This window comes from Corynebacterium aurimucosum ATCC 700975 (assembly GCF_000022905.1).
GTDB classification, from domain to species: Bacteria; Actinomycetota; Actinomycetes; order Mycobacteriales; family Mycobacteriaceae; genus Corynebacterium; species Corynebacterium aurimucosum_F.
Genome location: NC_012590.1, coordinates 1,838,097 through 1,953,439, shown reverse-complemented (window position 1 = coordinate 1,953,439; position 115,343 = coordinate 1,838,097). Strand labels below are relative to the sequence as shown.

The 115,343-nt window shown below is 61.0% G+C and carries 102 protein-coding genes, 2 tRNA genes, 1 other RNA gene and 1 pseudogene (2 of these 106 cut by a window edge); 69 read left to right on the top strand and 37 right to left on the bottom strand.

What is annotated here, in order from left to right:
- From CAURI_RS09185 to CAURI_RS09170, 4 genes are all read right to left on the bottom strand, one after another.
- Positions 1-1,144 carry the 5' portion of an ATP-binding protein gene (locus tag CAURI_RS09185; RefSeq protein ID WP_010190684.1) on the bottom strand. The gene continues 2,249 nt to the left of window position 1, outside the view, so only the first 1,144 of its 3,393 coding nucleotides appear in the window; the start codon lies at positions 1,142-1,144; its stop codon lies off the left edge, out of view.
- A complete protein-coding gene (locus CAURI_RS09180; RefSeq protein WP_010190681.1) occupies positions 1,137-1,817 on the bottom strand; it encodes a DUF4194 domain-containing protein in 681 nt (226 codons plus the stop codon). The genes CAURI_RS09185 and CAURI_RS09180 overlap by 8 nt, the downstream gene beginning before the upstream one ends.
- Positions 1,814-3,286, bottom strand: a complete 1,473-nt coding sequence (locus CAURI_RS09175; protein ID WP_012715178.1) for a DUF3375 domain-containing protein — start codon at positions 3,284-3,286, stop codon at positions 1,814-1,816. Before CAURI_RS09175 ends, CAURI_RS09180 begins: the two co-directional genes overlap by 4 nt.
- A 137-nt stretch (positions 3,287-3,423) precedes the next feature.
- Positions 3,424-3,657, bottom strand: a complete 234-nt coding sequence (locus CAURI_RS09170) for a hypothetical protein (protein WP_010190671.1) — start codon at positions 3,655-3,657, stop codon at positions 3,424-3,426.
- A 288-nt stretch (positions 3,658-3,945) separates the two neighbouring features.
- Here CAURI_RS09170 and CAURI_RS09165 point away from each other — a divergent pair, with 288 nt between their 5' ends.
- Positions 3,946-4,380, top strand: a complete 435-nt coding sequence (locus CAURI_RS09165) for a helix-turn-helix domain-containing protein (protein ID WP_010190669.1) — start codon at positions 3,946-3,948, stop codon at positions 4,378-4,380.
- Positions 4,381-4,409: 29 nt separating this feature from the next.
- Here CAURI_RS09165 and CAURI_RS09160 read toward each other — a convergent pair whose 3' ends face one another.
- Positions 4,410-5,744 (bottom strand): AAA family ATPase, encoded by a 1,335-nt coding sequence (locus tag CAURI_RS09160; protein WP_012715175.1) that lies wholly within the window; start codon positions 5,742-5,744, stop codon positions 4,410-4,412.
- Positions 5,745-5,934: 190 nt separating this feature from the next.
- On the opposite strand from CAURI_RS09160, the gene CAURI_RS09155 reads away from it, so the two are divergent.
- From CAURI_RS09155 to CAURI_RS09120, 8 genes are all read left to right on the top strand, one after another.
- Positions 5,935-6,309 (top strand): hypothetical protein, encoded by a 375-nt coding sequence (locus CAURI_RS09155; RefSeq protein WP_236660875.1) that lies wholly within the window; start codon positions 5,935-5,937, stop codon positions 6,307-6,309.
- Between the two features lie 236 nt (positions 6,310-6,545).
- Positions 6,546-6,619: transfer RNA gene (locus CAURI_RS09150), tRNA-Ile, on the top strand.
- A gap of 31 nt (positions 6,620-6,650) precedes the next feature.
- Positions 6,651-7,724: a trimeric intracellular cation channel family protein gene (locus CAURI_RS09145; protein WP_010190657.1), complete on the top strand. Its 1,074-nt coding sequence runs from the start codon at positions 6,651-6,653 to the stop codon at positions 7,722-7,724.
- Positions 7,725-7,762: 38 nt separating this feature from the next.
- Positions 7,763-9,361, top strand: coding sequence for an ABC transporter substrate-binding protein (locus CAURI_RS09140; protein ID WP_012715173.1), 1,599 nt, complete (start codon positions 7,763-7,765; stop codon positions 9,359-9,361).
- A 43-nt stretch (positions 9,362-9,404) separates the two neighbouring features.
- Positions 9,405-11,003, top strand: coding sequence for a mechanosensitive ion channel family protein (locus tag CAURI_RS09135; RefSeq protein WP_010190655.1), 1,599 nt, complete (start codon positions 9,405-9,407; stop codon positions 11,001-11,003).
- A gap of 274 nt (positions 11,004-11,277) precedes the next feature.
- Positions 11,278-11,925, top strand: coding sequence for an excalibur calcium-binding domain-containing protein (locus tag CAURI_RS09130; protein WP_010190652.1), 648 nt, complete (start codon positions 11,278-11,280; stop codon positions 11,923-11,925).
- Between the two features lie 10 nt (positions 11,926-11,935).
- Positions 11,936-12,739: a serine hydrolase domain-containing protein gene (locus CAURI_RS09125; RefSeq protein WP_010190650.1), complete on the top strand. Its 804-nt coding sequence runs from the start codon at positions 11,936-11,938 to the stop codon at positions 12,737-12,739.
- 399 nt (positions 12,740-13,138) lie between these two features.
- Positions 13,139-13,588 (top strand): hypothetical protein, encoded by a 450-nt coding sequence (locus CAURI_RS09120; RefSeq protein WP_010190649.1) that lies wholly within the window; start codon positions 13,139-13,141, stop codon positions 13,586-13,588.
- A 3-nt stretch (positions 13,589-13,591) separates the two neighbouring features.
- On the opposite strand, the gene CAURI_RS09115 is transcribed toward CAURI_RS09120, so the two are convergent.
- Together CAURI_RS09115 and CAURI_RS09110 are read right to left on the bottom strand one after the other, a co-directional pair.
- Complete coding sequence (locus tag CAURI_RS09115) at positions 13,592-14,371, bottom strand: HAD-IIA family hydrolase (protein WP_010190648.1); 780 nt, start codon at positions 14,369-14,371, stop codon at positions 13,592-13,594.
- Complete coding sequence (locus CAURI_RS09110) at positions 14,368-14,670, bottom strand: acyl carrier protein (protein ID WP_010190647.1); 303 nt, start codon at positions 14,668-14,670, stop codon at positions 14,368-14,370. Before CAURI_RS09110 ends, CAURI_RS09115 begins: the two co-directional genes overlap by 4 nt.
- A 26-nt stretch (positions 14,671-14,696) precedes the next feature.
- Here CAURI_RS09110 and CAURI_RS09105 point away from each other — a divergent pair, with 26 nt between their 5' ends.
- Positions 14,697-15,713 (top strand): alpha/beta fold hydrolase, encoded by a 1,017-nt coding sequence (locus CAURI_RS09105; protein ID WP_010190646.1) that lies wholly within the window; start codon positions 14,697-14,699, stop codon positions 15,711-15,713.
- 261 nt (positions 15,714-15,974) lie between these two features.
- On the opposite strand, the gene aceE is transcribed toward CAURI_RS09105, so the two are convergent.
- The gene (gene aceE / locus CAURI_RS09100) at positions 15,975-18,731 is read right to left on the bottom strand and encodes a pyruvate dehydrogenase (acetyl-transferring), homodimeric type (protein ID WP_010190645.1); all 2,757 of its coding nucleotides are present in this window, start codon (positions 18,729-18,731) and stop codon (positions 15,975-15,977) included.
- Positions 18,732-18,904: 173 nt separating this feature from the next.
- Between aceE and CAURI_RS09095 the strand changes: the two genes are divergently transcribed.
- Positions 18,905-19,342: a DUF3052 domain-containing protein gene (locus CAURI_RS09095; RefSeq protein ID WP_046647091.1), complete on the top strand. Its 438-nt coding sequence runs from the start codon at positions 18,905-18,907 to the stop codon at positions 19,340-19,342.
- A 113-nt stretch (positions 19,343-19,455) separates the two neighbouring features.
- Positions 19,456-19,531 (top strand) — tRNA-Val (locus CAURI_RS09090).
- Between the two features lie 97 nt (positions 19,532-19,628).
- Here the strand turns inward: CAURI_RS09090 and CAURI_RS09085 are convergent.
- Together CAURI_RS09085 and CAURI_RS09080 are read right to left on the bottom strand one after the other, a co-directional pair.
- Positions 19,629-20,618, bottom strand: coding sequence for an SURF1 family cytochrome oxidase biogenesis protein (locus CAURI_RS09085; protein ID WP_010190643.1), 990 nt, complete (start codon positions 20,616-20,618; stop codon positions 19,629-19,631).
- A 31-nt stretch (positions 20,619-20,649) separates the two neighbouring features.
- Positions 20,650-21,141 carry a low molecular weight protein-tyrosine-phosphatase gene (locus CAURI_RS09080; RefSeq protein ID WP_010190641.1) on the bottom strand — a complete coding sequence of 164 codons (492 nt, stop codon included), beginning with the start codon at positions 21,139-21,141 and terminating at the stop codon, positions 20,650-20,652.
- 102 nt (positions 21,142-21,243) lie between these two features.
- Here CAURI_RS09080 and CAURI_RS09075 point away from each other — a divergent pair, with 102 nt between their 5' ends.
- The 5 genes from CAURI_RS09075 to CAURI_RS09060 all read left to right on the top strand — a co-directional run bounded on the left by CAURI_RS09075 (position 21,244) and on the right by CAURI_RS09060 (position 25,863).
- Entirely contained in the window at positions 21,244-22,092 is an 849-nt protein-coding gene (locus tag CAURI_RS09075; protein WP_010190639.1) for a Nif3-like dinuclear metal center hexameric protein, read from the top strand.
- Entirely contained in the window at positions 22,093-22,809 is a 717-nt protein-coding gene (locus CAURI_RS09070; protein ID WP_010190637.1) for a zinc ribbon domain-containing protein, read from the top strand.
- Entirely contained in the window at positions 22,806-23,975 is a 1,170-nt protein-coding gene (locus CAURI_RS09065) for a bifunctional RNase H/acid phosphatase (protein WP_010190635.1), read from the top strand. The genes CAURI_RS09070 and CAURI_RS09065 overlap by 4 nt, the downstream gene beginning before the upstream one ends.
- A gap of 15 nt (positions 23,976-23,990) precedes the next feature.
- Positions 23,991-24,423: RNase P RNA component class A (gene rnpB, locus CAURI_RS13355), an RNA gene on the top strand.
- 36 nt (positions 24,424-24,459) lie between these two features.
- Positions 24,460-25,863: an RNB domain-containing ribonuclease gene (locus CAURI_RS09060; protein ID WP_010190634.1), complete on the top strand. Its 1,404-nt coding sequence runs from the start codon at positions 24,460-24,462 to the stop codon at positions 25,861-25,863.
- Here the strand turns inward: CAURI_RS09060 and CAURI_RS09055 are convergent.
- Entirely contained in the window at positions 25,860-27,131 is a 1,272-nt protein-coding gene (locus CAURI_RS09055) for a galactokinase family protein (protein WP_010190633.1), read from the bottom strand. The genes CAURI_RS09060 and CAURI_RS09055 overlap by 4 nt on opposite strands.
- Positions 27,132-27,278: 147 nt before the next feature.
- Here CAURI_RS09055 and CAURI_RS09050 point away from each other — a divergent pair, with 147 nt between their 5' ends.
- Positions 27,279-27,467, top strand: a complete 189-nt coding sequence (locus CAURI_RS09050; RefSeq protein WP_012715171.1) for a hypothetical protein — start codon at positions 27,279-27,281, stop codon at positions 27,465-27,467.
- 156 nt (positions 27,468-27,623) lie between these two features.
- On the opposite strand, the gene CAURI_RS09045 is transcribed toward CAURI_RS09050, so the two are convergent.
- The gene (locus CAURI_RS09045) at positions 27,624-29,351 is read right to left on the bottom strand and encodes a CYTH and CHAD domain-containing protein (protein ID WP_010190631.1); all 1,728 of its coding nucleotides are present in this window, start codon (positions 29,349-29,351) and stop codon (positions 27,624-27,626) included.
- Between the two features lie 109 nt (positions 29,352-29,460).
- A complete protein-coding gene (locus tag CAURI_RS09040; RefSeq protein ID WP_010190630.1) occupies positions 29,461-30,537 on the bottom strand; it encodes a DUF2786 domain-containing protein in 1,077 nt (358 codons plus the stop codon).
- Between the two features lie 198 nt (positions 30,538-30,735).
- On the opposite strand from CAURI_RS09040, the gene glnA (CAURI_RS09035) reads away from it, so the two are divergent.
- From glnA (CAURI_RS09035) to CAURI_RS09020, 4 genes are all read left to right on the top strand, one after another.
- Complete coding sequence (glnA, locus tag CAURI_RS09035) at positions 30,736-32,073, top strand: type I glutamate--ammonia ligase (RefSeq protein WP_010190629.1); 1,338 nt, start codon at positions 30,736-30,738, stop codon at positions 32,071-32,073.
- A gap of 7 nt (positions 32,074-32,080) precedes the next feature.
- Positions 32,081-35,140: a bifunctional [glutamine synthetase] adenylyltransferase/[glutamine synthetase]-adenylyl-L-tyrosine phosphorylase gene (locus CAURI_RS09030; protein ID WP_012715169.1), complete on the top strand. Its 3,060-nt coding sequence runs from the start codon at positions 32,081-32,083 to the stop codon at positions 35,138-35,140.
- Positions 35,141-35,294: 154 nt separating this feature from the next.
- A complete protein-coding gene (locus tag CAURI_RS09025) occupies positions 35,295-35,612 on the top strand; it encodes a hypothetical protein (protein WP_010190627.1) in 318 nt (105 codons plus the stop codon).
- Positions 35,613-35,646: 34 nt separating this feature from the next.
- On the top strand, positions 35,647-36,078 hold the full coding sequence (locus tag CAURI_RS09020) for a hypothetical protein (protein ID WP_236660813.1): 432 nt from the start codon (positions 35,647-35,649) through the stop codon (positions 36,076-36,078).
- A gap of 311 nt (positions 36,079-36,389) precedes the next feature.
- Here the strand turns inward: CAURI_RS09020 and CAURI_RS09015 are convergent, their stop codons facing one another.
- A complete protein-coding gene (locus CAURI_RS09015) occupies positions 36,390-37,691 on the bottom strand; it encodes an MFS transporter (protein WP_029159014.1) in 1,302 nt (433 codons plus the stop codon).
- Positions 37,692-37,729: 38 nt separating this feature from the next.
- Between CAURI_RS09015 and thrC the strand changes: the two genes are divergently transcribed.
- The 5 genes from thrC to CAURI_RS08995 all read left to right on the top strand — a co-directional run bounded on the left by thrC (position 37,730) and on the right by CAURI_RS08995 (position 41,432).
- Positions 37,730-39,175 (top strand): threonine synthase, encoded by a 1,446-nt coding sequence (thrC, locus tag CAURI_RS09010; protein WP_010190623.1) that lies wholly within the window; start codon positions 37,730-37,732, stop codon positions 39,173-39,175.
- 4 nt (positions 39,176-39,179) lie between these two features.
- Complete coding sequence (locus CAURI_RS13940) at positions 39,180-39,332, top strand: hypothetical protein (protein ID WP_010190622.1); 153 nt, start codon at positions 39,180-39,182, stop codon at positions 39,330-39,332.
- The gene (locus CAURI_RS09005; RefSeq protein WP_157860609.1) at positions 39,325-40,173 is read left to right on the top strand and encodes a trypsin-like serine protease; all 849 of its coding nucleotides are present in this window, start codon (positions 39,325-39,327) and stop codon (positions 40,171-40,173) included. Before CAURI_RS13940 ends, CAURI_RS09005 begins: the two co-directional genes overlap by 8 nt.
- An 18-nt stretch (positions 40,174-40,191) precedes the next feature.
- The gene (locus CAURI_RS09000) at positions 40,192-40,722 is read left to right on the top strand and encodes an NUDIX hydrolase (protein WP_010190620.1); all 531 of its coding nucleotides are present in this window, start codon (positions 40,192-40,194) and stop codon (positions 40,720-40,722) included.
- Positions 40,723-40,850: 128 nt separating this feature from the next.
- A complete protein-coding gene (locus CAURI_RS08995) occupies positions 40,851-41,432 on the top strand; it encodes an META domain-containing protein (protein ID WP_236660814.1) in 582 nt (193 codons plus the stop codon).
- A gap of 35 nt (positions 41,433-41,467) precedes the next feature.
- On the opposite strand, the gene CAURI_RS08990 is transcribed toward CAURI_RS08995, so the two are convergent.
- On the bottom strand, positions 41,468-42,436 hold the full coding sequence (locus tag CAURI_RS08990; RefSeq protein WP_010190616.1) for a TDT family transporter: 969 nt from the start codon (positions 42,434-42,436) through the stop codon (positions 41,468-41,470).
- Positions 42,437-43,154: 718 nt separating this feature from the next.
- On the opposite strand from CAURI_RS08990, the gene CAURI_RS08980 reads away from it, so the two are divergent.
- The 6 genes from CAURI_RS08980 (at position 43,155) to CAURI_RS08955 (ending at position 49,648) form a co-directional block, all read left to right on the top strand.
- A complete protein-coding gene (locus tag CAURI_RS08980) occupies positions 43,155-45,005 on the top strand; it encodes an HtaA domain-containing protein (RefSeq protein ID WP_010190611.1) in 1,851 nt (616 codons plus the stop codon).
- A 10-nt stretch (positions 45,006-45,015) separates the two neighbouring features.
- The gene (locus tag CAURI_RS08975) at positions 45,016-46,062 is read left to right on the top strand and encodes a heme/hemin ABC transporter substrate-binding protein (RefSeq protein ID WP_010190610.1); all 1,047 of its coding nucleotides are present in this window, start codon (positions 45,016-45,018) and stop codon (positions 46,060-46,062) included.
- Positions 46,043-47,086: a FecCD family ABC transporter permease gene (locus CAURI_RS08970; protein WP_012715167.1), complete on the top strand. Its 1,044-nt coding sequence runs from the start codon at positions 46,043-46,045 to the stop codon at positions 47,084-47,086. The genes CAURI_RS08975 and CAURI_RS08970 overlap by 20 nt, the downstream gene beginning before the upstream one ends.
- A complete protein-coding gene (locus CAURI_RS08965) occupies positions 47,086-47,880 on the top strand; it encodes an ABC transporter ATP-binding protein (protein WP_010190607.1) in 795 nt (264 codons plus the stop codon). Before CAURI_RS08970 ends, CAURI_RS08965 begins: the two co-directional genes overlap by 1 nt.
- A complete protein-coding gene (locus CAURI_RS08960) occupies positions 47,873-48,838 on the top strand; it encodes an HtaA domain-containing protein (protein WP_010190606.1) in 966 nt (321 codons plus the stop codon). The genes CAURI_RS08965 and CAURI_RS08960 overlap by 8 nt, the downstream gene beginning before the upstream one ends.
- A 168-nt stretch (positions 48,839-49,006) precedes the next feature.
- Positions 49,007-49,648, top strand: a complete 642-nt coding sequence (locus CAURI_RS08955) for a biliverdin-producing heme oxygenase (protein ID WP_010190604.1) — start codon at positions 49,007-49,009, stop codon at positions 49,646-49,648.
- A gap of 177 nt (positions 49,649-49,825) precedes the next feature.
- On the opposite strand, the gene glnA (CAURI_RS08950) is transcribed toward CAURI_RS08955, so the two are convergent.
- Positions 49,826-51,259 carry a type I glutamate--ammonia ligase gene (gene glnA / locus CAURI_RS08950; protein ID WP_010190603.1) on the bottom strand — a complete coding sequence of 478 codons (1,434 nt, stop codon included), beginning with the start codon at positions 51,257-51,259 and terminating at the stop codon, positions 49,826-49,828.
- Between the two features lie 129 nt (positions 51,260-51,388).
- Here glnA (CAURI_RS08950) and CAURI_RS08945 point away from each other — a divergent pair, with 129 nt between their 5' ends.
- A complete protein-coding gene (locus tag CAURI_RS08945; protein ID WP_010190602.1) occupies positions 51,389-51,823 on the top strand; it encodes an RDD family protein in 435 nt (144 codons plus the stop codon).
- A 265-nt stretch (positions 51,824-52,088) separates the two neighbouring features.
- Here the strand turns inward: CAURI_RS08945 and CAURI_RS08940 are convergent, their stop codons facing one another.
- From CAURI_RS08940 to sucB, 8 genes are all read right to left on the bottom strand, one after another.
- A complete protein-coding gene (locus CAURI_RS08940) occupies positions 52,089-52,874 on the bottom strand; it encodes a DUF4191 domain-containing protein (protein ID WP_010190601.1) in 786 nt (261 codons plus the stop codon).
- 42 nt (positions 52,875-52,916) lie between these two features.
- Positions 52,917-53,981, bottom strand: a complete 1,065-nt coding sequence (lipA, locus tag CAURI_RS08935; protein WP_010190600.1) for a lipoyl synthase — start codon at positions 53,979-53,981, stop codon at positions 52,917-52,919.
- Between the two features lie 108 nt (positions 53,982-54,089).
- Entirely contained in the window at positions 54,090-54,896 is an 807-nt protein-coding gene (lipB, locus tag CAURI_RS08930; RefSeq protein WP_010190599.1) for a lipoyl(octanoyl) transferase LipB, read from the bottom strand.
- Between the two features lie 69 nt (positions 54,897-54,965).
- Entirely contained in the window at positions 54,966-55,358 is a 393-nt protein-coding gene (gcvH, locus tag CAURI_RS08925; protein ID WP_010190598.1) for a glycine cleavage system protein GcvH, read from the bottom strand.
- Between the two features lie 42 nt (positions 55,359-55,400).
- A complete protein-coding gene (gene gcvT, locus CAURI_RS08920; protein WP_010190597.1) occupies positions 55,401-56,513 on the bottom strand; it encodes a glycine cleavage system aminomethyltransferase GcvT in 1,113 nt (370 codons plus the stop codon).
- 3 nt (positions 56,514-56,516) lie between these two features.
- Positions 56,517-59,384: an aminomethyl-transferring glycine dehydrogenase gene (gene gcvP, locus CAURI_RS08915; RefSeq protein WP_010190596.1), complete on the bottom strand. Its 2,868-nt coding sequence runs from the start codon at positions 59,382-59,384 to the stop codon at positions 56,517-56,519.
- 83 nt (positions 59,385-59,467) lie between these two features.
- Complete coding sequence (locus CAURI_RS08910) at positions 59,468-60,613, bottom strand: MFS transporter (RefSeq protein WP_010190595.1); 1,146 nt, start codon at positions 60,611-60,613, stop codon at positions 59,468-59,470.
- A gap of 270 nt (positions 60,614-60,883) precedes the next feature.
- The gene (gene sucB, locus CAURI_RS08905; protein ID WP_010190594.1) at positions 60,884-62,584 is read right to left on the bottom strand and encodes a 2-oxoglutarate dehydrogenase, E2 component, dihydrolipoamide succinyltransferase; all 1,701 of its coding nucleotides are present in this window, start codon (positions 62,582-62,584) and stop codon (positions 60,884-60,886) included.
- Between the two features lie 148 nt (positions 62,585-62,732).
- On the opposite strand from sucB, the gene CAURI_RS08900 reads away from it, so the two are divergent.
- Positions 62,733-63,140: a hypothetical protein gene (locus CAURI_RS08900; protein WP_010190593.1), complete on the top strand. Its 408-nt coding sequence runs from the start codon at positions 62,733-62,735 to the stop codon at positions 63,138-63,140.
- A gap of 20 nt (positions 63,141-63,160) precedes the next feature.
- On the opposite strand, the gene CAURI_RS08895 is transcribed toward CAURI_RS08900, so the two are convergent.
- On the bottom strand, positions 63,161-63,703 hold the full coding sequence (locus tag CAURI_RS08895) for an isochorismatase family protein (RefSeq protein WP_010190591.1): 543 nt from the start codon (positions 63,701-63,703) through the stop codon (positions 63,161-63,163).
- A gap of 28 nt (positions 63,704-63,731) precedes the next feature.
- Between CAURI_RS08895 and CAURI_RS08890 the strand changes: the two genes are divergently transcribed.
- Positions 63,732-65,006, top strand: a complete 1,275-nt coding sequence (locus tag CAURI_RS08890; protein ID WP_010190589.1) for a glutaminase — start codon at positions 63,732-63,734, stop codon at positions 65,004-65,006.
- 48 nt (positions 65,007-65,054) lie between these two features.
- Here the strand turns inward: CAURI_RS08890 and CAURI_RS08885 are convergent, their stop codons facing one another.
- Positions 65,055-66,554 (bottom strand): leucyl aminopeptidase, encoded by a 1,500-nt coding sequence (locus CAURI_RS08885; protein ID WP_012715163.1) that lies wholly within the window; start codon positions 66,552-66,554, stop codon positions 65,055-65,057.
- Positions 66,555-66,719: 165 nt separating this feature from the next.
- On the opposite strand from CAURI_RS08885, the gene CAURI_RS08880 reads away from it, so the two are divergent.
- Positions 66,720-67,823 carry a branched-chain amino acid aminotransferase gene (locus CAURI_RS08880; RefSeq protein ID WP_010190583.1) on the top strand — a complete coding sequence of 368 codons (1,104 nt, stop codon included), beginning with the start codon at positions 66,720-66,722 and terminating at the stop codon, positions 67,821-67,823.
- A 9-nt stretch (positions 67,824-67,832) separates the two neighbouring features.
- Here the strand turns inward: CAURI_RS08880 and CAURI_RS08875 are convergent, their stop codons facing one another.
- Positions 67,833-68,750, bottom strand: a complete 918-nt coding sequence (locus CAURI_RS08875) for a nicotinate-nucleotide--dimethylbenzimidazole phosphoribosyltransferase (RefSeq protein WP_010190582.1) — start codon at positions 68,748-68,750, stop codon at positions 67,833-67,835.
- A gap of 12 nt (positions 68,751-68,762) precedes the next feature.
- Positions 68,763-69,455, bottom strand: a complete 693-nt coding sequence (locus tag CAURI_RS08870; protein WP_010190581.1) for a DUF3043 domain-containing protein — start codon at positions 69,453-69,455, stop codon at positions 68,763-68,765.
- A 180-nt stretch (positions 69,456-69,635) separates the two neighbouring features.
- On the opposite strand from CAURI_RS08870, the gene CAURI_RS08865 reads away from it, so the two are divergent.
- Positions 69,636-69,980 carry a HesB/IscA family protein gene (locus CAURI_RS08865; RefSeq protein WP_010190580.1) on the top strand — a complete coding sequence of 115 codons (345 nt, stop codon included), beginning with the start codon at positions 69,636-69,638 and terminating at the stop codon, positions 69,978-69,980.
- Between the two features lie 70 nt (positions 69,981-70,050).
- Here the strand turns inward: CAURI_RS08865 and asnB are convergent, their stop codons facing one another.
- Positions 70,051-71,973: an asparagine synthase (glutamine-hydrolyzing) gene (gene asnB / locus CAURI_RS08860; protein ID WP_010190579.1), complete on the bottom strand. Its 1,923-nt coding sequence runs from the start codon at positions 71,971-71,973 to the stop codon at positions 70,051-70,053.
- A 354-nt stretch (positions 71,974-72,327) separates the two neighbouring features.
- Here asnB and ctaC point away from each other — a divergent pair, with 354 nt between their 5' ends.
- From ctaC to CAURI_RS08800, 12 genes and pseudogenes are all read left to right on the top strand, one after another.
- Positions 72,328-73,407 (top strand): aa3-type cytochrome oxidase subunit II, encoded by a 1,080-nt coding sequence (ctaC, locus tag CAURI_RS08855; protein WP_010190577.1) that lies wholly within the window; start codon positions 72,328-72,330, stop codon positions 73,405-73,407.
- A gap of 19 nt (positions 73,408-73,426) precedes the next feature.
- On the top strand, positions 73,427-73,858 hold the full coding sequence (gene ctaF, locus CAURI_RS08850) for an aa3-type cytochrome oxidase subunit IV (protein ID WP_010190576.1): 432 nt from the start codon (positions 73,427-73,429) through the stop codon (positions 73,856-73,858).
- A gap of 557 nt (positions 73,859-74,415) precedes the next feature.
- On the top strand, positions 74,416-75,027 hold the full coding sequence (gene ctaE, locus CAURI_RS08845; protein WP_232745219.1) for an aa3-type cytochrome oxidase subunit III: 612 nt from the start codon (positions 74,416-74,418) through the stop codon (positions 75,025-75,027).
- 67 nt (positions 75,028-75,094) lie between these two features.
- Positions 75,095-75,982, top strand: coding sequence for a cytochrome bc1 complex diheme cytochrome c subunit (gene qcrC / locus CAURI_RS08840; protein ID WP_029159009.1), 888 nt, complete (start codon positions 75,095-75,097; stop codon positions 75,980-75,982).
- Positions 75,979-77,199 (top strand): cytochrome bc1 complex Rieske iron-sulfur subunit, encoded by a 1,221-nt coding sequence (gene qcrA, locus CAURI_RS08835; RefSeq protein WP_010190573.1) that lies wholly within the window; start codon positions 75,979-75,981, stop codon positions 77,197-77,199. Before qcrC ends, qcrA begins: the two co-directional genes overlap by 4 nt.
- Positions 77,199-78,821: a cytochrome bc1 complex cytochrome b subunit gene (qcrB, locus tag CAURI_RS08830; protein ID WP_012715159.1), complete on the top strand. Its 1,623-nt coding sequence runs from the start codon at positions 77,199-77,201 to the stop codon at positions 78,819-78,821. Before qcrA ends, qcrB begins: the two co-directional genes overlap by 1 nt.
- 1,154 nt (positions 78,822-79,975) lie before the next feature.
- Positions 79,976-80,611, top strand: coding sequence for a C40 family peptidase (locus tag CAURI_RS08825; RefSeq protein WP_029159008.1), 636 nt, complete (start codon positions 79,976-79,978; stop codon positions 80,609-80,611).
- 158 nt (positions 80,612-80,769) lie between these two features.
- Complete coding sequence (locus CAURI_RS08820; RefSeq protein WP_010190570.1) at positions 80,770-81,846, top strand: C40 family peptidase; 1,077 nt, start codon at positions 80,770-80,772, stop codon at positions 81,844-81,846.
- A 3-nt stretch (positions 81,847-81,849) separates the two neighbouring features.
- Positions 81,850-83,013, top strand: a complete 1,164-nt coding sequence (locus CAURI_RS08815; protein WP_010190569.1) for a glycosyltransferase family 4 protein — start codon at positions 81,850-81,852, stop codon at positions 83,011-83,013.
- Positions 83,006-83,962 (top strand): ROK family protein, encoded by a 957-nt coding sequence (locus CAURI_RS08810; protein ID WP_010190568.1) that lies wholly within the window; start codon positions 83,006-83,008, stop codon positions 83,960-83,962. The genes CAURI_RS08815 and CAURI_RS08810 overlap by 8 nt, the downstream gene beginning before the upstream one ends.
- A 66-nt stretch (positions 83,963-84,028) precedes the next feature.
- Complete coding sequence (locus CAURI_RS08805) at positions 84,029-84,775, top strand: lysophospholipid acyltransferase family protein (protein WP_010190567.1); 747 nt, start codon at positions 84,029-84,031, stop codon at positions 84,773-84,775.
- 3 nt (positions 84,776-84,778) lie between these two features.
- Positions 84,779-85,762: pseudogene (locus tag CAURI_RS08800) on the top strand (acyltransferase family protein); the annotation flags it as partial.
- 35 nt (positions 85,763-85,797) lie between these two features.
- Here CAURI_RS08800 and CAURI_RS14290 read toward each other — a convergent pair.
- The gene (locus tag CAURI_RS14290; RefSeq protein ID WP_141758280.1) at positions 85,798-87,060 is read right to left on the bottom strand and encodes a glycosyltransferase 87 family protein; all 1,263 of its coding nucleotides are present in this window, start codon (positions 87,058-87,060) and stop codon (positions 85,798-85,800) included.
- 60 nt (positions 87,061-87,120) lie between these two features.
- Between CAURI_RS14290 and CAURI_RS08795 the strand changes: the two genes are divergently transcribed.
- Positions 87,121-87,627: a polyadenylate-specific 3'-exoribonuclease AS gene (locus CAURI_RS08795; RefSeq protein WP_010190562.1), complete on the top strand. Its 507-nt coding sequence runs from the start codon at positions 87,121-87,123 to the stop codon at positions 87,625-87,627.
- Positions 87,628-87,700: 73 nt separating this feature from the next.
- Positions 87,701-89,089 (top strand): class II 3-deoxy-7-phosphoheptulonate synthase, encoded by a 1,389-nt coding sequence (locus CAURI_RS08790; RefSeq protein WP_012715156.1) that lies wholly within the window; start codon positions 87,701-87,703, stop codon positions 89,087-89,089.
- 12 nt (positions 89,090-89,101) lie between these two features.
- On the opposite strand, the gene CAURI_RS08785 is transcribed toward CAURI_RS08790, so the two are convergent.
- Positions 89,102-90,358 (bottom strand): protein kinase domain-containing protein, encoded by a 1,257-nt coding sequence (locus tag CAURI_RS08785; RefSeq protein WP_012715155.1) that lies wholly within the window; start codon positions 90,356-90,358, stop codon positions 89,102-89,104.
- A gap of 98 nt (positions 90,359-90,456) precedes the next feature.
- Between CAURI_RS08785 and CAURI_RS08780 the strand changes: the two genes are divergently transcribed.
- Positions 90,457-90,807 carry an Rv2175c family DNA-binding protein gene (locus CAURI_RS08780; protein ID WP_029159005.1) on the top strand — a complete coding sequence of 117 codons (351 nt, stop codon included), beginning with the start codon at positions 90,457-90,459 and terminating at the stop codon, positions 90,805-90,807.
- Here CAURI_RS08780 and CAURI_RS08775 read toward each other — a convergent pair.
- Genes CAURI_RS08775 through CAURI_RS08765 form a run of 3 tightly spaced genes read right to left on the bottom strand, consistent with a single transcriptional unit; the run spans position 90,776 to position 94,023 of the window.
- On the bottom strand, positions 90,776-92,314 hold the full coding sequence (locus CAURI_RS08775) for an alpha-(1->6)-mannopyranosyltransferase A (RefSeq protein ID WP_012715154.1): 1,539 nt from the start codon (positions 92,312-92,314) through the stop codon (positions 90,776-90,778). The two genes, CAURI_RS08780 and CAURI_RS08775, sit on opposite strands and share 32 nt — an antisense overlap.
- Position 92,315: 1 nt before the next feature.
- On the bottom strand, positions 92,316-93,407 hold the full coding sequence (locus CAURI_RS08770) for a polyprenyl synthetase family protein (RefSeq protein ID WP_010190553.1): 1,092 nt from the start codon (positions 93,405-93,407) through the stop codon (positions 92,316-92,318).
- Between the two features lie 43 nt (positions 93,408-93,450).
- Positions 93,451-94,023: a GNAT family N-acetyltransferase gene (locus tag CAURI_RS08765; protein WP_010190552.1), complete on the bottom strand. Its 573-nt coding sequence runs from the start codon at positions 94,021-94,023 to the stop codon at positions 93,451-93,453.
- Positions 94,024-94,286: 263 nt separating this feature from the next.
- Between CAURI_RS08765 and CAURI_RS08760 the strand changes: the two genes are divergently transcribed.
- Together CAURI_RS08760 and CAURI_RS08755 are read left to right on the top strand one after the other, a co-directional pair.
- Complete coding sequence (locus CAURI_RS08760; RefSeq protein ID WP_012715153.1) at positions 94,287-94,730, top strand: SAV_6107 family HEPN domain-containing protein; 444 nt, start codon at positions 94,287-94,289, stop codon at positions 94,728-94,730.
- A 154-nt stretch (positions 94,731-94,884) separates the two neighbouring features.
- Positions 94,885-95,292, top strand: a complete 408-nt coding sequence (locus CAURI_RS08755) for a DUF3040 domain-containing protein (protein WP_010190543.1) — start codon at positions 94,885-94,887, stop codon at positions 95,290-95,292.
- Positions 95,293-95,421: 129 nt separating this feature from the next.
- Here CAURI_RS08755 and CAURI_RS08750 read toward each other — a convergent pair whose 3' ends face one another.
- From CAURI_RS08750 to CAURI_RS08740, 3 genes are read right to left on the bottom strand one after another with little or no spacing between them, the layout of a single operon-like run.
- Complete coding sequence (locus tag CAURI_RS08750) at positions 95,422-96,006, bottom strand: TetR/AcrR family transcriptional regulator (RefSeq protein WP_010190542.1); 585 nt, start codon at positions 96,004-96,006, stop codon at positions 95,422-95,424.
- A gap of 35 nt (positions 96,007-96,041) precedes the next feature.
- Complete coding sequence (locus CAURI_RS08745; RefSeq protein WP_010190541.1) at positions 96,042-96,731, bottom strand: ABC transporter ATP-binding protein; 690 nt, start codon at positions 96,729-96,731, stop codon at positions 96,042-96,044.
- Positions 96,728-97,876, bottom strand: a complete 1,149-nt coding sequence (locus tag CAURI_RS08740) for an ABC transporter permease (RefSeq protein ID WP_010190540.1) — start codon at positions 97,874-97,876, stop codon at positions 96,728-96,730. The genes CAURI_RS08745 and CAURI_RS08740 overlap by 4 nt, the downstream gene beginning before the upstream one ends.
- Positions 97,877-98,398: 522 nt before the next feature.
- Between CAURI_RS08740 and mraZ the strand changes: the two genes are divergently transcribed.
- The 14 genes from mraZ to pgeF form a co-directional block, all read left to right on the top strand.
- Complete coding sequence (mraZ, locus tag CAURI_RS08735) at positions 98,399-98,833, top strand: division/cell wall cluster transcriptional repressor MraZ (RefSeq protein WP_010190539.1); 435 nt, start codon at positions 98,399-98,401, stop codon at positions 98,831-98,833.
- 174 nt (positions 98,834-99,007) lie between these two features.
- Complete coding sequence (rsmH, locus tag CAURI_RS08730) at positions 99,008-100,051, top strand: 16S rRNA (cytosine(1402)-N(4))-methyltransferase RsmH (protein WP_010190538.1); 1,044 nt, start codon at positions 99,008-99,010, stop codon at positions 100,049-100,051.
- Positions 100,048-100,884: a cell division protein FtsL gene (gene ftsL, locus CAURI_RS08725; RefSeq protein WP_012715151.1), complete on the top strand. Its 837-nt coding sequence runs from the start codon at positions 100,048-100,050 to the stop codon at positions 100,882-100,884. Before rsmH ends, ftsL begins: the two co-directional genes overlap by 4 nt.
- Positions 100,885-101,212: 328 nt before the next feature.
- On the top strand, positions 101,213-103,081 hold the full coding sequence (locus CAURI_RS08720) for a peptidoglycan D,D-transpeptidase FtsI family protein (RefSeq protein WP_010190536.1): 1,869 nt from the start codon (positions 101,213-101,215) through the stop codon (positions 103,079-103,081).
- 67 nt (positions 103,082-103,148) lie between these two features.
- Positions 103,149-104,702: a UDP-N-acetylmuramoyl-L-alanyl-D-glutamate--2,6-diaminopimelate ligase gene (locus tag CAURI_RS08715; RefSeq protein ID WP_010190535.1), complete on the top strand. Its 1,554-nt coding sequence runs from the start codon at positions 103,149-103,151 to the stop codon at positions 104,700-104,702.
- A complete protein-coding gene (locus CAURI_RS08710; protein WP_010190533.1) occupies positions 104,699-106,234 on the top strand; it encodes a UDP-N-acetylmuramoyl-tripeptide--D-alanyl-D-alanine ligase in 1,536 nt (511 codons plus the stop codon). The genes CAURI_RS08715 and CAURI_RS08710 overlap by 4 nt, the downstream gene beginning before the upstream one ends.
- 23 nt (positions 106,235-106,257) lie before the next feature.
- Positions 106,258-107,370, top strand: coding sequence for a phospho-N-acetylmuramoyl-pentapeptide-transferase (gene mraY, locus CAURI_RS08705; RefSeq protein WP_010190532.1), 1,113 nt, complete (start codon positions 106,258-106,260; stop codon positions 107,368-107,370).
- Positions 107,367-108,758 (top strand): UDP-N-acetylmuramoyl-L-alanine--D-glutamate ligase, encoded by a 1,392-nt coding sequence (gene murD / locus CAURI_RS08700; RefSeq protein ID WP_010190531.1) that lies wholly within the window; start codon positions 107,367-107,369, stop codon positions 108,756-108,758. Before mraY ends, murD begins: the two co-directional genes overlap by 4 nt.
- A 14-nt stretch (positions 108,759-108,772) precedes the next feature.
- On the top strand, positions 108,773-110,254 hold the full coding sequence (locus tag CAURI_RS08695; protein WP_010190530.1) for an FtsW/RodA/SpoVE family cell cycle protein: 1,482 nt from the start codon (positions 108,773-108,775) through the stop codon (positions 110,252-110,254).
- A gap of 29 nt (positions 110,255-110,283) precedes the next feature.
- Positions 110,284-111,369: an undecaprenyldiphospho-muramoylpentapeptide beta-N-acetylglucosaminyltransferase gene (gene murG / locus CAURI_RS08690; protein WP_010190529.1), complete on the top strand. Its 1,086-nt coding sequence runs from the start codon at positions 110,284-110,286 to the stop codon at positions 111,367-111,369.
- Positions 111,370-111,407: 38 nt separating this feature from the next.
- A complete protein-coding gene (gene murC / locus CAURI_RS08685) occupies positions 111,408-112,898 on the top strand; it encodes a UDP-N-acetylmuramate--L-alanine ligase (protein ID WP_010190527.1) in 1,491 nt (496 codons plus the stop codon).
- Positions 112,891-113,550: a cell division protein FtsQ/DivIB gene (locus CAURI_RS08680; protein ID WP_010190526.1), complete on the top strand. Its 660-nt coding sequence runs from the start codon at positions 112,891-112,893 to the stop codon at positions 113,548-113,550. Before murC ends, CAURI_RS08680 begins: the two co-directional genes overlap by 8 nt.
- Positions 113,551-113,756: 206 nt before the next feature.
- Positions 113,757-115,121, top strand: coding sequence for a cell division protein FtsZ (gene ftsZ, locus CAURI_RS08675; RefSeq protein WP_010190525.1), 1,365 nt, complete (start codon positions 113,757-113,759; stop codon positions 115,119-115,121).
- Between the two features lie 24 nt (positions 115,122-115,145).
- On the top strand, positions 115,146-115,343 hold the start of the coding sequence (gene pgeF, locus CAURI_RS08670; protein ID WP_012715147.1) for a peptidoglycan editing factor PgeF. 543 nt of this gene lie beyond the right edge of the window; the window shows 198 of its 741 coding nt (coding positions 1-198); it begins with the start codon at positions 115,146-115,148; its stop codon lies off the right edge, out of view.

Genomic DNA, 115,343 nt, shown 5'->3' with positions numbered 1-115,343 from the left:
CTGCACTGAGGCGCTGGAACTCCTTCGTGCGGTGCTCAATCTCCTTTTCGGCGGTTTCTATCTTGGCCCTTAGGGCATCGAGCTCACCCGAGCTGAGCTGGGAGACGGCCACTGCGGCGAGGCGCTCTGCGTCATCGAGGTGAGCAACATCGGCCTCAAGGGATGCGGCCTGAGACTGGGCTTCAGCCAACTGCGCTGACAGGGCCCTAATGCGAACGTCCAGTTCTTCTGCCACCAAGCGGGCGCGTACAGCTGGCAGCGCCTCAGCCATGGCCTCCGCTTGTGCTTTGTCCGCCTCCGCGCCTGTGCGCTGGGAATGCAGCTGGGGCAGGGGAGCGAGCGTATCAATCTGGGCCTTGACGTCTTCGACCCGCAGATAGGCTTGGCGCAGATCCTCAAATTGCTCGACGGCCTCATCCGCTTTCTCAAAGGTAGCCGGACCGTCCAGCATGTAGTCCCTAAAGAGCTGGTCCAGGCTGGAGAGGGACTTCGCGGATTGCGTGCGGTGGAGAAGCAGTTGGCCCTCCACATTCTTGATGCCTAAGCGTTTGCGGAAGCGGTCTGCAAACGTGGTGTAGGTCGGCGTGAAGGACGCGCCGGGGCCTTTGTACATTGCCTTAATCTTGCGGGTGTCCAGGCTGCGGGTAAGCAAAGGGCTGAGCTTGTCGATGTCCTCGTCGCCCGGCACCAGCCCATACAACTTCTTGATCTGGCCTACTGAGTTCTCACCGCCGTTGAGGCGGAAGATAGCGATGAGGGTGTGCTGCTTGCCCGCGCCGTTATCGTAGGTCAGCGCCACGACCGAGTTGGTGGCGCCCTCCCGCAAGTACTCGGGGGCGATCTCACCGGTCTGCGTGTTCTCCCGCTGCCGCCACGCGCCGCGCACATAGGAGACAAGGTTGCGCCCGTTGTGCCGCCCGAGGTCCTGTTGTGACGCCGCGTTGAATTTCACGTGACTTTGCGGAACTAGCACTGCAGACATGGCATCGAGCAACGTGGACTTGCCGGAACCCGAGCCGCCTGTAATGAGGAAACCCTTGCGGGCTACGGGGATGGAGAAGTAGCCGTGGAAAGTACCCCAGTTAATCAGCTGGATACGGCTGATGCGGAATTGTCCGGGGTAGTAGGTGGTGTTCTTAGTCATCGGAGGCATCCTCCTGCAATTGCATCTGCTCTGGTTCCTGCTCATCCTGGTCTTCCGCCTGCGCCAGGCGGGCGTATTCATCCCGAATGGCGGAGACCGTGGAGGCGTCGAAAAGCTGGCGCAGCACCGGGGAAACCTCAAAGCGGCCCTCGGTCTCGGTGGCGCTGATGAGGGAATAGTCATTCTGTATGCGTTTCATTGCCGCGTTGAAGCGCTTGGTGAAGCCGGCCTCGTCGCGGTTATCCACCGCACGGACATAGCCGATGCTCTCCCGGAGATCCTCCACGTCCACGATGACGCGCTCGCCGGGCAGGGTGAGGCCCAGCTCCTGGCGCAGGTTCAACAAGATGGCGGTATCGATGTGCTTAAGCTTGTCCGTGCGCAGCACCTGCGGGATGCTCAAGCTGTCTTCCTCCACCATGCGGGTGAATGCGAAGCCTTCGGTCTCATCCACGACGAGCTCCAGGAACACCTCGTGCAACCGGGCGCGTAGATTCTCTTCGTCGGAGATAATCGCGGCCCACAACACTGGCTCCTTTTGCGCGCGAATAAGCGGGCCCTGCAACAGCTGCACCAGCGCGCGCCGCGAATGGTAGGTCAGCGTTCCTTTATCGTGTTCCCACAGCGGCGGCTCGTGCGCGGCGTCGACGCGGGGATTGTTGGCGGCGGTCACTGTAGCTCCTTAACGGTGGTGTGATCGAAATACATGGTGGGGATCTGGGCGCAACGCACGGTACCGTCTTCCTCAGTCCACGTGACTGTCTCGTGTCCTTCTTTCAGCGAGGGCAGCGGGTGGGAATCCGCTATGTGCACCAAACCCACGACACTGGCCAAACCTTGCGTCGGGGGATGGGCCTGCAGCACCTGGCCAATAGTGCAGGGGCCGGACTTGGCGACGGCCATGCGTACCGCCTCGTGCAATTCCTCAAAGTCGATTTCTGATTCGCGCACGAGCTCATAAAGCGCCTGCGGGTCTTCCGTGCCGGGGTGGTAGGCCACTGGTGTCTCCTCCACGACTTCCCGCCCGGGGTTGGCCAGGCGGATGCGGGAGACCGAATGAATCGACATGCCGATGCGCTGCAGCGGTGTGTCCATCCGGTGAAAGGCCTTCAGCTCGGAGTTCTGCGCGGCATCAATGGCCATACCGCGGGCCTCTCGCAGCAGCTCAATCATGCGCCGGTCCTCCGCGAATTGCTCGGAGGAGACGTAGTTGCGCAAACTGCGCGCCAGCCCGGTCATGGTCTGGTTGACCTCGAAGCTGGTTTCCTCCATGTCGCGGAAGAGGCTGCGCAGCCGCTGCCTCCTGTCCGGGGCGAGCTGCTGCCCGGGTTCGCTTTCCAGAACTTCCTTGATCCATTGGTCCAACCAGGCGTTGCGCTCCCTATCCATCAGGAGGGAGTAGAAGCCGCGGAAGCTGCGTCCGGCCTCCGATTCTGCAATGTGGTCCACGCCGTTGAAGATTTCCTCCAGCACCTCGCCGCGGTAGCCCTCCGGATCTAAGAGCTGTCGGCGCAGCTGGTGGTTGAGGGCCTCGAGCTCATGGCGAACCCGGGCGAAATCACTCGGCACGGCCATGGCCATGTTCAGTACGTCTTGGACACGCTCTTCCGTCTCTGCGGCGGTGAGGCTTTCAAACTGCCCGAGGTGTGCCTTCTCAATCTCGCGGTCAATGCGGTCACGTTCTGCTTCCAAGCTGGCCACGCGGCTAGCGATGTCCTCGTTGGTATCCCGCGCCAGCCTTTGCAGCGCCGAGCTGATCGATTCCACCCGTGAGGCCGTCACCGCGGTCACCGGTGCTTCCCAGCGCTCAATGGCTTCGAGTGCCGAGAGCGCATCTTCACTGGGCTCGAGCGTTTCACCGTGGGAGCTCTTGCCGGACTTTCTGATTAACCAGCCGGCTTTGACCCAGTCATTGCAGTAGTTCTGTGGCGTGCGGGGCATGGAAAACTCGCTGGCCAAAACCTCGAAATCGGTGACCATGAGCTCGTATACCTCTGCTGCTGGGCGCGCCCGGGTGCCGCGCGGGAAGTACTCCGCAATCAACGCCAGAATCACGGGCGCGTTGTCCGCAGCCAGGAGCCGGATTGCGGCGGAATCGCGCATCAGGCGCCGGAGGGAGAGGGCGCGTGCTTCAACAGACATGTCTTGATTCTGACAGGTGTGCCGGACATGCGCAGTCAAGACTGGTTCAAATATTCGAAGCCCTCTTCCTGGTGCATGTCCTACAGAGAATAAGTTGAAATAATTACGCCCATGGAGGCGGGGTCAGAAGTGAAGCTTTAGGCTGCGTCAACCTGGTCGTCTTGTACCTCAACGCGGCCCATGAAATACCGTGAATGCGACTTTTTCAAGGATTCCAGGGAAGGCGCTGAAATATGGGCGATCTCGATATCAGGATCGTCGATCGCTGCTTCGCGGCGGAGGCGTTCCTTAAGCGCTTGAGCCGAGTCCGAGAATTGTTTGATGAAAGACTCGCCTGAGCGACGTTTGTAAATGATTATAAATTCAGACACTGTGCTGCTCCGATTTATCTGCCGGTCCGACAAGAATTTCAGTTGTACTCAGCCCCTAATCTAGTAGCAATGAGTCAACCATGGGACCGCTCTAACCGTTGTTGCGAGTGAATCCCTACTCTTCATCGGTATCGCGAGTGACTTGGCCAACCTGTTGAATGACAACGCCTTGGAAGCTGACTGGGGTGGCTAGCGCAAGAGGGTGCGGTGCGATTAACCTGGAGGGGAGTTTCACATATAAGTGAATGTCATTTCAGGTGTAAGTGTCATGCTGGGAAAGGGGCGCTGATGACTTCCTCTACGCCTATCAACGATCGGCTCATGATCGAAGAAACTACTCTCGAAGAATTGAAGTCACTGCAGTCTCTCGAGACAGCGAGCATTCGCGTGGCAGATGAGCACGGGCGCCCGGTCCCGTTGTCGAGTGATGTTCAACGATTGATTTCTCAGGTCTTGACGTCCGTTGCGCAGCGAGGGGAAGTTACAATCTCTCGCATTCCTGAGGAGCTCACCAGCACGGTAGCCGCCGAGTTGTTAGGCGTTTCGCGCCCAACGCTCATGAAATGGGCAAGGGAAGGAAAGATAGCTACCCACAAGCGCGGAACGCATACGCGGTTTAAGCGTGAGGATGTACTGCAGCTGAAGCGCCAACGCGCTGAGGAACGCGTGAAGGCATTCCAGGAATGGCGTGCATTTGAGGAGGAGAATGCGCATTTGTTCTGAGGGGAGTCGTTGTTAAGCGCCCGCCCCTTTCATGCACCGTCCGTGACAAGCTCCCGCAGCGCAGTCAGCGCCTCCCGGGAGGCGGTGCCGTAGCGCTCGCGCAGGAAGCGGTGGGTGGCGTCGGGGTTGTCCAGTGATATGGATGTGTTGCTGAGGTTGTGCAGTTCTGATTCGCCGGCGGCGGTCTTCTCCACGGACCAGAAGCTTTCCGGGCGCAGGCCTAGCTCGCCGGCGCGTTCGAGGGCGCTGAAGGTGTGGGAAGCAAAGATGAGCTGCGCGCCGTTGACGTTGATGCTTGGCTCGCGGAAGGCCTGGATGATGAAGTCGAGGAGTGCTGGGCGCAGGGCGGAATCTAGTTCATCGGCCACCAGGATCCCGCCGCGGCGCAGGGTATCGAGCACCAGGGGAGCGGTGGCCATCCAGTTCTGCGTGCCGCCGGATTCATCAGTCAGCTTCAGCGAGTAGTAGGAGTCACCAACTTTGTGCTCCACGATGATGGCGTGCAGCAGGGATTCAATCTCCGCATCGGAGTAAGCGCTGAACTCGTCGGGGCGGCGGAGCCGTGCGTTGCTGCGGCTGAGTGCGTTAATGACCGGGCGCATCTGGCGGAAGACGTGCTCCGGGATGTGGTCCTGGTTCAGCCGCACGGAGTGGATTCCCGAATCGGCCGCGCGCAGCAGCGCGGCAGCCTCATGCAGGTGCAGCTTGCCAGTCCGGATGAGGGTGGTGATGCGTGAGGACGTGCTGATGGAAGAGTGCCCGTGCGGCAGGTAGGCCACGTCGTGCACCAGGGCACGGGCCAGCGGTGCGAGGACCGGGTGGCCATCGCGCAGGCCGGCGGAGAGGATCAGCTCGGTGTCCGTAACGGGGCCGAGCTTGGCTACATCCCCCGTATCCATAAAGGAACGCGTCCATTGCACCTCCTCACCGCGGGTCCGCACGAAGCAGGGGCTCCACCTCGTCGATGGCACGCGGCTGAGCCATTCGGCGTGCACACCGGTGAAACTCCACTGGAATCCATAGAGGTAGCGCACGCCATCGAGCTCAAAATCCAGCTCGAAGGTGCTGGGCAGGCGCTGCGTGCGAGGATCCAGGCGGTACGGGGCGTGGGGGAGCTGGTTGGGTGGGGCGTCGGCAAGCCAGGTGGTGGCGGAGGATTCGATGGCGAGCAGAGCGAAGGCGAGGGCATTGAGGACGCTGCTCTTTCCCGACGCCGTGGGGCCGATGAGTACGGTGGTGGGCTCGCTGACCTGTGCCCATCCTTCCTCCGGCGCGGTGGAGTGCTGCCAATGGTGGTACAGCGAAAGCGTCTGCGTGGCGCGGATGCTGCGGAAGTTGGACACGCTAAAGGAAAGGAGCCTCATGGTCGCAAGATTACAAGCTCACGATATAAATCGGTCCAAGGTTCGGGCGCTCAAGATTCGTTTTCCTGTGTTTTACTCCAGCGAACGCTGGTAGCGTTTTAGTACACGCTGCAAAAGTAACTACAGGAGGTCACGTCTTATGGGCGGGGATAGTACTGAGCTGCTCGTATGTTTCGGGTTAGTGATTGTCATGGCCCTTTATTGGACCTACTACATCCGGGGCGTGCGAAAAACTCCCAGATCAGAAAGATGGTATGACACAGCCGATTCGGAAGGCGCCGAAAGTGATGGCGTGCTCTTCATTTATCCTTATGGCACGCTAATTATGGGCGCTGCCGGTGCCACAGGGCTAGTCGCAAATATGGGCCTCCCAGAGCCGGTCGAAACGGTGCTGTTTATCCCTCTCATTGCTGCTTTCATCATTGGGGCGATTGGGTTTACAGGCGCGTTCGGGATTCCGCTTCCATGGCCATTTGTTCCGCGTTGGGTCGTGGACATCCGCAAAGCAAAGCGCGCTCGGAGGCGCGAGCGCAGGCAAGCTAGGAAAATGAAAAAGAAGGACTAAGCCTGGCAACTTACCCAGCGTCCTAGAGCCCAGCCCGGCCAAAGTGAGCAGAAGCGTGCCATGGCTTCGTCGTGGCGGTGGAAAGACCGGAAGATCGCTGCTGAAGGTCAGACAGCGATTTCAGGGGCCTAAATTGCCGTTTTCCGGGCCTGCCGATTAATGTTGCTGGGAGCGGATTCGCTGTTTGTATTGTGTGCTGGTTGAGTACTGGTGCTCTCATCAGGCAGGGAATACGCGGGGCTATAGCTCAGTCGGTTAGAGCTACGGACTCATAATCCGTTGGTCCCGGGTTCGAGCCCCGGTGGCCCCACTTTTGCTTCGCACCCGATACGATGACCACCATGAGCGTTGTCGAGATGGACCCATTGATCGAGTCGCTGTACTACTGGTCCGACATCATTGGTGTCCTCCTCATGGGCATGATCGGCGGAACCATGGCCCGCCAGCGTGGCTATGACATCGTGGGTTTCTTCTTCATCGCGATGTTCTCCTCCCTCGGCGGCGGCATGATCCGTGACGTGCTCATCAACCGCGGCACCGTCGCCGCGATGAGCCAGCCGGAGTACCTCTATCTGGCTTTTACTGGTGCCATCATCGCCCGCTTCGTCTACTTCAAAGGCAAGACGTGGGACTACGTGCAATCCCATGGGGATGCGGTGGTCTCGGCGCTGTGGGCGTCGACAGGCGCGCTCAAGGCCATTGCCTATGGCCTGCCGTTGATTCCCTGCATCATGATGGGCGTGTTCACGGCCACGGGCGGATCCATGATTCGTGATATCGCCATGGGCCGTGAGCCCGCCGTCTTCGGGGATAACACCCCCACCGTGATCCCCGCGGTGGCTTGTGCCCTGGTGGTGCTGGGTGCGGACTCCGCCGGATACTTGGCCTGGGGAGTCATTCTGGGCCCCGTCGTCTCTTTCGTGATGACGATGCTGGGTATTTGGGCCGGATGGCGCGTGCCCGCCCGCCAGGAGTGGGCGCCGGTCAATGACACCGCGGCCTACGTCATGGTAATGGCGCGCAAGGCGGAGAGTAAGGGCAGGGCCGTGGGGCGTCGCCTAGAGCCCACCAAACTCCGCTCCTGGCGCCACAACCAAATGGAGAAGGCGCTGCAGCGCCGTATTGAGCGCGAAGTGCGCGCCGGAAAGCGCCGCGCGGAAGCGGCTATCGACGCCAACGAGTTCCTTGATTCCTTCAATGAGGAAGTGGCGGAGATGTCAGAGATGATGGAGCCAGCCACCGCGGAGGCGGAAACCCCCGATTTCGGCGTGGATTTAAGCGGTGACTCCTATGAAACCCCGAGCGCCGATGAGCCCTCACCGCGCGAGCTTCTGGACCGCATTTTGGCCGATGACCAGCTCACCGATGAACTGGTGGAAAGGCTCATGCGCCGCTATGAAAAGAGGGATGAATAGAGCCTCTAAAGTATGGGTGAAAGTGAGGTGATGAACGCGTGACGTCGAGGCGTTCTTTTCTGGGCCTGCTGGGGATGCTAGCGGTGTCGGGGGCAGTGGCACCCACGGTGGTGGGCTGTACCTCGGAGCCTGGCAGCGTTGATACCTCAGGCTTAGACCTCATCACCACTGATATTTCAGAGCCGCAACGCACCCTCATTCCGGCTGATTCCAACGATGTGCCGGGGCAGACCATCATCAACCTGGTGTATTCCGGATTGGTGTATCTGGATGAAGATGGTGATACCCACTATGACATGGCGGAATCCATCACGCAGGTCGATGACACCACCTATGACGTGGTGATCCGTGAGGACGCAATATTCTCCGATGGCTCCAACGTCACCGCTAAGGACTTCGTCGATACGTGGAATACCGCGGTAAGCCAGTCGCTGCTCTCGGCGCACCAATTTGAGCCGATTCTGGGATTCCATGAGGGCCAGAAAACCATGCGCGGTCTGACGGTCACGGGGCAGGAGTCCTTCCGCATTGAACTCTCACGCCCAACGGCGGGATTCCTGGAGAGGCTGGGCTATTCGGCCTTCTTCCCCATGCGTTCCGAAGACAAAGACAAGTTGAGCGAGCGCGGAATGGAGCCCATCGGCAGCGGGCCCTACATGCTGGCCTCCTGGGAGCGCGAGAAGGCAGTGACCCTCGTGCCGAACCCGCGCTATACAGGCCCGCGCAAGCCGCACAATGAGGGAATCAAGTTCGTTGTCTACTCCTCGGAGGAGCAGGCTTATAAGGATCTCGTCGAAGGCCGTCTGGATGTGCTCACGCGCATCCCGTCGGAGAGACTCGGCAGCTTCGAAAAGGAACTGGGGGAGCGTGCGCTGACTACGCCAGGTGGCTCCATCATGGAAATCACCATCCCTGCCAATGACGCGAATTTCCGCGGTGAGGCGGGGCGCCTGCGCCGCCGTGCCTTGTCCATGGCGGTGGACCGAGAAGAAATTGCTCGGGAAGTCTTCCACGACAGGGTGCTTCCTGCCACCAGCTTCGTCGCGCCGCTCTTTGGCTCCACCCCACCCGCCCCGGAGGGAGCCGACGTGCTGACCTACCAGCCGGAGGAGGCCCGCGAGTTGTGGGAAGAAGCAGAAAAGCTGGACCCCTTCGAGGGCACATTCAGCATTGGCTATAACGCCGATGGCGGCCACAAGACGTGGATTGACGCGGTGGCGAAACAGTTGAGGGATACCCTCGGTATTCCCGCGGAGGGCCAAGAGTTCGCGACTTTGAAGGAGCTACGCAAAGAGGTTACTGCCCGCCACATCACCGGGGCCTTCCGCACGATCTGGCAGGCGGAGTTCCCGGAGGAATCGACCTTCTTGGTTCCCTTGTATGCCTCTTTTTCCTCAGAAAACGAGTCCGGCTTCAGCAGCCGCGAATACGATAAGCTGCTGGAAAAGGCTGGCCAAGTACAAGACCACGAGGAAGCCCAGAAGTACTACACCGAAGCGCAGAGCTTGCTGCTAGAGAAGATGCCGGCCATCCCGCTGTGGACGACGAAGGCTTATACCGCCTACAGCGCAGACATCGTCCCCGCCGGCTTCACGTGGAAGCCCACCCCGAACTACTATCTCATCCACCGCGCTTAAAGCTCCAAGGGTTCTGTCAGGCTGACAGAGTAACCTCGGCGGAATGCTGAAGTACTACATGTTCACCATATGGCAGGCCATCGTAGACCATGGCTTGCCGCTGTTGGGAATGCTTCTGTTGGGCATTCTCATCCCGCGTATCGGCCGGCTGGCTGTGCGGGTTATTGAGTCCCGTCTGGATGAGAATCAAGAATCCACCAAAGCGCGCCTAGCTCTCGCTGGGGCGTTGGTGTACGTGGCGCAGGCGGTGGCGTACTTCCTGCTTGTGCTGGCTGCGCTGTCCAACCTTGGGGTGCCGCCCCTTGGGGCGGCGATTCCGGCTACCGTTGTCTCGGCCGCCGTTGGTTTCGGTGCGCAGTCCATCATCGGTGATTTCCTCGCAGGCTTCTTCATCCTGTCGGAAAAGCAGTTCGGTGTGGGTGACTACGTCAGCTTCGACGGCGTGACGGGCGTGGAAGGCACCGTTGTATCGCTGACTCTGCGTACGACGACGGTGCGCACGCCCACCGGCGAAGTCGTCATGGTGCCCAATGGTTCTGCGGGCGTGGTCACGAACTTCTCCCAAGAGTGGTCCCGTGCGGTGGTGGATATCGCCATCCCGGTCCATGAGGGCGATTCTTTGCCGGAAATCACCGAGCAGGTGGAGAAGATTTCCCAGCACGCCCTCGATGCCCCGGAAATCCGCGCGGATGTAGCTGGCGAGCTCGACGTCCTACCCGCTACCGGGCTTACCGCACCCACTGCGGCTGGTCAGCCCTGGCAGGTACAGTATCGCGTCTTGGTGCAGGTGAACCCCGCCCGCCAGTGGGCGGTGGAGCGCGCTATCCGCTCAGCCCTGCTGTCCTCCTTCTGGGATCTATATAAGCTGCCCACCGCGGAGGGCTTGCCGGGCGATGCCCCGCAGGTGCTTGACGACGCCCCTGATGCCGACCCCCTTGATGCCAGCACCCCCACCACCGTCATGCCGGCGGCAGGTACTGATTCGTCCTCGCAGCACAGCGCGACGTCGGATAGCGCGGCTGAGGCGCAGACGGAGGTCATCGCTACGGAAGCTGTGGCGGATGCCGCCGAGGAGCCGGAGGAGAGCATGCATGATGGCCCCGGCCGCCCGGCGTTCTCGGATGAATCCGAGGATGAGGAAGAAGATGATTACAAGGGCGGCATCTGGCGCGCGGACAAGCCGGAGAACAAATGGCAGTATTTCTGGACACTCGGCGGGCGCGTGCGCGCCTCCACCACGGGGCTCATCGCTGGACTCGGCGTGGTGGGCCTGCTGCTGCTCTCCTCCGCTAATCCGGATGGGGTGGATGCCGGGTGGCTTTCGCCTTCGCGCTGGATGGGGGACTCAGAAGCAGCTTCCGAGTCCGCGGAACCGTCTGAGCCATCGGTTGCGCCGAACACCACGCCGCAGGATGAGCTGGTTACTGATTCCACGGGCCAGGAACCGACGGATGCAGGTCAGCCGGCGACGCCGACTGATAGCGCCCCGGACAGCGAGGCCACGTATGTCCCGGCGGATCCGCAAGCCCCGGCAACGCAGACCCCAGCGGAGCAATACTCCGAAACAGCTGCGCCGACAGCTAACGAGCAGCCCACCGTGAACGCCACGGAGGGGGCCGCGGAACCTTCCACCGTGATGTAGGTCCTGTAAAGCCCGGCAGAGTTGGGAGAGCGTCGCCGAGAGCCAGCACACAGTGCAGCTCTCAGAGGCAGCGCTGAGGGGGTGCTGCCGGGAACGCGTTGAGAGGGCGCATAAGAGATTTGAGTGATAGGGAAGTGCAGCGGCGCAATGCGCTACATCTTGTGTATCGCCATGGCGGGGGCATCCGTTAACGAAGTGAGTGTTGGGGGCACTCCAGTTCCATCTCGATGCGCAATTTCCTGCGGGGAAGAACCACGGGCTATAACTTATCTTTATGACTAAGTTCTCTCGTGCGGTTCTCGCCGCCTCTGTCTCTGTTTCTCTTTGTTTATCCGCTGTTGTTCCTGCTCAAGCGGAGTCTACTGTCCAGGGAGTCGAGGTTCCTTCTGTTGACTCCTCCGCCGCTGATGCTGGTGCCGATCTCTCTTCCGAGCAGGATGCTGCATCCTCCATCGAGGACGCTGAATCCTCTGACCAGAGCTCTGCTTCTTCCAGCGAGGAAGATGATGCTGAGTTCCAGCAGTCCTCTCAGGGGGAAAAGATTGCTCTTGGCGTGGGCATTTCCGCAGCCATCCTCGCGGCACTTGCTGGCGGTGTCTACTGGGCCGTGCAGCAGCGCATCATCCCGAATCCGCTTCCGGGTCTAATTCCTTCGCCGCCGGCACCTGCTCCGGCTCCCGCACCAGCTCCGCAACCTGCTCCTGCTCCGGCACCTGCTCCGGCTCCCGCACCAGCTCCCGCTCCGAAGCCTGCGTCCAAGCCCGCTCCCGCCCCGGCACCGCAGCCGGCTCCGGCATCCTTCACTCGTTGTGCGGATGTGTGGAACGCGCTGGGCCGCCCGATCTATGCGGGTGAGCCGGGTTTCCGCTCCAAGTTCGACCGCGATGGTGACGGCGTAGGCTGCGAGCGCGATCCTCGTTAAGCTGGAGCGCATGAGCGCTTTTTCTTCTCTTGAGTCCTGGCCAGTCGATACCGTTGCTGCCGCCCTGTTGCACCGCGGCGAGGTGGTAGAGCAGCTGGGGGATACCTCCCGCCGCTTCCCAGTGGCCTCTGTGACCAAGTTGGTGGCCGCCTATGGGGTGATGGTGGCCGTCGAAGAAGGGGCAGTGGAGCTGGATCAGCCTGCAGGCCCTGAAGGCTCCACGCTGCGCCATCTTTTAGCCCATGCCTCGGGCGTGGGCTTTGATACGCGTGAGCAACAAAAACCCGTCGGCGAGCGCCGCATCTACTCCTCGGCAGGCTATGAATGGGCCGCCGAGGAAGTGGAGAAGGCCACCGAGATTCCCTTCTCCGAGTACCTTGCTGAAGGCGTGTGCGCCCCGCTGGGGATGCGGGCCACTACCTTGGAAGGCTCGGCCGGGCACGGTTTGGTCTCCAGCGTGGAGGACCTCGCCGCCTTTGCTGCTGAGGTCTATTCGCCCAGCCTGCTTGATCCTTCGACGGTGGAGGAAATGCGCAGCGTTCAGTTCCCTGGACTACGCGGCATCGTTCCCGGCTATGGCAGCTTCAAAGACTGTACGTGGGGGCTGGGCTTTGAAATCCATGGCGAGAAGCAGCAGTGGATGGGTGGCTTGCCGGCCGATACTGTGGGCCACTTCGGCATGAGCGGAACCTACCTGTGGGTGGCAGGTGACTGGGCCATGGTGGCGCTCACGGACCGTGACTTTGGTGAGTGGTGCAAGCCGCTGTGGGCTGAGAGCAACACGGCCATCTGGGAGGAGTGCCAGGCGCGCTAGGTGCGGTTGCGTGAAGGCATTGACTGTCGTCGCAACGCCCAAAGGAGCGTTGCGACGGGGGTAGTGGGAGGGCTGTGGCGACAACGCGCGCGTGGTGCGCGCGTTAACTAATGGGGTTTAAGTGATTTCTGGGGCGAATTTCGAGGCAGAAGTCTCAAGTCTTTGTTGAGGCTGTGGGGGCTTAAGTGCAGGTTGAGGGTTGTTGTGGCCCAAGTGGCGGGGGAAAATTGTGGGCACACAACGACGCACCGCGTGGCCACATACCGCGGCCACACTAGGCGGTGTTCGCGCCTCGGCGCGAGTGACGTGGTGAAGACAAGTTCGTAGGGGAAGACGAAGCTCGTCTTGCGTCGGCGTATGCCGGCGTGCCATCACTCGCACGTCAAAGGAGTTTAAGGAGTGAATCAACGCGTTCACCCGCAGCTGGCCGGTGCCGCCGCGCCGGCCGCTTCAGTTAACCCACTTGGTAGCCCGGCGGATACGTGGCCTAACCGTGCCTGCGGTGAGGTCTGCACAGTCGTGCTGGAGATCTCAGGCATGCCGCGCAGCCTGCGCCCTGCCATTGAGCGCGCCATGGCGCGCTGTATTCGCAGCGAAAGCGAATTCATCGTCCCCGGCGATGACCCGCTGACTGCTCAGTGGTGCACCCGCTGGCGCCGCGACTCAGTATGGGATCCGATGAGCGGCCGCGCTACCGGGAGCGCGGCCGCCGACAACGCTGGTTGCGCTGGAATCGGCTGCCAGCAAGTGCTCACCGGAACGCCCAGCGAATTGGAAGCGCTGGGCCGCGCGGTGGAGATGCTGGCGGGGGAGTATGGTTTCCGGGGCGTCGTCAAGCGCGCGGTCTAAGCCCTAGTCCACGAAGGGATCGAAGATGCGCTCCGGCAGGTCCGCCACGGAGTCAATGATGCGTGTCGGGCGGAAAGGATAGCGCTCGATGATGCGGTCATCGCTGATACCTGAGCGCACCAGGATGCTGCGCATGCCGGCCTCCAGACCGGACTTGACGTCGGTATCCATGCGGTCACCGATCATGACGGTGTTCTCCGAGTGCGCGCCGATGTTGTTCAACGCACTGCGCATCATGACCGGGTTGGGCTTGCCCACGTAGTAGGGCTCGCGGTTGGTCGCCGCAGTAATAAGTGCCGCGACAGCACCCGTGGCCGGCAGTACGCCCTGCGGGGCGGGGCCCGTGACGTCGGGGTTGGTGGCGATGAAGCGCGCGCCGTTGCGGATGAGATTGATCGCCGTGGTGATGGCTTCAAAAGAATAAGTGCGGGTCTCACCCAAGACCACGAAGTCCGCGTCGCGGTCATTGAGAATCCAGCCGGCCTCGTGCAGGGCGGTGGTCAGGCCAGACTCACCCACGACGTAGGCCGTGGACAGGCCCGCCTGGTTGGACAGGAAGGCTGCGGTGGCCGTCGCGGAGGTCCAGATGCGCTCCGCTGGGATGTCCAGGCCGGTGTTCTTAAGACGAGCTGACAGGTCCCGTGGGGTGGACATCGAGTTATTAGTCAGAACCATGTACTCGATGTTGTTATCCTTCAGCGCTTGGATGAATGTATCCGCGCCGGGAATCATCTCCCCTTCCTTGATGAGGACGCCGTCCATGTCTGAAAGATAAGAAATCACGAGTGTTCCTCCAAGTACTCAGCAAGTTCGCCCACCGTGGTCACGGAGAGCATGGTTTCTTCATTAAGGCGGACCCCACAGGCTTCCTCGAGGCGCACGGCTAGTTCGATGCGCTCGAGTGATTCAACCCCCAGGTCCTCCAATGTCGCTTCGCGCTCCAGGCCTTCTTCCACGCCGGTCACCTTCGTGATGAGGCGGGTGAGCTCGCTATATGCGTCCCCGGCGGGTGCAGAATCCTTTTCTTCTGCCGGTGTGGAGCCGAAGCGGGCTTGGAGTTGCGCTGAAAGGTCATTAGCCATGGGGCCCAGTCTAGTATTGAAATGTCATGGTTATTCGAGCACGTTCCTCCGCCATCGCCCGCAGCTGGTCGCGCCGGGCCCGCCCCCGCATGCGCGCCGTCGAGCGCACCGTCCACAACGATCTGCATGATCTCACCACTGAACCGGGGCTGACCGGGGTGAGCAACTCGGGCTTCGTAGATAACGACGGCGTGCGCGTGGCCTGGTATGAGGTGGGCCCTGAGGACGCGGAGGTCACCGCGGTTTTCATCCACGGCTACTGCCTGTCGGCTGAGAGCTTCTACTCCCAGGTCAACGACGTGCGCCGCAACTATCCAACGGTGCGCTGCCTGCTTGTCGATGTCCGCGGCCACGGCCAATCCACCCACGTCGCCCCCGCGCAGTGCACGGTGCGGAGCGCGGCCGATGACGTGCTGGCCGTCATTGCCGAGCGCGCCGCCGAGGGGCCTTTGGTGCTGCTTGGGCATTCCATGGGCGGGATGATCGCGCTGAATTTATTGCGCTGCGCCCCGCGGGATGTCTTTGAGCGCGTCGAGGGAATGGCGTTGGTGGCCACCTCGATGCAGCGTTTTGCCGCTGCGGGGGTGGCTCGCCTCTTGGAATCGAAGACGTTGGGCATGGTCTACCACGCTTGTCTGAAGCTGCCGAACCGGCTCAACCGCGTGCGCTTCGAGGCAGCGGCACTCATCGCCCCGGCGTTTGCGGCGCTATTGCAGGGCTTCCCGCAGATGGACAAGCTGCAATTCCACGTGGCTATGTTGCTGGATACCCCGATGTCGAGCTACGCGGGCTTCTTCGATGACTTGGTGGAGCACTCCGAATTTGGCGCAACGGCCCGGCTGCGCAGCGTGCCGGGGGAAATCGTGGTGGGCCAGCATGACATCGTGACCCCGCGCCGCCAATCGGAGGTGATTGCCCGCCACTGGCCGGACTCCACGCTGACCGTCATCGACGGAGCCGGCCACATGGTCATCCTGGAAGAGCCCAGCGAGGTCTCCAAGGCTTTGGGCCGGGTCCTCGATCGCGTGCTCGGCGGCAACTAAGCCGAGCGATAATGCCGGCTAAGTCCTTTGTCGACAGCGACAGGGCCTTTTGCAGGCGGTGGCTGGGCCTCCTGTGGTGGTTGAACTGCCCGTTCTGCCAAAGTTATTGCCTCTGATTCAAGATCTGGCCAGAACTTTGGCAACAACGACAGTTGCCGCCCCTCGGTTTAGGTAAGAAGAATGCCCCTCCTGCCCGAGGTGGGGCAGAAGGGGCTGGAGGGCTTGGGGCTTTGAAGCTCTAAGCCTTATTCCTCATCAGACTTAGTCCTCATCGGAGGACGTGGAGGTGGTGGCCGTCGGGTCATCGAGCTTCAGCTCGCGAGCCGCCTTCTCCACGGTGCTGCGCTCCACCTTGCCCTCGCGGGCCAGGCCCTCGAGGACGCCGACGACGATGGACTCTGCGTCAATGTTGAAGTAGCGGCGAGCACCCTCGCGGGTATCGGAGAAGCCGAAGCCATCTGCGCCCAAGACGATGTAGTCGCCCGGGACGTAGGGGCGAATCTGCTCCTGCAGGTCCGTAGCGAAGTCGGAGACACCAACGAACGGTCCCTCGAAGCCCTTGAGCTGGGAGGTGGCGAAAGCCTCGGTCGGCTCCGTGCCCTTGCGCAGTGCCTCTTGGTTGCGGGCGGCGCCGTCGCGAGCCAGCTTGACCCAAGACGTGACGGAGAACAGCGAAGCCTTGACATCGAAGTCCTCAGCCAGGATCTCCTGGGCGCGCAGGGCCTCGTACATGCCCACACCGGAGGCCAGGATGTTGGCTGGGATGGAGCCGGACTCGGCGGTGTTGTAGTGGTAGATGCCCTTGTGCAGGCCCTCGACGTCGAGGTTCTCCGGCTCAGCAGGCTGCTTGACCGGCTCGTTGTACACGGTGATGTAGTACATGATCGGCTCGTTGTCCTCGCCGTACATGCGCTCAATACCGCGCGGAACCAGGTGAGCGATCTCGTAGCCGAAGGCCGGGTCGTAGACCTCCACGGCCGGGTTGGTCGACGCCAAGATCGGGGAGTGGCCGTCCATGTGCTGCAGGCCCTCACCGGTCAGGGTGGTGCGGCCGGCGGTCGCACCGATGATGAAGCCGCGGCCCAGCTGGTCGGCGGCAGCCCAGAAGGCATCGCCGGTGCGCTGGAAACCGAACATCGAATAGAAGATGTACAGCGGAATCATCGCCTCGCCCTGGGTGGCGTAGGAGGTAGCAGCCGCGGTGAAGGAGGCTGCGGCACCGGCCTCGGAAATGCCCTCGTGCAGAATCTGGCCGTCGGTGGCCTCGCGGTAGGAGAGCATGAGGTCGTGGTCCACCGGAACGTAGTTCTGGCCACGCGGGTTCCAGATCTTGAGAGTCGGGAACCAAGAGTCCATACCGAAGGTGCGGGCCTCATCCGGAATGATCGGCACGACGCGCTTGCCCAGCTCCTTGTCGCGCATGAGCTCCTTGAAGGTACGCACCAGCGCCATGGTGGTGGCGACGTCCTGCTTGCCGGACCCCTTGCGGACCGAGCGCAGCTTGGACAGATCCGGGGTGGTCAGCGTCTCGAAGTTCTCACGACGCTCCGGCAGGAAGCCGCCCAGCTCTTTACGACGCTCCAGCATGTACTTGATCTCCGGAGCATCCTTGCCCGGGTGGTAGTACGGCGGCAGGTACGGATCGGCCTCGAGCTGCTCGTCGCTGATCGGGATGCCCTGCTTATCGCGGAAGAGCTTGAGATCCTCCAGCGTCAGCTTCTTCATCTGGTGGGTAGCGTTGCGGCCCTCGAAGTTGTGGCCCAGGCCGTAGCCCTTAATGGTGTGGGCCAGGATGACCGTCGGGCGGCCGGTGCCAGCGTAGCTCAACGCCTTGTCGTATGCGGCGTAGATCTTGCGGTAGTCGTGGCCACCGCGGCGCAGTGCCCAAATCTCATCATCGGACATGTCTTCCACCAGCTTGAGCGTGCGCTCATCGCGGCCGAAGAAGTGCTCGCGCACGTAGGCGCCGTCGTTAGCCTTGAAGGTCTGGTAGTCACCATCAGACGTGGTGTTCATGATGTTGACCAGGGCGCCGTCCTTGTCGGCTTCCAGCAGCTTGTCCCAGCCGCGGCCCCAGACAATCTTGATGACGGACCAGCCGGCACCGCGGAAGAAGGACTCCAGCTCCTGAATGATCTGGGTGTTACCGCGCACCGGACCATCGAGACGCTGCAGGTTACAGTTCACCACGAAGGTCAGGTTATCCAGCTCATAGAGGGAAGCCATCTGCAGCAGACCACGGGACTCCGGCTCATCCATCTCGCCGTCGCCGAGGAAGGCCCAGACATGCTGCTTGGAGGTGTCCTTGATGCCGCGGGTTTCCAGGTACTTATTGAAGCGTGCCTGGTAGATGGCGTTGATGGGGCCCAGGCCCATGGACACGGTGGGGAACTCCCAGAAGTCCGGCATCAGGCGTGGGTGCGGGTAGGACGGCAGACCATTGCCCTCGCCGCGGGAGTGCTCCTGGCGGAAGCCGTCGAGGTCTTCCTCGCTCAGGCGGCCCTCCATGAAGGCGCGGGCGTAGACACCCGGGGAAGCGTGACCCTGGAAGAAGACCTGGTCACCACCGGAGGGATCATCCTTGCCCTTGAAGAAGTGGTTCAGACCCACCTCATAGAGCGGGGCAGCACCCGCGTAGGTGGAGATGTGGCCACCGACGCCGATGCCCGGGCGCTGTGCGCGGTGCACCATGATGGCCGCGTTCCAGCGGATCCAGCGGCGGTAGCGCTTCTCCAACTCCTCATCGCCTGGGAACTCTGGCTCCAGGGAGGTAGGGATGGTGTTAACAAAATCCGAGGACGTCAGCGACGGCAACGGCACGCGCTTGGCGGTAGCGCGCTCAAGAAGGCGCAGCATGAGGTAGCGGGCGCGCTCCGGATCGGAAGAATCTAGAAGACCGTCGAGGGAGTCCATCCACTCGCGGGTCTCCTCGGGGTCGGAGTCATGCAGGTATGCTGCCACGCCATCGCGAACGATGGGAAAGTTGGAGTCGCCGTTGTGGGCGTCCAAGTCGGCCATTAAATCCTCCTGGGTCGTAGTACACAGATCTTGCTCTAGGATACGCGCCCCTTTCGCGGTGGGTCACTCGGAGGCCCCCACGGGTGGTTTTATGGGGGAAAATGTCCACCTCTGGGGAGGAACGGGGGAGGTTTGACGCGAAAAAGTGCACCGTAGACGTTAAAATACTCTGCATGACATCAACTACTTCATCGGAAGGAACTCAACGAGTGACGGGATTCGCAGCCAAGCTCGGCATCGAGGAGGGCCAGATTGCCCTAGAACTTGGTTGGGACGAAGACTGTGACTCCACGATTTCTGAGTCCATCGAGGACGTGTTGGGGGAGGACTTCCTCGAGGAAGAGACCGACGAGTTGTGCGACCTTGTGCTGCTGTGGTGGCGCGCGGAGGACGGCGACTTGGTCGATGGGCTGGTGGATGCCACCCGTCCCTTGGGCGATTCCGGCCGCATCTGGCTGCTGACCCCGGGTGCTGGAAAGCCAGGCAACCTGGAGCCGGGTGAGATCTCCGAATCCGCACAGCTGGCCGGCCTCGTACAGACCAAGGCCGAGCGCCTCGGCGAGTGGCAGGGTTCCTGCCTCGTGGCCCGCGGCTACACCAAGAAGCCCTAAGAAATAATCGCAGGATGTACCTGCTCAGGCGGTATTTGCAGCGGCGAATCACACCCCGATTTGTTGCTGCGGGTGCCCATGGGCTAATCTTGTTCGAGCACACCAAGTGCACTGCGGCTTTAGCTCAGCTGGAAGAGCAACTGGTTTACACCCAGTAGGTCGGGGGTTCGATCCCCTCAGGCCGCACCAGGTCAGACCCCCTTTCTGAGAAATCAGAGAGGGGGTCTTGCGCATAGCACGACAGCTCCACGACGAGCCGATGGAGCGGCCGGCGGAGCTGGTGGTGCTAGTAGCGCTCCTGACCGCGCTCACGGATCTTCTCGTAGAAGTCCGGCTTGGCGGAGCCATAGCGCGAGCGGGAGCGGCGCGAAGGCTGCGTGGTAGCTGCAGGCGTCGACGTCGGGGCCGTAGGCTCCGTAGCATCAGGGTGCTTGTCGGAGGTCTCTTCGTGGTCAGGCTCAAAGGCCTCAGTGTCTGCGCCCGTCTCGGGGGAGCCGGCGCCGGTGCCAATAGCTGCCGCAGTCGCCTCCGCCATCAGGGCTTCCTCCTCGCGGGCGCGGCGGCGCTCCCGAATCTCTGACCACACGAAGTAGGCAAAGCCCAGTGGCGCCATCACGCCGAAGGCAATCCATTGGTATCCGTAGGAGAGGTGATTGCCGCGGTCCAATTTCGGCACCGGCAGCGCATTCAGCTCACCCGGCTGATCGGGGGAGAGTTGGAGGTAGTCGTGGGCGAGGGGGACGTCGACAAGCTCTGCTATCTGCTCCGTATTGATGGAGTAGACCTGTGTGTAACCCTGCTCCTCAATGGGGGCGGAAGTGTGCTCGCGCTCGTTGTAGCGCGCCATGCCCACGATGGTGACTTTGTCGTTGGGGGCCGGATCGATGTGGGGGACAGAGTTGCCCTCATCCGTAGGCACCCAGCCGCGGTTGACCAGAAAGGTCTCACCGGATTCGGTTTCGAAGGGGACCAGTGACTGGAAGCCCGGGGCGGACTCCACTGGGCGCAGGCGCAGGAGAACCTCATCCTCCGGGAGGTAGTGGCCGGTCATCTCCGCGCGTTCCCACTCCTTGTGCAAGGAGCCATCCTCAGAAAAGACCTCGGTGACCGGCTGGGGGTCGGCCTCATAGGCTTCCTCAATGAGGTGGTTGCGCTCCACAATCTGGTCGTCTTTATTCAGCTGCCATGGTGCCAGCACCGTGAAAGAGAAATAGGAAAAGGCGACGACGAAGATGAGAAAGAGCACCCACCCAGGCTTGAGGAATGTCTTGAGCATGATGATCAGTCTAGTAGCCGCAAAAAATTATCTAGCCGTGGTTCGTCTTTATCCACTCGAGCAGCCCCGGAACGGCGGCATCAATCTCCTCGCGGGTGCGGGCGAAATCCTCCTCCGTGCCGTAGAAAGGATCCTCCACACTGGCATTTTCCGGGGAGTTTGGATCGAAGCTGCGCATGAGGCGCACCTTCTCCTGTGGGATGCCGCGATCCAAAAGGGCATCGCGGTGGCCGGTGTCCATGGCCACGAAGAGGTCTGCGTCCATGTGCTCTTCGCCCAGTTGGGCAGCCTGGTGGCCGGCGCCATCGTGGCCGCCGCGGCGCAGCTCTGCCACGGCGCGCTCATCCGCGCCCTGGCCCACGTGCCAGCCACCGAGGCCACAGGAGTCCACGCGGGCGAGGAGATCGAGCATGTCGGTCTCCATGGCATCGCGGGTAATGATTTCCGCCATGGGTGAGCGGCAAATGTTGCCCGTGCACACGAAGACGATGTGGAGCTGGTTGTCGTTCTCCGGAGGCGTCATGCAAAGTCTCCTTAAGCTAGAGGGGTGCGCTGGCGAACGAAAGCTAGGATATAGCAGCGACGCGACTGACGTGAAACCTCAAGCCAACAAGGAGCAAACGAGATGGCAGAACGAACGACCGTTGGCGAGATCCGCCGCGTAATCCACGAGGCCTACCCGCCGCAGCTGGCCGAGCCCTGGGACGCCGTTGGCCTGGTGTGCGGTGACCCCGCGGACGAGGTGAATACCGTGGCCTTTGCCTTGGACTGCACCCAAGAGGTGGCAGACAAGGCCGTGGAGCTCGGCGCGCAGATGCTCGTGGTGCATCACCCGCTGCTTCTGCGCGGGGTGACTTCGGTGGCCGCGGATACCCCGAAGGGAAAGGTCATTCACACTCTTATCCGTAACGGTGTGGCCCTGTTGGCCGCGCACACCAACGCGGATAAAGCCCGCCCGGGTGTCAACGACAAGCTGGCTGAGCTCGTAGGGATCAAGCCCGGCCGCCCCATCGTCCCGGTGGAGCCCTATGAGAATCTCGATGAGGCCTTGGGGCTAGGGCGCGTGGGCGAGCTGGAGGGGCCGGTGACTCTTCGCGAATTCACCCAGCGCGTGGCCGATGCCCTTCCGGAAACTGAATGGGGAGTGCGCGCGGCCGGTGACCCGGAGCGCCTCATTAAGCGTGTAGCCGTCTCCAGCGGCTCGGGTGATTCCTTCCTGGACCAGGTCGCAGAACTCGGCGTGGATGTCTACGTCACCTCCGATTTGCGCCACCACCCAGTGGACGAGCACCTGCGCGCCGCGCACCTGGCTAATCCTGAAGGCCCAGCCGTGGTGGATACCGCTCACTGGGCCAGCGAATTTCCCTGGACCACCCAGGCGCGCGATATTGTGGAGGGCGCATTGCGCGTGAACACCGAGATCATCGATGTCCGCACCGACCCATGGACGATTTCTGCGCATAAGGAGAACTAAATGAAACTGCCACAGGACCTGCAGACCATCCTGCTGGAGCTGGCCACCCTCGAGCGCTCCCAGGCGCTTGGTGGAACCCCCGCCATCCCGGAGCAAGAGGAATACGAGAAGGCTCAGGCCGCACACGCCCGGCTTGTCGACGCCTCCGGCTCCGCCCAGCTCGCCGTCGACGATATGGAGATGGAGATCCTGCGCATCCAGGCTGATGAGCGCAAGCTGCGCCAGCGCGAGCGCGATGACAAGGCACAGCTTGGCGCCGCGACCGACCCGGAGACCCGCAAGGACTTGGAACACGATCTCTATGCGGCTAAGTCCCGCATCGCGGATCTCATGAGCGAGCTGCAGGAAGCCCACAACGAAATTCACGCCCTGCGTGCCAACCTGGATGTCTACGGCGCGAAGGTCTCCGATTCCGAGCGCAAGCTCGAAGCGCTCAAGCGCGCGGCCGAAGCCGCCCAGGAGGCCGTGGCGAACCGACCGGATCCGCAGGTGCGCATTGGCGAGCTGCGCGAGCAGCTGCCCGCGGACATCGTGGCGGAGTACGAGACCGTGCGCGAAGAAAACGGTGTGGGTGCGGCGGCCTTTACTGGTCGCGCTTGCGGTGGCTGCTTCATCGTGTTGCCACCGGCCGAGCAGAACGCGGTGCGCAATGCTGCGGCCGACGAGCTTCCGCAGTGCAGCGACTGCGGCTCCTACCTGGTACGCCCGGCCTCATGAAGCTAGTCATCTTCGCTGACGGCGGCTCCCGCGGCAACCCCGGGATCGCCGGTTCTGGCACTGCAGTCTACAACGAGGACCGCTCGCAGCTGCTTAGGGAAATCGCCTACGTCGTGGGGCAGAAGTCCACCAATAACGTGGCCGAATACCACGGCCTGCTGCGCGGCCTTGAGGCAGCGGTGGAACTGGGCGCGGACGAGGTGGAGTTCTACATGGACTCCAAGCTCGTGGTGGAGCAGATGAACGGGCGCTGGAAGATCAAGCACCCGGACATGCAGAAGCTGGCCATCGAGGCGCGCCGCCTGCTGGATCAGATTCCTAGCTTCAGCCTCGAGTGGGTCCCGCGCGCGAAGAACTCCGTGGCCGATGCGCTTTCCAACGTGGCGATGGACGCCGCCGCAAAGGGCGATCCCGCGGGCATCCTCGACATGGGTTCCGGCGACGGCGCTGAGGCCGACGCTGCGGATAGTCAGGATGCCAGCGGGGAGGTCGGGGGGACGTCGGCAAGCACGGCGTCCTCCACCGCGGCCGACTGGCGCTCCGAGTGTGGCCCGGCCACCCGCTTCATCCTGCTGCGCCACGGTCAGACGGCGATGTCCGCCGCCAAGCAGTACTCCGGGCGCGCAAACCCTGAGCTGACCGAGCTGGGCAAGAAGCAAGCGCTCGCCGCCGCCCAAGCCTTGGCCGATACCCACATCGATGCCGTGGTGTGCTCGCCGCTGCGCCGCTGCCAGCAGACGGCCGCGGCCGTGGTTAAGGGCAGGGACCTGCGCGTGGAAACCGTCGAGGACCTCATTGAGGTGGATTTCGGGCGCTGGGAAGGCAAGACCTTCGCCGAAGCCGATGCCGCTGACCCCGAGCTCCACGCGCGCTGGCTGAAGGATACGTCCGTGGCCTGCCCGGGCGGGGAGTCCCTCCGCGCGGTGCACCGCCGCGTGAGTGCTGCGCGCCGCGAGCTGCAGCAGCGCTTTGAAGGGCAGACCGTCCTTGTGGTCTCTCACGTCAACCCCATCAAGTCCTTCGTGCGCCAGGCTCTCGATTCCGGCCCGCAGACTCCCAACCACCTTTTCCTGGAGCTGGCTTCTGTGAGTGAGGTCGAATTCTTCGACGGCGGCAGCACCCTGCACCGTTTCAACGATGTGGGGCATCTGGGCGCGCTGCGATAAACTAACAGGCGCGAATGAGCCGACCGGGCAAACGCGTTCCGTCGAACCGGCCCCTTTATGGGACTAGGCGCGGGCCGAGGAAAGTCCGGACTCCACAGAGCACGGTGGTTGCTAACAGCAACCCGGGGTGACCCGCGGGAAAGTGCAACAGAGAGTAGACCGCCGCGTGCCCTCGATTGCGCTTCGGCGCAGCGTGGGAAGCGGTAAGGGTGAAAGGGTGCGGTAAGAGCGCACCAGCACCGTCAGCGATGGCGGTGGCTGGGTAAACCCCACTGGGAGCAAGGCATCACGGCCCGCCACGTTAGCGGGCCCGATCAGGCGTTAGTAGGTTGCTCGCCGAAGCCTGAAGGTAGCTGCTTGAGCCAACTGGCAACGGTTGGCCTGGATGGATGTTTGTCACCGCGCCTCGTGCGCGGCACAGAATCCGGCTTATAGGTTGGCTCATTCGCGCCCATACTTTTATTTTTTGGAACAATGGGGCGGCATGAAACTATATGCCGCGCCCTTGGACTTTCGGCCCATCGCTGAGGAGTTTTCCGTTCCGACCGACTTCCCAGAGGAGGTCACCGCCCAGGCCGCCACTGCGCAGGACCGCTATGCCGAGCAGCGCCGCGACGCCCGGGACATCCCGCTGGTGACCATCGACCCGGCCGGCTCAAAGGACCTGGACCAGGCCGTCTTCATTGAGGCGCGCGATGGCGGCTACCGCGTGCTCTATGCCATCGCTGATGTTGCAGCTTTCATCGAACCGGGCTCCGCGCTGGAGACTGAGTCCCTTAAGCGTGGCCAGACCATCTACCTGCCCGATGAGCCGGCGCGGCTGCACCCAGCGGAGCTGTCTGAGGATAGGGCCTCGCTGCTTGCCGACGTCGACCGCCCCGCGGTCCTCTGGACCTTCAACCTCGACACCGCGGGTGAGGTGGAGGACTTCTCGGTGGAGCGCGCACTCGTGCGCAGCCGCGCCCGGCTGGACTATGACCAGGCCCATAAGGACTTGGAGAATGGCACTTTGCATTCCTCGATCGCCTTGCTGCCGGAGGTAGGAAAGCTACGACAGGCCTCCTCGCTGCGGCGTGAGGCGATTAACCTGCGACTTCCTTCGCAGCGCGTAACCGAAAGCAGCGATGGGAAAAAGGGGCACTACGAGCTCGTGATGGAGCCGCGCCACGAGGTGATGGACTATAACTCGGAGATTTCGCTGCTTACCGGAATGTGCGCGGGGCGGTTGATGGAAGAGCATGGAGTTGGTTTCCTGCGCACCTTATCGGCGGCCACACCGGAGGCCGAGGCCACCTTCCGCTCGGAAGCAGAGGCGCTGGGTTTTGACCTGGGGGAGAGCAGCATCTCAGAGTTTCTGCATTCCGTGGACGCGGATTCGCCGCGCGGGATGGCGGTGATGCGCGAGGCCCAGCGATTGCTGCGTGGTGCTGACTACGTGTGGCTGGAGGATGGCCAGGCGGACGTGCACGCGGGAATCGGCGGCTACTATGCGCACGTGACGGCCCCGCTGCGGCGTCTTGTCGACCGCTTCGCCACGGAGGTCTGCTTAGCACTCAGCGGTGGCTATGAGGTGCCGCAGTGGGTGTGCGAGCGCGCCGGGGATGTCATGTCCACGATGCGCTCGACATCGCAGCTGGCCTCCCATGTGGATAAGGCGTGTTTGAACCTCACGGAGGCGACGGTCCTGGCGCCGTGGGTTGGCACCAACTTTGAAGCTGTCGTGGTTGATGGTGGAATCAAGCGTGAGAAAGCACGGCTCTTCGTGTTAGACCCACCGGTGATTGGTCAGGCCGTAGGCCACCCAGAGACCGGCAAGGAGACGATGGTGTCCTTGGTGAAGGCCGACGTTGAAGAGCGCGATGTGCTCTTTGCGTGGCCGGCGGATTAATCCTCGGTGATTGCAGGGCTTCCGGCAGAAAGCGGGATGACCAGCAGGCCGTCCTCCGCTAAGTCGGCCGCGAAGTTGGTGGCCTTAGCGCTCGGCACGTAGGCGATGACCGCGGAGGAAGTGCCGGCGTGAGCAGAGCGTGAAGCGACGGCACCGCGGGCAGTGGCCAGCTGCGCGAGTTTCTCCGCGGAGTTGAAACCATAGACGGTGGCCAAGGCAGACTGCGACTGCGTGAGCAGTGGGAAAAGCTCGGTGCCGCGGCGAGAGCGCAAAGCACGAGCAATGCCTTCGGCGCGCTCAGTTTCCTCCGAGTAGAAGGTCAGCCATGCCGTGGCTTGGGCGATGGTCGGCTGGTTCTCGGTGCCGTGCACCTTGTGGACCGCGGCCAGCCACTCAAGGACGCGCTGGGGAGCATCCGGCAACAAACGCAGCGACGGCGTGCCGAAAGCGCGGCAGGCGGCGTCAATGAAACGCTCGCGGGCGCGAATCTCTGTCACGGCCTCAGCAGAATCAGCGTCCCCGGGCACGGCCAAGGCGAAAGCTGCAATGTCCTTGTTGATCATGTGAGGCGCCTGGGTCACGGAGCCGTCGGCGTAGTCGATGATGGTGATGGACTCACCTGCGCCGCGCAGGGCAGCGGAGTGGCGAGCGCGCAGCGCAGGGAATCGCGCGAAGGTGCCAACCGCTTGGGAGCACACCTCTGCGATACGGGCGCGCAGTGGGGCATCATGCAGATCGTCAGCGGTGCCGAGTAATGCCAAAGCTGTGGCGATATCGATGGCCGCGGCGGCGCCGAGGCCGGTCGAATCGGGGATGTCATTGACCACGGTGATGTCGGCGCCAGCGGTCTCGCGGGTAAGAAGCTGGCGGTTGATCATGGTGTAGATGATGCCGCCGAGGCGCGCGGCGATGGCACCTTCGGGTGCTGGGGGTTCAATGGTCTGGCCTTCGGAATCGACGCTGGGCTGCTGCTGCGCGGCAAGGGCAGAAACCTGTTCGAGGGAGATCTGGTCTTCAACTGTTTCGCCGTTGGTGTGCTGGAGGCGAACCTTGACGAGTCCGTCGCTGCGGGGGCTGACAGCTGCTGCCGCGCGGATATTGGCAAGCCCCATGATGGCGATGCCGCCGTAGTGGTCGATGTGCTCGCCGATGAGTGCCCAAGTGGCGGGGGCGCTGGCGACATGTGCTGATTCAGCGCCCACGTTTTCGCGGTGTGCGGCGCGAACGCGGTCGACGGCCGGGGTCGAAGGGGCAGTCCACAGGGGCATCGGGAAGGTTCTCCTTTGCTGGTGGCGATATCCTGCCAAAGAAGTAGCAGCAGGACTAAGTGACCTATCTATTCTAACGGGCGTGGGCCGCAGGCGGTCTGTAGTGTGGGGTGCACTGAATGAGAGCTTAAAAGAATGGAGAAGATTATGGCTGAAGCCGACAACAAGTGGTTCTATGACCCGTCAACCGGTGAAGTATCCCAGGGCAAGGTGTCCGGCTGGGAGAACCGCATGGGACCTTATGATTCCCGCGAGGAGGCTGAGCGCGCCATCGAAATCGCGCAAGCTCGCACCGCTGCGGCTGATGCTGAGGACGCCGCCGAGGACGATTACTAAGCACCACACTGCGCAGTCCTAACAGGCCAATGTTGAAGCCTGCTTGAGAAGTCCGCTAATAGCAACGGCCCACACCACCGCATAGGCGTGAAGGTGTGGGCCGCTTCTGATCGCTGCCTTGCAACACGGGAAGGCTAGCGGAGCAAAGCCAGCCGGCTAGCTCAGCTTCTTGCGCAGCGGCTTGAAGGCGGACTTGATGGCCTTGAAGCTATCCGAGTATGCGTCGAGTGCTTCCAATCCGATGACGCGCTCACGCTGGTAGAGGAGGCCATAGCCGAAGGTGTCCTCACCACGGCGGCGTGCGGTTTCTGCCAACTCGAGCAACTTATCGCGGGAGGTCACCGAATCCTGGAAGTCTCCTAAGACAGATTGCATCTGCTTGCAGGCCTTGTAGAGGTTCTTCGTCTTCAGGTTGGTGGCGGACCCAGCAGCCTCTGCGGCATAGCGCAGCTTCTTCGCTGCCTTGCGCATATCGTGGAAGTATTCCTCACGCTCATGTAGCGTCAGCTCGGTGTTATCCCAGTTGGAGACAGCCTTCTTGTGGCGCTTGACCAGCTTGTCATAAGCCTGCTTGAGGTGAAGGGCCATCACCGTGTCGAGATCGCGGGGTTCGTCTCCCTCATCAGGCTTGGCGTGCTTCGGCTCGTAGTCCTGTGCTGCCTCGTGGTCCTCCGCGGGCTCAGCGGATTCTGAAGCGACGACCGCAGAGTCTTCCGCTATGTCGTCTTCGGAAGTGCCGTCTGCGCCAGCGGCCGTTTCCTCCCCGGCAACCGGCGGGTTGGAGAGGAAAGCATCCAGTGCATCGAGAAGTGCTAAGTATTGGTCGGAATCGAGCGCAGCGATGACTCGGCGATGCGCGCGGCGGTAGGCGCGGCCCATGTCGTGAGCAATGTGCTCACGGGTAGCTTCATCGAGAACATCAGAGTCCTCGGATGCGAGCAGATTCTGCCAGCGTTCTTCCACAACCTCGGCATCCCGGGCAACGCCCAGCATGGCCGCAAGTTCCTTGAGATCTGACTCAATGCGCTCAATCTCAGGGCCCACCACAATGCCGTGGAAGGTCTGCAAGTGGCTGCGCAATTCACGGGTAGCCACACGCATTTGGTGCACCGAATCCCACTCATCCCGGCGAACACGCGGATCGAACTCGACGAGCTTGTCCCGATTAGCCTTCAACGCTTCCACGACTGCCGCCGCGGGTGAGCCCGGCTCCACATTGGACGCCGCTAGGGCCGGAGGAAGCTCGACGTTGTTGATGGAGTCTCCCAATGCAGACTTCAGCTTGGACGGCGAGGAGGAAACCCGAGCCCCAGAACCGATCAGTAGGGAAGTGGCGTGCCGCAGCAGTTTGTTGCCCGCTTTGCTTCCCGGCAGGTCCCCGGCGAGCTCTACCTCCCATTCGCGCCACGTGCTCTGGGAGCCACCCGGCAGGAAGGAGAAAGCGGTGACATGGTCATCGCAGAACTCAGCAACTGGCTGCTCGTCTGCGTCAACGAGCAGCAACTCGGTGCGGTTGTTATCCACCTGTGCGATCGGCTCAAGAAGCTGGTTACGCACTACCGAGCGGACCTGGTGGAGCAACTCGTCCGGAACCTCGTATTTGCCGTCGATGGGCTCACCGAGTTCCGCCCGGATCTCAGTGCGACCTTCCGCACCGGGAATCTTGATGTGCCAGCCATCATCATTTCCGCCGGTGCGACGTCGCAGCGTGATCTTCGCGTGGGTAAGGCGGAGATCCTCGGTGTCGTAGTAAATCGCGGACAACGAGTGGTGGTGGGTTTCTGCAACGCGGGAAACCTCGTCGAGCTGGGTGAGATCCGGCATTGGGGTGGCCTCATCCACGGCGAACTTGGCTTCGATTTCAAGGAACGTCTTTGGAGACATGTACACACCTTCGTCGGGGAGCGAATATATGAAAAGGAGGCAACAAACCTCTGTACCGCCTTCTAGGTTACCTGGCTAGTAACGCAAATGTGCCTGCCATTTATCCTCCTTAGCGGGTGAGCTGGCGGCGTCCGTTAAGCCCCGAGGAATCACCTCCCAAGTGGGATTTTTCTGCAGCTGATGCGCCGGCGGATACTCCTGCGTGGCTTCTCACCGCCAGGGACACGGTGCGCGCATTGGGGAAGATTCGATCAGTCACTGCTTCGGCGTTGCGGCGGCGTTCTTCGACTGCCGATAGTGATTGCTGCGCCAAGGTCACTTCGTCTTGCCGAGTGCTGGGTCCGTTTGATGCCAAACCGGTCCCTTCTACGTCGTGCGAGTCCAACTTTGTGTTTGCTTCCTCCAATAACTCGCCGATACGAGTGGCATAAGAAAGGATGAAGCTTCGGCGGAAGGACGCCACATTGCCAAGCTGACGCGCGCTCTTGGCGTGCTCGCCGTGATGCATGTGCCATTCACATTGCCGTAGGAGTGAAGCGAAAAGATCAGTGACGTGGCGAACGTCCTCTTCAGCGCCAATGACGGTGACAATCCCTTTGGGGTGTAGCCGGAGGGCGGTGCATCCGTTCCGATCCGCAATGACGCTGAGCAGAGTGGTTTTGTGGTTGATATAGGGTGCGTTGATATGGATTCGCGTGGATACCACTGTGTCCGGTGAATTGGTGGGCGTCCCTTCGAGTCGGTGTCGCTGTTGCAGGCTCTGCGCTTTGGCGATGAGCGCGCTGGCTTCCTCTTCGTAGGGAGTGGATTCTGCTTTTCGCAGAAGATGAGAGATTTTGTCGCGGATTCTATTCTCCTTGCTGCTGCGGGACGTCCCAGAGTTGTTTCTTTGAGCTGCCAGCACATCAACATCCCGAAGGGGCGGTAGTAAAGTGATTGCTTCAATAAGCCGCATGAGGTCATCGGTAGACATGGTCATCGAGGCAGGCGGGGTGAAGCTCAACCATTCCTTGCGCAGCGCAGTGGAACTAATCTGTGCGGGAACATGAGGGGCGGCGCGATAAATGAGAGGGTGGCAAAAACTACCCACGACATGGAGCAGGTCCTTAGGCGACCATCCTTGCCGGGCTGCCTGGCTAATGAGCTCGATTCCTCGCTGGCTCAGGGTTGCGTGGTGTGTGTTCATGGCTGTTCCTAATCTGTTTGTATGGGTACATCTGTTCGGTTGTGTGGCCATTCAAGCACGTGATGCCGACAGGGGTCAGAGGAGTCGAAAAAATTTGCCCCCGAGATACTCTTGCCAACTGGGCTAATAAATGTCGGTGCGGGGGCAATAGAAGAAACTCACTCCGTGGCTTCGGCGCACGGCGGTAGGGTTTAAAGCATGAACAGCCAACACGAATTCGTCCTTCGTACAGTTGAAGAACGCGATATCCGCTTCATTCGCCTCTGGTTCACTGACATCTTGGGGGCGCTGAAATCGGTGGTAATGAGCCCCTCAGAGTTGGAATCCGCCTTCGAGGAAGGTGTTGGCTTCGACGGCTCTTCAGTGGAAGGGTTCTCCCGCATTTCGGAGGCTGACACCATCGCGATGCCGGACCCTTCAACCTTCCAGATCATGCCCTTTGACAAGGAAGAACCCGAGCTGCTCTCGGCGCGCATGTTCTGTGACATTACCCAGCCCGATGGGCAACCTTCGTTGGTGGACCCGCGCCACATTCTGCGCCGTCAGGTCACCGAGGCGGCCAATGAAGGATTCACGTGCAAGGCTTCTCCCGAGATTGAGTTTTATCTCCTTGAGGACGCGCGCGATATCAACAAGCTTGTTGCCACCGATAACGGCGGCTATTTCGACCAAGCCACGCATGATAACGCCCCGAGCTTCCGGCGCCGGTCGATGTACGCGTTGGAATCCATGGGCATCGCCACGGAGTTCAGCCACCATGAAACCTCACCTGGCCAGCAGGAGATCGACCTGCGTCATGCTGACGTGTTGTCCATGGCGGACCACATCATGACCTTCCGCTACCTCATTAAAGAGGTGGCCTCCCAGCAGGGCGTGCATGCCACATTCATGCCCAAGCCTTTCGAGGACCGCTCAGGCTCGGGCATGCATACCCACTTGAGCCTTTTCGAGGGAGATTCCAACGCTTTCCACGACCCCGATGATGAGATTTCGCTGTCTAGCACGGGGCGGCAGTTCATCGCCGGCATTCTCGAGCACGCAGTGGAGATGACGGCGATCACCAACCAGTGGACCAACTCTTATAAGCGCCTGATGTTTGGCAGCGAGGCCCCAGGGTCAGTGACGTGGGGAATTTCTAACCGCTCTGCGCTGGTGAGAGTTCCCACTTACCGCCTTTCCAAGGAAATGTCGCGCCGAGTTGAAATCCGCTCGCTGGATTCAGCGATGAACCCCTACCTGGGATACGCGGTGCTCCTTGCCGCTGGTTTGCGCGGAATCAGGGAAGGCTATGAGCTAGGAGACCCGGCTGAGGACGACGTCCACCAGCTGACCCGCCGCGAACGCCGTGCGATGGGGTACAAGGATCTGCCGAGCAGCCTAGACCAAGCCCTCCGAGAATTCGAGCGCTCCGAGTTTATGGCGGAGGTCCTCGGTGAACATGTCTTTGAGTACTTCCTGCGCTCAAAGTGGGATGAATGGCATGAATACCAGCAGCAGATCACCGCATTCGAATTGCGCAACAACCTGAATTTCTAGGAGAAGTATGCGTCCAGCATCAGTACCGTCCCCAGCTACTCTTGGTCTGACCCGGCCAACTGCTGCGGAGGATCTATCCCGCCTCGGGTGGGATAATCCTGAGTCCCTAGAACTGCTGTGGACACTGGCCGGAGCAGGCGATCCCGATATGGCCCTCAACACGTTGATGAGGATCGTCGAGGGAGCGCCTGAGATTGGCCCGGCGATGCGCGAGGACGAGACATTCCGGGTGCGGCTCATCGCCCTACTGGGCGGCTCCTCGGCGTTCGGTGATCACCTCGCCGCGAACCCAGAAACCTGGCACGAGCTGCAGCGGGCGCTGCCGACTCCTACCGAAATGCTGCACACGCTGCTCACAAGGGTCGGGGCGGAACCTGCGACATACGTTGAGCAACCAGACCAGCCTGACACCGCGAGCCCCGACCTGACCTCTCCCGGCACCTACCGGGCAGCACCGGGGGACCATAAAGCATCACTCAAAGTGGCCTACCGGACGCTGATGATGCGCATTGCCGCCCACGATCTCGCAGGTACATTTCACTCGCGCAAGGGGCAGTCACGCCCACAACCGCGAGTAGGTTTCCGGGAGGTCACCAGGCTGACGACGGCCCTCGCAGATGCCGCCTTGACGGCAGCACTCGCCGGTGCGGTCCGGGTGGTCTATGGGGATGAGCCACTCGATGCGCAGCTGGCCGTCATCGCGATGGGTAAGTGTGGCGCGGGCGAATTGAACTACATCTCCGACGTGGATGTGATCTTCGTGGGCTCCGAGGCGACACCACGGATCACCCGCCTAGCGTCGGAATTCAACCGGATTGGCTCGGCCTGCTTCTTCGAGGTTGACGCCAACCTGCGCCCGGAAGGAAAGTCTGGTGCGCTAGTCCGAACTCTTGATTCGCACGTGGCTTATTACAAGCGGTGGGCAGAAACCTGGGAGTTCCAAGCGCTGTTGAAGGCACGGCCGCAAACCGGCTATCTGCCCTTGGGCACGGACTACCTGGAACAGATCGGGCCGATGGTGTGGACTGCCTCGCAGCGGGAGTCCTTCGTGGAAGACGTTCAAGCTATGCGTCGCCGTGTACTGGATAATGTCCCCGAGGAGATGCGCCTTAGAGAGCTCAAGCTGGGGGAGGGCGGCCTGCGTGACGTGGAGTTCGCCGTCCAGTTGCTGCAGTTGGTGCATGGGCGCTCGGATGATTCCTTGCGCACGCTCGCCACGGTTGATGCACTGGCAGCGCTCGTGCGCGCCGGGTATGTCGGACGTGAAGACGGCACCCAGCTCATCGAGGCCTACGAGTTTCTGCGTTTGCTTGAGCACCGCCTCCAGCTGGAGCGCTTCCGCCGTACACACACCCTGCCGGAGAAAGATGACAACAAGGCGCTCACGTGGCTAGCCATCAACTCAGGCTTCCACCCGCAGGGGCATCAGTCAGCAGCGGACCAGATGAATACCCAGCTGCGGAAGGTTCGCCTGCTTATCTCAGAGCTCCACTCGCGCTTGTTTTACCGCCCGCTGCTCAATTCCGTGGCCTCGATGTCGGCGGATGAACTCAAGCTCTCCCGCGAAGCCGCGCTATTGCAGTTGGCAGCACTGGGCTATCGCCACCCAGACCGTGCTTTCGAGCACCTCACCTCCCTGGCAGCGGGGCAGTCGCGCAAGGCACGCATCCAGGCCATCCTGCTGCCGACGCTGATGGAGTGGCTCTCTAATACCGCTGACCCCGACATGGGCCTGCTGAATTACCGCAAGCTTTCTGAGGCAGCTTATGACCGGACGTGGTTCTTGCGCATGCTTCGTGACGAAGGCGTTGTCGGCCAACGCCTCATGAAGATTCTGGGCACCTCGCCCTTCACATCGGAGCTCATTATTCGCGCCCCAGACGTCGTCAAGCAGCTCTCCGACGGCGCGGCAGGGCCCAAACTGCTGGAGACCAAGCCCGAGCAAGTGTCTTCCGCCTTGATTAATTCCACCAAGCGCCACGCGAACCCAGACAAGGCAGTGTCGGTAGCCAGATCCCTTCGCCGCGCAGAGCTGGCGCGGATTGCCGCTGCTGATTTGTTGGGCTTCTTGCCGGTTCAACAAGTGTGTTTTGAACTGTCCACCATCTGGAACGCTGTGTTGGAAGCCGCGCTGCGCGCCGAGGTCAGGGCTTGGAGGCTGAGTCACGAGGATGCCGAGCCACCAGCCCGCATCGCCGTGATTGGCATGGGGCGGCTCGGTGGCATGGAGCTGGGCTTTGGTTCAGATGCCGATGTCATCGTGGTGGCGGAGCCAACAGGTGATAATGCCGAAGAAGAAGCTCTGCCGTGGGCCATCGGCATCATTGAGAAACTGCGCCGCCGTCTGGCAAAGCCTTCCGGGGATCCGCCCTTGGACGTGGACTTGGGCTTGCGGCCAGAGGGTCGCTCGGGAGCGGTCGTGCGCTCGATCGAATCCTATGAGCGCTATTACTCGCGGTGGGGCGAGCCCTGGGAGATGCAGGCTTTGCTCCGCGCTGCCTTCGTGGCTGGAGATGAGGAAGTCGGTACACGTTTCCTCACCATGGTGGATGCCTTCCGCTATCCGCCGAAGGGCGTGAGTGAGAAGACGATTCGTGATATCCGCCGAATGAAGGCGCGCGTTGATAATGAGCGCCTTCCGCGCGGCGCTGACCGCAATACCCACACCAAGCTGGGGCGCGGCGGGCTCACGGATATCGAATGGACCGTTCAGCTGCTCCAGATGATGCACGCGCACGAGGTTCCAGCGTTGCATGACCCGTCCACGCTGCGAGTGCTCGATGCCCTCGAGGACAATGAGGTTATCCCTGTCGAACAAGTACAGGAGTTGCGGGAGGCCTGGCTCTTGGCCACCGATGCCCGCAATGCGCTGGTGCTGGTGCGCGGCAAACGCGTGGACCAGCTACCGGCACCGGGCCCGCAGCTGGCGCAGGTGGCCGGCGCGGCTGGGTGGGAACCCGAGCGCAATCAGCAATTCCTGGAGCATTACCTCAAGGTGACCCGGCACGCGCGGAAGATTGTGGATGAGGTGTTCTGGGGTGAGGCGGAGTCTTTCGAGCATGACTAGCAGAAGGCAGTTGCTCCGCCCCTGATCCGCACCCTGAGCTCACCCGGATCTTTCCCTGACTTTGGAGCAAGCCCCTGTTCTATCAGGTGATCAGCCGATAGCCTTAGGTTGCAGTAAACAGTCATAATCCCCGCGCCGCTCAAAGGAGCACACCATGAGCCTCAACCTGTCCCTCGACCTCAACGATGCCACTCTTGCTGATCTCGACGCCTTCCTCTCCGCCGCCCGCGCTGCTGGGTGCGACCCCGCCGCCGCGCTGAGCGTGGAGGGGACGGTGATGCGGTTGGACGTCGACAAGCCGCGCGTTGTCCCTACTGAGCCGAAGACTGAGGCCCCGCGCCGCAACAGCCTGGATCGTTCCGTGGCGGAGTCCACCATCCGCTCCATCATCGATGCACTGTCCGAGCGCCTCGATTCGCCGCACCCGGCGCATGGCAATTCCTTTGGAACCTTTGGCCCCCGCGCGGATTAAGCCGCGAATGTGAGAGAAGTCTAAAATTGTGGCCGTGAAGTCCAAGCAGATTATCGTCGTATGGGTCCTCGTGGTGGTGGCAGTCATCACCGCCGTCGGCGCGGGCTGGTGGGCTACGGAGCGGCACCAGGTGCCGGAGGGGGCATTGACGGTGGAGCAGGTGGTCGACGGTGGCGTCCCACAGGATCCGTCGGTAGGTGCCGAGCTTGACCCGGCTGAAAAGGATCGCATTGTCTCGCTGGCGGAAGCACTGGGGATCCCATCGGAGTCAGTGCCGCGCGGACTCTTGTCGGTGGCGTCGGATAGGTACCGCTCCCGTCAGACGCTTGAGGCGGATCTGGAGAAGGCCGTCGAGGCAGGCGCCATCACGAAGGATGATGCGAAGGGAGTGCTCGCCGCCTTTGATGCCGGTGTCGTCGCCCCAGTGGATGGCCCGATTTTTGTGGAGTCCACCCCAGCCGAATAAGCCTGGTGAACACCACCGGTTGAGCTTGTTGCCACGGAGCCCACAGGGACTGGCAGGTGATGCGCAGTCAATGAGGATTTGCCTTGCAGCCGCAGCTCTTAAGCTCACACGCACAGATAACGAAACGATAAAGGTTGGTGCGTTGAGGTGGAGAAACGACGAAAATTACGCGAGCTGCTCAGGACCGCAGTGGGGGTGAGCATCGCCGTTCTTGTCCCCATCGGCGGTGGGCTCGGTGTCTTTGAAGTGGCCAATGGGCTGTCCCTTGAGGCGCCGTTGAGTGCCTTGGCCTTTCAGTAGTCCCGCCCTTACTAACTCACCTGGACGATTCTGGCGTGCGGTCCTTCTTCCTCGCCTCGGCTGCGCAGGATGTGGGTGACGAGAACACCCACGATGCCAATGCACCACACGCCAAAGACTGCCCAGGCGGCGAGCCGGAAATCATGGAAGGGATAGTCCGGTCCATTGCCCAAGTGATCGAGAACCATGCCAATGAGCTGGGCGCCGATGACTGTGGCGATGAAGCCGCCCATGTTTCCCAGACCCGTCGCCGTCGCGACGACGCGGCGATCCAGGTTTTCACGAACAATGTCGAATCCATAATTTGCCACCGGTGTGCACAGGGCCACCACGCTGATGAGGATGATCAGTGAGAGATAGCTGCCGCCGAAGAGGAAAAACAGGACCCACACCGCGCAGTGGAAAGCCACAAACCCCAAGGCCAGCCAGGGGCGGAAACCCCTGGATCTAGACGATAACCTGCCGTGCAGTGGGCCAATCAGCACCATGAAAACGCTAAACCACGTCAGGATCCAGCCGGCGCTAGTCTTAGAAAAATCCATGCCCGCGGTCATCAGGGGCACGCCCCACAGCATGACAAACACGTTGGTGGCTCCCAGACCAATCCAGTGAATGAAGAATGCCTGCCAGGCTACGGGGGAACGGAAAACGGTGGATAATAGCGCGGCAGTGCTCTCCGGCTTCGCGTTCGGTTTTTCCTTCGGCTTGGGCACGATGCCGAGTGATTCAGGGGAATCCGCAACCGCCACCGCGGCCGCGACGGCGATGAGAATGCCCACCGCACCCAAGGTAACGAAGGCCATGGTCCATCCGCCCCAGCCCAACAGCATGGCAAAAGGCAGGGCGGATATGAACTGGCCTAGCTGCCCCAGCGAGGAGGTGACCTGGGTGAACATGGGGGTGCGGTGCAGCGGGAACCAATAGGGCAGGATGCGCATCACCGACAAGAAAGCGGTGGCATCACCTGCTCCGATGAGCAGACGGGCGGCAATGGCTACCCAATAATTGCTGGTGAAACCGAGGAGCACCTGGCCCGCGCCCATGATGATGGAGCCGATGACGAGCAAGCGCCGCGGGCCGAACTTATCAATGAGCATGCCGGTAGGGATCTGCGCCAGTGAATAAATGCCCAGTTGTACAGAGGTGAAAACAGCAATGCGCGAGGCATCGACGTCGAAGCGGTCGATGGCCTCGAGCCCCGCTACGCCAAATGATGTGCGGCCGGTAATTGCCACGATGTAGACCAACACCGCAGCTACCCACACGGAGAGAGCCTTAGTGGTAATTACATTGCGAGGATGAGGAACCGACATGGCTGATACTTTACGCGGCACCAACTAAGATGCAGGGGGTGAAGTACATTTCGACCCGCGATACCGACCGCCATCCCGCCTCCTTTACGGATATCCTTCTGGGAGGCTTGGCCCCCGATGGCGGCCTCTACCTGCCGGAAACTTACCCCCGCATCGATGACGCCACCCTGACTCACTGGCGCCAGACCTTGGCGGAGGGCGGCTACGCGGCCTTGGCCGCGGACGTGCTCAAGCTCTTCGTGGATGATATTCCCGCAGAAGACCTCGAAGGAATTGCCCAGCGCGCCTATACCTACCCCAAGTTTGATCACGAGGAGATTGTCCCCGTCAGCGAGCTGGGGGAGGGGCTCTACATTGGCCACCTCTCTGAGGGGCCGACGGCCGCCTTCAAGGACATGGCCATGCAGATGTTGGGCGAGCTCTTCGAATACGAGCTGGCCCGCCGCGGCGAAACCCTCAATATTCTGGGCGCTACCTCTGGCGATACCGGTTCCTCGGCGGAGTACGCCATGCGCGGGCGCAAGGGCATCCGTGTCTTCATGCTGACCCCGGCCGGGCGCATGACGCCCTTCCAGCAGGCCCAGATGTTCGGCCTGGATGATCCGAATATCTGCAATATCGCCCTCGACGGCGTCTTTGATGATTGCCAGGACGTGGTCAAGGCTGTTTCGGCCGACGCTAATTTCAAGGCAGAGAACCGCATCGGCGCGGTCAACTCCATTAACTGGGCTCGCCTCATGGCGCAGGTGGTCTACTACATCAATTGCTACCTCAAGATCACCACGGAAAACACGGAGAGGGTCTCCTTCAGCGTCCCGACTGGCAACTTTGGGGATATCTGCGCCGGCCACATCGCCCGCCAGATGGGCCTGCCCATCGACAAACTCATCGTCGCGACCAATGAAAACGACGTGCTCGATGAGTTCTTCCGCACCGGCAGCTACCGCCCGCGTTCCTCGGAGCAGACGTACAAAACCTCCTCGCCGTCGATGGATATTTCCCGCGCCTCCAACTTTGAGCGCTTCGCTTTTGATCTGCTGGGCCGCGATGCCGCACAGATTAAGGAGCTTTTCGGGACAAAGGTGAAGGAAGGCGGGTTTAACGTCGACAAGCAGGCACTTGACGCCGCCCACGCGGAGTACGGTTTCTTGTCCGGTTCCTCCACCCACGCGGACCGCCTCGCCACCATTAAGGATGTCCACGAGCGCTACGACGTGCTGGTGGATCCGCACACGGCCGACGGCATCAAGGTCGCCCGCGCGGTACAGGAAGAGTATGGGGTCGATACCCCCATCATCTGTCTGGAGACCGCCCTGCCGGTGAAGTTTGCGGAGACCATCAAGGAAGCCATTGGCAGCGAGCCGGAGGTGCCGGAGCGTTTCGCCGAAATCCTTGAAGCCGAGCGTCACGTCACCGACCTGCCAAACGATGCCGCGGCGGTGAAGGATTACATCACGCAGTACATCAAGAGCACGGAGGTTTAAGCCCATGGCACAGGAACAGTTCTCGGGCCCGGAGTATTTCACCGAATTTGACCCAGAAAAGTTCATCCGTGACATGAAGCAGGTCGCGGAGATGGAGAAGGAAAATAAGGAGAATAAGGCGGACTCGGGTGAGGCTGCACCAGAAGAGGATGCCTAGGTTTCTCCTGCTTGGGGTACTCAACACAGCAGCTCTGGCGGCGGCTGGGTGCACGGTGCACACGGGCGTTGAACCCGTTCCCGAGGCCGCCTCACATCCGTTCGAGAACACCACGATTGAGCCGCCCCCGCCGCAAACACACACTCCGGGTGCGTCTCCGGTGCCGCCGGGGGCAGCATTGGATATCTCTAGCATGCAGCCCGTTCCCGGCGAAGCCTTCGACTTCAACCTCTGCACGGTGGCGTGGAGCTTTGTGCTTGACGACGGCCGCACCATCGCCGTTACCGCCTCCCACTGCGGTGAGCCCGGGGATACGGTGTGGGCGGGTGCCGCGGACGGGGAATTTATATACCCGGCCGAGCCCGTTGGCAGCATCATCTACTCCGACCTCAGCGCACCGGACACGCACCAGCTTGATTTCGCCTTGGTGGAGATAACGCGGCAGGCGGAGTTTTATGTTCCGCAGGACATGCCCACCAGCGTGGTCGCGGCCGAGCAGGAGGAACTTCCCGATGAGGTGTGCAAGCTGGGGCGCATCACCGGTGAGACCTGCGGCCCGCTCACACACGGAGAGGGACACGGGAAACTCCAGTTTGGTGAGCGCACTGTGGATACTATCTCTGCGCGCGCCCACGTCTGCTCCACACATGGTGATTCCGGCGCACCGGTCTTTGGCGCGCCGGGCAGCCCCTATGAAGGCGTGATTGTGGGAGTTCTGTCCGGTACGACGGAAGCGGCCGCGGGTAGTGAGAGTTGTGCTCACGGTTCGGAGGCAGAGATGTCTTTTACTCCCGCCTCTGACATTGAAGCGCTCCTGCCGGAGATTCTGGCGCAGCTCTAAGACGCTAAGATAAAGCCCATGCCAACTCCTGATTATATTGTGTCCCTGCGTGAGAAAATCGGCCACGAGCAGCTCTTTTTGCCCGGCGTGACCGCGGTTATTGTGCGGGCCGTGCCTACCGGCTCCGCGATTTGGGAGCTGCCATCGGTCCTGCTTGCTCAGCGTGCCGATACTGGTGCGTGGGGTCCTATCTCCGGTATCTGTGAGCCAGGTGAGGAGATTACGGCGACCGCACTGCGTGAAGTTAAAGAAGAGATTGGTCTTGACGGGCGCATCGAAGCGCTTCTTGGGGTGGGGCAGGTGGGCCCCGTGGTCTACCCCAATGGGGACAAATGCATGTTCATGGATACCGCCATTCGCGTTTCCGTGCCGGATGATGCGGAGCCGGTGGTCTCCGACGAAGAAAACCTTGACGCGCAGTGGTTCTCCGTGGCGCAGATGCCGACGTCCGTCAGCGCCCGCCACCGCATGATCATCGGGGATGCAGTGGCGCAGATGAAGCACCCGCAGGGCTTCCGCCCGCGGATGGGCTACGTTAAGCGCACTTAAACCCCAGCGCAGTGCCGTTTTCTGAGGAGCTTTTCTGAGGGTTTAGAGTGTTGGAGTTGCCGTAAAATATCATCAGAAACGCATGATATGGGTTGATGCTGCCGGTGATGCTCGATAGCTTCGGGGCCATGATTTCACGCACACTGAAGAAAGTAACCACTGCAACCGCGTTCGTCGCCCTCGCCGGCAGCGTCCTGGGTGCCGGTACCGCCGGTGCGCAAGAGATGTCCTCCGTCGACTCTGTGAAGACCAGCCAGATTCAGGAGCTGAGCTCGCGTCTGTTCGGTGACTCCTTCTCCTCCTCGGAGGATTCGGAAGCACCGGAAGGTTCTGGCTTGATTGAGAAGTACGAAGACGTTGACGGCCTGCAGGATAAGCTGCCGGCCGATGAGGCCCAGAAGGTTCTCAACGGGACCTTCACTGCAAAGAAGAACCCGGAGATCTCCGTGACCTTCAACGAGGATGGAACGCTGAACTTCAACGATGGCTGCAACTCCGGTGGCGGCAGCTACAAGCTGGATCAGACCGATGCCATCGTGGTGGAGAACCTGAACTCCACGATGCGTGTCTGCGCCCCGGATGAGATGGCTGATGCCGATGCGCTCAACGCCATCCTCTCCGCCAAGCCAGTTGTCTTCCCCGTAGAGGGCAACACCTTTGCGCTGGGCAGCCAGGGCCAGGTCATTCAGTTTGAGAAGGCCGAGAACTAAGGCTTCCTAAGCGTCCAGATTTTCGCGTGGCGGGGCTAGTCCGAGACTGGGCTGGCCCCGCTTCGCTGTGCGCGTCGGCCTTCGATGAGCCAGCTTATGAAGCGGCAGGAACAGGCAGACCAGTGCGCGATGAGGAGTACCGGGATGCTGAGCGCGATGACGTCGAGAAGCTCCGAGCCATTCACCAGCGCTACCTGGTGCCCGCCCATGCTGACCGTCCCCGGCGGGAAGGTGCACGCCCACCAGGCAGGAGAGTAATCCACCCAGCGCGCAACGTTGGGGTAGAAGGTGACCATGGCATAGAGCGCGAGGGGAATGGCGATCACCATGGCGGTGAGCCCGTAGTAGACAGAGAAAGTGCCGGGGTGGAGGATCTGCATCGCGGTGGTGGATTGGCCCACCACGCCCAGTGGAACCCAGGCCGTTGCGGAGTTGGCACCGGTGAGATTGACTTTGCCGTGCCAAGCGGCCCAATACACACGGATAAAAATGGGGACCGCAGTAGAGATCGACATGACAAAGAGCACTGTGCCCATGACGTGGTAGGCCTCCCCGTAGTCCAAGGCGAGGAAGCCGGCCACGGAGGAGGAAATCATGGGGCCGACCAGCGGTAGGCCCCAGGTAAAGCGTGGCTGGCCGTCGAAGCGGGTGAGCTGAATAGCCCAGGTGATGACGGTGACTGGGCCGCCTATCCAGAAGCCGACTAGGCGGAAGGTTCCGATATCCGTCAACCCGGACAGTGCTGCGCCGAGTGCCAGGATGCCGATGAAGTACATCGACCATTCAGCCATTGAGGTTCGCGCAAAGCTGGGCTGGCGGTATGCCGCGAAACCCACCGTGAGCACGAGGAGGATGACGCAGGCCAGCGCTGCGAAAACAGCGGAGGCTGTAAGCATGCCTTCCTCAACGAGTAGCCGGGAGACGATGGAGGTACCCATGAGGCTGCCGCCCCACGCGGGGCCGGGCGGTGGCAAGTGGCGGAATTTGTCAGTCACAGCTGGCATGGTAGCTGTAGTGCCCGCCTACTGTCCCGTTGCTGTGCTGAACTTTGCGGAACCGGCACGCCTGTGTGATGGGCAACCCGCACCTAGTTTTTGCTCGTTTCAACGATTTTGCTCTCAGTGCCACGGAACCTTGGTGGGGCTACAGGTTTACATTAGGTCCTACAGGCGCAGCTGAGCGTTGAGCCTGTATAACCGGCATGTACCACGTCACAGCGGCTGCCAGGATGGCTATTGAGCAAGCACTCCATACGAGAAACTCATCAGGGGTAAACCACCAGGCGGCCACGGCGAGTGCGCCGAGTGCGAACCACAAGACAGGGATGAAGGGGCTAGGTGCCTCCGCCCACGGTTCTTGGGGAAACCGGCTACGTGCTTCAGTTCGGATGCGCCGGGGAGTTTTTCGGGAAAGCGCCCAAACGCAGCCGACAACAAACGCCAGTCCTGCACCGGCGATGAGTAGATCCCCTTTCACGCCGCCGAACATAAACACACCGACGGCGAACGCTAAAGCCGCGCGTTCGGACAGCGTCGGGGGGAACTTTTGGGTCGGATCTACGTCTGGGTAAATGCTCCTGAAGATATCTGTGTGGGGGTGGCTGTGCATGCTGTTTTCTCCCGTTTGGTTGATGTGTTGACAAATCTGTTAATTTAGGCCAGAATTACCTAACCAAGGTAAGCCTAACCTATAGCCCTATCTGGATGAAACAAGGTTCTCAACATGATTCGCAATCTCTGGCGCTCAGCATGCGGTGTGGTGCTCGCAGCTCCCCTTGCTCTCGGCGCCGTTCCATTTTTGAACAGCGCCCCGGTAGCTCACGCAGAGACTTCCTGTACGTGGAACTGGGGGATCAAGCAATCCTTCCGAAGCTACATCAAAGGCAATATCGCCCGCGGCGGCTGGGGAGCCAGCGGTATCGGCTTTAGCGGTGATGAAAAAGGCAACGGTGCTTTTGTGTTCCAAGCAAGTGCGCCCACGTCCTCTGGCGGTACAGTCACCATCCCGTTCCAAGGCACGCTGAACTTCACAGGACATGACGGGGTTCTCGACATGACAATGTCGGACTTCAAGGTCATTGCTTCCGGTGACCAAGCAAAAGTGACGGTTGACTACGTTTCTTATGAACTGAACCGAAGCAACTACACCCGCGGGGCCCAGATTCAAGGCGACGATGAGGTCATCGCCATCATTAATCTGCAGGAGCCTGTCAAAGACAACGGCTCGGCAGTGAACCTGGCAGGAACCACGTCCCTTAGTGCCGGGGGAGTCAAGCTTTTCACGGGCTTCTATGAGCAGGGTGAAAAACTCGATCCTTCCTCAGGCACCATTGCGTTGGATGGATCCTGCTCTGGTTCTGGCGGCTCAGGCGGCAATGGATCTGGCTCGAAACGGAAGCTGAACTCTATTACCGGCACCTTTACGGGCTTCAACAAGGAAGCCATGGCTATTTTGTCCGAAACCAATGACACCATGAACGGTATCACCACGTTTATGGGCAATACACAGTCCTTCTTGGACGAGTTGGACTCATTCAAGAAGCGGGGCAACACTACCTCGGGGGCTTCCGGGGCGTCGGCTAGCACGTCGTCTGGAACCTCCACCTCTGGTAGCACGACTACTTCGGACTTAAGCGGCAACGGCCTTCCAGAAACAGCGGCAGCTGGCAGCGGAAACAGTGGTGGAGCATCAACGGCTAGCGGGTCGAACTCCGGCGCTACGGGTGCGACGGGCTCGGTTGCAGCAGCGTCTGGAGCATCCGGTGCAGCCAACGAAACGTGCCAAGCCACCGGTGTTACCCAAGCGACGGCGCAATGGGGAGTGAAGAAATCATTCCAGTCCTATATCACCGGCTCCATTGCGCAAGGAAAATGGCAGCTCTCGGGCGTCGGCTATAGCAACGGTCGATTCCAGTTTTCCGGGAACTCCGGCGCAGTCAAGGACGATACAGGTGCTGTGCGGTACGGCGGAAACATCCAGTTCACCGGCCACCACGGCAAGCTCGACCTCAATATTGCGAACCTAGAAATCTCCTTCAACGGTAAAACCGGAAAACTAATCGGCGATGTGCGCTCCTCCAACATGGAAGGCGAGAAGAAGGACTTCGGACGCACCGCCATCGCCGACCTGAATTTCACGTCTCTGGATGTGGGAACAGATGCCGTATCGGGCGAAGCAACAGTATCCCTGACTGACGTTGGCTCCAAGGCCTTTGCCGAATTTTACGAGCCTGGAACCCAGCTGGATCCGTTAAGTTTCAACGCCAGCCTGGGCGGAAACGCCGATTGCAACGACACTGTTGGCGGCACTAGTGGTGGCAGCTCGTCCAGTGCGGGAGACAGTGCCGGCTCCGGGTCGAAGGGCAGTGGCGGTGTCAACTCCGAAGCAGTAGACAACGCGCTGGCCAGTGATTCGTCGCAGGGCTACGAAGATGGTTCAAAGAAATTCCAGATCAAGTCCGCGAGCTCCGCGAACGGCACCACCGATGACCCAGTTACCTACCTCCTCCTGTTCATCGCCGGGCTCATTATCGCCGGAGGCTCCACCAGCCGCCTCATTATGAACAACTCCTAGAAAGATCACCGTGAAACTTCTCCTACGTTTCCTTATCCCGCTTCTGTGCATCGTGGGATTGACTGCCTGTGGCGTGCAAGGAAGCTATACAGACCAGCTACCGGACCCGCAGGACCTTTCCGACCCGCGCTCCTTCGAAGGCGTTACTGAGGTCAGTGACTTCGCCGATATCGAGCCCGTAAGCACTAAAGTCCAGCCCGCACTTCCGGTGGAACTTACTGACGCTGATGGTTATGACGTCACCGTCACGGATGTCTCGCGGATTCTGGCGCTGGATATTTATGGGACCTATACCAAAACGCTGAGCGGCTTGGGGCTTGCGGACAACATCGTTGGCCGCACCGTCTCTTCCACTGAACCGAATCTGGCGGATCGTCCCGTCGTGACTGAAGGCGGCCACAATATCAATGTTGAAGCAGTCCTGGAGCTTAATCCGACGCTCGTTATTGTGGACCACTCCATTGGACCCCGTGATGCGATCGATCAGATCCGTGAAGCAGGTGTGACAACTGTGGTCATGGAACCGCAGCGGACCATTGACTCGGTGGGCGAAGACATCATCACGCTGGGTGAAACCGTCGGGCTTCCGGACGAGGCCCGCAAGTTATCAGAGCGCTCCATCAAGGAAATTGATGAGTCGAAGGAAGCCATTAAGACCATTGCCCCCGAGGAGCCAATGCGTATGGCCTTCCTCTACGCCCGTGGAAACGGCGGCGTGTTCTTCATCATGGGGGAGGGGACCGGCGCCCAGGACCTCATCGAAGGAATTGGAGGAGTCGATCTCGCTGCGGAGAACAACCTTTCTTATGCCGAACCTGCTAACGCAGAAGCGCTGGCCCGCATCAACCCAGAGGTGATCATCATGATGACCGATGGTTTGAAATCCACAGGCGGAGTCGACGGCCTACTGGAACGTCCTGGTGTGGCGCAGACCATTGCTGGTCAAAAGCAGCGCATCGTCACCATTCCTGACGGCCAGTCCCTGGCCTTCGGCCCCATGACCGGCCAGACACTGGTCAAACTCGCAAAGGCTGTATATGACCCAGACAATGCATAGCGACGTCTTCACACGACGCCGCACTCAGCGGATATCGGTATTCATATCCTTAGCGGTGCTTGCTGTTCTAGCGGGACTCATCTCGATCGTCCTCGGACAGTACTACATTGCACTTTCTGATCTGTTCCCGATTCTGGCTTTGGGGCCGGGGCAAGAGTCCCTCACAGCCAGCGTGGTATGGAATATTCGCCTGCCGCGCTTGGTCTTGGGGCTCTTCGTAGGCGCCGCTCTAGGCGTTGCGGGCACGTTGATGCAGGCCATCTTTGCCAATCCTCTGGCGGAGCCATCCATCATCGGAGTGACCTCCGGTGCAGGTGTTGGGGCGGCTGTAGCGATCGTCTTCAACCTCACCTTCGTGGGAACTTTCACTGTGCCAGCGCTGGCTTTCTTGAGCGCACTTTTAGTTACCTTCATCATCTACCAACTTGCACGCCATAACGGTCGCGTCACGGTGGTTCACCTGATCCTCACGGGCATCGCCATTAATGCAGTGTGCAATGCAATCATTTCCTTCATGGTGTACCTGGCACCGACTGCCAACCGGGAAGCCATCATTTTTTGGCAGATGGGTTCCTTCAACGGCTCGCAGTGGAAGCACGTATGGGTTGTTCTTCCCATCGTCCTTATCGGTATAGCAGTAGCCCTGCGTTTGGGCAGGCAACTTGACATTCTCGCGCTGGGTGAACGCGCTGCTGTGCACACTGGCGTAGATGTGTCTGTGTTGCGCATTGTGGCAATTGTGGCGTCCGCAGTGCTTACCGCAGCAGCTGTGTCCTTCGCCGGCCTCATCGGCTTTGTTGGGCTCATCGTTCCCCACTTGTTACGCAGCATCGTAGGACCGCAAAATCACATCCTCATTCCTGCATCCGCCCTAGGTGGCGCGGTGCTCATCGGCTTTGCGGATGTGGCAGCACGAACCTTGATTCCCTTCGCGGACCTCCCAATCGGTATCTTTACCGCCTTAGTTGGCGGACCGACCTTCTTCATCCTGTTGCGCCGCATGATGCGAAAGGGGGTGCACTGATGCTGAACGTGGACAACCTCACCGTCCAAGTCGACGGGGTTACCCTCGTGGACAGCGTGACCTTTAATGCCCGGCCAGGCGAGGTCACCGGACTAATTGGCCCGAATGGTGCCGGGAAGTCAACAGTCCTTGGCGCGATCGCGGGTGATATCGACTTCTCCGGTGAAATCAGTGTCGGCGGTTTGTCGCCGAAGACCTCGCCCCGTGAGCTCGCACGCAAGCGTGCGGTGATGCTTCAGGATGTCGCGGTGTCCTTTGAATTTCTGGTACGCGATGTTGTCGCGATGGGCCGCCGCCCTTGGCACGGAACGCCCCACGCCCAACTCGACGAGCAGTTTATCGAAGCCGCCCTTGAAATAGCTGGAGTCGCTCATCTCTCCGGACGCGATATCAGCACGCTTTCAGGTGGTGAACGTGCGCGGGTGGCCTTTGCCCGTGTTCTTGCACAAAATACTCCAATAATCCTGCTGGATGAACCGACAGCGGCCCTCGATATCCGCCACCAAGAACAGTTACTGGGTTCTGTGAAAGCCCTAGCCCGCGAGGCAGGAGTAACCGCACTCGTGGTGCTCCATGACCTGAACGCGGCAGCCGCATATTGCGATCACATCGTGTGCGTCTCATGCGGGGGGATCGCAGCTCAAGGGCGCGTGGCGGAGGTTTTCACCGGTCCCATCTTGTCAGAGGTGTACGGCTGGCCGATCTCCGTCAACGGGCTGCAGGTACAACCACAGCGTGCCACGCCCACAATCAATTCACTTTTCTCGCATCAACTGGAGGACTTCCATGTTTAAAAAAATCCTGGTGACCGCTATCGCAGCGACGGCGATTACTGTGCCGCAGGCAACCGCGGCAGAAGCAGAATCATGCACCATCGAATCCGGCACTATCAACTGGGGTGTTAAGCACTCCTGGCGTTCCTACATTAAGGGGCGAATCGCTAAGGGCGACTGGGAGACGACCGGAACGGTGAAGGAGGACGGCGATCCGACGGGCAGCGATTTCACCTTCGGCTTCGAAGTCGATCCCGCGACGTCCACAGTCTCTGTGGACGAGGCCGGCAATGTCACTGCATCGAAGATCAAGGCCAAGGACTCTTCGATTACTTTCACTGGCCACCACGGAGCGCTGTACTCCAAGATGATTAACCCATTCGTGGAAACTAATGGGGACAAAGCCCAGCTCGGCTCCGGCTACGAGGCTTATTTTGTTGAGGGCAAGCACATGACGGAGTACACCCCTGAGGACCGCGTTGAAGCAAACAAGCGTACTGGTGAAGGGGCGTTCGGTCACGGTAAGGCACAGTGGAGCAAGGACGGCGATACTCTCACGCTTAATGCTTCCGACGTGATGTACGAGCGTCAGCCCGGAACAAATGATTCTGGTGACGTCGAGGGCGTTGACTTCTTGTTCATGGGTATGTACAGCGCCGACTACAACCCGGAGGTGGATAGTGCGCAGCTGACCCTCAAGCTCGCCCCAGGCTGTGGACAGAAGAAGGAAGAAGAAAAGGATCCTTCGGAGGGCGAGAAGCCGCAGAACCCGTCGGACGGCGAGAAGCCGAAGCCGCAGAACCCGTCGAAAGATAAGAACCTTAGCTCGGGTGAGAACTCCTCTTCTATCTCGAAGGTCTCCAACTTCTGGAACTACTTCCTAGGCATTGCGACTGTTGGCAGCATGATCGCAATTCTGTGGCAAGCATTTGTTAAGTCCGGTGCTTTTGACAGTGCGCGTGTCTTCTTTCAGCGATAAACCCTAAGACACACCGCTGACAGTTCAAGAACGACGTAACGGGTGTGGGGTGCCGATGAGAATTGGTGCCGCACACCCACGTCGGCTTAATCCCCTTAATTTTTGATTTTGAGTTTTTCTAACCTCAACTGATTTGTAGTTTTCTAAATAACACCGTGGAGAAGAACAGTGACTACCACTCTCAATAAATCTTTGTCCGTTGCGTTGCGTGAGGCGACTGCGCGTGCGCATGAGCATGCGGAGAATTCGGCATTCATGCAGCGCCTGTTGTCAGGGGAGCTCAATAAGTCAGCCGTGGCTGATTTGGCCGGCCAACTGTGGTTTGTATATGGAGCTCTCGAGAACGCCGTTCGCAGCGTGGCGACTACTCCCATTGCCGGCGCGGTAGCGGATCCACGGCTGGAACGTCGTCAAGCACTGGAAGCAGATTTGAAAGTGCTCGTCGGCGAAAACTGGCGTGAGGAGATTCGCATTCTTCCAGCGACGAGGTCCTATAGCGCGCGCTTAGAAGAAATTGTGGGCAAGCCAGTAGAAGTGGTAGCCCATCACTACGTGCGCTATCTCGGTGATATTTCCGGTGGGCAGGTGATTGCAGCGCGTTTGGGAGCCCATTACGGAGTTCCTCCTGAGGCACTGAACTTCTATGACTTCACTTCGATTGGAAAAATCCCGCCTTATCGTACGGGATACCGCGAGCGCGTGGATAGCCTGGAGCTAAACGTTGAACAGCGTGAAGCTATGCTCTCGGAGGCAGAGCGGGCTTTCAACTTTAATTCGGGTATCTTTGCTGAATTAGGGCGCCTCTATTAGCCGGCGGAACACTCGCCTGCGTGGCCGGTAGCCCCTGTAGTTAGTTTCAGAAGCTGCGCCATTGGGCTCTCGCGCGCCGGGCTCAACATGACACAACCCACGGAATCCGTGAAGGAAACCGTGGGTTGTGTCTTGTCGGAGGGTGCTAAAAGAAGGGGTCAGATACCCACATATCCTTTAACAGTCGTAGTACATCTCAAACTCCTGCGGAGTCGGGCGCAGACGAACCGGCGCAATCTCGTTCTCACGCTTGTAGTTGATGTAGGTCTCGATGAGATCCTCGGAGAAGACATCGCCCTCGGTGAGGAACTCGTTGTCCTCCTCAAGTGCCGCGATGGACGCCTCCAGGGAGGTCGGTGCCTGCGGGATGGACGCAGCCTCTGCCGGCGGCAGCTCGTAGAGGTCCTTATCCACCGGAGCGTGCGGCTCAATGCGGTTCTTAATGCCGTCGAGGCCCGCCATCATCATGGCAGCGAAGCCGAAGTAGGGGTTGCCGGACGGGTCCGGAGCACGGAACTCGATGCGCTTGGCCTTCGGGTTGGAACCGGTAATCGGGATACGGATAGCAGCCGAGCGGTTGCGCTGCGAGTACACCAGGTTAATCGGGGCCTCAAAGCCCGGGACCAGACGGTGGTAGGAGTTCAGAGTCGCGTTCGTAAACGCCAGAACAGCCGGTGCGTGGGCCAGGATGCCGCCGATGTAGTAGCGAGCCATGTCGGACAGGCCGGCGTAGCCAGCCTCATCATGGAAGAGCGGCTTGCCGTCCTGCCACAGGGACATGTGGGCGTGCATACCGGAACCATTATCGCCGGCCAGCGGCTTCGGCATGAAGGTTACGGACTTACCGAACTGCTCAGCGGTGTTCTTGATGATGTACTTGAAGGTCTGAATATCATCAGCCGCGTGCAGCAGGGAGTTGAAGCGGTAGTTGATCTCGTTCTGGCCGCTGCCCACCTCGTGGTGGAAGCGCTCGATAACAAAGCCTGCCTTCTGCAGCTGCTCCACCATGGCATCGCGGACCTCGCCGTGCTTGTCGACGGGTGCCGTAGGGAAGTAGCCACCCTTCACACGAGTCTTGAAACCGGTGTTCGGAGTGCCATCGAAGTTGGTCTCAGAACCGCGGTTCCACCACCCCTCATCGGTATCAACCTCGTAGAAGCCGTTGTGGACATCCGTGCCGTAGCGAACCGAATCGAAGATATAGAACTCAGCCTCGGCGCCGAAGTTACAGGTATCCGCGATGCCGGTGGAAGCGAGGTACTCCTCAGCCTTGCGCGCGATGTTGCGCGGGTCGCGGCTGAAAGGCTCCAGGGTGAAGGGGTCGTGGACGAAGAACTTGATGTTCAGAGTCTTCGCGGTGCGGAAAGGATCCACGAAGGCGGTCTTCGGATCTGGCAGCAGCGTCATATCGGACTCATCGATGGTGGTGAATCCGCGGATGGAAGAACCATCAAAAGCGAGGCCTTCGGCGGCTGCGTCTTCAGTAAATTCCTCGGCCGGAATAGAGAAGTGGTGCTCAGTGCCGGGGACGTCCGTAAACCGGATGTCAACGAACTTGACGTCCTCTTCCTTGATGAATGCGATGACGTCCTGGATTGTCTCAAAGGACACGGTGGTCTCCTGTTGGTTGACGTTTAGTACTCCCGACTAGTTTACAGGTATTGGCTTCGTTACCGGGGTGTCTGGGGCACCTGGAGGTAAATTTTCTGCTTCGCGGAGCCGACAGCTAGATTGGTGAGCATGGCAGATAATAACGACGGCTTCGAGCACGGGCAGTGGCCTGGGCAAACAATGGGCTTGCCCAAGGAGGGCTCAGGTGCCCTGGCTTCTGTAATGCGGCGCACTCTTGGCGTGCTCATTGACTGGCTCTTGGCGATGCTCATTGCCAACCTTCTTGAGCTCTTTACGGATTCGCTCGGCGGCCCAGCTTTCTTGGGCTATGCAGTGTGGGTAGTTATGGGCATCGTGTGCGGATGGCTCTTCGCCCGCACCCCGGGAATGGCCGTGCTGGGCATGGGCGTGGCGCGCCTCGACAAGCCGGGCACTTCTGTCGGCTTGTGGCGGGCGGCGGTCCGCACGCTGCTGACTGCTGTGCTCTTCCCCGCAGCGATGGTCGATGCCGACGGCCGCGGCCTCCACGATCGCGCCACCGGCACGGCCGTTATCATGGCCTAAAGCTTGGTCAGCGCTAGCCGGTCGTATCCACCACAGATGCCCCACAAATGGTTCCCCTGAAAAGGTTTGTTTGGGGGCAAACAAACCTTCTTCATAACGCTAGATGGTTTACTTGGGGTCAAGTAAACCATCTGAGTAGAACCATCTGACGAAACCTGGTCACGAAGGCTAGGACGGTCCTAAAGCAACGAAGAATCGCAAGGTAAAGAAGGGGTCCCTTCCGAGAATCTCGGAAGGGACCCCTTCTTGTGTGGAACAAGATGGCTTATTTGCCGCCCTTGCGCTCCTGCATGCGGCGCATGCGGCGGTTCATGCCCGCCATGTTCTGAGCCTGGCGGGGCATTGGGCCCTTTGGCAGGCCCGGAGTAGTGCCCGGGAGATCATCCATGGCCTCGATGCGGCGAATGTTCTCGTAGGTTTCGTTCTTGTTGTAGTTGCGCGGCAGCTTCATAATGTGGCTGCGCAGCTTGGACACCGGCACCTCATCCTCACCGCTGCCCACGAAGACCTCGTAAACCGGCACACCGCCAGCCAGGCGGTCAACGCGTTTCTTCAAACGGTTAAGAGTAGGGGCAACGCGCTTGCGGTCACCCTCAACGACGAAAATGACGCCGGAGTTACCAATCACGCGGTGAACCAGATCCTGCTGGCGCGTCGCAGCCACGCCCGGCTTGACCTTCCACACCACACCAACGGTGTTGCGTAGCTGCTGCTCCAAAGCCCAACCGGCGACACCAGGCTGGTCTTCCACCTTCTTGTACATATCGCGCTCAAGGCGGCGGGTGAACAGGAACATGGCGAGCATCGCGCCAAGACCCAAGCCAATGATGAGCATGAACCACTGGCCGTTGAAGAGCATGCCGATAAGGAAGAAGAGCAAGCCCATGCCCAAGAACGCAGCCAGCATGATGGGGATGAGAGCCTTGTCCTGCTTGCGCTGCATGTTGAACGCTTGCCACATCTGTGACCAGTTCTGCTTGCGCTGGGCGCGCTTGGCCGCCCGCTCTTGCTTCTTCGCGTCCTTGAGCGACGCCTTATCGTCCTTAGCCATGTCTCCTACTTTAAGGGCAAGGGGAATAAAAAGAGAAACGCGTTAGCGGATGGTAGCGGCAACAGAGTTGGATTGTGCGGGGGTCTTAGCCATGCGCGTGGTGACCGGAGTTTCCTCGGAGGGGCCGTACTTCTCCAGCAGGGTGGAAGCCTCCTGGGCGGTAGCGCCCTGGGAAGTCTCCGCCAGGTGCTTCAGGTTCTCCGGAAGCTCGAGGCCGCGTGCCTCCATGGCCTGCACGTAGAGGCGGCCAGCGCGGTAGGAGGAGCGGACCAGCGGGCCAGACATGACGCCACCGAAGCCCAGCTCCTTGGCCAGCTTGGAGTGCTCCACGAATTCCTCCGGGCGCACCCAGCGCTCGATCGGGTGGAAGCGCGGGCCGGGGCGCAGGTACTGGGTGATCGTGATGATGTCGCAGCCTGCCGAGCGCAGGTCGCGCAGTGCTTCCTCGATCTCCTCGGCGGTTTCGCCCATGCCCAGGATGAGGTTGGACTTGGTGATCAGGCCAAAGTCGTGGGCCTGGCGGATGACGTCGAGGGAACGCTCATAGCGGAAGGCCGGGCGGATGCGCTTGAAGATGCGCGGCACCGTCTCCAGGTTGTGAGCAAAGACCTCGGGGCGGGCCTCAAAGACCTCCTGGAGCAGGTCCGGCTTACCGGAAAAGTCCGGGGTGAGGTTTTCCACGCCGGTATTGGGGTTAAGCTCATGAATCTTGCGCACCACCTCGGCGTAGAGCCAGGCGCCCTCATCAGGAAGATCATCGCGGGTAACACCCGTGATGGTGGTGTAGTTGAGATCCATTTCCTGGATATTCTCTGCCACACGACGCGGCTCGTCGCGGTCCAGTTCCGCTGGCTTACCGGTAGCGATATCGCAGAAATCACAGCGGCGAGTGCACTTGTCACCGCCGATGAGGAAGGTAGCCTCACGCGATTCCCAGCACTCGTGAATATTGGGGCAGCCAGCCTCTTGGCACACGGTGTGTAGGGAAGCACCAGTCACGCGAGATTTCATGTCCTCGTACCCAGGGCCGGTGCGAACCTGGTTGCGGATCCAGCGCGGCTTCTGTTCGATGGGAGACTCCGCATTCTTCTTCTCAATGCGGAGCATCTTGCGTCCTTCAGGCTTAACAGTCACGGAACCTCACTTTAGGTGTTGAACTAGCTCTTTCTAATACAAGCCCTACGAGTGGCGGCTTTATTCCACCGAGGGTAGCCGCTATTTTTCTTGCGCGGCTTTGCGGGCTTGGCGGGCCTTCTCATTGGCCACTTTGATGGGATCAGGTGCCGAGGCAAAGGTGTGGTCGGCCACTGTTAGTTCGCCGGAGAGGGCTTTGAGGAGGGCGTCGAGAAGCGGCGCTTCCGCCTCCTCCATGGTCACCTCACGGCCGAGCTCAAGCGATAGCGTGGACACGTCCGCATCGTCGATGCCGCAGGCCACGATGTGCTCGTAGTATTCCAGCGTATTGGTGCAGTTGAGCGCCAGACCGTGCATGGTCACTCCGCGGGTCACGCGAATGCCCAGGGCGCCTAGCTTACGGTCGCGCTTCGGGGCGGCTGGGTCGGCAGCCTGGGTGGTGGAAGGAACCCATACGCCAGAGCGTCCATCGATGCGCCCAGCGGTGCTCACACCGAGTTCGCGGACGGCTTGGATGATGGCCTCCTCAAGGCGGCGGACGTAATCGACAACGTCTACCGGCTCGGCCAGCTTGATAATGGGGTAGACCACCAACTGGCCCTCGCCGTGCCAGGTGATGCGCCCGCCACGGTCTACATCAATGACCGGTAGGCCATTATCAGGCATATCCTCCGGCTGCGTGCGCTTGCCGGCGGTGTAGACGTTGGGGTGCTCCACCACGAGGATGACATCCCCCTGCGTGCCCGCCGCCCGCGCCGCGGCGATCTCGGCTTGCAGATCCCAGGCCTCTTGGTAGCCCATGCGGCCTAAGCGGCGGATCTCCAGTGGTTCGTCGGAAGCGCGGATGGAGCGATCAACGGGAAAGAAAGGTTCGCGGGGAGCAGTCATGAACCCAATCCTAAACCCCGCGAGAAATCAGCCCGAAAGGGGCTGAGTCTGCGCTGCTCAAGCGATGTTTTAGTCAACGCCGTTGGCGGAGGCGTATTCGTCGGCGGTCATCAGCTCGCCGGCCTCGGTGACCTCGACCTCGAAGAGCCAGCCTTCACCGAAGGGATCGTTGTTGATGACTGCGTAGTCATCGTGCACGCCCTCATTGACGGCGGTCACGGTGCCGGTGACCGGGGAGTAGAGGTCAGACACGGACTTGGTGGACTCGACCTCGCCGCAGGTCTCGCCGTGCTCGACGGTATCGCCCACGGCAGGCAGCTCAGCGAAGACGACCTCCCCCAGGCGGTCGGTGGCCACGGAGGTGATGCCGATACGGACGGTAGAACCAACGACGGAGTCAGCGGTGGCGTTAATCCACTCGTGGTCCTCGGAGTAGGAGAAATCGGAAGGAAGATTAGCCATGAGAAGGGGTGTCCTTTCGGTAGTTGACTTCAGTAGTGGAGTTTACTTATCGCGCTTGTAGAAGGGCAGCGCGGAGACTTCGAAGGGGTAGCGCTTGCCGCGGATATCCACCTCGACGGCCGCACCCGGCTCGAGTCCAGCGGCGGTATCGATGAGCGCGAGTGCTACCGGGTGCCCCAGGGTGGGGGAGGGCTGACCAGATGTCACCGTGCCCACCTTGTTCTCACCCACGTAGACCTCGGAGCCGGCACGGGCGGCGCGGCGCTGGGAGGAGACAAGTCCGGTGATAACGGCCTGCGGGCCCTCCTCAGCGCGCTGGCGCAGCACCTCAGCGCCTACGAAGTCCTGCTCCTTCTTGGCAAAGGCGCGGGACATTCCGGCCTCCACTGGGGTGATATCGCGGGTGAGCTCGTTGCCGTAGAGCGGCATGCCAGCCTCCAAGCGCAGGGAGTCGCGCGCTGCCAAGCCACAGGGCTTGATGCCGTATTCCTCGCCGGCCTTGAGCAGCTCTTCCCACAGCTCCGGGGCATCGGAGTTGTAGACGATGAGCTCGAAGCCGTCCTCGCCGGTGTAGCCGGTGCGGCAGATGAACGCATACTTACGGGCCACCTTGCCGGTCATCGCGGCGTAGTAGGGCAGGTCCATCACGGCCTGCTGCTTGGTGTCCTCCACCAACGGGACGAGGATCTCCAGCGCCTTCGGGCCCTGGACGGCAATCATGGCCACGTCGCGGGACTCGTTCTTCAGGTCCACGTCGAAGCCCTCGGCGCGCTCGTTGAGTGCATCCCACACGGTGTCGGCGTTGCCAGCATTGGGCACGACGAGGAACTTGGTCTCCTCCAAGCGGTAGGTGATGAGGTCATCGATGATGCCGCCATCCTCCGCGCAGATCATGGAGTACTTCGCCTTGCCCTCCTTGAGGGTGGTGAGGTTGGAAATGAAGCAGTAGGACAAGAACTCAGCGGCGTCTGGGCCGTTGACCCAGATTTCACCCATGTGGGACAGATCGAAGAGGCCCGCGGCATTACGCACCGCGCGGTGCTCCTCAAGCTCGTTGTCATACTTCAGCGGCATCTCCCACGGCCCGAAGGGGGTGAAAGTAGCGCCGAGTTTCTCGTGCTCAGCATGCAGCGGGGAGTGCAGGTAGTCAGTCATTGATTAAACCTCCTGGTTCTCGTCGGAGTAGTCAAAGGCCTCTGGCGGCGGGCAGGTGCACACCAGGTTGCGGTCACCATAAGCCTCGTCGATGCGGCGCACCGGCGGGAAGTACTTATTAGCGCGCAGGGAGGTCACCGGGTAGGCGGCCTGCTGGCGGCTAAAGGCAAAGTTCCACTCGTCGGCGGCGACGGATTCGGCGTTGAACGGTGCGTGGTGGATGACGGAGTCCTCGTAGGCCACTTTGCCGTCGATGATTTCCTGGATTTCGGCGCGGATGGAGCGCATAGCCTCGATGAAGCGGTCCAGCTCACCCAGGTCCTCGGACTCGGTGGGCTCCACCATGAGGGTGCCGGCCACCGGGAAGGACAGGGTCGGCGCGTGGAAGCCGTAGTCCACGAGGCGCTTGGCCACATCAGCAGCGGTGACGCCGGAGGCGTCGGTCAGCTCGCGCAGGTCAAAGATGCATTCGTGCGCTACCAGGCCGGCATTACCCGTGTAGAGAACCGGGAAGGAATCCTTCAGGTTCTGCGCCAGGTAGTTCGCGCCGAGGATGGCGTGGCTCGTCGTCTCCGTGAGTCCTTGCGCGCCCACCATGGCCAGGTAAGACCAGGAAATCGGCAGCACACCAGCGGAACCGTAGCGCGATGCGGTGGACGGCACGCCGGTGCCTTCCGCGGCCGGCTGCGCGGGGTCCAGCTGGGGGTTGTTGGCATCCGTCGGCAGGAAGGGCACCAAGTGCTTGGCGACGCCCACCGGGCCCACACCCGGGCCACCTCCGCCGTGCGGGATGGTGAAGGTCTTGTGCAGGTTGAGGTGGGAGACATCGCCACCGAAGACGCCCGGGCGGGCCCAACCGGCCAGCGCGTTCATGTTCGCGCCGTCGATATAGACCTGGCCGCCGGCTGCGTGGACCTTGTCGCAGACCTCGCGCACCTCGGGGTCGAAGACACCGTGGGTGGAGGGGTAGGTAATCATGATGCCGGCGACGTGCTCGCCGTGCTGCTCGAGCTTGGCGTCGAGGTCGGCGACGTCGATCGAGCCATCGTCCGCGGTCTTGACCACGACAACGCGCAGGTTGGCCAGGGTCGCCGACGCCGCGTTGGTGCCGTGCGCTGAGGCCGGAATGAGGATGACATCGCGGCCATGATCGCCGTTGGCAACGTGGTAGCGACGAATGGCCAGCAGGCCGGCCAACTCACCCTGGGAACCGGCGTTGGGCTGGATGGAAACCTGGGCGTAGCCGGTGATTTCGGCGAGCCAGGACTCGAGCTCGTCGATCAGCGCGCGCCAACCAGCGGTGGTCTCCTCCGGGGCATAGGGGTGGATGCCCGCGAACTCCGGCCAGGAGATGGGCTCCATGGCGGAGGTGGGGTTGAGCTTCATCGTGCACGAGCCCAGCGGGATCATGGTGCGGTCGAGCGCCAAGTCCTTATCCGCCAGGGTGCGCAGGTAGCGCAGCATCTGGGTCTCGGAGTGAAGCGAATTGAAGATCTCGTGCTGCAGCGGCTCCTCGGAGCGCTGGACAGAGGACGGAATCTCGAAGGAGCCAGACGAGGCTGGCTCGGACGCAGTGAAGTCTGTGGCGCCGAAGGCGGTGGCAAGGGTGTTGACATCCTCGCTGGTAGCGGACTCGCCGAAGGAGACCGAGACCTTGTCCGTGCCGATGGCGCGCACCAGGTAGCCCTTCTCCTGCAGCTGGGCCTTGACGGCGGCGGCATCCACGCCGGTAACGGTCACGGTGTCGAAGAAGTCTCGGGAGACAATCTCCTTGCCTGCGCCGGTGACTGCCGCAGCGAAAGCAGAAGCGCGGTCATGCGCGCGCTGCGCAATCTCCTTCAGCCCCTTCGGACCGTGGTAGACGGCGTACATGGAGGCGACATTGGCCAAGAGGGCCTGTGCAGTACAGATATTGGAGGTGGCGCGCTCGCGGCGGATGTGCTGCTCGCGGGTCTGCAGGGCCAGACGGTAGGCGGGGCGGCCGGCGGCGTCCTTGGACACGCCCACGATGCGGCCCGGAAGCTGGCGCTTGAGCTTATCCGTGACGGACATGAAGGCTGCGTGCGGGCCGCCGAAGAAGAGCGGGACGCCGAAGCGCTGCGAGGAGCCGAGGACGACGTCTGCGCCCATTGAACCAGGCGCTTCCAGAAGGAGCAGCGACAGCGGGTCGGCCACAACGGCGGCCAGGGCGCCGCGGGTGTGCAGCTCCTCGATGGCAGCGCGCGGGTCGACGATATCGCCCTCCGTTCCGGTGTAGGCCAGAACTGCGCCGACGAGGTCTTCGCCGACGATGCCATCGCGGACATCAGCAATCTCGACCTCCAGCTCGATGGCGCGGGCGCGCTCGGCGGCCACGGCCAGAACCTGCGGGTGCAGGCGCGAATCCAACAGCACGCGGCGGCCCTTCTTCACCGCACGCGCCATCAGGCCGACGGCCTCGGCGGTGGCAGAGGCTTCGTCGAGAAGCGAGGCGTTCGCGATGGGAAGGCCGGTCAGGGACTCAATCATGGTCTGGAAGTTCAGCAGTGCCTCGAGGCGGCCCTGCGAAATTTCCGGCTGGTAGGGCGTGTAGGCGGTGTACCAGCCGGCATCCTCCAGCAGCCCGCGGCGAATGACCGCTGGGGTGAGGGTATCGGAGTAACCCTGGCCGTAGAAGGACTTCAGCACGACATTCTGGGAGGCGTACTCGCGCAGCTTCGCCTGCGCATCATCTTCGCTCAAAGCCTCCGGGAGGTTGAGCGCCTCGGCGGCGCGGATGGAGGTCGGCAGGGCAGCATCGACAAGCGCGTCCACGCTGTCATAGCCCACTGCCTTGAGCATCGTCTCACGCTCGGCTGCATCGGGGCCGAGGTGACGAGAGGTGAAATCCATATGGTGAATCTCCTTCGTGGCGATAGTTTTGTGTGACCTAAACTGCCCCAAGTATAAAGCGTATGCCATGACATTAACCCCGGTTACCCCTTAAAGCGGAGGCGCAGCGTCACGGCAGTCAACGCCGCGATAGAGAGTCCAATGATGAAGGCGGTGGAATAGCCTGTGACAGGGCCCAAAAGCGAGAGAATGAAGGGGGCAAAGAACCCCAGATAGGTCAGCGAATAAAACACCCCCGTTGCTGCACCAAGCTCCGCCGGGTGCGCGATGGCTTGGGTTTCCGCGAGACCGCTGAGCATGCCAATTCCATAGGAGCTGCCCATGGTGATGGCCGCGAGGGGCAGAAGGAAAACTGCCCAGTTATGTTCCGCCGCGGCGAGGATGCCGAGGCACAGGGCCATGCCTATGGCGGCCAGTACCATGCCGTGAAAAGCAGTCACGCGGATGCGACCCGCTAGCTGTTGAATGATTACGCCGCTGCCCATGGTGAGGAGCGCGCAGAGCCCGGCGATGAGAATGGGGTGGCGCAAGTGCTCGCTGAGCTGTGAGGGCAGGAAGACGAAGGCGGTGGTGGCGGAGCCGAAGACCCATGGTGCGTAGGCCACAACCGGTAGGTAGCGGGGGGTAATCAAGCTTGTCGGTATGAAGGTGCGCCGCTGTGACAGCGACTGTTTGCTCTGATCTTCGGGCACCGTCCACACGAGCGGGACCACGACGAGGGCTAGGCCGATGTGCAAAAGATAAGGCAGGACGGTGGGCCAGGGGAGGAATTCCGCGGTGATACCGGCAACGCCAGGCGCTGATGCGAAGCCGGCTGACAGTGCGATAGAGGAACGCTTCGCACCAACGCTGAGGTGGGTGCTGAGCTCCTTAATCCACGCAGCGCCGGAAGACATGGCCAGGCCCACCGCAGCCCCGGCACACAGGCGGCCGAGCAACAAGGGGAGGAAGGCACCGCCTGCGCCGCCGAGGAAGACCAGTGAGCCAGCAGTGGTGATGAGGACGGCTGGGCGCATGATGGCTCGGCGTCCCAACGAATCCGAGAGTGGGCCGCCAATGAAGAGAGCCACCATGATGCCGAGGGCATAGATGCCGAAGAGGAAGGTCGTCTGTAGAACCCCTAGTTCGGTGGTGACTTGGTAGACCACGACCATCGGGGCGAAGAGATTAGCGCCGCAGGCGACGAGGAACATGCCTAAAGCGACGCGGAACCACTTCTGAGAAACCATGCAGCACAGTCTAGTGTACTGAATCACAGTGGGGTGGGGAAATGGAGCGGGGATGGCACGCGGAAGGCGCCTATCTGCCAAAGTTATTGAAACCGCCGGCGGGATCTGCGGAGATCTTCGTCAGATAGGCAGGGGTGCTGGCATTAGAGCGCTTGTCGCCGGGCTGCTCTGGGGCGCTGTGCGGCGTAGGAGGAGAGAAACAGCAGGCACAACGACGAAGCTCCCCTGCCGCAGTGGCGGGGGAGCATACCTAGGCCTTAGTTCTAGGGCTTAGAGGTCAAGGTCGGCTTCGAAATCTGCGGTTTCGAGGCGGTCCTTGATGGTCGTGATGAAGCGACCAGCGTCGGCACCGTCGACCACCTGATGGTCGTAGGTGAACGGCAGGTAGCACATCTGGCGGATGGCAATCGCGTCCTGGCCGTCCTCGGTCACGACGACCGCGCGCTTGGTGATAGCGGCGGTGCCCAGGATGCCGGCCTGCGGCGGAACCAGAATCGGGGTATCCAGCAGGGCGCCCTCGGAGCCGATGTTGGTCACGGTGAAGGTTGCACCGGTCAGATCATTCGGCTTGAGCTTGTTGTTGCGTGCCTTGTCTGCCAGCTCGGCGATCTTCTGGGCAATCTCCGGCAGCGTCAGTTCCTGGGCCTTGTGGATGACCGGGGTCAGCAGGCCACGCGGAGTATCCACGGCGATGGCCACGTTGACGTCAGCGTGGTAGGTCATCTCCTTGGTCTCCGGGTTGTAGGACGCGTTGACGTTCGGGTGGGAGACCAGTGCCTCAACGGTGGCCTTCACAATGAACGGCAGGAAGGAGAGGTTGGCCTCGTACTTATCAATGAACGCCTGCTTGGACTGCTTGCGCATATCCCAGATGGCGGTCATATCGACTTCCTGGACGTGGGTCAGCTGAGCGGAAATCTGGAGGGCCTCAACCATCTTGGACGCCGTGATCTCGCGGATACGGTTGACCTTCTGGGTGGTGCCGATGAGCTCCTGCTTCTCCGGATCCACGGACTTGGTGGACCAGCGAGCACGCGGGTTGCTGGAGGATGCGCTAGCAGAGGAAGCCGGTGCCTCGCCCTCGCCAGCCGCGGCCAGGACGTCCTGCTTGCGGATGCGGCCGCCGACGCCAGTGCCAGAGACGGTGGAGAGGTCAACGCCGTGCTTCTCAGCCAGCTTGCGCACCAGCGGGGTGACGTACGGGACGTTATCGCCGTTGTTGACCTTGGTGGAAGTCTCAGAAGTCTTCGGCTCGGAGGACTGGGAAGCAGCAGGCTTCTTCTCTTCTGCCTTAGGCTCTTCCTTCTTCTCCTCAGCCTTGGGCTCTTCCTTCTTTTCCTCTGCCTTTTCTTCCTTGGCGGCGGGCTTCTCGGAGGCTGCGGCGGAGCCGTCGCCTACGCGGGCGATGACGGCGCCGACGTCGACGGTGTCGTCTTCCTCGGCGAGGATTTCAACGAGGGTGCCGGCGACCGGGGAGGGGATTTCGGTGTCGACCTTGTCGGTGGAGACCTCGAGGAGTGGTTCGTCGACCTCGACGGTGTCGCCGACGGACTTCAGCCACTGGGTGATGGTGCCTTCGGTGACGGACTCACCGAGCTCCGGCATCTCTACGTCGGTGGCGTCACCAGAAGCAGCCGGAGCCTCAGACTCAGCGTCCTCAGCAGGCTTGTCCGGGGTCTCAGCAGCTTTCTCGGAGGAATCCTCGGACTCCTCAGCAGCCGGTGCAGACTCGCCCTCATCACCGATGATGGCGATGACTGCGCCCACGTCTACGGTGTCATCTTCCTCAGCCTTGATTTCGAGGATGGTGCCGGCGACCGGGGAGGGGATTTCGGTGTCGACCTTGTCGGTGGAGACCTCGAGCAATGGCTCGTCGACCTCGACGGTGTCGCCGACGGACTTCAGCCACTGGGTAATCGTGCCTTCGGTTACAGATTCGCCCAGTTCGGGCATCACAACAGAGTGTGCCATAAGTGTTAAGACTCCTCGAAAGTTGGAATTAGTGAAACGCTAGTGATTGATTCTACAGCGTGTTTATAAAAGCTGCGCATGGGTGGGGTGAATTGGGGCAACCTCCGCAGGAAGTGGCTGAAGGCGGGCTCCGGTAGGCTAAAGAGCCATGTTCAACCCGTTCCGCCGCAATAGCTCTAAGTCCCAACTGCGCCCACCCCGCGCACCGGGGGAGACCATTCGGGCAGAAGACGCTCAGGAGCTCCAAGCTTGGGCACAGGGGCGGGCTTATATTGAGGCATTTGTGGAGCCGGAGACCGTGGTCAACGAGATGTCGGTCGTCGTGGTTGATGAAAGCGGGGCCTTCATCCGCCGCCGCATTGGTGGACCCAAAGGTATTGACGCGGTGGCCAAGCTTCTGCGCTGCGATGTCTATGACGTCGAAGAGACCGGTTACCCGCAGCGCATGCGCGAGCGCATCGAGCGAGAGCGCATTCTGCGCAAACGGGAGGAGCAGCGTGAGCGCCGCGAACGTTTTGAGCAGCGCCAGCAGCAGAACCAACAGGGGGATAGCTAAACAGCCATAACCCCTGTTGCTTATTCGCTAACGATGGTGGCGCCTGCCTTGGCTAAATCCTCCAGGGCGGCGGCGCCGCGGGCTTCGTCGACGGGCGCACAGTAGTCCGCCAGAACCCGCACGGTGAAGCCTTCCTTAAGGGCGTCGGCAGCCGTTGCGCGCACGCAGTGATCGGTGGCAATGCCAACGATGTCCACGGCGGTGACGTTGTGCTCCCGCAACCAGTCCGCCAGGGAAACTCCATTGGCCGCGCCTTCGAAGCCCGAGTAGGCGGCGGTGTATTCGCCCTTCTTGAAGTAAGCCTGGGCGGGCGCGATGGCCTCGTGCATGGCGGCGCCGAAAGAATCAGCCACGCAGTGTGTAGGCCAGGTATCGACAAAGTCGGGGTTCTCAGCGAAGTGGGAGCCTGGATCGATATGCCAATCCTGTGTGGCTACGACCGTCTCATAGGAGGCTTGGAGTGCGCCGATGCGCTCAGCAACTTCGTTGCCGCGTTCGGTGCCGAGGGCTCCGCCGGGACAAAAATCATATTGGACATCGACAATGATGAGTGCAGGTGTCATACGGGGCAATTCTATACCCTGGGAAGCGATGAAAACACCGATTCCATTTTATCTACAGAAGATCCTTAATGGCGTTCACGATCACGATTCCGGTGAGGTAGCTGACTATATCCCGGAACTGGCCAGCGCAAACCCAGACCAGTTGGGCGTTGCTCTGTGCTCTGTGACAGGCCACCTCTATAGCGCCGGTGACGCGGAAAACCGCTTCACCATTCAGTCCATCTCAAAACCATTCGTCTACGCCCTCGCGCTGAGTGAGCTGGGCTTAGACGCGGTGCGTGATGTCGTCGGTCTCGAGCCCTCTGGGCAGGCTTTCAACGAGCTTTCCCTAGCCAAAGACCACCGCCCGGTAAACCCGATGATTAACGCCGGGGCCATTGTAGTCAACCAGCTCATCAACGGTGTGGACTCCAGCGTGGAGGACCGCGTGGAAAAGATTCGTTCCTTCATTTCACAACTGGCGGGGCGCGAGGTGGACGTCGACAAGCGCCTGTGTGACTCCGAACTGGAGCACGCCGAGCGTAACCTCTCCCTCGCGCACATGCTGCGCTCCTATGGCATCATTCAGGACGATGCCCACGACGCAGTGCTGTCCTATACCTCGCAGTGCGCGCTGTCGGTCGACGTGCGCGACCTCGCCGTTATGACCGCCACCTTGGCCAATGGTGGGCGCCAGCCGGTGACAGGGGAGAAGATTCTGGACGCCGATGTTTGCCGCATGACCCTGGCGGTGATGAGCTCTTGCGGCATGTACGACGGCGCTGGGCGCTGGATGACGGAGGTAGGAATCCCCGCGAAGTCAGGCGTAGCCGGCGGTCTCATCGGTACTCTGCCGGGTCAGATTGGTGTGGCGACGTTCTCTCCGCGCCTCGATGAGCAAGGTAATAGCGTGCGCGGCACCGCGATCTTCCGCGAGCTTTCCTCGGACATGGGCCTGCATCTGATGTCCACAGAGAACCGCTTCGGCGTGCACCCAGTACGCAGTGTTGATGAAGATGATGAGACGGCGATCATCCGACTGCAGGGTCATATCAACTTCACCGCCACGGAAGCCATCCTCCACGAGCTGGAGGAGCGCCAGTTCTCCGGCAAGCGCTTGGCCTTGGACTTCTCCCAGGTCTCTGGGCTGCACAAGGTGGGCCGGCGCATGCTCAAGGAAGGCCTGCGCCGGCTGCGTGAGGAAGGCAACGAGGTCGCGCTTGTCGACGATGACGGGCTCGTCACCGATCGCGCCATGTCCGACGGCACCGTCCTCCCGCTGGCGGACAAGGAGGACTACGTCATCGCCGGCGAAGAAGTGTGAGCGGCCTAAAGCCGCTCACACGAGGGGCCGAATTGACGACGCTCTGATCTAGGCTTCGGCAATCTCGCGCAGCGCTGCCACCACGGTGCGCACCGGCACACCGGTAGCGCGCTTCGGGGTGTAGCCGCGCGGAGCGGAACCGTTCCAGGAGGGGCCGGCGATATCGATGTGGGCCCACTCGATGCCCTCGCCCACGAATTGCTTGAGATAGGTGCCGGCGAATTCCATGCCGCCCTCGCGCTTAGCGTTGATGTTGCGGATGTCCGCGGCCTGGGACTTAATCTCCTCGTCGTGCTCCTCCAGCAGCGGCATGGCCCAGGCGTTCTCGCCCACCTCGCGGCCGATTTCGGCGAGACGATCGCGGAAGACCTCGGAGCCCATGATGCCGGAGGTGCGCGAACCCAGCGCCACGATCTGTGCGCCGGTGAGCGTCGCGGTCTCGATGAGATAATCCGGCTTGTCCTCGCTGGCGCGGGCGATGGCGTCCGATAGCACGAGGCGGCCCTCAGCGTCGGTGTTGAGCACCTCGGAGGTCAGGCCACCGTAGTGGGTAATGACATCGCCCGGGCGGGTGGCACCAGAGCCCGGCATGTTCTCCGCCAGCGGCAGGGTAGCGGTGATCTGAACCGGCAGCTTCAACTTGGCCGCAGCGATGATGGTGGCCGCCATCGCAGCAGAGCCGCCCATGTCAGAGATCATGTCCCACATGCCATTGCCTGGCTTCAAGGAAATACCGCCGGTATCGAAGGTGATGCCCTTGCCCACGAGAGCCACGTGCTTCTTGGCCTTCTTGGGCTTCCAGCTCAAGCGCACCAAGCGCGGTGGACGGGCCGAGCCCTTGCCCACGGCCAAGATTCCGCCGAAGCCCTGCTTCTCCAGCTGCTTTTCATCGAGAACCTCGACGTCAAGACCGGCCTCCTTGGCCTGGCCGGAGAGGAAGTCTGCGTAGGACTCCGGGTAGAGCTCGTTAGCGGGGGCATTCACTAGGTCGCGGGCGAGCAAAACAGACTCGGCCACGGTGCGGGCGGCCTCGAATTCTTCGGAAACAGACTTATCAGCCACCACGATGAAGCTGGCCGGCTGCTCCTTGTCTGTGAGCTCAGTGGAGCGGATTCCGCGGTAGGCATAGCCGCCGAGGATGAGTCCCTCAACGGCGGCCGTAACGCCGAAGTCTGCCAAGGTGGTCACGATGGTGCCCACGCCCGCAGTGCCGCGAGCGGCGCTGCCGGCGGCGCGGCGCAGAGCTTCATCGTCGAGCGCCTCAACGTCACCCAAACCCAATGCGATGACCTGAGCGGCACCTGCCTTCTGTGGGGCGGGAACCTTCACGATCTCCCCGGCCTTACCCGTCGCGCCCACCGCAGCGAGAGCCTCGTAGGTCGAGCGCAGCGCGGAGGAACCGAGCAGAGAGGTACCCGGAACCTCGAGCCCCTCCTCACCAGCAAAGGTGGCGATGAGCAGGGCGTCTGCCTGCTTGGGGGCCTTCTTGGCCAGCTCAACGGTGGGGAAAGAGCCGCGTGCGGGCAGTTCGAACGTGGAAGAAGCCACGATGTCCTCCTTGAGAAAATGACAATGGGATACTCCTCACACACTACCTGTGTCCATGACGTGGAACGCGGAGGGGCAATGTACACGAAGGCTGACTATTTCAGGCGATACTTTGCTTGGGCATTTCTGCACTTCTATAGGTGTCTGGGGAGTACGCTGTGAGGCATGTTGAATTACACCGTGACGCGAACTGATACTCCCACCTCCCCGGAACGCCTGAAGGAGATTCTGGCGAACCCGGGCTTTGGTAAGTACTTCACCGACCACATGGTGACGATTGACTGGACTGAGGACAAGGGTTGGCACGACGCGCAGGTGCGCCCTTACGCGCCGTTCAGCATGGATCCGGCCTCCACTGTCTTCCACTACGGCCAGGCCATCTTCGAGGGCATCAAGGCCTACAGCCAGCCCGACGGCAGCATCGCCACCTTCCGCCCAGAGCAGAACGCGCAGCGTCTGCAGGCCTCTGCTGAGCGCATGGCAATGCCGCAGCTGCCAGAAGAGGAGTTCATCGAATCCCTGCGCCAGCTTGTCGACGTCGACCAGACCTGGGTCCCCGAGGCCGGTGGCGAGGCAGCCCTGTACTTCCGCCCCTTCATGATCGCTACTGATGTCTCCCTGGGCGTGCACCCGGCGCATTCTTACCGCTATGTTGTCATCGCCTCCCCGGCAGGCGCGTATTTCTCCGGTGGCATCAAGCCGGTGTCCGTCTGGCTGTCCACCGACTATGTTCGCGCCGCTCCCGGCGGCACCGGTGCAGCGAAATTTGCCGGCAACTATGCGGCTTCGCTGCTCGCGCAGGCGCAGGCTGCCGAGAAGGGCTGCGACCAAGTGGTCTGGCTGGATGCCATCCAGCGCACCTACATCGAGGAAATGGGCGGCATGAACCTGGCCTTCGTCTACGGCGAAGAGGGCAACCAAACCCTGGTTACCCCAGAGCTGTCGGGATCGCTGCTTCCGGGCATTACACGTAAGTCCCTGCTGCAGGTGGCCGAAGACATGGGCTTGAAGGTTGAAGAGCGTCGCATAACCTACAAGGAGTGGGAGCAGGACGTCGCCTCCGGCGCGATGGTGGAGGCCTTTGCCTGCGGTACCGCGGCTGTTATTACCCCGGTGGGCCACGTCATGGGCAACGAGACCGACTTCCACATCAACAACGACGAGGCCGGTACTACGACGATGGCCCTGCGCGAGCGCCTCACCGGCATCCAGCGCGGTTCCGTGGAGGATACCCATGGCTGGCTGCACACGCTGGTGGAAGCGAAATAAGCACCCCGACTAGGCGAGCTCTGCGGCCAGCTGCACCAGCGGCAAGGCCGCGAGCGCGCCGAGAGGGAAACCTTCACTCAGGTTTAAATCAAGCAGTGGATTTAGCCCCAACTCCTTGAGGGCGAGGGCATGCGCAGGTTCGGGGGTCGTGCTTCCCGCGCGCAGCCAGCCCTTCACACCGGGCGCGGTGCGCTCGGCCAAGACTGCGGCGGTGGCGGCCAGGGGGCCATCGATAAGCACTGGCGTGCGCCGCGCCGTGGCCTGCGCGATGAAACCCACCAACGCTGCGAGATTCGGGGAACCGATGGTCTGCACGACCTCCCAGCCCTCTAGGTTGCGGGCGCGGAACATGGAGTCACGCACAACGCTCACGCGGGCCTTCCACTGCGCATCCGTGATACCGCTGGCGAGCGTATTCGTCCCCACGATCGCTACCGGTTCGGTGTGGGTGATCCGGCCCATAACACTGGTGGCAACGGTCTCCGTGCCAATGTCACAAGCGGACGCGATGAGCAGGTCGGCGCCGGAATCGATCTCCCTATCTGCCGTGGTCATGCCTAGGCTGACGAAGGACTCGCACTCCGCAGGGGACATGGCGGTAGTGCTGCCGCACGGTTTAGAGTTTTCGGAGTCGCTGCTGGTGCACTCGACGAAGTCGATGCCCGCCCCCGCCCGCTGCGCAGCGCTGAGGAGATTATCGCGCCACCGTTCCTCATCAGCGGGGGAGTGCTGCGTGATAGCCACGCCGTCGACAGTGCGTTCAGCGGTGGGCCGAGCGCCTTCAAAGACGACGGCCCGGGGCCGCTCAAGCGCTGTGGCCTGCGGAGAATCCTGCGCTGCCGCCAGCCATGCAGCAATCTCTGCCATGCGGTTTGGTTGAGCTGCGATTGAAGGGCGCAGCTGGGGAACCGCGGTGAATTCAGGCATGTGTCCTCCGGCCTAGACGGTGGCCCCGCGCTCCACCTGCGGACGCGGCGTGCGCCACTTGCGTGGCTGGGAGGCGCGGGAGTACGCGTAGAACCCTAGACCAAAACCGGCCTCGGTGGTGCCGGGGAACTTCAGGCGCACCGCGTTGTTGCACTTGCGCGCGAGCCAGAAGCCCTCGACAGCGAAGACTACGATGACCGCCATCGCGCCGATCGAGATGATCTGGGACAGACGCGGGTCTCGGGTGCTGACAAACATGAGCACCAGCAGCACGATGGCAAAGGGCATGACCCATTCGTTAATGAAGCGGTGGGAATCTACCCAATCGCGCACGTAGCGGCGGACATCGCCCTTATCGCGGGCGAGGAGGTAGCGCTCGTCGCCCGCGGCCATGCGTTCCTGTGCCACCTTGTTGCGCTCGCGGGACTCTTGGCGCTCCTTGCGCTTGTATTCCTTCCACTCTGCCTTAGACATGGAAGCTTTGAGTTCCTTGCGGTGCTGGTAGCGCTGCGCGTCCGACATTCCTCGGGGATCTCGCTTAACACCGCGGGCGATTTCTTGCGCATCACGCTTGGGCGTGGGGCGGCCCTTCGGCGGCGTGTAGCCCTTGCGGTGCGGTTTCTCGGCGGCGGGTTGCTCTTCCGGCGCCGGGGTGTGCTCGGCGGGGGAAGAAGTCTTGTCATCTTTTTGCCACGGAAGTTTCACGCTGTTTAGCGTACAAGGTCGCGCGGACATAACGGGAATAGGCCCGCGGGAGATGGCGTTGTGGTGAGGGAACAGGGCACCAGTGAACCACTAGTGAACTGTGAGGCATCCTTTCTTCCTCTTGTGAGAGGGGGTAGGGTGGGCTCCAGAAAAAATTCCGTAATCATAAGAGGAGAAATCATGACCGCTCCCGCGTCTGCAACCGGAGTTATCCTGACCGAGGCCGCTGCGGCCAAGGCAAAGTCCCTGCTTGATCAGGAAGGCCGCGATGATCTGTCACTGCGCATTGCTGTCCAGCCGGGCGGCTGCGCGGGCTTGCGCTACCAGCTCTACTTCGATGACCGCACCCTGGATGGTGACAAGGTGGATTCCATTGGTGGTGTCAACCTCGTCGTGGACAAGATGTCCATCCCGTATCTCACTGGCGCCAAGATCGACTTCTCCGACACCATTGAGGCCCAGGGCTTTACCATTGATAACCCCAACGCTGGCGGTTCCTGCGCTTGCGGTGACTCCTTCAATTAAAGTCACATAGACGATATGCCGAAGCCCTCGCCACACGGCGAGGGCTTCGCTTTTTTATTCTCTATCTTTATTAGAGCTTCACGGGGTAGTCGCGCTGCTCAATCTTCGGGTCGATGCGCTCTTCCACGAAGATGCCATGCCAAATCATGAAGGACAGCACCGTCCACAGGCGGCGGGAGTGATCGGAGATTCCGTCACGGTGCTCCTTGAGCATCTCCAGAACTTCCTTCTTGTTGAAGATGTCCTCGGTCTGGGACTCCGTGATCTGATCCTGGGCCCAACCGTAGAGTTCATCGCCGGCCAACCAGTGGCGCATGGGAACCGGGAAGCCCAGCTTCTTGCGGTGTAGCACGTGCGGCGGGACAATCTGCTCCATGGCCTTGCGCAGCGCGTACTTGGTGGTGCCGTGCGAAATCTTGAGGTCGTAGGGGATAGTTTCCGCGACCTTGAACACTTCCTTGTCCAGGAAAGGAACGCGCAGCTCTAGGGAGTTGGCCATGTTCATCTTGTCGGCCTTGACCAGAATATCGCCGCGCATCCACGTAAACAGGTCGAGGTGCTGCATGCGGGCTACCGGGTCGAAGTCCTGGGACTGCGTATAAATCGGCGCGGTGACCTCGCGGTGGTCCCACTCCGGCTTGGCCCAGGGGAGCACCCGCTGCAGCTGCTCGAAGTTAAAAGAACGTGCATTGCCGTAGTAGCGCTCCTCCATGGTCATCGAACCACGGTTGAGCAGGGACTTGCCCTTCATGCCTTCGGGGAGGACGTGCGAGAGCTTGCCCAAGCCACGGCGCAGCGGGGAGGGGATCTTCTCGAACGGAGCTAGCGAGAGCGGCTCCTTATAGATGGTGTAGCCGCCAAAAAGCTCATCGGCACCCTCGCCGGAGAGCACCACCTTGACGTGCTTACGGGCTTCCTGGGCCACGAAGTACAAGGGGACAAGAGAAGGATCTGCCACCGGGTTGTCCAGGTACCACATGATCTTCGGGACAGCCTCGGCATATTCCTCGGGGGAGACGATCTTGACGATGTGCTCTACGCCAATGGCGGCGGCGGACTCGGCGGCGACGTCGACCTCGGAGTATCCTTCGCGCTCGAAGCCAGTGGTGAAGGTGAGGAGATCCGGGTTGTGGCGCTTGGCCAAGGCTGCGATGGCGGTGGAGTCAATGCCGCCGGAAAGGAAGGAACCGACGGTCACATCGGCACGCATGTGCTTCTCGACGCTATCCTCCAACGCCCGGGCGATCTTGTCGAAGAGCTTCCGCTCCTCGCCTTGTTTCACGGGCTGAATGGGGAAGCGGGGCTTAAAGTAGCGCTCCGATACAACTTCTCCGCCAGGGCGAAGCGTCACGGTGCAGCCAGACTCGACGCGGCGAATATTGGCGTGGAGGGACTCTGGCTCAGGCACGTACTGCAAGTCCACGTAGTGCTCGATGGCGCGCCTATCAAGGCTGAGGTCTAGACCCAGCGAATCGGCCATCGAGAGGATGCACTTCATTTCAGAGGCAAAGACGGTGCCGGCGTCGGTGGTGGCGTAGTAGAGAGGCTTGATGCCGAACTGGTCGCGCGCGGCGAACATGGTCCGAGTTTCGGTATCCCAGATGACGAATCCGAACATGCCGCGCAGGTGCTCGACAACATCCTTACCCCAATGGTGGTATCCGACGACAATGGGCTCGCCATCGCCTTCAGTATTGAAGGTGTAGCCGGCTGCCCTGAGCTCTTCGCGCAGTTCCACGTAGTTATAAATCTCGCCATTGAAGGTGAGGGCATAACGCTCAGGGTTGTCCTCGGGGCCCCAGCGAAGAGGCTGGTTCGAGTGCTCTAGATCAATAATGGATAGACGGTTAAAGCCGAAGGCTGCATCGTCATCATGCCAGGTGCCAGCAGCATCCGGGCCGCGGTGGCGCATGCACTGGAGGGATTGTTCGAGGGCCTCCAGGTGCTGGGCGGCATTGCGATCGGCGCTCAGTAGCGCGCAGAGTCCGCACATAAACTTGCTTCTCCTTATATATCAAGCTTCATCTTTGACACACTTTACGGCCGGATCCGGAGGATCTGCGAACCCCGCGCCGCGCTCCCCGTTAGGGTGCGAACTTTCGGATGATGTACAGCTGTACGCTCTGTGAATTGGGTCATAGCGGGTAGGGGGAGGGTGGGGTAGTCGGTGTGACCTTGTGCAGGTGGGCCGGTAACATCCCGTACGTTCACTATTTATAGAGCGGGGCCAGCATCTAATCAGTCCAGCGAAAAGGTCTGAAATTCAGGCAGGATCCTCTATCCTGATTGGGTAGGAATGCTCTGTGAGTATTCGAGAAGTTTGTGTGCACAGAAAGGCAGAACACACGTGGGACAGCGTAAGCAACGCAACCTCGGCCGTAAGGCGGGCCTAGCGGGCGTCATCGCTCTGGGCGGTCTAGCTCTGGCAGGTTGTGACGTCGCAGCACCGACGGCCGTTGAGAACCTCCTAGGTATGGGTTGGCCGAAGGGCGTGACCCCTGAGGCAACCTCGATGTACAACTTCTGGATCTGGGTCTGGGTTGCTGCATGGATCATCGGTTTCATTATGTGGGGTCTGTTCCTCACCGCTATCTTCCGCTGGAATGCGAAGAAGGCTGAGAAGGCTGGCAAGGGCGAGTTCCCGAAGCAGCTGCAGTACAACGTGCCGCTGGAGATGGCTCTGACCATCATCCCGATTCTCATCATCATGGGCCTGTTCTTCTTCACGGTTCAGGCACAGCAGAAGGTGACGGCGTTGGATAAGAACCCTGAGGTTACCGTCGACGTCACGGCTTTCCAGTGGAACTGGAAGTTCGGCTACGCCGAGAACAAGGTTGATGGCGAGAACTACGATGGTGCCGATGCTGAGCGCCAGAAGCTCGCTGAGGAATCTTCCATCGATCCGGAGGGCACTGATAACCCGAACCCGATCCACGGTAAGTCCATGGGTGACATCTCTTACCTCAACTTCAACAAGATTGAGACCGTGGGTACCACCGAAGAGGTTCCGGTTCTGGTTCTGCCGGTAGACACCCCGATTGAGTTCCGCCTCGCCTCCGGCGATGTGTCCCACTCCTTCTGGGTTCCGGAGTTCCTGTTTAAGCGCGATGCCTACGCGCACCCGGAGAACAACTCCCAGGAGCGTCGCTTCCAGGTAGAGAAGATTGAGGAAAAGGGCGCCTTCGTTGGTCGCTGTGCTGAGATGTGCGGTACCTACCACGCCATGATGAACTTTGAGATTCGCGTCGTAGACCGCGCAGACTTCAACGAGTACCTCAAGTTCCGTGAGGAGAACCCGCAGGCAACCAACGCCGAGGCTCTCGAGCACATTGGTGAAGAGCCCTACGCAGTTACCACCGCTCCGTTCAACTCTCTGCGCGACACCCGCGATGCCGACAACTTTGTCGACACCGCTGAGGCGGCATAAGAAAAGGAACTGATAGAAAATGCGTGCAACATCTAAGGTCTTTTATTCCATCGCGACCTACCTCTTCGTGTCGCTCATCGTCTACGTCATTGGTGTTAACTACGTCAAGGATGATGGCTACATGTACGGCACCGAGTGGGTCGGCATCGTGGGCATGGTTCTCGCTATGCTGCTCTGCCTCATGCTGGGCGGCTACCTGCACTTCACCGATAGCCGCTCCGACATCGCGCCGGAGGATTGGGAAGAGGCGGAGACTGAAGACGCAGCCGGTATCCTTGGCTTCTTCTCTCCGAGCTCCATCTGGCCGCTGTGCATGACCGGCTCCATTGCAGTGTTGGGTCTTGGCATCATCTTCCTCTACTTCTGGATGATCATCCTGGGCGCAGTCCTGCTCGTCACCTCCGTGACTGGCCTGTCCCTGCAGTATGGCCTTCCGAAGGAAAAGCACTAAGGCTTAACCTTTTCTGCCGCGCGTTCTAGCGTCAAGACTTCTCACGCCTCCGCCACACCTCGTGGCGGAGGCTTTGTCGTTGAGAGGACTGCGTCGTAGTGCGTTGCGGAAAGTTCCCAAAAGGGAGAAAAAATTTCGATTTGGGTGGAGTGCTGGGGGCGGGTGGCTTGCCGAAAAGTGTGTAACTCTAGGTCTGTGCTTAGAATTCCAGCACGTTAACGGCCATTTTTACGGGGGTCATCCGAAAGTTGCAGTCCTGCACTTTCGCCCGCGGGGGCGGGTGTGATTTATCTCATTAGCGTTGGTCCGGCCGATTCCGGACTGCGGGCAAAACGTACCTCTTCTTGACCTGTTGCTGGCTTCACAACCGGCGTTGCCAAGTCTCACTACCTGCAGGGATGGGGCGTCGTAAAGCGCGCTAAAAAGTTCCCGACTACTTCCTGGGAGCTCTATGGTTCCTGCCTGGGGTGAAAACTGTGAAGGTCTAGGTCGTGGCCTCAAAAAAATCGGGGGGAAATGAGATGACTTATGCGGTCAGACCAGCCATACTGTTATGCGTGACGAGCGTAGTTTCTAACCAAGGTATGGCAGCACCACGTGTTGCCGCGCTGAACCGACCCAACATGGTCAGCGTCGGCACCATCGTGTTCCTGTCTCAGGAATTGATGTTCTTTGCTGGACTGTTCGCGATGTGGTTCACTTCGCGTGCGAACGGCCAGGAGGGTGACTGGGCAGAGCACACGGCGCACATCAACGTGCCCATGGGCTTCCTCATTACGAGTGTCCTGGTTCTTTCCTCCGTGACCTCTCAGTTCGGCGTGTTTGCAGCAGAAAGGGGTGACGTTTACAAGCTCCGACTCTGGTACTCGGTAACCATCGCGTTGGGTGTTGTCTTCTTGGGCATCATGGCGTTCGAGTGGACAGAGTTGATCATGGCAGGTCTCACTGTTCAGTCCAGTGTCTTTGGTTCGGTCTTCTATATCCTGACCGGGTTCCACGCGGCACACGTGACTGCGGGTCTGATCGCCTTCGGAATTATCTTGGCGCGAATTGCCCGCTCCAAGTTCACGCCTGCACAGGCCACCGCGGCAATGGCAGTGTCTTACTACTGGCACTTCGTTGACGTTGTGTGGATCGGCGTGTTCGTAGTCATCTACCTAGTTCAGTAGGCCGTAGTCGCCGGAGAATAGCCGGCCTACAGTCATTCATCTCCATGTACGAGTTATCTAAAGGAAAATGATGGATAACATCCAGCAGCCCGCCGCAGTGGAAGACACCACTGCCGCGGCTAAGAAGACCCGCCGTCGCCGCAAGGCGAAGCGCACGCTTGCTGGCGTCTTTGCACTGAGCATCGGGCTTACCGGCGCAGGTGTCTTGGCTTCCGCCCTGACCCCTGATGCGCAGGTGGCCACCGCCGCAAAGGATGACCAGGCACTCGTTCAAGAGGGCAAGGACATCTACGAAGTCGCTTGTATTACCTGCCATGGTGCGAACCTGCAGGGTATCCAGGACCGTGGTCCTTCCCTCGTTGGTATCGGCGCCGGCTCCGTGTACTTCCAGGTTCACTCCGGCCGTATGCCGATGATGTCCAACGACGCCCAGGCTGAGCGTAAGACTCCGCGCTACACCGAGCAGCAGACCCTGGCGCTTGCAGCCTACGTCGCTGCCAACGGTGGCGGTGCCGACATCGTCTACGACGAGGATGGTTCCGTTGCGCAGGAGTCCCTGCGTGGTGCTAACTACAACGGCCAGATCCAGGCAGAGGACGTAGCAAAGGGCTCCGAGCTCTTCCGCATGAACTGCGCGTCTTGCCACAACTTCACCGGTAGGGGAGGCGCCCTTTCCTCCGGTAAGTTCGCTCCGCCGCTAGACCCCGCCAACGAGCAGGAGATCTACCAGGCAATGCTGACCGGTCCGCAGAACATGCCTAAGTTCTCTGACCGTCAGCTGACCGCAGATGAGAAGAAGGACATCATCGCCTACCTCAAGTCTGCGAAGGAAACCCCGTCTCCGGCTGGCTGGTCGCTCGGCGGCCTCGGTCCGGTGGCTGAGGGCCTGGCAATGTGGATCATCGGCATTAGCCTTCTGTGCGTTGCCGCTATGTGGATTGGATCTCGCTCATGAGCAACGTAAAGAAGAATTACTCTCGTAAAGAGCTCGATGCTATGAGCAACGACGAGCTCGCAGCGCTCGGTACCGAGCTGGATGATGTCACCGTCGCATACCGCAAGGAGCGTTTCCCAGTCGAGGGCGACCCCGCTGAGAAGCGCGCTGCTGGCAATGTCACCTTCTGGCTGATCATCTCCGTGCTGATGGGTATCGCTTTCCTTGGCGTGTACCTCTTCTGGCCGTGGGAGTACAAAATGCTGGGTGAGGATGGCCTGTGGTGGCACACCCTTTACACCCCGCTGCTTGGCCTGACCTCTGGCCTGTGCATCCTGGGCCTGGGCTTTGCCATTGTCCAGTACGTCAAGAAGATTCTCCCCGAGGAGATCTCCGTTCAGCGTCGCCACGATGGTCCTTCCGAAGAGGTTGACCGTCGCACGCTGACCGCGCTGCTGAATGACTCCTGGACCACCTCGACCTTGGGTCGTCGTAAGACCATCATGGGTCTGCTCGGTGGTGCTGGCGTTCTCTTCGGCCTTACCGTCATCGCTCCGCTCGGCGGCGCTATCAACAACCCGTGGAAGAAGCGCCACGACCTGGACTACACCGGTGACGGCACCCTGTGGACCTCCGGTTGGACCATGCACGAGAAGGGCGTCAAGCTCTACCTCGCTCGCGACACCGGTACCATCGCCGAGAAGCACGAGGGTGAGTCCGGCTCTCACTACACCACCCGCGGTGTCACCCGCCTGGTGCGTGTGCGTCCGGAGGACCTCGCTGCCGGTGGTATGGAGACTGTTTTCCCGTTGGCTGCTGAGGACGTCAACGATGGTGCTGAGTACTCCGAGGATAAGGATGTCTACACCAACCACATGCACTCCATCCATGGCAACCGTAACGCCGTGATGCTCATCCGCCTGCGCAACGATGATGCCAAGAAGGCCATCGAGTGCAAGGGTCAGGAAGACTTCCACTACGGCGATTACTACGCCTACTCCAAGATTTGTACCCACATTGGTTGCCCGACCTCGTTGTACGAGGCTCAGACCAACCGCATTCTTTGCCCGTGCCACCAGTCGCAGTTCGATGCACTGCACTACGGCAAGCCGGTCTTCGGCCCGGCCGCCCGTGCGCTGCCGCAGCTGCCGATTGACGTGGACGAAGAGGGCTACCTCATTGCAAAGGGCAACTTCATCGAGCCCGTCGGACCTGCATTCTGGGAGCGTAAGTCATAATGAGTAACAAACTTGCACAGATGGGTAACAACATGGACGAGCGGTATTCCGCTGCCGGCGTCCTGCGTACCCAGCTCAACAAAGTCTTTCCCACTCACTGGTCCTTCATGCTCGGTGAGATGGCACTGTACAGCTTCATCATCTTGGTGCTGACCGGCATCTACTTGGCGCTGTTCTTCGATCCTTCCATCACGAAGGTCATCTACGACGGCGGCTACACTCCGCTGAACGGCGTCGAGATGTCCCGCGCTTATGCAACGGCGCTGGATATTTCCTTTGAGGTCCGCGGCGGCCTCTTCGTCCGCCAGATGCACCACTGGGCAGCACTCATGTTCATGATGTCCATGATTGCCCACATGCTGCGCATCTTCTTCACCGGTGCGTTCCGTCGCCCGCGTGAGGCAAACTGGATTATCGGTTGTGCGCTTATCCTGCTGGGCATGGTCGAGGGCTTCCTCGGCTACTCCCTTCCGGATGATCTGCTCTCCGGTGTTGGTCTGCGAATCATGTCCGCTATCATCCTGGGCCTGCCGATCATCGGTACCTGGCTGCACTGGGCTATCTTCGGTGGTGACTTTCCGTCCGACCTGATGCTGGACCGCTTCTACATCCTGCACGTGCTGGTTATCCCGGGCATCATCCTGGGCCTTATCGCAGCTCACCTCATCATGGTCTGGTTCCAGAAGCACACCCAATTCCCTGGACCGGGTCGCGCTGAGAACAACGTTGTTGGTGTTCGCATTATGCCGGTCTTCGCTACGAAGGCCATCGGCATGGGCATGATGGTTGCTGGCGTGCTGGCTCTCATCTCTGGTCTGATGACGATTAACGCCATCTGGAACCTTGGCCCGTACAACCCGTCCCAGGTCTCTGCTGGTTCCCAGCCGGATATCTACATGCTGTGGACTGACGGTGTTGCTCGTGTCATGCCGGCATGGGAGCTCTACATCGGCAACTACACCATTCCGTCTGCGTTCTGGGTTGCACTGCTCTGTGGCCTGATGGTCGTTCTGCTCTTCGCCTACCCCTTCATTGAGAAGAAGCTGACGGGCGACGACGCTCACCACAACCTCCTGCAGCGCCCGCGTGACGTTCCGGTTCGCTCCGCTATCGGTGCAGCTGCCATCGTCTTCTTCCTGCTGGTTACGCTGTCTGGTGGTAACGACCACGTGGCACACTTCTTCCAGATCTCGCTGAATGCGATGACCTGGGTTGGCCGTATCGGTCTGATTGTCCTGCCGCCGATTGCATATTTCATGACCTACCGCATCTGCGTTGGTCTGCAGCGCTCCGACCGCGAGGTGCTAGAGCACGGTATTGAGACCGGCGTTATCAAGCAGCTGCCGAACGGTGCCTTCATCGAGGTTCACCAACCGCTCGGCCCGGTCGATGACCACGGTCACCCGATTCCGCTTGAGTACGCTGGCGCCCAGGTTCCGAAGCAGCTTAACCAGCTTGGTCTGGCTGACTCCGAGACGCAGGGTATCTTCTCCACCGATGACCCGGCTATCGTGTCCCGCGTCAACGAGATTCGCCACGAGAACCACGCTGAGGAGACGGAGATGTTCCGTCAGCTCAACGAGGCTAACCGTCGCGATGACGAGGAGAATGACCGCATCTAGCGCCTTCACTCACTGAAACACGCTCACAGAGCCCGTATCGCCTCCTGTGTAATAGGGAGGCGGTACGGGCTTTCAGCGTTTATTGGAATGAGGTGTATTAGGTGAAGTCCCGTTAGCCTTTGACTGACCGTCCCCGAAGGGTGTTTGCGGTCTTCCGGTTGCGTCAGTTCCCTGAAGCTGTGCTCTCCGCGATGTAAGTGGGGTAGGGGCCTCTTCTGTTCGTGTGCGAGTGACGCGGATAGAGCGTGTTCTATATATAGAGCAATGAGTCTCGTCCACCCGTTGGACGGGACTCTTTCTCTTTCTTGCCCCTTATGCGGGCCTCTGATGCGTGCTAGTAGGGCTAGAAGGCCCTTAAGCCTCTTTCTATTCCTTAATCTGTTCTGTCGGAGAGACCGCTACCCTTACTTGAGTCCCCAGCGTCGATTGGTAGAGCCTCGAGGGAAGAGGCGGGGGTTATCACTGAGACAAGCGGCAAGTTTCAGAATTCATGATTCTCTTAGGTCTTGGGCGTCCTTAGTAGTTGATTTCAACCGGATTGCTAGGTCCCGTGGCTGGAATCGCTGCCTACGCTTCGTGTCGTTTGGGCCCCAAGTGTGGAGTTGGTGGTGGGTCAAATGGGGCTTTTGTTAAAGCCCATTACGGCGGTGTGACGAAGGTTACATAGCGAGTTTTGCGGAGCATTCTCGTTGACGTATTGTGTCAATGGTCTAGCGATCGTGGCGCGCCCGTGAGGCCCTAATATCGCTGCTCAGACCATGCTTCCAGCGATAGTTATGGTGCATTGGAGTGGACGAATTTTGGACTGTGTCGTTTAGGTTGCCATTTGATAACAGGACGGTAACGGAGTCGGTTTTGGGTTTCTGGCTCGACATCGCTTGTGATGGTTTCGTAACCTATTCGAGACATTGAGTTACCGACACGGTGTACACATCACCGGTGCTCAATACGAACTGAAGATTTAAGCGCCGCGTCTGGCCCCTCCTAAAAATTCGGGGGCCGAGTGGAGATGGCTCTACAGGAATGGGTCATCGTCGAACGCTAGGCCCGTCCCTTGGGTCAGAGCTTTTGCCCGCGTTGTAGAGAAGGTGACCATAAGGTTCGTCTTCTTGGCGGAGAAAGTAGGCGCGCAGGAAGATTTGGAGTTTAAATTCGTGGCTAAGCACCGTCGTCAGGGCAACCTGAACACCCGTCGCATTGCATCTACCGCTGCTATTGCAGCAACCGCAGCAGTTGTCACCCCGGCAGCCGCCAACGCCGCCGAGGTTGTTGTTCCGAACACCGACATCCGCTTCGATGTTGCCGGCCTGGAGAACGTCCCGAACATCCAGCAGCTGCCGAACGTTGACCGCTACATCCCGGCTTTCAAGGCTAACCAGGGTGGCGGCTACGCCGCTGCTGTTGAGACCCCGGCCGCCGCAGCCCCGGCCCCGGCACCGTCCCAGTCTGTTGGCGAGAAGGTGCTCGCAGCCGCTCGCTCCGCAGTTGGTTCCCCGTACGTCTACGGCGCTAATGGTCCGAGCGCCTTCGATTGCTCTGGTCTGACCTCCTGGGCTTACCAGCAGGCTGGCGTGTCCATCCCGCGTACCTCCCAGGCGCAGGCTTCCGCCGGTACCCCGGTGTCCCTCGATGCGCTGCAGCCGGGCGACATCATCGTGTACTACTCCGGTGCATCCCACGTTGGCATCTACACCGGCAATGGCACCATCATTGACGCTCTGAACTCCGGCACCCCGGTGGGCGAGCGCTCCCTGCACTACATGCCGATTCACTCCGCAGTTCGCTTCTAAGCGCACGCGGTAATCGTCCTAACCCCTTCCGCTGCTCTTGCCATGTTGATGGTGAGGGTGGGGAAGGGGTTCGGCTATTCTTGTATCCGTTATGTTTTTGCTCGACTGAGGGTATAATTCAGTCAGCTATTAACCTTCTCTAAGTTTCGGGGGTATCCATGTCGCGTCGTGGCCTTGCGTGTGCGGTCGCTGCACTTGCCTTGAGCACGGTTCCAGTCGTAGTCCTTTCGCCATCCGCTGTGTCCCAGGAGGTTTCTCCCGAGCAGCAGCAAGAAAGCGCCCCGCAAGCGCAGGATCCTGAAGACCTCTCCGGCCTCATTGAGCGTATGGCGGACGTCGCCCAGCGCGTGTCCGCCAAGGGTGAAGAGGTCAAAGGACTTGAAGATGAGCTCGCCGAGTCGGAGAAGAACATTGAAGAGCTGGACCGCAAGGCCGAGGACGCGCACCGCAGTTCCGAAGACGCTTCCGCGGCGGTAGCTGCGCAACAGGAACGCATCGATGCGCTTGCACAAAAGCGTTATCGCAGGAATGCTGCATCGACCTCGGTCTCGGCTGCTCTTAACGCCAATGATGTTGCCAGCGCGGTCGAGCGCATGGGCTACCTGGGTGCTTTGTCCAAGGCCGCGAAACGTGAAGAAGATGCGATGATAGCTGCTTCTGCCGCCGCCGATGATGCGCACCAGGAAGCTCTCGATGCTGCCGAGGAAGCCCGCCGCAAGCGTGATGAATTGCAGGAGCAGCGGGATACTGTTCTCAAGGAAAAGGCCGAGCTGGAGGAACAGCAGAAGGAACTAGAAGCCACCGTTGATGGTCTCAGCCCTGAAGCCCGGGAGGCGTGGGTCCAGCATTTCGGTGGGTCTTCCGATCTTGACCTAGCCGCGTTGGCTGATGGATCCGGCTCCGCCGCCGTCGAAGCCGCTCTCACCCGCATCGGCGCTCCCTATGGATGGGGCGCTACTGGTCCCGATACCTTCGACTGTTCGGGTCTCATGGTCTGGAGCTACCAACAGATGGGCAAGAGCATTCCGCGTACCTCGCAGGCGCAGCTTGCCGGTGGCACCCCAGTGCCGATGGATCAGCTGGAACCAGGGGACATCGTGGGTTACTATCCCGGCGTCACTCACGTGGGAATGTACATCGGTGATGGTCAAGTGGTTCACGCTTCAACCTACGGTGTACCGGTTGCCGTGGTGCCGCTTAATTCCATGCCCGTCCAGGGCGCTGTTCGATACTAGGTTATGGCGCGCATCCTCCTCGTTACCAATGACTTCCCGCCCACCATTGGCGGGATCCAGTCCTATCTTCGAGATTTTCTAGCCACCCTCAACCCGCAGGATGTTGTGGTCTTCGCCTCGACCCAAGATAGGGCCGCTGCCGCGGAGCATGACGCGACGCTGCCCTATACCGTGGTCCGCTGGCCGCGCAGCATTATGTTGCCGACGCCCACCACAGCACGTCGCATGCAGCAGCTCATTCGTGAACACGACATTGAGACAGTCTGGTTTGGCGCTGCAGCTCCGCTGGCACTTATGGCGCCGTCCGCGCGTGCGGCTGGGGCGAGCCGCATTGTCGCAACGACACACGGACATGAGGTGGGGTGGTCCATGCTTCCCGTGGCGCGGCAAGCCTTGCGCAGAATCGGTCAGAACGCCGATGTGATCACGTATATCTCTGAATACACACGCAACAGGCTCGAGCCTGCGTTCGGCAGCCGTGCCCAGTGGGTGCACCTGCCCTCAGCGGTCAACCTGGAGGATTTCACCCCGGCTACTAGGGAGGAGAAACAAGCAGCACGGGAGCACTTCGGGCTAGGCCCAGGTCCGGTCATCGTCTGCATCTCCCGACTGGTCCCGCGGAAAGGTCAAGACCAGTTGCTGCGCGCACTGCCGGAGGTGCGCGCGCGAATTCCTGATGCCCAGTTGCTCATCATCGGACGCGGTCGCTATGAGGCGACTGTGCGTGAGCTTGCGCGCCTGTACTGCCCGGACGCCGTGGTGCAGGAAGCGCGGGATACGGCGGAATTGCGTATGGCGCTCCACGCAGCCGACGTGTTTGCCATGCCGGCGCGCACCCGGGGTGGCGGCCTTGACGTCGAAGGTCTGGGAATTGTCTACCTAGAGGCACAGGCGGCGGGCCTGCCAGTAGTTGCGGGGGATTCCGGCGGTGCGCCGGAGACAGTTACGCCGGAGACGGGCATTGTCGTGCGCGGTTCCTCAGTGCCGGAGCTTGAGCAGGCGTTGTGCACGCTGCTTGGCGACATCCCCGGCGCCCACCGTATGGGGGAAGCTGGGCGTCGCCACGTGGAAGAGCATTGGACGTGGGAGATTATGGGCGCACGATTGCGTGAAGTTCTTGAATGTGATCGTGGGCAGGCCGCGGTATATCCTACTAGTCATGCTTGAACACACTCCCTTCGCTGAAGGCGGCCACGCTGGCCTCACCATCGGGTTCGATATCGGTGGAACCAACCTGCGTGCTGCGGTGATTGATCCCTCCGGAGAGATTGTGGATTCGCTGAGTGTGCCCACCGCTACGGATGCGCAAACACTCGAAGATGACATCGTGCGCTGTGTAGATACCCTGGCCGCATCCCATGACATCGAGGCCGTGGGGCTTGCTCTCGCAGGCTTCTTGGATCCCGAGTGTGAAGTCGTTCGTTTCGCACCGCATTTGCCGTGGCGTGATGCCCCAGTGCGCGAGATCCTCAGCAACCGTGTGGACGTTCCGGTTCGCCTAGAACATGATGCTAACTCGGCTGCTTGGGGGGAATGGCGCTTCGGCGCTGGGCGCGGCGCGAAGGACTGGGTCTTTTTTGCCGTGGGAACCGGCATTGGTGCCACGCTTTTTACTGACGGCACAATCTACCGAGGAGCTTTCGGTACCGCACCAGAGTTTGGGCACCTTGTTGTGTCACCGGGTGGGCGCCTGTGCTCCTGCGGCAAGCGTGGTTGCCTCGAGCGTTACGCCTCCGGCACCGCATTGCCGGATACCTGCGCGGATTTGCGCGGTGACTATGACACCGCCCTTCCCCTAAACCCCTCCGGCGAGGAGATCACTGCTGCGGCTCGGCAGGGTGATCCACTGGGCTTGGCCGTCATGGAGAACTTCGGCCAGTGGCTCGGGCGGGGGCTGTCCATGGTGGCGGATGTACTCGATCCAGAGCTGATTGTGATCGGCGGCGGGGTGTCCCAGGACGCGGATCTTTACCTGGATCGGGCGCGGGAATCTATGGCTAGCCAGATTGTCGGGGCCGGTCACAGGCCCCTGGCCCGAGTCGCAACTGCGAAGTTGGGTTCTGCGGCAGGTATGATCGGAGTCGCTGATCTCGCCCGCCAGGAGCACCGAGGTTAACACCGCACATTTTTCTTTCACCGGGCAGCACCGCCTGTTCGGCACATACAGATAGGACTATAAGCGATGCGAAACAAGTGGTACTGGGCCTTCAAGCACATCTTTTTCGGCCCGGCCCTACGAGTGTGGAACCGCCCATGGTCCGAAGGAATGGATCGCATCCCGGAGTCCGGCTCGGCTATCTTGGCCTCCTCCCACCAAGCGGTGATGGACTCTTTCTACTTCCCGCTTCTGTGCCCGCGGCAGATTACCTTCTTGGCAAAGAGCGAGTATTTCACCACCCCCGGCTTCGTCGGCCGCCTGCAAAAGTGGTTCTTTAGCTCGGTTGGGCAGGTGCCGATTGACCGCGTCAACAAGGAAGCCAGTGACGCGATGCTGGCGAGCGCGGAGCGCATTATCGGCCGCGGAGATCTTTTTGGCATCTACCCGGAGGGAACTCGCTCACCTGATGGGCGTATCTACAAGGGGCGCACCGGCATGGCGCGCATCGCGCTGACTACGGGTGAGAAGGTCATTCCCATCGCCATGATCAATACTCGGAAGGCCAACCCGATCGGTTCGTGGATTCCGCGCCCGGTTCGCGTCGGCATGCGCGTGGGAGAGCCCATCGACCCCCGAGTATGGGCCGCTGAGCGCAACCTCGACCCGCAGGATCACGCCACCGCGCGGGCCTTTACGGATTACGTGATGAAGCAACTCTCGGAGTTGACGGGCGAACCTTATGTCGACGTCTACGCCTCTGATGTCAAGGCTTCTCTGCAAGCCGGACACGGCTACCCGGAAGGGGCCGAGCCCGGTTCGGAGGCGCGGTAATCAGTGACTTCCTCCCCCAAACAGCGATTAGCTTGGCCCGATGTAGCAAAGGGGATCTCCATCCTGGGCGTCGTGCTGTTGCACATTACGCTCACGGTTCCGGAATCCAAGGACACGTGGCTGGCTGCCTTTAACGTGTGGCTGGACCCCTTGCGCTTGCCTTTGTTCTTTTTGGTGAGCGGCTTCTTCGCGCAAAAGGTGTTTCGCTTCAGCTTTGCGGAGCTTTTCACGCGCCGCCTGTGGTACTTCCTCGTGCCTTATGTGGTGTGGGTGCTCGTGGAGCAGCAGACTAAGCGCGTGGAGTATCACTGGGTATTCGGGGATCCTATTTTCGATGTTGATCAGATGGCCGCGAGCCTCCTAGTGGGGCATTCCATGGCTTGGTTCCTGCACGCGCTGATTCTGTTCAATATCTTCCTCTGGTGCGTACGCAAGCTGCCCGGGTGGGCAGCGATGGCGTTGAGCTTTACCCCGATTCTGTTCATCGCTTGGCAGGCGCAGTACACCTCGATTGCAAAAGCCATCATGTTCCTCCCAGTATTCGTTGGTGCTGCTTATTTCCGGGATGCCATTGCCGCATTCGCCGCCGCCATCGAGGCACCGTTTAGGGGAACGTGGGATCACCGTAGCTTCTGGGCATATTCCGGGATGACCGTGGCCTATGCCATCGGATTTTTCATCCGCCGCGCGTGGGATAACTACGCAGGGGAAGTCGATGTCACCTGGCTGCTACCTGGCGCGGAGGCGCTGGTGCGGGATGACGTTCACATCCTCGTCCGCATGGTAGAGCAGTTCTTCGAGGTTCCGGTTGGAATCGCGGTGGCGGTAGCGGTGTCTTATATTCCGGTCCTGTCCACTGGCCTGCGTTTTATCGGTTCGCACACGCTGCCCATCTACCTGGGGCACCCCATTGGCTTGACGGTTCTTTATAGTTACCCCATGGCGCTCCACCCGCGGGAGGTCACCCTGGCGGGTCAATGGCCACTGGAAAACACCTGGTTCTGGCTCAGCATGTGCGTGCTCTATTGCGCTGTTGCGTCCTTGGCTCTATGGGCCCTAGGCAAGGTGCCCGTCTTGGGCTGGACGCTGACCCCACCGCCGATCGGTGCCAGTCGGCGGAAGAAGGAACCTTTCTCCGCAGGCGTGAGCTTGAGCCAGCAGCTCAACGCAACGAAGAATACGACAAGCAAGAAGTAGTCATTGCCCGGAATCTGCTGCCACCACGACCACGTCAGTTCCAGTTGCTCGCCGTGGGGGACAAGCCAGTGACCGCGCGCTACCAGAACCAGCCATGTGAGGCCGGCAATGAACCAGCGGCGGCGGGCAGTCAGATACACCGCTGCCAAGCACAGCCACGTGAAGTGGTGCGACCACGAGACAGGTGAACACAGCAGCGCTGCCGACGAGGCCAGCAGCAGAAGCTCAATCTCTGAGGATGTGCGCTCCATGACCCACCACAACGTCGCCACGATGATGAGGCACCCGATAATCCAGAGGGCTGTTGTCTGCTCAGGAATGACGCGGCTGAGCACGCCCCGGAGTGATTGATTGCTCGAGTAGGCCAGCCCACCGATGCGGGAGGAATCCCGGATGGTATCGGTCCAATACACCGCGGAGCTCGCTGGGGAGGCGAGGTAGCCCACCACGCCGCAGGCAACAAAAGCCCCCACCGCCGTGGCAAGAGCGTGCCAGTCGCGGCGAACGAAAAACACGGCGAGGAAGACCGCGGGGGTGAGCTTGATAGCGATAGCTGCGCCTGTCAGAATTCCACGCCATGGGTTGCGGGGCCTCAGTATCAGGCAATCCACAATGACTGCCGCGGTCAACAGGAGGTTTACTTGACCGAAGCTGAGTGTCTCAGTAATCGGCTCCGTCAGCAAGCAGGCGCACAATGCCCACGAGGACCACCAACCGGGCCTGTGAGTGGTGCAGCTTCGAGAGAGGACGGCGTAGAGGCAGACCCAGAGCGCTGCCACCGATGCCGCAGTGAGAAGAATGGACAGTGGCCACAACGGTAGCCATGACACCATGGCGAAAAGCGCTGCGGCAAAAGGCGGGTACGTGAACGGCAGCGAAAAACCGTTGTCGAGGACATAGCTTTGGGCGTACAGATTCTCTCCGTGTAGCAGCGCGCGTCCTCCCTCACGATAAACATCGAGGTCAATGTGGTAGGAAGGCACAATGCTGCCACTGCTGAACAACGCCGCAGGCTGAATAATCCATGCCACGGAGGCCAGCCCTACTATGAACAAGGGGAGAAGGGGAGAGGAAAGGGCTTTCTTCACGCTGCTGAGTATAGGCCCCAGTGCTAAGGCGACTATAGGCGGCAGACTAGGATACGGGGCGTGCGCTACTTCTACGACACCGAATTCATTGAGGACGGATCGACCATTGAGCTGGTCTCCATCGGAATTGTCGGGGAAGACGGAAGCGAGTACTACGCGGTATCCACAGATTTCGATCCTGCGAAGGCTAATGCGTGGGTGCGGGAGAACGTCTTGGATAAATTACCAAGCCCCGCAGACCCAGTCTGGAAATCGCGCGAGACCATCCGCGAAGAGCTCTTGAAATTCTTGGGCCGGCATTCCACGCCTATCGAGCTGTGGGCTTGGGTAGGAGCCTATGACCACGTTGTTCTCGCGCAACTATGGGGAGACATGGCCAGCTTGCCCAAGGGGATGCCGCGATATACCCGGGAGCTGAAGCAGTATTGGGAGTTTGCCGGCCGCCCTAAACTACCTCCAGTGCCCAATGGCAACCATGATGCGTTGGTCGACGCCCGCCATAACCTGGCCAAGTTTCGAGTCTGCGAGCAGCATTTGCCGCTGACGAGGGGCAACCGCGTACATTAAACGTGAATTAATACCGCAGCCGAAAAGACCATTAACTAACGCGTGACAGGCCCAAGATGGTTAAATACTGGGTGTGAGTTGGACAGTAGATATTCCCAAAGAAGTGCTTCCTGATCTGCCGCCGCTGCCGGAGGGGATCAATGAGAAGTTCCAAGACGTCATTTCCCGCGAGGCAAAGCAGCAGCCGGGCTGGGATCAGCTGCAGGCTGATAACGTCCGCAAGATTCTTGAATCCGTACCGCCTATCGTCGTGGCCCCGGAGGTTGAGGATCTCAAGCGCAAGCTTGCCGACGTCGCCTTGGGCAAAGCCTTCCTTCTCCAGGGCGGCGATTGCGCGGAGACCTTCGAATCCAACACTGAGCCGCACATCCGCGGCAACATCAAGACGCTGCTACAGATGGCCGTGGTGTTGACTTACGGCGCGTCCACCCCAGTGGTGAAGCTGGGCCGTATCGCCGGCCAGTACGCGAAGCCGCGCTCCTCTGATCTGGACGCGAATGGCTTGTACAACTACCGCGGTGACATCGTCAACGGCGTGGAAGCTAACGAAGAGTCCCGCCGCCACGATCCCGCCCGCATGATCCGCGCCTACGCGAACTCCTCGGCGGCAATGAACCTGGTTCGCGCGCTGACCCACTCCGGAACCGCAGACCTGTACCGCCTCCATGAGTGGAACCGCGAATTCGTGGCCAACTCTCCGGCGGGTGCACGCTACCAGGCGCTGGCGGATGAGATTGAGAACGGCCTGGCCTTCATGAACGCCTGTGGGGTTTCGGACGAGACCCTGCGTTCGGCGGAGATTTACTGCTCCCACGAGGCCTTGCTGAAGGACTACGAGCGTTCCATGCTCCGACTGGGCACGGATCTCAACGGGGAAACCAAGCTTTATGACCTGTCCGCACACCAGCTGTGGATTGGTGAGCGTACCCGTGGTCTCGACGACTTCCACGTGGCCTTTGCTTCCATCATTGGCAACCCCGTGGGCATCAAGCTTGGCCCTGGCGTGACGCCGGAGCAGGCAGTGGAATATGCGGAGAAGCTTGACCCGAACCGTGAGCCGGGCCGCCTCACCATGATTGCCCGTATGGGCCACGATAAGGTGCGCTCCGTGCTGCCCCTGATCATCAAGGCAGTGGAGGACTCCGGCCACAAGGTTGTGTGGCAGTCCGATCCGATGCACGGCAATACCTTCACGGCATCGAACGGTTACAAGACCCGCCACTTCGACAAGATCGTCGATGAGGTCCAAGGCTTCTTCGAGGTGCACCGCGAGCTGGGCACCCACCCGGGCGGCGTGCACCTGGAGTTCACCGGTGAGGACGTCACCGAGTGCCTTGGCGGCGCTGAGGACATCACGGATGTGGATCTGCCGGGCCGCTACGAGTCCGCTGTGGACCCGCGCCTGAACACCCAGCAATCGCTGGAGCTGTCCTTCCTTATCGCTGAGATGCTGCGCAACTAGAAGTTGCGCAGGCTAATACGGTCTCCAGAGAATCGGCCATGTGCCGTATTCTCCGGAGCCAAACCACCAGGCCGCCACCGCGACGGCCAAGGTGGCGAGGCCGACGAGGACGAGGAAGCCAATGAGAGCAATCGCGCTGCGGTTGCTCAAGGGCCGTTCTTCCGGCTCTTCCTCGGCCCCGGCTGGGGGAACGGGGGCAGAAGGCTCGGGCACCGCAGGGGAGGGCGCCGGGGGCTCTACAGGCGCGGCTGGCGGGAGGAAGGCATCGTTGCGCGGCTCTGGCTCTACCCGGGTTTCCCGCGTTGGGGGCTGGGGCGCGGGGATAGCTGAGGTCGCTTCAAAGACCCGGGTATTGTCCGTGCCCGAAAAATCCGTTGGCACGGCAGCAGTACGTGCGGCAGCCGAGTTCCGCGGGATGGGGACAGTGAATTTCGGGAGCTGTAGCTCGCAGGAGACATCATCCAAGGCATCGAGGAATTCGCCGGCATCCGCGAACCTCTCGGCTGGCTGGCGTGCAGTGGCGGTGGCCACGAGGGCGTCGAAAAGCATGGGCACGCCCTCGATGCGGGAGGAGGGCGCCACCACATCCTCGTGCACGCGCGCGGTGGCGTGCGCCAGCGGGGTATCGCCGTGGAAGGGGACTGTGCCGGTTAACAATTCAAAGAGCACGATCCCTGCGGAGTACACGTCGGAAGCCGGCGTGATTTCCGCGCCAGTGACTTGCTCGGGGGAGAGGTAGCTGACGGTACCGACGATCTGGCCTGAACTATCGTGCTCCGCCTTAGCGGAGCGAACCAGACCGAAATCGCCGACCTTGACGCGATGGCTATCCGTGATCAAAACATTGTCCGGCTTGATATCTCGGTGCACGAGGCCGGCGTGGTGGACTTCGGTGAGCCCGGCCAGCATGGAGTGCATGACGCCGGCTGCGGCATGCGGCGGCATGGGACCGCGTTCCGCAAGGAGCTCGCGCAAGGTACCTCCGGTAATGAGCTCCATGATGAGATAGATGGGCAATCCATCCGCGGAAAAGTCATGCACGGCGACGAGATTGGGATGGCTCAGCTGCGCCATCGCGCGGGCTTCGCGCTCGAAGCGGGTGACGAAGACGGGATCGTCGTGATAGCGCTCATCCATCACCTTGGCGGCCACTGCGCGGCCCAAACGCATGTCCACGCAGCGATACACGGTGGACATGCCGCCGCGAGCGATCGGCTGATCGATGCGGTAGCGTCCCTCAAGAATGTCGCCCACGTTCAGCCTTGTCATGGATTCCAGTATGGCTGATCGGCGCCCCAAAGTGTGATCCGGCTACAGTTGTGTCCGTGACTAAGTCTGAGAAAAACACCGAGAATCCGCACCCAGAACTGCCGCAGCTCCTCGCCGGGGAGAAGCTGCTGACGCTGAAGGAGGTTGCTGAGAGGCTCGATCTCCCGATCACGCGCGTCTTCGATCTCCTCAATGCGCGCAAGTTCATTGTGTGGCGCAGTGCCGAGGGAGAGCGCCTCGTTCCGGAAGCGTTCTTCAACGCCAAAGGCGTCATTTCCAAGCATGTGTCCGGAGTGATTACGGTCCTCTCCGACAACGGATGGGGCGACAATGAGATTCTGGCGCACCTATTTACCGAAGATGATTCCTTGCCAGGCCGCCCCATTGACGCGCTGCACGGGCACCTAGCACGCGAGGTTATTCGGCGCGCACAGGCTTCGGCCTTTTAGAACCCTCATCGAGCTCCGGGGCCGCGGTGGTGCGTGGAACACCATCGAAAATCCACTGCGTTGCTGACCAAGCTACGACCACCATGGCGATATCCCAGAACCAGTTATAAAGCTGGTGGTTACCGTCGCCGGCAAAGGCGACGCCGATGAATATGGCCACGCCGGTGGTGAGCTTGATCAAGGGCAATGGCGGGCGGAACGTTCCCATGAGCGTAAGCACGGAGGCGTAGTACCAGGGGAGCGTCACAGAGTTGAAGACGAATGCCACCTGGTAAGCAGCGGCCGTGGCAGCGATAGCCCGGCGCACGCCCGTGCGGCCCCACCACCATACGAGGACGAGGCCGAGGAGCATGAGGATCATCGCGGCCGAGCGCAGCACGGTGAGCACACCGTTATAGGTGGTATCGGGGGAGAAGACCTGGATGAGCGGCACGAGGATGTCAGCGAGCAGGGTAGGGCCGGCTAGGGGGTTGATGACCTTGGAATTGCCGCTGATTTGTGACAACCAGCCCCACGAGCTTCCCGACGCCCACGTAATCGCCGCCACCGCCAGCGCGACCTCCAGCACGGCAAGGAAGCCGGACAGGAGGAAGACTCCGAAGCGTTTGATGGGCTTCGTCCCCTTCGGGGCCCAGTGGTGCAGCATGAGCCACACGATAAACGGTGCGGCGAAAATGGCGGTTGCCTTGAGCGAGACCGCCACGCCAACCAGGAGGAGGCTAGCATGGAACTTGTGGTGCACTGCGGCAAGCAGACTCAGCGAAACCAGTCCCACCATGATGGATTCATTATGCATGCCGCCGATGAGGTGCAAGAGCATCACCGGATTCGCTACGCCCAGCCAGAGCGCGAGGGCAGGATCACCCCCGATGCCGCGCGCCAAACGCGGAATTGACCAGGCGATGGCGGCAAAGCCGAGGACCGATATCGCCTTGTAGACGATGATGCCCGCGGCGACGTTTTCTCCTACCAGCTGGGTTACACCATTGCCCATCCACAGGTGCAATGGGCCATAAGGAGTGGTGGTGTTGCGCCAGTCGTGGGAGACCTCCAAGAGGAAGGGCCCAGGATTTACCGCCGCGCCTTCGACATAAGGGTCGAAGCCATCACGCACCATCGCGCCTTGCATGAGATAGGAATACACATCGCGAGAAGCCAGCGGTGCTGCACACAATAAAGGAGCAACCCAGCACAGCAGCATCCGGCGAATATCGGCCAGTGCGCCGTCTGGTTGTGGGTTCTTCAACTGCGGGGCAATGAAGTAGCGGCCGGCCAAAACCCATGCGGCAACCAATCCGAAAAGGCCAACCCAATAGAGGACCATGCCGATGTTGCGGCCATGGCCATAAGCTAGAAAGCCGATATTGAGCGCCTCAAGGAAGCCACCGCGGTTGCGGGTAGCGCCGCCGGAGAAAGAGGCGAGTGCCAGCACGACAGCGGCGATGATGCCCAGAGGCAGGGGATGGGGAATGCGCAGGGGCACGCGCGTGGTTGTGGGACGAGCCATGCTACATCCGGCGGGCCGTGGACTTGTGGGCCAGTTCTTCGAGAGTCTCCGTAACTTCGGGGGAGACCTGAGCATTGTGGAGGTGGTCAAGGCCCGAGCGCGTGAGATCGTTGATGCGCTGCTCGACGACATCCGGTGCACCCGAAGCCGCAATAATCTGCGCCATGCGTGCAATCTCTGAGGGATCCTCTGTCTGACCGATGAGGCGACGCAATTCCGCAGCCGCGGCGGGATCGGAAGCATCCGCGCGCTGCAGTGCCAAGGACAAAAGGACTGTGCGCTTGCCCTCGCGCAGATCATCACCGGCGGGCTTGCCGGTCACGGCGGGGTCACCGAAGACCCCCAACAAATCATCGCGCAGCTGGAAGGCAACCCCGATGTCTTGGCCGTAGCCGCGGAAAGCAGCCACGAGTTTTTCGGGGGCGCCCGCTATGGCTGCGCCCAAGTGTAGGGGGCGCTCGATGGTGTAGGCGGCGGTCTTGAAACGGTTGACGGAATCAGCCAACGTGGCGTCCTCAGAACCTTCCGCTTCGAGGCAGATATCCAGCATCTGCCCGCCGATTACCTCGCGGCGCATAGCGCGCCAAGGTGCGCGGGCGCGTGCGAGTGCCTCAGGGCTAAGTCCGGAGTCCTGGAGCATGTCTTCCGCCCAGACCAAGGCCATGTCACCCACCAGGATGGCGAGGGACTGGCCGAAGAAATCAGCATCGCCGTGGAACCCGAGCTCGCGGTGGCGGGCTGCTACGCCACGGTGAACGGTAGGGTTACCGCGCCGGGTATCGGAGGCATCCACGATGTCATCGTGGATCAGAGCGCAGGCTTGGATGAACTCTAAGGATGTAGCTGCGCGGAGCATAGCCTGTGGGGACTCTGTTCCCTCGAGTCCGCGTGCGCCGATAAAACCTGCCCACGCGTAGAGGGGGCGGATGCGCTTTCCGCCATCCAGCACGAAAGATTCCAAATAGGAAATCGCGTTGGTCACCGGAGCTCCGATGGATGCGATGGCATCACGCTGGCGGTCTAGAAAAAGCGCGAGCTCCTCGCGTACGGCTGCGGGAATTTCGTCCAAGGAAGGTATCTGCGGTGTAGTCACGCTTGCCACTTTACCTGGGCTGGTTCAGGGTTAAGGCGCCAGGTTAAGTGGTGTCGGTTGGTGCGAGCGGCACAGTAGACTGCAGGATTGCGAAGGGGCGGGAATCAGCGGGGTAATGGAGATCGCGCAGGAAATCGCCAAAGCCCATTTTGCGGTAGAGACCAAAGGCAGAGTTGGCTTCATTGGGAACTTCCGGTGTGGAGAGCAAAATATAGCGAGCGGGAAGATTCCAGGCCAAGGCTTCTGGCAAAGCGCGGCCCAGGCCGTGGCCTTGTTTCGCGGGGAGCACATGGATCTCTGCCAGCTCGAAGTAATTGTGGAGAATCTCTTCTTGCTCTGGGGTGGGGCCGCTACTGGTGGCGAGTGCACGGCGGAGCTGCTTATCCCACCAGGTATCGGGGGTGCCTAGGAAGCCGTAGGCAAAGCCGGCGATGCCATATTCATCGGTGGCCACAACGCAGGAAAACCCTGGGCGTATGAGATCTGCGCGCCACCGCGAGATGGACCCCGCGCGCACCGAGGGGTTGTAATCCATCGCCGCAATGTAGATATCTACCAAGTGCGGGAGGGCAATGGCGAACTCTTGGGGGCTTAAGCGGCGCAGCGTGTAACTCACATGTCTAATAACAACAGATTCTCGCGGTATGTGAAAGCACTCGGAAAAACTTCCATCAAACGCCGTGGTGCGAGTGTTCGAGAACAATCGAAAAAATGCTTTGAAACTATTGTTAAATTCGAACACCTGCTCTAAAATTAGAGGTGGATGTAGGAAGGTGGATTTAAGGTGAATCGCAACAACGAACAACAGCAGAAAATCAACAGCATCAACAGCACAGTCTTTATTGACAAACTGAGGAAGAAGCCCAAGGGGGAGAGGACATGGCACAGGTAATCTCAGCAACAGCGGCGGCCCGCAGCCGGAACCGTGAGGCTATGCAGCGGGTGCAGCGGGATCGTTTCGTGAGCCAAGCACTAGACCTCTTAGCGGATGCACGGAGTAGCGCGGCGGAGGGGAGCTTTGCGGATGCATTGGAAATGGCTTACCGTGCCTCGCTACGTGCAGCCGGAGCACGTGTGGCAGCGTCCACCGTGTCACGTCGCCGGCGCTTGCCTACTTCCGCCTGGGAGCAGGTGGCTCTCATTGGCCCGGCTGATGCCCAGTGGGCAGAGGAGTTTAAGGAGTACTCCCGTGTGCGCTCACGTGTGGCCTCTGGGCTAGATCCGGTTCCTGAGCCGGATTCGGTTTATCAGTACTTAGCGCTTGCCGCACGTTATGTGGATGCGACTGAGTCCGAGCTGGGCTTCGGGGCAATGGCGGCCTAAGGCTGGGGCCGGGGTCATAGGCAGTGAGGGGGGTAGTGCGGCCAAATTATGGACTGTCTTTGTGGGAACTATCTCGCTATCCTTGACGTTATAGAGGTAGTAACCCACATTCCCAGTATTACTATCTAAACCCCAACCCATTACGGAGGACGCTGTGGCCCTTTCTGAGCACGAACAGCAAGCGCTGCGTGAAATTGAACAGTCGTTGCTGGCCAATGATCCTGATTTTGGCGCGTCTGTGTCCGGTGAAACTTCTTTCGGCGGAAGCTCGGGTGCCATCACCCTCCGCGGAGTGGCCTTGATTGTTGTTGGCCTCTGCATGATGGTGGGCGGTATCGCGTTGGCTCAGCAATCTCTGTGGTTTGTCAGCCTCTCCGTCCTTGGCTTCCTCGTTATGTTCGGCTCCGGTGTCTGGATGCTGCGCGGAAAGTCTGAAGATTCTCTGGTTGCAGTCGGCGCGCAGGCCCCTGCGTGCGGGCGCGGCAAGCAATCCAAGAGGGACGGCAGCGGCGTTGGAAACCGCTTGGAAGATAATTTCCGCCGTCGCTTTGAGGAACGCTAGGCGCTAATAAAACGCTCATGGGCGTTGTACAGATAGCTGTACTCTCGCCTCGCAGCCCTCCGCGTTAATTCGCGGAGGGCTGTTTTGTTCTTTGATGTTCTTAGTCGGTCTTATCTGTCCGGGTCTGCTCTAATCCGCGGAGGAGGGCGGGGCCACAATAGCATCGGCCATTGCATAAAGAGTCTGTGTCGCGCTAGCGAGCTGCTCCGGAGATCGCTCCGCTAGCTCCGACGCGCGAAGGATGGCTGCGTTGAGCAGCGAAATGTCTACCGCGGAAACGTCGGGGCAGAACGCATCAACGATGGAGGCGAAGCCGCCATGTGAGCGCTGCACTTCTTCGTCAGCAAAAGCCTGGGGGAAGTGCTGAGCGGCGGTTATCAGATGGCCGTGGGTGCCATGAACGAAGAGCTCGAGTGTGGCGTCCACATAGGCGCGGAGGCGCTTCGTGGGCTCAGGGGGAGCCACCTTCATGGCTGCCTCGAGCTGTTCATTCCACACCTGTGTGGCCTGGATGAGAAGCTGCACCAGTAAATCGTGTTGAGAAGACACATATCGATAGACACTGGGGCGAGCAAGCCCAACCTCCGCAGCTACCTCGGCCAAGGTCGGTACCGCACCATGGTTGTGGACGATCAACCTCTCGGCAGCCTCCAGTACCGCGCGGTGCTGGACGGCGCGGTGCTCGGCTACTGTCGTTTCAGTGATCTTCGGCATGCGCGTAATTCTACGTTAAGCTGCGCATTCTTTTCCTACTCCGAGGCTGAGTTGGCGGCAGGCGTCAAGCGGCCGTCGACCATCTCATAGACCTTGTCGCAGTGCTCAAGGACTTCATAGTCGTGAGTGACCATGACACCCGCGACGTTAAAGTCGTGACATTCTTTTGCCAACAGTGCCACGATTTCTTGGGAGCGTGCGCGATCGAGGGCGGCAGTGGGCTCGTCGACAAGCAGCACCTGGGGATCGCCCACGAGCGCGCGGGCGATGCCGACGCGCTGGCGCTCACCGCCGGACAAGCTTCCTGGACGGTGCTTCGCCCGATGCTTCATACCGACCTTGTCGAGCAGCTCGGCACTGGAGTAGCGCCCAGTCTTGCCGATGACCTTGGTGGCCAGCTCGATTTGTTCCTCTGCTGTCAGAGCGGAGGGAAGGTTACCGGTGGACTGGAAGACAAAGCCGATGTGGTTGCGACGAATCTTGGCCAGTTGGGCGTCGCCTAGCGGCACGATATCTTCGTCTGCGACCAAGACCTTGCCGGAATCGGGTGTCGTCAAAGCACCCGCAACAGCGAGCAGCGTGGACTTTCCAGAGCCGGATGGGCCGACCACGGCTACGAATTCACCGGGATCGATGCTGAGGTTGACGGAATCGAGTGCCTTCACTTGCGAGTCGCCATCGGTGTAGCTGACGGTGACGTCGTGCAGTTCTAAAGCTGGGCTCATCGGTTTTCTCCTAGGGCAGCGAGGGGGTTGGTTCGGGTAACACGGACGACGGCGATGAAAGCGCCAAGCAATCCGGTGACGAAGAGGATGAGGCCGCCACTGATGACAGAGCTGAATTCGGTGGCATAAGGCATCGCGGTCTGCTCCAAGAGGCTGCCCAAGCCGACCGCCACCAGTGCGCCCGCCAGGATGGACAAGACGAGGATGACAACTGCCTGGCCGAGGCTATCGCGCAACAGGAAGCCCTTGGTCGCGCCCATCGCGCGAAGAGTGGCGATATTGCCTGCACGCTGGATGGTCCAGACGAGGAAGAAAGCGCCAGTGACGAGCGCGGCGATGACGTAGAGGAACCACGTAATCATGGATAAGGTCATCATCTCAGCGGTGTAGCCGGGGGAGGAGTCGAAGCTTTCCTTGAGGGTGCGCACGTCGAGTCCGGACTGCTCTGTGAGGGCTTCGGTGTCGGGCTTGACTGTGGTGCGGGCGACGATGACGGAGGCTTCGTCATAAGCGTCCGAGTTCACGGCTTCGCCGTGGCGCCCGCCGGCATGGATTTCCTGCCAGATATCCAGAGGCAGGTAAGCCACGTCCACGTGACCGAAGGTGCGCTGGTTATCGCTAAAACCAATGACGTTGAGCGGGATATCCAGGCGGTCAAGGGTGATCGTGTCGCCGACTTCGATGCCCTCATCCTGCAGGGTGGAGGAGGCGATGATGTCGTGCTTGGTGTTGCTGGGTTGGCCGTCGACCCGCGTGGTGTCGATGGCGGGGAGCCCAGCTGGGGCGAGGAAGGAATCGGGTTCTACTCCCAAGAGAGTCAAATCCACTGCCGTGCCCTTTTGGTTATGGGCATTGGCAATGGTCAAGCCCAGAGGGGCGGCCTGGTCTACGCCATCGAGGTGGGCGAAGGATTCGGCGGCGGAGGCATCGACTACGGAGCGGGTGAAGGCGGAGTCCTTTTGGGTGCCGTCGGCGAAGGCGACGACGTCGCTGTCCATGGCCTTCAGTCCGGAGACTCCGTCGTTGACCAAACCTGCGGTGAGGCCGGAGATGATGACGACGAGCATGGACATCAGGGCGAGGACAACGCCCATGAGGAGGAATCGGGTACGCGCGAAGAGCATCTCGCGCCAAGCTAGATACATGGTGGATCTTCCTAGTGGGTGGGAATCTGCTGGAGCACTATCCCCGCCAAACGCGGGATAGAAACATTCTGTTTCTATCATGGCAACACTATGTTTCTAAAAATGTCGGTGCGGGAAGCGGCTTTCTGGGCAGTTCCCCCAGATCTCCCACTTTCCCCCACCTGATTCGAGCGGGTTGGTGGGGCGGTGGGGCGTGGGGTGCCTGGTAGCGGGCGATACGCGTATAAACCGCAGGATTATGGGGGGTGGGGTGAGGAATCTCCCTAAAGGGGTGAAAGTTGCAGGTGTGAATAGTGGGATTAAGCGCGTGCTTAGGGGGTATGTCAAGGGCGTGCTGGGAAAACTTCCCACCGAAAAAACGCCCATCTAACTGCATGTATATCGTGACACGCGAGGATGAGGGGCGTTAAAGGTGTGGGCGGTGGGGGAAAGTGGGGTAGAGTGGGGCGCAGCGGAGGAGAGTTGTTCTCTTGTCGCGAGAGGAATCCGGAGTTTTCGAGTGACAGGAAGGTGGACCCGGGGATGTTTCTCGGCACCTACACTCCCAAGCTCGATGACAAAGGGCGGCTCACGCTTCCAGCGAAGTTTCGCGAAGAGCTGGCCGGTGGCCTCATGGTTACCAAGGGTCAGGACCATTCGCTTGCGGTATACCCGCGGGAGGAATTCGCGGCACGAGCTAGGAAAGCGGCGGCTGTGTCCCGCACCAACCCGGACGCGCGTGCGTTCATCCGTAACTTGGCAGCGAGTGCGGACGAGCAGCGCCCCGATGGGCACGGGCGTATCACGCTGTCAGCAGGCCACCGTGAGTATGCAAACCTGACAAAGGAATGCGTGGTCGTGGGGTCGGTCGACTTCCTCGAAATCTGGGACGCAGCCGCGTGGGCTGAATACCAGGCGCAAACTGAAGACGCTTACTCGGCGGCAGACGCCGATGACGTACTTGCCGGGCTGCTCTAAAGCAGCTCCGGCGCACCAAGAGTGCGTGTACGGACTCTGTCCGAGGAGGATGAGCTGGTGTACTTCCCCGACATCAGAACCCTTCCTCGGACAGGGCCCTATACGCACTCGCTTTTCTATCGAGAACATCAGACCGCAGCATTAAGCGCCTGAACGGAAAGGGGGACAGCAACTGTGGAGCACGACGGCACCATCAACTACGACGTGAGCGAGAACCACGGCCATGTCCCCGTCATGCGTGCGCGCATGGCCCAGTTGCTCGCCCCAGCTATCGAAGCGGCAGGGGAGAATGCCGTCATCGTTGACGGCACCTTGGGTGCCGGTGGCCACAGCGAATACTTTCTCACCACCTTCCCCTCCGTGCGCATCATTGGCGTGGACCGTGACTCTGCCTCTTTGAGCAGTGCTTCTCGACGTCTCAGCCCCTTCGCCGACCGTTTCGTGGGCGTCAATGCGCGTTTCGATGAGGTGGGCAGTGCCATCGCGGAGGGGGAAAGCGAGGTCTTTTCCATCGCGCGGGAGCACGGCATAGCCGGGGCGCTATTTGACCTTGGAGTGTCCTCCATGCAGCTGGATCAGGTCGATCGCGGTTTTGCATACAAGACTGACGCCCCGTTGGATATGCGCATGGACCCACGTCAGGGAATGACCGCCGCAGACATTCTCAATACTTATAGTCACGGAGACCTCGCCCGCATTCTGAAAACCTACGGCGATGAGCGTTTCGCCGGCAAAATCGCCTCCGCAGTTCTGCGGGAAAGGGAAAAGGAGCCTTTTGGCAACTCCGCGCGCTTGGTCGACTTGTTGTACGCCACCATCCCCGCAGCAACGCGCCGCACTGGTGGTCACCCAGCGAAGCGAACCTTCCAGGCGCTGCGCGTTGAGGTCAACCGCGAGCTTGAGGCTATTGAGCAGGTCATCCCTGTGATTACGGATGCCTTGTCCATTGGCGGACGCGCGGTGTTTATGAGCTACCAGTCGCTCGAAGACCGCATTGTCAAGCATGCTTTCACCAAGCTCAGCACCTCGACCACCCCAGCGGGCCTGCCCATGGATCTGCCTGGGACCGCGGCGCACTATTCCGTGGTGACTCGGGGTGCGGAAAAGGCGAGCCAGGAAGAGATCGCGGAGAACCCGCGGGCGGCTTCCGTCCGTGTACGCGCGCTCGAACGCCTTGAGGGGACGCCGTCTTTTCATGAACCGGGAGGTAGGCCATGACGCTGAGAGACCGTACCGCACAGGCAACCCACCGCCGCGACCACGAGAGGACCCACACCATGGGCGCAAGCCGCGATTTCACCACCGGAGCCGATGCCACGGGCCAGGGAACCGCGCTGCTTGAACGGGGGCGCCGTACCACCCCGCTGCCGAGCCGCACCCCGCACCGCGGCACCGTTCCTACTCGCCGCGTTGGCTCCGGCCTGCGGGGAAGCCGCCTTGGTTCGAAGCAGGTCGTGAGCAATCGTGGGCGTCGTGTAGCGCAGCCCACGCGGGTGAATGGCCTCTTCGCGCGTTTGTCCTTCATCGCCATTGCTCTGCTTATTACGGGTGTGGCCGCAGCCATGTGGTTGTCGGGCTTGTCCACCTCCCAGACCTTCAAGATTCAGGAGCTCACCGCCCAGGAATCCACGCTGGATAACCAGCTGGAAACCCTGAACCGAGACCTGGAGAATGTTCGCTCGGCCTCGGATGTCGCTCGCCGCGCCCACGAGGCCAAGATGGGTATCCCGGTCCAGCCGGGCGTTGTGGAAGTCGGTCCGGAAGGCAACATCGAGCACAAGCGCGAGGCAACCCCGGATATGGAATCGGTCATCGATGTCAACGGTGAGCCAGTCCGCCCGGGGCAGGCTTCCAGTGACCCGAACGCGACGGCCAACATGTCCGACAATCTCAACGCCCGCCCGACGCTTAGCGAGCGCAACCGCGAACGTGGAGGCGCCGCTTCCAACGACGCGCATTCGGAGGATAGCCCCGAAGGCGGCCAGCCAGGGGAGGAGAACGTTGAGCTGCCGGATATTCCGGCCCAGGCTCCCTACGCGGCGCGGGGATAGAATCCCCCTCGCGCTTCGCGCGTGCCTGCGTGGGCAGGCGGCGATAATAGGGCACAATTCGGGATGAGACTATCTCGACCCCGCGCCAAGCGTGGGGCAAGACATTCAACTGTTTACTTACCTACCCTCGCTGCAGACAGAAAGGTGACGTGTGACCCCACCACACTCCGGTGGCCGGCGCCCGAGGCGGGCTCCCGCCGCCCGTGCCACTCAGCCACGCGGTGCCTCTCACCAACCACGGCAGCGCTACGACGCCGACCGCGTCGTTCCCGCGACGCGCTCCCGGAATTCACGTACCGGCAAGCCTTTCCTGAGCCAACAAAAGACGATGCGCGAGCGCGTTCACGTCATTGCGGCGGTGTTGCTCGTCATCATGCTGGCCTGGATGGGGCGCCTCGCCTGGGTGCAGATTGTGTGGGGTCCAGACCTGGCAGCGAAGGCGGCAGCGCAGCGAACCCGCGTGTACGTCGACACCGCCGGGCGTGGTGAAATCCTTGCGCGCGATGGTCAGCGCTTGGCCTACACCATGCGTGCCCGCTCATTGACCGTTTCGCCGACTCGCCTGCGCGATGAGCTTCGTGAACAGGAAGATCAGAAGGCAACCGGCGAGGCCGAGTATGAGTCCTTAGCTCCCGACGCGAAGAATTCCTACCTAGATAACAAAGTGACCGAGCGGCTCACCGAAATGTCGAAGGGGATTCCGAGCAAGCTGAAGGATGCCGGAATCGATGCCGGCGACGTGGAGCCGGAGCAGATTATGGACAAGCTCCGCGCCGACACCCAGTATGAGGTTCTCGTGCGCAATGTCGACCCGGATGTCGCGGTAGCCATTTCCGAGGAATACCACGGCCTTGCCGCCGATGAGCAGCAGATCCGTCAGTATCCGAATGGTTCGATCGCGGAGAACGTCATCGGCAAGGTTTCCATGGACGGCCAAGGCCAGTTCGGTTTCGAAGCCTCCGGTGATACCACCCTCACAGGTATTGATGGCAGCTCCACTGAGGACGTTTCGGCCAATGGCCAGGTGATTCCTGGTAGCCTCCGCGATCAGGTACCCACCACTGACGGCAAGAATGTCACGTTGACGCTGGATCTTGACCTACAGACCTACGTGCAGCAGAAGCTGGAAAAAGCAAAGGCCAACTCGAAGGCGAAAAGCGCTGAGGCGGTCGTGCTGGATGCCGCTACCGGACAGGTCTTAGCCATGGCGAATACTGGGACGGTTGATCCGAACAAGGACATCGAAAAGCAGCTCCAGAAGGACAAGACCTTCGACAACCTGGCAGTCTCGCACCCCTTCGAGCCCGGCTCGGTGGCGAAGATCATTACTGCTGCCGCGACCATCGAAGAGGGTTTGACTGACCCGGATGAGGTTTTGCAGGTGCCCGGCTCCATCGACATGGCCGGCGTGACTGTTAATGACGCATGGCCTCACGATGTCGAGCCCTACACCACGACTGGCGTCTTCGGTAAGTCATCGAACGTGGGCACGCTGATGCTGGCGGATCGACTTGGTCAAGATAAATACGCCGACTACCTGAAGAAGTTCGGTCTTGGGCAGACCTCCGGCATCGAGCTGCCCAACGAGTCCCCAGGGCTGGTTCCCGATCGTTCGCAGTGGTCCGGCGGTACCTTCGCTAACCTGCCCATTGGCCAGGGCCAGTCATGGACTGCCCTGCAGCTGGCGTCTGTTTACCAGGCGCTCGCCAATGACGGCGAGCGCATCGAGCCGCGCATCATTGACTCGATTACCGCGCCGGACGGGACGAAGGAAGAGCTGGAGGAGCCCGAGACCACCCGCGTGGTCAGCGCCGAAACCGCACGCACCGTCGTCGACATGTTCCGAGCGGTCTTCCAGGATGATCCGCAGGGTCTGAACAACGGTACCGCTGGCAACGCCAACATCGAGGGCTATCAGCTCTCCGGCAAGACCGGTACCGCGCAGAAAGTCGATGAGGACACTGGGTCTTATTCCAATTCCAAATACTGGATCACGTTTGCGGGCATTGCGCCTGCCGACGACCCCCGCTTCGTCGTCGCCGTCATGCTCGATGAGCCGGAATCCGGTGTCAACGACGACGGCTCCGGCGGCCAATCCGCAGCCCCTGTTTTCAGCGATATCGCATCCTGGCTCCTTGACCGCGACAATATCCCGCCCTCCCCGCCAGCACCGCAACTGACCTTGCGCGCCGAGTAGTTAACTCTGCCACCGAAAAGCACATATCGAAAACCTAGAGACAGAGAAACAGAGAAGAGGAATCACCGTGACCACCAGCACCACCCTGAAGCGCCTAGCAGAGATTTCTGGGGGCACAGTGATCGGGGATGCCTCGACTAGCGTTAGCTCATGTGGACTGAACTCGGCGGCACTGCCGCCCGGTGGCCTGTTCGCGGCGCTTCCGGGCACACGAGTTCACGGCGCGCGCTTTGCCGCCGACACAGAGGCCGCAGCCATTCTCACCGACGCCGAAGGTAAGCGCATCCTCAACGACGCCGGAGAGAAGCGGCCGCTTCTTGTGGTGGAGGATATCCGCGCCATCCTCGGAGCCGTGTCCGCGGAGATTTATAGTCACCCCACGCAGAAACTCACCATCCTCGGGGTGACGGGTACCTCAGGCAAAACCACCACGAGTTACCTCCTCGAAGCAGGCCTCTTGCACGCGGGCTATTCGGTGGGTCTCATTGGTACGACGGGTACCCGTATTAACCGGGAGCCGGTTCCGACTTCCCTGACCACCCCGGAGGCGCCGACCTTGCAGGAGCTTTTTGCACGCATGGTGTCCGAGGGAGTTACACACGTGGTGATGGAGGTCTCCTCCCACGCGCTATCTTTAGGACGAGTCCAGGGAACGCGCTTCGACGTGGGTGGTTTTACGAACCTGAGCCAGGATCACCTGGACTTCCACCCGACGATGGAAGATTACTTTGAGGCCAAGGCCCTGCTTTTCGACGGGCCCCAAGCCGCCGACCGCTCCGTCATCTGCGTCGATGACGAATGGGGGCGTCGTATGGCGCAGCGCGCCGCAGCACGCCCGGTGATCCGGGTATCAACGACCCCGCAAGGCAGCGATGCCGATATCACTGGCCGTCAGCTCAGCACTGAGGTTACTGGCGCACAGCAGGTGGAACTAACGCTGGCCTCCGGTGAGCATGCCGGAACATTTGAATTCCGCCTGCCTATGCCGGGTACCTTTAACATCGCCAATGCGGCTCTCGCCACGGGGATGGCCGCCTCTATTGGAATCGAGCCGCAGGTCTTCCTCGAGGGCGTAGAAAAGGTCGCGGTCCCGGGCCGCATGGAGCGTGTTGACCGCGGCCAAGACTTTGTGGCTGTGGTGGATTACGCGCACAAGCCGGCTGCAATTGCGGCTGTTCTGGAGACCCTGCGCACGCAGTTGGAAGGTAGCGCAGGCCGTATCGGCATCGTCGTCGGCGCGGGAGGCGACCGCGATTCCTCCAAGCGTCCGCTCATGGGAGCGGCCGCCGCGAAGGGCGCAGACCTTGTCGTCGTCACCGACGACAACCCCCGCACCGAAGACCCGGCATCCATCCGTGCGGCCGTGCTCGCGGGCGCCCAGGAGGCAAACCCGGCGGCTGATATCCGTGAGGTTGGCTCCCGCGCCAAGGCCATTGATGAAGTCGTGGCGTGGGCGCAGCCGGGTGATGCCGTCATCGTCGTTGGCAAGGGCCACGAGGTAGGCCAGCTCATTGGCGATACCGTCCATCACTTCGATGACCGCGAAGAGATGGCACGAGCCCTTGAAGCCGTGACTACTGCGACTACCCTGAGTACCGAAGAATCCAAGGAGCAAGCATGATTGCGTTAAGCCTCGCTGAGATCGCTGAGATCACGGGCGGTCGCCTGGATAGCGTCGACGAACCAGACACCCAGGTGACTGGCTTTGTCGAATTCGATTCTCGCAAGGTCACCTCAGGCAGCCTCTTCGTCGCGCTGCCCGGAGCCCGCGTGGATGGCCATGACTATGCCACCACCGCTATCGATAAAGGCGCCGTGGCTGTCTTGGCGGCGCGGCCGGTGGGCGTTCCGGCGATCGTCGTCGAACCCCACGGGCGCGTCGAGGGTGACGGTGCCAACGCGGATATTTACGCCAACGATGAAGATGGGTCTGCGGCCGCCGTCGTCGCAGCGCTGTCTGCGATTGCCCGTGCAGTAACGCAACGCCTTGCCGCAGAGCAAAACCTCACTATTGTCGGTGTCACCGGGTCGGCCGGTAAGACGTCCACCAAGGACCTCATCGCCACCATTTTCCGCGAGGTCGGGGAGACGGTCGCTCCGCCCGGCTCCTTCAACAATGAAATCGGGTTGCCCTATACGGCGCTGCGGTGCGATGAGCACACGCGCTACCTCGTGGCGGAGATGTCGGCTCGCGGCATCGGGCACATCCGTCACCTCACCGAAATCACCGCGCCGCGCGTTGGCGTGGTTCTGAACGTCGGTACCGCGCACCTCGGCGAATTTGGCTCACGCGAGAATATCGCGCAGGCCAAGGGAGAGCTGGTGGAGGCGTTGCCGAACGCGGAGGCGGGCGGCGTAGCCGTCCTCAACGCCGATGATCCTTTCGTCGCTGCCATGGCTCCTCGCACGGAGGCCAAGGTGGTGTACTACTCCACGGAAAACCGCCGCGGAGGCGCACCGGCAGCGCAGTACTATGCCACCGATATCGTGCTCGATGACGTCGCTCGCCCTTCCTTTACCCTGCACAGCCCGGATGCTGAACCCGTTGCTGTGAAGCTCCAAGTCTTTGGCTCCCACCAGGTGTCTAATGCACTGGCCGCGGCCGCCGCAGCCATCGAGCTGGGGGTATCGGCAGACACGGTGGCAGCTGCGCTGTCCGGTCACCGCCTCGCCTCCGAGCACCGCATGGACGTGCGCACCCGCCGCGATGGCGTCACCATTATTGATGACTCCTATAATGCCAACCCCGATTCGATGCGTGCCGCCATCGCCGCTTTGGCTTATACCGCAGCAGCGCGCCCCGACGCCCGTTCCATCGCGGTGTTGGGGGAGATGGGAGAGCTCGGCAGCGATGCAGAGCAATCGCACCGCCAGCTCGGTGAGTTTTTGGCCAAATACCACGTCGAGCACCTCATCGCGGTAGGGGAGAACCCCAACTGCCGGGCGATGGCCGAGGCCGCTGCGCAGCAAGGTATAAATACAGTGGTGTGCGCCGATGCCGCAGCCGCCGCGCAGGCGGTGGACGGCATACTGCGCGTGGCCCCAGCAGGGGTCGATGATTGGGCTAGCCGTAGCGTTAAGGACGTGGTCTTGATTAAGGCCTCCAATGCCCAACGTCTCTGGTTGGTCGCGGAACAGCTGAACCACAGTTAGCCGCTAGAAAGGACTTCAAGCTCGTGACTCAGATCATCATCGCTGGTGCGGTTAGCTTCCTCGTGGCGATCTTTACCACCCCGGTTCTTATCCGCTACTTCTCCGATACCGGCCGCGGACAAGAGATCCGCGAGGATGGCCCCAAGTCTCACCTGCGCAAGCGCGGTACGCCGACGATGGGTGGCCTTGCCATCCTCGCGGGCATCTTGGTGGCCTATGTGGTGGCTGGCCTCTATGGCCTGCTGACCGGGCATGAGGCCTTTACCGCCTCCGGCTTGCTGGTCCTCGGACTGACCTTGGGCTTGGGCGCGGTGGGCTTCGCGGATGACTTCATTAAACTCTTCCGCCACCGCAACCTCGGACTCAATAAGACTGCCAAGCTGATCAGTCAGCTCGTGCTGGCGCTGCTCTTCGGCTTCTTGGTCCTGCGTTTCCCCAACGATGCGGGGCTGACCCCAGGCTCCACCAAGCTATCCTTCATCCGCGACCTGAAGACTTTCGACCTAGCTGTCGGCGGCACGGTCATCGGAACCATCGTGTTCTTGATCTTCATGTACATTCTCATCGCGGCGTGGTCGAACGCGGTGAACCTCACCGACGGCCTCGACGGCCTCGCGGCGGGTGTTACCGCGATTGTCATGGGCTCTTATTCGCTGATGACCTTCTGGCAGTTCCGCTATTCCTGCGCCACTAACTTTGCTGCTGGGTGCTACCAGGTGCGCGATCCTCTCGACCTCGCAGTGCTTGCGGCCGCAGGCCTGGGCGGTTGCCTAGGCTTCCTCTGGTGGAATGCCGCGCCCGCCAAAATCTTCATGGGAGACACCGGCTCTTTGGCGCTTGGTGGTCTGGTCGCGGGTATTTCCGTTACCAGCCGTACCGAGCTACTCATGATCATCATCGGTGCCCTGTTCGTCATCGAAACAGTCTCCGTCGTTATCCAAATCGTGGTCTTCCATTCCACCGGCAAGCGCTTCTTCCGTATGGCGCCAATCCACCACCACTTTGAGAACGGTGGTTGGGCGGAAACGGCCGTCGTTGTGCGCTTCTGGCTCCTAGCAGCCATGGCGGCGATGGCCGGCGTGGCTATCTTCTACGGTGATTGGCTCACCGCCTCCGGCATAGGAGTAGGGGCATGACGCGCCCAGACTTCCTCTCCGGTCACGTCCTCATCGCCGGCGCAGGCGTCTCCGGCCGCGGGTGCGCGGCAGTCCTGTCCAGCTTGGGCGTGGACTTAACGGTGGCCGATGGCAACGAGGACTCCCGCAGCCGCATCGCCGCAGAGTTGGGCGTTGCCACCGTGGACACGTCTGCGGTGGACCTAGCTGGATACTCGCTCGTCGTCACCTCGCCGGGGTGGCGGCCAGATTCACCGCTGCTCGCCGCCGCAGCTTCCCGCGGCCTTGAGGTGATCGGCGATGTCGAGCTGGCCTACCGCCTCGACCAAGCAGAAGTTTTTGGTGCCCCGCGCCGCTGGCTCGCGATCACCGGCACCAACGGCAAGACCACGACTACCGGCATGCTCGCCGCCATCATGGCTGCCGACGAGCAACGCTCCGGACAGCGCGCGCAAGCCGTAGGTAATATCGGTGTCTCATCTTTTGATGCCTTGGCCGCCGAGCCCCGCGTGGACATCCTCGTGGCGGAGCTTTCTTCTTTCCAACTGCATTGGTCCTCCCACCTGCGCCCAGAAGTCGGGGCGCTGCTTAACCTCGCCGACGACCACTTGGATTGGCACGGCTCCTTCGAGGCCTATGCCGCGGACAAGGCCAAGATTTTGCGCGGACAGCATGCCGTCTACGGCAAGGAAGATGAGCACGTTCGAGTGCTTGCTGCTTCTCTTCCCGGCGCCACCGCTTTCAGCCATGCTGAGCCTGCCGCAGGTGAAGTAGGCGTGAGCACCGGCAGCCTCCTCGTCAACGAGGTTGCGGGGATGAAATCCGCCGTGGTGGACGATGTCACCACCATCCAACCCGCCGGTCTGGCCGGCGTGCTGGATGCCGCTGCCGCGTCGGCAGTCGCGGCTCTCGCCGGTGCTCAACCGGAATCCATCGCGGAGGGACTCAGCGCCTACGTGGTGGCAGGACACCGCGGGGAGATCGTTCACCGCCACGCTGGCGTGACCTACATCGACAATTCCAAGGCAACGAACCCACATGCCGCGGAGGTCGCTATGCGCGGGTTGGACTCCGTGGTGTGGGTGGCCGGTGGCCAGCTGAAAGGCGCTGATGTCTCGGAACTGTTGCGCACCCATGCCGCGCGACTGAAGACGGCGGTTCTGGTGGGCGTCGACAAGCATGTGCTTGCCCAAGCCCTCGTGAAGGCAGCGCCACACGTGCCCGTTGTCATCGTGGATAGCCACGATCCGGAAGCAGCAATGGAACAGGCAGTGTCCGCCGCCGTGCAACACGCCGACGCCGGCGATACCGTGCTTTTAGCACCCGCTGCGGCATCGTTGGACATGTACACCGGTATGGGCCAGCGCGGCGATATCTTTGCCGCCGCTGCCCGCCGCCTCGCCCGCTAGCGCTAGGAGCACCCGTGACCGCCACCAGCACCCAGAAGCCACAACGCACGCTGGGATACCACCTGCGTGATCTCCGCGAGCGCCTCCGCGCCTACCCCGGGCTCGACTATTTAGTGCTGCGCATCGCCATTTTTTCGCTCATCGGCATCGGCGTCCTCATGGCCTTCTCTTCGTCGATGGCGACGTCTCTGTCAGAGACCGATAGCCCGTGGTCAGCTGCTCTGCGCCAGTGCGTGCTCGTTATCGCCGGCCTCATCGTGTTTTGGATCGGTCTGCGCATGTCGCCCCGCACGCTCCGGGCACTCGTGCCGTGGTTCTTGGGGCTATCCATCCTGCTTCTTATCCTCGTCCTCGTACCCGGCATTGGTACCGGTCGTGCGGAGGTCGGTTCGCAATCGTGGATCATGCTGCCTGGTGGTGTGGCATTCCAGCCCTCTGAGTTCGCCCGTGTGGCCGTGGGCATGTACGGCGCCTCAGCGCTGGCGGATAAGACGCACCGCTCGATGCGCCTGACGGACCCTTTCATGATGTACTCCATCATCGCCGGCATCATGTTCGTGCTGATTGTGGCCCAGGGCGATCTCGGTATGGGCGTCTCCTTCGCCCTCATCGTCGTGTTCACCCTGGTTTTCGCGGGTGTGGACTGGCGCGTTCCGACCGTCGTCGGTGTCTTCGGCGCCATCGGTATGGTCACCGTCTTCTTGGCCGGCGGCTTCCGCTCGCACCGCTTTCACACTTATTTCGATGCGCTGCGCGGCAATATCGAGGACACACAAGGTACCGGTTTCCAGGCTTACCAGGGCTTTCTTTCGCTTGCCGACGGCGGCTTCTGGGGCGTTGGCCTCGGCCAGTCACGCGCCAAGTGGTTCTACCTCCCAGAGGCGAAGAATGACTTCGTCTTCGCCATCATTGGTGAGGAACTGGGCCTGTGGGGCGGTGCCCTTGTCATCGGGCTGTTCGCCGTGCTGGGCTATTTCGGGCTGCGGGCGGCAACGCGCGCCCAGGACCAATTCCAGTCTTTGCTGGCCGCCACGTTGGCGGTGGGTGTTGTCGTGCAGGCATTCATTAACATCGGCTACGTGATCGGCGTGCTGCCGGTGACGGGTATCCAGCTGCCGATGATTTCCGCGGGTGGTACGGCCGCAGTGATCACGATTGGCTCGATGGGCCTGCTGTGCAATGTGGCGCGCCACGAGCCGCTGCAGGTTTCCGCCATGCAGAACTTTGGGCGCCCGCTCTTCGACCGACTCTTCTTCATCCCCGAGCCCACACCGCCTAACGAGCGGCGCGGCGGGGCGCATCGAGCCCCACGCGAAGGCAAAGAAGCTACGCGCTCTCAGCGCGCGCACCGCGACCGCCCCCAGCGCCATGTTGAGCGCAGCCGCGAGGAAAGATTTGGGCGTGCAGTAACGGGGCGCTCTGCACGCTCGCAAGCGCCGCAGGGGGAGCCGCGGCGGGAGTATCGCCGGGAGTATCGGCGCGGCGAGCGACGGTAAGAAAGCGCGGCGCTGGTAGCGTGTAGTGCATGAATGACACGCCGATTTCCGTCGTCATCGCAGGTGGCGGCACTGCCGGACACATCGAACCAGCGCTCGCGGTGGGGGAGGAGCTGCGCCAGCGCCACGGCGCGCGAGTCACCGCTCTAGGAACCCCACGAGGTTTGGAAAGCGATATCGTGCCGGCGCGTGGCGTCGATTTGCGCATGATTACACCGGTCCCAGTTCCACGCAAGATCAACGTAGATGCCGCGAAGCTGCCGTGGCGGGTCCTCAAGTCTGTTCGGGAAACCCGCGCGGTTCTCAAGGACGTCGGTGCCAATGTGGTCTTTGGCACCGGAGGGTACGTTGCTGCGCCGGCGTACCTGGCAGCGAAGTCTCTGGGCATCCCGTTCTTCGTGCTCGAGACGAATGCTTTGGCCGGCATGGCCAACAAGCTGGGGGTGCGCCTCGGTGGCACGGGTATTAACGCGCAGGAAGGCTCCGGTATGCCCGGTGAGGTCTTGGGAATTCCCGTGCGTCCGGGGATGGGTGAGGATCCAGACGGCGCAAAGGCGGCTGCTGCGCGCCAGAACTGGAACCTCGACGCGCATCGCCCGACGATCGTGGTTACCGGCGGTTCACAGGGAGCGGTGAGCATCAACACTGCCGTTGCCGGCGCACTCGATGACCTGTGCCGAGATTTTCAGGTGCTACACGCTTATGGCAAAAAGAACGAGGCGCCGGCTGCGCGCGAGCACTACACCGCGGTGCCCTATATCGATGACATGGCTGGCGCTCTGGCCGTTGCTGACCTCATGGTCTGCCGTTCCGGAGCGATGACGGTGGCAGAGGTTTCCGCGGCTGGTCTGCCCGCGCTTTATGTGCCGCTGCCGCATGGCAATGGTGAACAGGCTCTGAACTCGCGCGCGCTGGTGGAATCCGGTGCCGCGGTTCAGGTTCCGGACGCCGAGCTGACCTCTAAGCGCCTCGTCGCCGAGGTTCGCGCTATCCTTGACCACCCCGAAGCTTTGTCGGCCATGCGTGCTGCCGCTGATGCCAGCACAGCCGGCGAGGTTGCAGCCATCATCGCTGAGCGCATCGCGCAGCGTGTCGCCGCCGAGAACCGCGGCTAGACGCACAGTACAGGTTTATGAAAGAAGGAATTTTCACCATGACTGATACCCCTGCCACCACGGACCTGTCCCGCGTCCACTTCGTCGGTATCGGAGGCTCCGGCATGTCCGGCCTCGCGCGCATTCTGGTTAGCCGAGGCGCGGTCGTGACCGGCTCGGACGTTAAGAAATCGACGGCTGTCGACGTCCTCCGCACGATGGGTGCGCACATCGCCATCGGCCATGCCGCTGAAAACCTTGACCTGGCAGGTGATAAACCTACGGTGGTCGTGACCTCCTTCGCCGCCATCCCACAAGACAATCCCGAGCTCACTGCTGCGCGCGAGGCCGGAATCCCGGTCATCCGCCGTTCAGACCTGCTGGCTGAGCTGATGGAAGGCCACCGCCAGGTCCTACTGGCCGGTACGCACGGAAAGACCTCGACCACCTCCATGGCAGTGTCCGCGCTGCAGCAGGCGGGCCTCGACCCCTCCTTCGCCATCGGTGGCCAGCTCAACCGTGCCGGAACCAACGCACACGGCGGTACGGGTGATGCTTTCGTTGCGGAAGCCGATGAATCCGATGCTTCACTTTTGCGCTACAGCCCCTACGTGGCGGTGATCACCAATATCGAGCCGGATCACCTGGACTATTTCGGCACCGCGGAAAGCTACTACCAGGTCTTTGATGATTTCGCGGACCGTGTTGTTGAGGGCGGTTACTTGGTAGTCTGCCTCGAAGACGCACAGGCAGCTACCACCGGCGAGCGCGCGGCACAGCGCGGTATTCAGGTGCTGGGCTACGGCGCAGGCAGTGCGGTAGACGAAGATTCTGCTGTGCCCCTCGCAGCGGAGATTCTGGAGGAAACCGTTTCCGCCGCCGGCGCGCACATCCGCGTTCGCCTGGCTTTGCCGGGGCAGGCGCCACAGGAGCTGTCCTATGACCTGCACGTCCCCGGGCATCACATGGTGCTCAACTCGGCGGCGGCGCTGCTGGCCGGCGCGCTGGCTGGCGGAGACCCAGCGGAATTGGCCGCGGGCCTGACCGACTTTACTGGTGTGCGCCGCCGCTTCGAGTACCGCGGCAGCGAGCGCGGAATCCGAGTCTTCGACGATTATGCGCACCACCCTACGGAGGTATCCGCAGTACTTAATGCAGCCCGTGCGAAGGCGGATGCGGAGGGGGAGGGGGCGCGCGTTATCGCCTGCTTCCAGCCGCATCTGTACTCCAGGACAATGAAGTTCGACGCGGAGTTTGCTCAGGCCTTGGCGCTTGCCGACGCCGCCGTCGTCCTCGACATCTACGGGGCCCGCGAGCAACCGGTTGAAGGAATTACCTCCCGCATCATCACCGATAAGATGCCGGAGGACATGCCGGTCATCTTCGAACCCGATTTCTCCGAAGCCGCTGGCGACGTCATTTCCCTGGCACAGTCTGGTGATATCGTCCTCACGATTGGTGCGGGCACGGTTACCTACGTAGCCGGCGAGATTTTGTCCGAGCTGGGACGCAACAATGAGGCAGAAGAGCCGAAGGAACCGAATGTCTAAAAAGACTGGGGCGCTCGCGGTGGGCGTGGTGCTACTCGTAGCGGTCATCGCTGCAGCAGCAGTGTGGCTTTTTCCTATCCTCACGGTGAAATCCTTCGAGGTGGTGGGAAACGATCACGTCGCTGCTGAGGATGTGGAGCAGGCTAGTGGCGTCGCCAAGGGCTCGAACCTCGCGCGCTTGGATGCTCGCGAGGCCGCGCGGGGCGTGGCGTCGATCCCGTGGGTAGAAAGCGCGACGGTATCGCGGGCATTCCCGTCGACGGTGCACATTGAAGTCACCGAGCATGAGGCAGTGGCCTTTGTCCGCAATGGTGGTACGACGGTGCTCGTGGATAATCACGGCAAGGAATTTGTGGAAGATGAAGCACCACCCGAGGCCGTGGAACTGACCGGTAGCACAGACTCCGGATCCCCGGAGATGCAGGCGGCGGTCGAGGCCGTTGCAGCCCTCCCCGCGCCGATCCGGGAGAAGGTGACGACCCTCGAGATCAAAGATAGGTATTCGCTGACCTTCCACACTGAGGATGAGAAAACCATCTTTTGGGGGGCCTCCGAAGACAATAAGAACAAGGCGATTGCTTTCGAAGATGTGCTCAAGCTCGAGGGCGAATCCTGGAACATTTCTAACCCGTCGCTGGTGACTCGCCGCTAGGGGCGTCGTGAGTGGGACGGGTGGGGCGCCTGTTAAGAAAATCGCATGTCAGCAACCCTAAAGTAGAGGTTGAGGGTACCGACACGCGGCAAAATGTGCGCCGAAATTACCCCGTTGTCGTTAAAGATGGATGTAACCGCCTCTCGCGAAAAGAGGCGCCTCCTCGTTTACATTAAAACCTTATTCGAAAGGCAAGAGACCCTCGTATGATCTCATCTAGCAACAACCTCGCGGACATCAAGGTCGTCGGCGTCGGCGGCGGCGGTGTCAACGCTGTCAACCGCATGATCGAAGAAGGGCTCAAGGGAGTCCAGTTCGTGGCGATCAACACCGATTCCCAGGCGCTGATTTTCTCCGATGCGGATACCAAACTCGACATCGGACGCGAGGCCACCCGCGGCCTCGGCGCCGGCGCTAACCCGGAGGTAGGTAAGACCTCCGCGGAGGATCACAAGACCGAAATCGAAGACGCCCTCCAGGGCTCCGATATGGTCTTCGTCACCGCTGGCGAGGGCGGCGGAACCGGTACCGGTGCAGCTCCTGTCGTTGCCTCCATCGCGAAGAAGATGGGTGCTCTGACCGTCGGTGTTGTTACCCGCCCGTTCAAGTTCGAGGGCGCGCGCCGCACCCGTCAGGCCATGGCCGGCATCGAAGAGCTGCGCGAGGTCTGCGATACCCTCATCGTTATCCCGAATGATCGCCTCATGCAGCTGGGCGGCGAGGAGCTGTCCATCGTCGAAGCCTTCCGCGCCGCCGATGAAGTTCTGCACAATGGTGTGCAGGGTATTACCAACCTCATCACCATCCCGGGCATGATCAACGTCGACTTTGCGGACGTTCGCTCCGTCATGTCCGACGCTGGTTCCGCCCTCATGGGCATCGGCTTTGCCCGTGGGGATAACCGCGCGCTCAATGCCGCCGAGCAGGCTATTAACTCCCCGCTGCTGGAGTCGACCATGGAGGGCGCCAAGGGCGTTCTGCTGTCCATCGCTGGTGGCTCCGACCTGGGCCTCCACGAGGTCAACGCGGCCGCCTCCATGGTGGAGGAGCGCGCCGACGAGGATGCCAACATCATCTTCGGCACCATCATCGATGACAACCTCGGAGACGAAGTCCGCGTCACCATCATCGCCACAGGCTTCGACGCACAGGCCAATATGACCTCCCAGCCGGCACAGCCTGGCCAGACGCAGCAGCAAAGCTCGGAGGCTACCCCGGCAGCACGCCCGGGTTCCCTCTTCGAAAACCGCGCTGAAGCACAGCCAGAGAGCCCCGCAGCACCCCGCACCGAGGCCCCGCGCGAAGAGTACACCCGCGCCGAACCGCAGCGAGCTGACTCCCAGCGCATCGGCCGCGAGGAGTACACCCCGCGCCACTCCTATGAGCGCGAGCAGCCGGCTGAGCCGGCCCCGTCGAGCGGACTGTTTACCACCTCGGATCGCTTCCGTGGTGAGGAGTACCGCCGTGGTGCCGATGAGGAGTACCGCCTCTCGCGCCCCGCTGAGCGCAACAGCCGTGACTTCGATGACGATGGCGACGACGATCTCGACGTGCCGTCCTTCATGCGCTAGTCCCAGCCAGCTACTCTGGAGTGCATGCCAGTAAACGAGGAAGCACACGCAGCACGACGCCCCGTCCGCATGGTGTTTACAACCCGTGCTGGCGGGGCGTCGTCGTCCCCCTATGAATCTTTCAACTTAGGTGATCACGTCGGTGATGACCCCGCTGCTGTGGCCGCCAATCGCGAGAGACTTCTCCGAGCAACGGGCTTAGAGGACATCGTGTGGATGGAG

Coding starts and splice junctions, on each gene's coding strand:
- CAURI_RS09175 (WP_012715178.1), bottom strand. CDS start 3,286: ATGTCTGTTGAAGCACGCGCCCTCTCCCTCCGGCGCCTGATGCGCGAT.
- CAURI_RS09165 (WP_010190669.1), top strand. CDS start 3,946: ATGACTTCCTCTACGCCTATCAACGATCGGCTCATGATCGAAGAAACT.
- CAURI_RS09160 (WP_012715175.1), bottom strand. CDS start 5,744: ATGAGGCTCCTTTCCTTTAGCGTGTCCAACTTCCGCAGCATCCGCGCC.
- CAURI_RS09155 (WP_236660875.1), top strand. CDS start 5,935: ATGGCCCTTTATTGGACCTACTACATCCGGGGCGTGCGAAAAACTCCC.
- CAURI_RS09145 (WP_010190657.1), top strand. CDS start 6,651: ATGAGCGTTGTCGAGATGGACCCATTGATCGAGTCGCTGTACTACTGG.
- CAURI_RS09135 (WP_010190655.1), top strand. CDS start 9,405: ATGCTGAAGTACTACATGTTCACCATATGGCAGGCCATCGTAGACCAT.
- CAURI_RS09130 (WP_010190652.1), top strand. CDS start 11,278: ATGACTAAGTTCTCTCGTGCGGTTCTCGCCGCCTCTGTCTCTGTTTCT.
- CAURI_RS09125 (WP_010190650.1), top strand. CDS start 11,936: ATGAGCGCTTTTTCTTCTCTTGAGTCCTGGCCAGTCGATACCGTTGCT.
- CAURI_RS09110 (WP_010190647.1), bottom strand. CDS start 14,670: ATGGCTAATGACCTTTCAGCGCAACTCCAAGCCCGCTTCGGCTCCACA.
- CAURI_RS09105 (WP_010190646.1), top strand. CDS start 14,697: ATGGTTATTCGAGCACGTTCCTCCGCCATCGCCCGCAGCTGGTCGCGC.
- aceE (WP_010190645.1), bottom strand. CDS start 18,731: ATGGCCGACTTGGACGCCCACAACGGCGACTCCAACTTTCCCATCGTT.
- CAURI_RS09095 (WP_046647091.1), top strand. CDS start 18,905: ATGACATCAACTACTTCATCGGAAGGAACTCAACGAGTGACGGGATTC.
- CAURI_RS09085 (WP_010190643.1), bottom strand. CDS start 20,618: ATGCTCAAGACATTCCTCAAGCCTGGGTGGGTGCTCTTTCTCATCTTC.
- CAURI_RS09080 (WP_010190641.1), bottom strand. CDS start 21,141: ATGACGCCTCCGGAGAACGACAACCAGCTCCACATCGTCTTCGTGTGC.
- CAURI_RS09075 (WP_010190639.1), top strand. CDS start 21,244: ATGGCAGAACGAACGACCGTTGGCGAGATCCGCCGCGTAATCCACGAG.
- CAURI_RS09070 (WP_010190637.1), top strand. CDS start 22,093: ATGAAACTGCCACAGGACCTGCAGACCATCCTGCTGGAGCTGGCCACC.
- CAURI_RS09065 (WP_010190635.1), top strand. CDS start 22,806: ATGAAGCTAGTCATCTTCGCTGACGGCGGCTCCCGCGGCAACCCCGGG.
- CAURI_RS09060 (WP_010190634.1), top strand. CDS start 24,460: ATGAAACTATATGCCGCGCCCTTGGACTTTCGGCCCATCGCTGAGGAG.
- CAURI_RS09055 (WP_010190633.1), bottom strand. CDS start 27,131: ATGCCCCTGTGGACTGCCCCTTCGACCCCGGCCGTCGACCGCGTTCGC.
- CAURI_RS09050 (WP_012715171.1), top strand. CDS start 27,279: ATGGCTGAAGCCGACAACAAGTGGTTCTATGACCCGTCAACCGGTGAA.
- CAURI_RS09045 (WP_010190631.1), bottom strand. CDS start 29,351: ATGTCTCCAAAGACGTTCCTTGAAATCGAAGCCAAGTTCGCCGTGGAT.
- CAURI_RS09040 (WP_010190630.1), bottom strand. CDS start 30,537: ATGAACACACACCACGCAACCCTGAGCCAGCGAGGAATCGAGCTCATT.
- glnA (WP_010190629.1), top strand. CDS start 30,736: ATGAACAGCCAACACGAATTCGTCCTTCGTACAGTTGAAGAACGCGAT.
- CAURI_RS09030 (WP_012715169.1), top strand. CDS start 32,081: ATGCGTCCAGCATCAGTACCGTCCCCAGCTACTCTTGGTCTGACCCGG.
- CAURI_RS09025 (WP_010190627.1), top strand. CDS start 35,295: ATGAGCCTCAACCTGTCCCTCGACCTCAACGATGCCACTCTTGCTGAT.
- CAURI_RS09015 (WP_029159014.1), bottom strand. CDS start 37,691: ATGTCGGTTCCTCATCCTCGCAATGTAATTACCACTAAGGCTCTCTCC.
- CAURI_RS13940 (WP_010190622.1), top strand. CDS start 39,180: ATGGCACAGGAACAGTTCTCGGGCCCGGAGTATTTCACCGAATTTGAC.
- CAURI_RS09005 (WP_157860609.1), top strand. CDS start 39,325: ATGCCTAGGTTTCTCCTGCTTGGGGTACTCAACACAGCAGCTCTGGCG.
- CAURI_RS09000 (WP_010190620.1), top strand. CDS start 40,192: ATGCCAACTCCTGATTATATTGTGTCCCTGCGTGAGAAAATCGGCCAC.
- CAURI_RS08995 (WP_236660814.1), top strand. CDS start 40,851: ATGATTTCACGCACACTGAAGAAAGTAACCACTGCAACCGCGTTCGTC.
- CAURI_RS08990 (WP_010190616.1), bottom strand. CDS start 42,436: ATGCCAGCTGTGACTGACAAATTCCGCCACTTGCCACCGCCCGGCCCC.
- CAURI_RS08980 (WP_010190611.1), top strand. CDS start 43,155: ATGATTCGCAATCTCTGGCGCTCAGCATGCGGTGTGGTGCTCGCAGCT.
- CAURI_RS08970 (WP_012715167.1), top strand. CDS start 46,043: ATGACCCAGACAATGCATAGCGACGTCTTCACACGACGCCGCACTCAG.
- CAURI_RS08965 (WP_010190607.1), top strand. CDS start 47,086: ATGCTGAACGTGGACAACCTCACCGTCCAAGTCGACGGGGTTACCCTC.
- CAURI_RS08960 (WP_010190606.1), top strand. CDS start 47,873: ATGTTTAAAAAAATCCTGGTGACCGCTATCGCAGCGACGGCGATTACT.
- CAURI_RS08945 (WP_010190602.1), top strand. CDS start 51,389: ATGGCAGATAATAACGACGGCTTCGAGCACGGGCAGTGGCCTGGGCAA.
- CAURI_RS08940 (WP_010190601.1), bottom strand. CDS start 52,874: ATGGCTAAGGACGATAAGGCGTCGCTCAAGGACGCGAAGAAGCAAGAG.
- lipA (WP_010190600.1), bottom strand. CDS start 53,981: ATGCTCCGCATTGAGAAGAAGAATGCGGAGTCTCCCATCGAACAGAAG.
- lipB (WP_010190599.1), bottom strand. CDS start 54,896: ATGACTGCTCCCCGCGAACCTTTCTTTCCCGTTGATCGCTCCATCCGC.
- gcvH (WP_010190598.1), bottom strand. CDS start 55,358: ATGGCTAATCTTCCTTCCGATTTCTCCTACTCCGAGGACCACGAGTGG.
- gcvT (WP_010190597.1), bottom strand. CDS start 56,513: ATGACTGACTACCTGCACTCCCCGCTGCATGCTGAGCACGAGAAACTC.
- gcvP (WP_010190596.1), bottom strand. CDS start 59,384: ATGGATTTCACCTCTCGTCACCTCGGCCCCGATGCAGCCGAGCGTGAG.
- CAURI_RS08910 (WP_010190595.1), bottom strand. CDS start 60,613: ATGGTTTCTCAGAAGTGGTTCCGCGTCGCTTTAGGCATGTTCCTCGTC.
- sucB (WP_010190594.1), bottom strand. CDS start 62,584: ATGGCACACTCTGTTGTGATGCCCGAACTGGGCGAATCTGTAACCGAA.
- CAURI_RS08900 (WP_010190593.1), top strand. CDS start 62,733: ATGTTCAACCCGTTCCGCCGCAATAGCTCTAAGTCCCAACTGCGCCCA.
- CAURI_RS08895 (WP_010190591.1), bottom strand. CDS start 63,703: ATGACACCTGCACTCATCATTGTCGATGTCCAATATGATTTTTGTCCC.
- CAURI_RS08890 (WP_010190589.1), top strand. CDS start 63,732: ATGAAAACACCGATTCCATTTTATCTACAGAAGATCCTTAATGGCGTT.
- CAURI_RS08880 (WP_010190583.1), top strand. CDS start 66,720: ATGTTGAATTACACCGTGACGCGAACTGATACTCCCACCTCCCCGGAA.
- CAURI_RS08875 (WP_010190582.1), bottom strand. CDS start 68,750: ATGCCTGAATTCACCGCGGTTCCCCAGCTGCGCCCTTCAATCGCAGCT.
- CAURI_RS08865 (WP_010190580.1), top strand. CDS start 69,636: ATGACCGCTCCCGCGTCTGCAACCGGAGTTATCCTGACCGAGGCCGCT.
- asnB (WP_010190579.1), bottom strand. CDS start 71,973: ATGTGCGGACTCTGCGCGCTACTGAGCGCCGATCGCAATGCCGCCCAG.
- ctaF (WP_010190576.1), top strand. CDS start 73,427: ATGCGTGCAACATCTAAGGTCTTTTATTCCATCGCGACCTACCTCTTC.
- qcrC (WP_029159009.1), top strand. CDS start 75,095: ATGATGGATAACATCCAGCAGCCCGCCGCAGTGGAAGACACCACTGCC.
- qcrA (WP_010190573.1), top strand. CDS start 75,979: ATGAGCAACGTAAAGAAGAATTACTCTCGTAAAGAGCTCGATGCTATG.
- qcrB (WP_012715159.1), top strand. CDS start 77,199: ATGAGTAACAAACTTGCACAGATGGGTAACAACATGGACGAGCGGTAT.
- CAURI_RS08820 (WP_010190570.1), top strand. CDS start 80,770: ATGTCGCGTCGTGGCCTTGCGTGTGCGGTCGCTGCACTTGCCTTGAGC.
- CAURI_RS08815 (WP_010190569.1), top strand. CDS start 81,850: ATGGCGCGCATCCTCCTCGTTACCAATGACTTCCCGCCCACCATTGGC.
- CAURI_RS08810 (WP_010190568.1), top strand. CDS start 83,006: ATGCTTGAACACACTCCCTTCGCTGAAGGCGGCCACGCTGGCCTCACC.
- CAURI_RS08805 (WP_010190567.1), top strand. CDS start 84,029: ATGCGAAACAAGTGGTACTGGGCCTTCAAGCACATCTTTTTCGGCCCG.
- CAURI_RS08785 (WP_012715155.1), bottom strand. CDS start 90,358: ATGACAAGGCTGAACGTGGGCGACATTCTTGAGGGACGCTACCGCATC.
- CAURI_RS08775 (WP_012715154.1), bottom strand. CDS start 92,314: ATGGCTCGTCCCACAACCACGCGCGTGCCCCTGCGCATTCCCCATCCC.
- CAURI_RS08760 (WP_012715153.1), top strand. CDS start 94,287: ATGGCACAGGTAATCTCAGCAACAGCGGCGGCCCGCAGCCGGAACCGT.
- CAURI_RS08750 (WP_010190542.1), bottom strand. CDS start 96,006: ATGCCGAAGATCACTGAAACGACAGTAGCCGAGCACCGCGCCGTCCAG.
- CAURI_RS08745 (WP_010190541.1), bottom strand. CDS start 96,731: ATGAGCCCAGCTTTAGAACTGCACGACGTCACCGTCAGCTACACCGAT.
- CAURI_RS08740 (WP_010190540.1), bottom strand. CDS start 97,876: ATGTATCTAGCTTGGCGCGAGATGCTCTTCGCGCGTACCCGATTCCTC.
- mraZ (WP_010190539.1), top strand. CDS start 98,399: ATGTTTCTCGGCACCTACACTCCCAAGCTCGATGACAAAGGGCGGCTC.
- ftsL (WP_012715151.1), top strand. CDS start 100,048: ATGACGCTGAGAGACCGTACCGCACAGGCAACCCACCGCCGCGACCAC.
- CAURI_RS08720 (WP_010190536.1), top strand. CDS start 101,213: ATGCGCGAGCGCGTTCACGTCATTGCGGCGGTGTTGCTCGTCATCATG.
- CAURI_RS08710 (WP_010190533.1), top strand. CDS start 104,699: ATGATTGCGTTAAGCCTCGCTGAGATCGCTGAGATCACGGGCGGTCGC.
- murD (WP_010190531.1), top strand. CDS start 107,367: ATGACGCGCCCAGACTTCCTCTCCGGTCACGTCCTCATCGCCGGCGCA.
- murG (WP_010190529.1), top strand. CDS start 110,284: ATGAATGACACGCCGATTTCCGTCGTCATCGCAGGTGGCGGCACTGCC.
- murC (WP_010190527.1), top strand. CDS start 111,408: ATGACTGATACCCCTGCCACCACGGACCTGTCCCGCGTCCACTTCGTC.
- CAURI_RS08680 (WP_010190526.1), top strand. CDS start 112,891: ATGTCTAAAAAGACTGGGGCGCTCGCGGTGGGCGTGGTGCTACTCGTA.
- ftsZ (WP_010190525.1), top strand. CDS start 113,757: ATGATCTCATCTAGCAACAACCTCGCGGACATCAAGGTCGTCGGCGTC.